Annotated in this window: 108 protein-coding genes, 1 tRNA gene and 2 pseudogenes (1 of these 111 only partly in view); 63 read left to right on the top strand and 48 right to left on the bottom strand. The window is 61.6% G+C overall.

The window, feature by feature from the left end; all coding sequences use genetic code 11:
- The first annotated feature begins 14 nt into the window (after nt 1-14).
- Both acs and HB676_RS01600 read left to right on the top strand, forming a co-directional pair.
- Entirely contained in the window at nt 15-1,967 is a 1,953-nt protein-coding gene (acs, locus tag HB676_RS01605) for an acetate--CoA ligase (protein WP_213735890.1), read from the top strand.
- Nucleotides 1,968-2,580: 613 nt separating this feature from the next.
- Nucleotides 2,581-3,093, top strand: coding sequence for a L,D-transpeptidase (locus HB676_RS01600; RefSeq protein ID WP_213735889.1), 513 nt, complete (start codon nt 2,581-2,583; stop codon nt 3,091-3,093).
- Between the two features lie 149 nt (nt 3,094-3,242).
- On the opposite strand, the gene HB676_RS01595 is transcribed toward HB676_RS01600, so the two are convergent.
- Nucleotides 3,243-3,461: a DUF1674 domain-containing protein gene (locus tag HB676_RS01595; RefSeq protein WP_213735888.1), complete on the bottom strand. Its 219-nt coding sequence runs from the start codon at nt 3,459-3,461 to the stop codon at nt 3,243-3,245.
- Between the two features lie 204 nt (nt 3,462-3,665).
- Between HB676_RS01595 and HB676_RS01590 the strand changes: the two genes are divergently transcribed.
- The 3 genes from HB676_RS01590 to purH all read left to right on the top strand — a co-directional run bounded on the left by HB676_RS01590 (nt 3,666) and on the right by purH (nt 8,573).
- Nucleotides 3,666-5,018, top strand: coding sequence for a transcription antitermination factor NusB (locus HB676_RS01590; protein WP_213735887.1), 1,353 nt, complete (start codon nt 3,666-3,668; stop codon nt 5,016-5,018).
- A 153-nt stretch (nt 5,019-5,171) separates the two neighbouring features.
- The gene (locus HB676_RS01585) at nt 5,172-6,887 is read left to right on the top strand and encodes a heparinase II/III family protein (protein ID WP_213736111.1); all 1,716 of its coding nucleotides are present in this window, start codon (nt 5,172-5,174) and stop codon (nt 6,885-6,887) included.
- Nucleotides 6,888-6,980: 93 nt separating this feature from the next.
- A complete protein-coding gene (purH, locus tag HB676_RS01580; protein ID WP_213735886.1) occupies nt 6,981-8,573 on the top strand; it encodes a bifunctional phosphoribosylaminoimidazolecarboxamide formyltransferase/IMP cyclohydrolase in 1,593 nt (530 codons plus the stop codon).
- Nucleotides 8,574-8,676: 103 nt separating this feature from the next.
- Here the strand turns inward: purH and HB676_RS01575 are convergent, their stop codons facing one another.
- Entirely contained in the window at nt 8,677-10,077 is a 1,401-nt protein-coding gene (locus HB676_RS01575; RefSeq protein ID WP_213735885.1) for an MFS transporter, read from the bottom strand.
- A 128-nt stretch (nt 10,078-10,205) separates the two neighbouring features.
- On the opposite strand from HB676_RS01575, the gene ggt reads away from it, so the two are divergent.
- Both ggt and HB676_RS01565 read left to right on the top strand, forming a co-directional pair.
- On the top strand, nt 10,206-11,948 hold the full coding sequence (gene ggt, locus HB676_RS01570; protein WP_213735884.1) for a gamma-glutamyltransferase: 1,743 nt from the start codon (nt 10,206-10,208) through the stop codon (nt 11,946-11,948).
- 141 nt (nt 11,949-12,089) lie between these two features.
- Nucleotides 12,090-13,391, top strand: a complete 1,302-nt coding sequence (locus tag HB676_RS01565; RefSeq protein ID WP_213735883.1) for an MFS transporter — start codon at nt 12,090-12,092, stop codon at nt 13,389-13,391.
- 405 nt (nt 13,392-13,796) lie between these two features.
- Here the strand turns inward: HB676_RS01565 and HB676_RS01560 are convergent, their stop codons facing one another.
- Complete coding sequence (locus tag HB676_RS01560) at nt 13,797-14,327, bottom strand: TetR/AcrR family transcriptional regulator (RefSeq protein WP_213735882.1); 531 nt, start codon at nt 14,325-14,327, stop codon at nt 13,797-13,799.
- A gap of 163 nt (nt 14,328-14,490) precedes the next feature.
- Here HB676_RS01560 and HB676_RS01555 point away from each other — a divergent pair, with 163 nt between their 5' ends.
- From HB676_RS01555 to HB676_RS01530, 6 genes and pseudogenes are all read left to right on the top strand, one after another.
- The gene (locus HB676_RS01555; RefSeq protein ID WP_213735881.1) at nt 14,491-14,862 is read left to right on the top strand and encodes an antibiotic biosynthesis monooxygenase family protein; all 372 of its coding nucleotides are present in this window, start codon (nt 14,491-14,493) and stop codon (nt 14,860-14,862) included.
- A 54-nt stretch (nt 14,863-14,916) separates the two neighbouring features.
- Nucleotides 14,917-15,783, top strand: a complete 867-nt coding sequence (locus HB676_RS01550; RefSeq protein WP_213735880.1) for an NAD(P)H-binding protein — start codon at nt 14,917-14,919, stop codon at nt 15,781-15,783.
- A 273-nt stretch (nt 15,784-16,056) separates the two neighbouring features.
- Nucleotides 16,057-16,389: a DUF3817 domain-containing protein gene (locus HB676_RS01545; protein ID WP_249780003.1), complete on the top strand. Its 333-nt coding sequence runs from the start codon at nt 16,057-16,059 to the stop codon at nt 16,387-16,389.
- Nucleotides 16,390-16,400: 11 nt separating this feature from the next.
- Nucleotides 16,401-16,832 (top strand): CopD family protein, encoded by a 432-nt coding sequence (locus HB676_RS01540; RefSeq protein WP_213735879.1) that lies wholly within the window; start codon nt 16,401-16,403, stop codon nt 16,830-16,832.
- A 126-nt stretch (nt 16,833-16,958) separates the two neighbouring features.
- A pseudogene (locus tag HB676_RS01535) lies at nt 16,959-17,303 on the top strand (MFS transporter); the annotation flags it as partial.
- A gap of 100 nt (nt 17,304-17,403) precedes the next feature.
- Nucleotides 17,404-18,300: an NAD(P)-dependent oxidoreductase gene (locus HB676_RS01530; protein ID WP_213735878.1), complete on the top strand. Its 897-nt coding sequence runs from the start codon at nt 17,404-17,406 to the stop codon at nt 18,298-18,300.
- Nucleotides 18,301-18,303: 3 nt separating this feature from the next.
- Here the strand turns inward: HB676_RS01530 and HB676_RS01525 are convergent, their stop codons facing one another.
- The gene (locus HB676_RS01525) at nt 18,304-18,969 is read right to left on the bottom strand and encodes a glutathione S-transferase (protein ID WP_213735877.1); all 666 of its coding nucleotides are present in this window, start codon (nt 18,967-18,969) and stop codon (nt 18,304-18,306) included.
- A 148-nt stretch (nt 18,970-19,117) separates the two neighbouring features.
- Between HB676_RS01525 and HB676_RS01520 the strand changes: the two genes are divergently transcribed.
- The 4 genes from HB676_RS01520 to panE all read left to right on the top strand — a co-directional run bounded on the left by HB676_RS01520 (nt 19,118) and on the right by panE (nt 22,309).
- Nucleotides 19,118-19,741 (top strand): DUF2239 family protein, encoded by a 624-nt coding sequence (locus tag HB676_RS01520; RefSeq protein WP_213735876.1) that lies wholly within the window; start codon nt 19,118-19,120, stop codon nt 19,739-19,741.
- 76 nt (nt 19,742-19,817) lie between these two features.
- On the top strand, nt 19,818-20,426 hold the full coding sequence (locus HB676_RS01515; protein WP_213735875.1) for a DsbA family protein: 609 nt from the start codon (nt 19,818-19,820) through the stop codon (nt 20,424-20,426).
- 135 nt (nt 20,427-20,561) lie between these two features.
- Nucleotides 20,562-21,299 carry an SDR family oxidoreductase gene (locus HB676_RS01510; protein ID WP_213735874.1) on the top strand — a complete coding sequence of 246 codons (738 nt, stop codon included), beginning with the start codon at nt 20,562-20,564 and terminating at the stop codon, nt 21,297-21,299.
- A gap of 89 nt (nt 21,300-21,388) precedes the next feature.
- Nucleotides 21,389-22,309 (top strand): 2-dehydropantoate 2-reductase, encoded by a 921-nt coding sequence (panE, locus tag HB676_RS01505; RefSeq protein ID WP_213735873.1) that lies wholly within the window; start codon nt 21,389-21,391, stop codon nt 22,307-22,309.
- A gap of 37 nt (nt 22,310-22,346) precedes the next feature.
- On the opposite strand, the gene HB676_RS01500 is transcribed toward panE, so the two are convergent.
- From HB676_RS01500 to HB676_RS01490, 3 genes are all read right to left on the bottom strand, one after another.
- Nucleotides 22,347-22,937, bottom strand: a complete 591-nt coding sequence (locus HB676_RS01500) for a c-type cytochrome (protein WP_213736109.1) — start codon at nt 22,935-22,937, stop codon at nt 22,347-22,349.
- A gap of 99 nt (nt 22,938-23,036) precedes the next feature.
- Nucleotides 23,037-24,293, bottom strand: coding sequence for a PQQ-dependent sugar dehydrogenase (locus HB676_RS01495; RefSeq protein WP_213735872.1), 1,257 nt, complete (start codon nt 24,291-24,293; stop codon nt 23,037-23,039).
- Between the two features lie 431 nt (nt 24,294-24,724).
- Nucleotides 24,725-24,799: transfer RNA gene (locus HB676_RS01490), tRNA-Gly, on the bottom strand.
- 242 nt (nt 24,800-25,041) lie between these two features.
- Here HB676_RS01490 and trxA point away from each other — a divergent pair.
- The gene (gene trxA / locus HB676_RS01485) at nt 25,042-25,959 is read left to right on the top strand and encodes a thioredoxin (protein WP_213735871.1); all 918 of its coding nucleotides are present in this window, start codon (nt 25,042-25,044) and stop codon (nt 25,957-25,959) included.
- A 27-nt stretch (nt 25,960-25,986) separates the two neighbouring features.
- Nucleotides 25,987-26,661 (top strand): LON peptidase substrate-binding domain-containing protein, encoded by a 675-nt coding sequence (locus tag HB676_RS01480; protein WP_213735870.1) that lies wholly within the window; start codon nt 25,987-25,989, stop codon nt 26,659-26,661.
- An 86-nt stretch (nt 26,662-26,747) separates the two neighbouring features.
- On the opposite strand, the gene HB676_RS01475 is transcribed toward HB676_RS01480, so the two are convergent.
- Nucleotides 26,748-27,098, bottom strand: coding sequence for a hypothetical protein (locus HB676_RS01475; RefSeq protein ID WP_213735869.1), 351 nt, complete (start codon nt 27,096-27,098; stop codon nt 26,748-26,750).
- 99 nt (nt 27,099-27,197) lie between these two features.
- Here HB676_RS01475 and HB676_RS01470 point away from each other — a divergent pair, with 99 nt between their 5' ends.
- From HB676_RS01470 to HB676_RS01455, 4 genes are all read left to right on the top strand, one after another.
- Entirely contained in the window at nt 27,198-27,734 is a 537-nt protein-coding gene (locus HB676_RS01470) for a TetR/AcrR family transcriptional regulator (RefSeq protein ID WP_213735868.1), read from the top strand.
- A gap of 469 nt (nt 27,735-28,203) precedes the next feature.
- On the top strand, nt 28,204-29,652 hold the full coding sequence (locus tag HB676_RS01465) for a type II and III secretion system protein family protein (protein ID WP_213735867.1): 1,449 nt from the start codon (nt 28,204-28,206) through the stop codon (nt 29,650-29,652).
- A 23-nt stretch (nt 29,653-29,675) separates the two neighbouring features.
- Nucleotides 29,676-30,419: a CpaD family pilus assembly protein gene (locus HB676_RS01460; RefSeq protein ID WP_213735866.1), complete on the top strand. Its 744-nt coding sequence runs from the start codon at nt 29,676-29,678 to the stop codon at nt 30,417-30,419.
- Nucleotides 30,416-31,675, top strand: coding sequence for an AAA family ATPase (locus tag HB676_RS01455; RefSeq protein WP_213735865.1), 1,260 nt, complete (start codon nt 30,416-30,418; stop codon nt 31,673-31,675). Before HB676_RS01460 ends, HB676_RS01455 begins: the two co-directional genes overlap by 4 nt.
- A gap of 56 nt (nt 31,676-31,731) precedes the next feature.
- Here the strand turns inward: HB676_RS01455 and HB676_RS01450 are convergent, their stop codons facing one another.
- Complete coding sequence (locus HB676_RS01450; protein ID WP_213735864.1) at nt 31,732-32,571, bottom strand: tetratricopeptide repeat protein; 840 nt, start codon at nt 32,569-32,571, stop codon at nt 31,732-31,734.
- 110 nt (nt 32,572-32,681) lie between these two features.
- Nucleotides 32,682-32,927 carry a PilZ domain-containing protein gene (locus tag HB676_RS01445; protein ID WP_213735863.1) on the bottom strand — a complete coding sequence of 82 codons (246 nt, stop codon included), beginning with the start codon at nt 32,925-32,927 and terminating at the stop codon, nt 32,682-32,684.
- 280 nt (nt 32,928-33,207) lie between these two features.
- Between HB676_RS01445 and HB676_RS01440 the strand changes: the two genes are divergently transcribed.
- Nucleotides 33,208-33,405 (top strand): Trm112 family protein, encoded by a 198-nt coding sequence (locus tag HB676_RS01440; protein WP_213735862.1) that lies wholly within the window; start codon nt 33,208-33,210, stop codon nt 33,403-33,405.
- Between the two features lie 3 nt (nt 33,406-33,408).
- Nucleotides 33,409-34,338 (top strand): alpha/beta fold hydrolase, encoded by a 930-nt coding sequence (locus HB676_RS01435; RefSeq protein ID WP_213735861.1) that lies wholly within the window; start codon nt 33,409-33,411, stop codon nt 34,336-34,338.
- Nucleotides 34,339-34,375: 37 nt separating this feature from the next.
- On the opposite strand, the gene HB676_RS01430 is transcribed toward HB676_RS01435, so the two are convergent.
- On the bottom strand, nt 34,376-35,596 hold the full coding sequence (locus tag HB676_RS01430) for a ubiquinone biosynthesis hydroxylase (RefSeq protein WP_213735860.1): 1,221 nt from the start codon (nt 35,594-35,596) through the stop codon (nt 34,376-34,378).
- Nucleotides 35,597-35,833: 237 nt separating this feature from the next.
- Here HB676_RS01430 and tesB point away from each other — a divergent pair, with 237 nt between their 5' ends.
- Complete coding sequence (tesB, locus tag HB676_RS01425) at nt 35,834-36,700, top strand: acyl-CoA thioesterase II (protein WP_213735859.1); 867 nt, start codon at nt 35,834-35,836, stop codon at nt 36,698-36,700.
- A gap of 33 nt (nt 36,701-36,733) precedes the next feature.
- On the opposite strand, the gene HB676_RS01420 is transcribed toward tesB, so the two are convergent.
- The gene (locus HB676_RS01420; RefSeq protein WP_213735858.1) at nt 36,734-37,609 is read right to left on the bottom strand and encodes a DUF4339 domain-containing protein; all 876 of its coding nucleotides are present in this window, start codon (nt 37,607-37,609) and stop codon (nt 36,734-36,736) included.
- 305 nt (nt 37,610-37,914) lie between these two features.
- On the opposite strand from HB676_RS01420, the gene HB676_RS01415 reads away from it, so the two are divergent.
- From HB676_RS01415 to HB676_RS01380, 8 genes and pseudogenes are all read left to right on the top strand, one after another.
- A complete protein-coding gene (locus HB676_RS01415; RefSeq protein WP_213735857.1) occupies nt 37,915-38,253 on the top strand; it encodes a P-II family nitrogen regulator in 339 nt (112 codons plus the stop codon).
- A 124-nt stretch (nt 38,254-38,377) separates the two neighbouring features.
- A pseudogene (locus HB676_RS01410) lies at nt 38,378-38,725 on the top strand (ammonia channel protein); the annotation flags it as partial.
- Between the two features lie 305 nt (nt 38,726-39,030).
- Complete coding sequence (locus HB676_RS01405; protein WP_213735856.1) at nt 39,031-39,369, top strand: P-II family nitrogen regulator; 339 nt, start codon at nt 39,031-39,033, stop codon at nt 39,367-39,369.
- 38 nt (nt 39,370-39,407) lie between these two features.
- Nucleotides 39,408-40,853 (top strand): ammonium transporter, encoded by a 1,446-nt coding sequence (locus HB676_RS01400; protein ID WP_213735855.1) that lies wholly within the window; start codon nt 39,408-39,410, stop codon nt 40,851-40,853.
- 251 nt (nt 40,854-41,104) lie between these two features.
- Nucleotides 41,105-42,319, top strand: coding sequence for an aminotransferase class I/II-fold pyridoxal phosphate-dependent enzyme (locus tag HB676_RS01395; protein WP_213735854.1), 1,215 nt, complete (start codon nt 41,105-41,107; stop codon nt 42,317-42,319).
- 134 nt (nt 42,320-42,453) lie between these two features.
- Nucleotides 42,454-44,898 (top strand): DNA translocase FtsK, encoded by a 2,445-nt coding sequence (locus tag HB676_RS01390; protein ID WP_213735853.1) that lies wholly within the window; start codon nt 42,454-42,456, stop codon nt 44,896-44,898.
- A 234-nt stretch (nt 44,899-45,132) separates the two neighbouring features.
- Entirely contained in the window at nt 45,133-45,852 is a 720-nt protein-coding gene (locus tag HB676_RS01385; RefSeq protein ID WP_249780024.1) for an outer membrane lipoprotein carrier protein LolA, read from the top strand.
- Nucleotides 45,853-46,026: 174 nt separating this feature from the next.
- A complete protein-coding gene (locus HB676_RS01380; protein WP_213735851.1) occupies nt 46,027-46,842 on the top strand; it encodes an exodeoxyribonuclease III in 816 nt (271 codons plus the stop codon).
- A 25-nt stretch (nt 46,843-46,867) separates the two neighbouring features.
- Here the strand turns inward: HB676_RS01380 and HB676_RS01375 are convergent, their stop codons facing one another.
- Complete coding sequence (locus HB676_RS01375) at nt 46,868-47,311, bottom strand: cyclic nucleotide-binding domain-containing protein (protein WP_213735850.1); 444 nt, start codon at nt 47,309-47,311, stop codon at nt 46,868-46,870.
- A 42-nt stretch (nt 47,312-47,353) separates the two neighbouring features.
- Entirely contained in the window at nt 47,354-48,040 is a 687-nt protein-coding gene (locus tag HB676_RS01370) for a response regulator transcription factor (RefSeq protein ID WP_213735849.1), read from the bottom strand.
- A 251-nt stretch (nt 48,041-48,291) separates the two neighbouring features.
- On the opposite strand from HB676_RS01370, the gene HB676_RS01365 reads away from it, so the two are divergent.
- Entirely contained in the window at nt 48,292-48,861 is a 570-nt protein-coding gene (locus tag HB676_RS01365; protein ID WP_213735848.1) for a L,D-transpeptidase family protein, read from the top strand.
- Between the two features lie 14 nt (nt 48,862-48,875).
- Here the strand turns inward: HB676_RS01365 and HB676_RS01360 are convergent, their stop codons facing one another.
- The gene (locus tag HB676_RS01360; protein WP_213736108.1) at nt 48,876-49,565 is read right to left on the bottom strand and encodes a YggS family pyridoxal phosphate-dependent enzyme; all 690 of its coding nucleotides are present in this window, start codon (nt 49,563-49,565) and stop codon (nt 48,876-48,878) included.
- A 108-nt stretch (nt 49,566-49,673) separates the two neighbouring features.
- Between HB676_RS01360 and HB676_RS01355 the strand changes: the two genes are divergently transcribed.
- The 4 genes from HB676_RS01355 to holA all read left to right on the top strand — a co-directional run bounded on the left by HB676_RS01355 (nt 49,674) and on the right by holA (nt 55,741).
- The gene (locus HB676_RS01355) at nt 49,674-51,365 is read left to right on the top strand and encodes a diguanylate cyclase (RefSeq protein ID WP_213735847.1); all 1,692 of its coding nucleotides are present in this window, start codon (nt 49,674-49,676) and stop codon (nt 51,363-51,365) included.
- A gap of 133 nt (nt 51,366-51,498) precedes the next feature.
- Nucleotides 51,499-54,123: a leucine--tRNA ligase gene (gene leuS, locus HB676_RS01350; RefSeq protein WP_213735846.1), complete on the top strand. Its 2,625-nt coding sequence runs from the start codon at nt 51,499-51,501 to the stop codon at nt 54,121-54,123.
- Nucleotides 54,110-54,661 carry an LPS assembly lipoprotein LptE gene (lptE, locus tag HB676_RS01345; protein ID WP_213735845.1) on the top strand — a complete coding sequence of 184 codons (552 nt, stop codon included), beginning with the start codon at nt 54,110-54,112 and terminating at the stop codon, nt 54,659-54,661. The genes leuS and lptE overlap by 14 nt, the downstream gene beginning before the upstream one ends.
- A gap of 51 nt (nt 54,662-54,712) precedes the next feature.
- Complete coding sequence (gene holA, locus HB676_RS01340) at nt 54,713-55,741, top strand: DNA polymerase III subunit delta (RefSeq protein WP_213735844.1); 1,029 nt, start codon at nt 54,713-54,715, stop codon at nt 55,739-55,741.
- Nucleotides 55,742-55,851: 110 nt separating this feature from the next.
- On the opposite strand, the gene HB676_RS01335 is transcribed toward holA, so the two are convergent.
- The 7 genes from HB676_RS01335 to hemJ form a co-directional block, all read right to left on the bottom strand.
- The gene (locus HB676_RS01335) at nt 55,852-56,730 is read right to left on the bottom strand and encodes a ParB/RepB/Spo0J family partition protein (protein ID WP_213735843.1); all 879 of its coding nucleotides are present in this window, start codon (nt 56,728-56,730) and stop codon (nt 55,852-55,854) included.
- A gap of 195 nt (nt 56,731-56,925) precedes the next feature.
- Nucleotides 56,926-57,777, bottom strand: coding sequence for a ParA family protein (locus HB676_RS01330; RefSeq protein ID WP_213735842.1), 852 nt, complete (start codon nt 57,775-57,777; stop codon nt 56,926-56,928).
- On the bottom strand, nt 57,774-58,481 hold the full coding sequence (gene rsmG / locus HB676_RS01325) for a 16S rRNA (guanine(527)-N(7))-methyltransferase RsmG (RefSeq protein WP_213736107.1): 708 nt from the start codon (nt 58,479-58,481) through the stop codon (nt 57,774-57,776). The genes HB676_RS01330 and rsmG overlap by 4 nt, the downstream gene beginning before the upstream one ends.
- A gap of 186 nt (nt 58,482-58,667) precedes the next feature.
- Complete coding sequence (mnmG, locus tag HB676_RS01320; RefSeq protein WP_213735841.1) at nt 58,668-60,551, bottom strand: tRNA uridine-5-carboxymethylaminomethyl(34) synthesis enzyme MnmG; 1,884 nt, start codon at nt 60,549-60,551, stop codon at nt 58,668-58,670.
- A 157-nt stretch (nt 60,552-60,708) separates the two neighbouring features.
- Nucleotides 60,709-62,061, bottom strand: a complete 1,353-nt coding sequence (gene mnmE, locus HB676_RS01315) for a tRNA uridine-5-carboxymethylaminomethyl(34) synthesis GTPase MnmE (protein ID WP_213735840.1) — start codon at nt 62,059-62,061, stop codon at nt 60,709-60,711.
- Nucleotides 62,062-62,386: 325 nt separating this feature from the next.
- On the bottom strand, nt 62,387-63,652 hold the full coding sequence (gene rho / locus HB676_RS01310) for a transcription termination factor Rho (protein ID WP_079606624.1): 1,266 nt from the start codon (nt 63,650-63,652) through the stop codon (nt 62,387-62,389).
- A 255-nt stretch (nt 63,653-63,907) separates the two neighbouring features.
- Nucleotides 63,908-64,330, bottom strand: a complete 423-nt coding sequence (gene hemJ, locus HB676_RS01305) for a protoporphyrinogen oxidase HemJ (RefSeq protein WP_213735839.1) — start codon at nt 64,328-64,330, stop codon at nt 63,908-63,910.
- Between the two features lie 466 nt (nt 64,331-64,796).
- Between hemJ and HB676_RS01300 the strand changes: the two genes are divergently transcribed.
- From HB676_RS01300 to dnaQ, 4 genes are read left to right on the top strand one after another with little or no spacing between them, the layout of a single operon-like run.
- Nucleotides 64,797-65,633, top strand: coding sequence for a pyruvate, phosphate dikinase/phosphoenolpyruvate synthase regulator (locus HB676_RS01300; RefSeq protein ID WP_213735838.1), 837 nt, complete (start codon nt 64,797-64,799; stop codon nt 65,631-65,633).
- A complete protein-coding gene (locus tag HB676_RS01295) occupies nt 65,630-66,238 on the top strand; it encodes a Maf family protein (RefSeq protein WP_213735837.1) in 609 nt (202 codons plus the stop codon). Before HB676_RS01300 ends, HB676_RS01295 begins: the two co-directional genes overlap by 4 nt.
- A 9-nt stretch (nt 66,239-66,247) precedes the next feature.
- Nucleotides 66,248-66,847 carry a dephospho-CoA kinase gene (gene coaE / locus HB676_RS01290; RefSeq protein ID WP_213735836.1) on the top strand — a complete coding sequence of 200 codons (600 nt, stop codon included), beginning with the start codon at nt 66,248-66,250 and terminating at the stop codon, nt 66,845-66,847.
- Between the two features lie 27 nt (nt 66,848-66,874).
- The gene (dnaQ, locus tag HB676_RS01285; RefSeq protein ID WP_213735835.1) at nt 66,875-67,570 is read left to right on the top strand and encodes a DNA polymerase III subunit epsilon; all 696 of its coding nucleotides are present in this window, start codon (nt 66,875-66,877) and stop codon (nt 67,568-67,570) included.
- Nucleotides 67,571-67,584: 14 nt separating this feature from the next.
- Here dnaQ and secB read toward each other — a convergent pair whose 3' ends face one another.
- Nucleotides 67,585-68,070: a protein-export chaperone SecB gene (secB, locus tag HB676_RS01280; protein ID WP_213735834.1), complete on the bottom strand. Its 486-nt coding sequence runs from the start codon at nt 68,068-68,070 to the stop codon at nt 67,585-67,587.
- A 495-nt stretch (nt 68,071-68,565) separates the two neighbouring features.
- On the opposite strand from secB, the gene HB676_RS01275 reads away from it, so the two are divergent.
- From HB676_RS01275 to HB676_RS01265, 3 genes are read left to right on the top strand one after another with little or no spacing between them, the layout of a single operon-like run.
- The gene (locus tag HB676_RS01275) at nt 68,566-69,270 is read left to right on the top strand and encodes a Tim44/TimA family putative adaptor protein (RefSeq protein ID WP_213735833.1); all 705 of its coding nucleotides are present in this window, start codon (nt 68,566-68,568) and stop codon (nt 69,268-69,270) included.
- Complete coding sequence (locus tag HB676_RS01270; protein ID WP_249780002.1) at nt 69,248-70,795, top strand: MltA domain-containing protein; 1,548 nt, start codon at nt 69,248-69,250, stop codon at nt 70,793-70,795. Before HB676_RS01275 ends, HB676_RS01270 begins: the two co-directional genes overlap by 23 nt.
- Nucleotides 70,792-71,391, top strand: coding sequence for a Smr/MutS family protein (locus HB676_RS01265; protein ID WP_213735831.1), 600 nt, complete (start codon nt 70,792-70,794; stop codon nt 71,389-71,391). Before HB676_RS01270 ends, HB676_RS01265 begins: the two co-directional genes overlap by 4 nt.
- Before the next feature lie 28 nt (nt 71,392-71,419).
- Here the strand turns inward: HB676_RS01265 and HB676_RS01260 are convergent, their stop codons facing one another.
- From HB676_RS01260 to hslV, 5 genes are all read right to left on the bottom strand, one after another.
- Nucleotides 71,420-72,067, bottom strand: coding sequence for a hypothetical protein (locus HB676_RS01260; protein WP_213735830.1), 648 nt, complete (start codon nt 72,065-72,067; stop codon nt 71,420-71,422).
- Nucleotides 72,068-72,127: 60 nt separating this feature from the next.
- A complete protein-coding gene (locus tag HB676_RS01255; RefSeq protein WP_213735829.1) occupies nt 72,128-73,252 on the bottom strand; it encodes a hypothetical protein in 1,125 nt (374 codons plus the stop codon).
- Between the two features lie 227 nt (nt 73,253-73,479).
- Nucleotides 73,480-74,784, bottom strand: a complete 1,305-nt coding sequence (gene hslU, locus HB676_RS01250) for an ATP-dependent protease ATPase subunit HslU (protein WP_213735828.1) — start codon at nt 74,782-74,784, stop codon at nt 73,480-73,482.
- A 40-nt stretch (nt 74,785-74,824) separates the two neighbouring features.
- Complete coding sequence (locus HB676_RS01245) at nt 74,825-75,427, bottom strand: DUF2585 domain-containing protein (RefSeq protein WP_213735827.1); 603 nt, start codon at nt 75,425-75,427, stop codon at nt 74,825-74,827.
- Between the two features lie 65 nt (nt 75,428-75,492).
- Complete coding sequence (gene hslV / locus HB676_RS01240) at nt 75,493-76,053, bottom strand: ATP-dependent protease subunit HslV (RefSeq protein WP_213735826.1); 561 nt, start codon at nt 76,051-76,053, stop codon at nt 75,493-75,495.
- A gap of 203 nt (nt 76,054-76,256) precedes the next feature.
- Between hslV and hisB the strand changes: the two genes are divergently transcribed.
- The 7 genes from hisB to coaA all read left to right on the top strand — a co-directional run bounded on the left by hisB (nt 76,257) and on the right by coaA (nt 80,942).
- Nucleotides 76,257-76,850 carry an imidazoleglycerol-phosphate dehydratase HisB gene (gene hisB, locus HB676_RS01235; protein ID WP_213735825.1) on the top strand — a complete coding sequence of 198 codons (594 nt, stop codon included), beginning with the start codon at nt 76,257-76,259 and terminating at the stop codon, nt 76,848-76,850.
- A 27-nt stretch (nt 76,851-76,877) separates the two neighbouring features.
- The gene (locus HB676_RS01230) at nt 76,878-77,405 is read left to right on the top strand and encodes a DUF2628 domain-containing protein (RefSeq protein WP_213735824.1); all 528 of its coding nucleotides are present in this window, start codon (nt 76,878-76,880) and stop codon (nt 77,403-77,405) included.
- On the top strand, nt 77,402-78,052 hold the full coding sequence (gene hisH, locus HB676_RS01225; protein ID WP_213735823.1) for an imidazole glycerol phosphate synthase subunit HisH: 651 nt from the start codon (nt 77,402-77,404) through the stop codon (nt 78,050-78,052). The genes HB676_RS01230 and hisH overlap by 4 nt, the downstream gene beginning before the upstream one ends.
- Nucleotides 78,040-78,789, top strand: coding sequence for a 1-(5-phosphoribosyl)-5-[(5-phosphoribosylamino)methylideneamino]imidazole-4-carboxamide isomerase (gene hisA / locus HB676_RS01220; protein ID WP_213735822.1), 750 nt, complete (start codon nt 78,040-78,042; stop codon nt 78,787-78,789). The genes hisH and hisA overlap by 13 nt, the downstream gene beginning before the upstream one ends.
- Nucleotides 78,790-78,799: 10 nt before the next feature.
- Complete coding sequence (hisF, locus tag HB676_RS01215; RefSeq protein ID WP_213735821.1) at nt 78,800-79,576, top strand: imidazole glycerol phosphate synthase subunit HisF; 777 nt, start codon at nt 78,800-78,802, stop codon at nt 79,574-79,576.
- 73 nt (nt 79,577-79,649) lie between these two features.
- Nucleotides 79,650-79,973, top strand: coding sequence for a phosphoribosyl-ATP diphosphatase (locus HB676_RS01210; protein WP_213735820.1), 324 nt, complete (start codon nt 79,650-79,652; stop codon nt 79,971-79,973).
- Nucleotides 79,974-79,985: 12 nt separating this feature from the next.
- Nucleotides 79,986-80,942 (top strand): type I pantothenate kinase, encoded by a 957-nt coding sequence (coaA, locus tag HB676_RS01205; protein ID WP_213735819.1) that lies wholly within the window; start codon nt 79,986-79,988, stop codon nt 80,940-80,942.
- A 24-nt stretch (nt 80,943-80,966) separates the two neighbouring features.
- Here coaA and HB676_RS01200 read toward each other — a convergent pair whose 3' ends face one another.
- The 3 genes from HB676_RS01200 to HB676_RS01190 all read right to left on the bottom strand — a co-directional run bounded on the left by HB676_RS01200 (nt 80,967) and on the right by HB676_RS01190 (nt 85,217).
- Nucleotides 80,967-82,025, bottom strand: a complete 1,059-nt coding sequence (locus HB676_RS01200) for an alpha/beta fold hydrolase (RefSeq protein WP_213735818.1) — start codon at nt 82,023-82,025, stop codon at nt 80,967-80,969.
- Nucleotides 82,026-82,181: 156 nt separating this feature from the next.
- Entirely contained in the window at nt 82,182-84,431 is a 2,250-nt protein-coding gene (locus tag HB676_RS01195; RefSeq protein WP_213735817.1) for an ATP-binding protein, read from the bottom strand.
- 306 nt (nt 84,432-84,737) lie between these two features.
- A complete protein-coding gene (locus HB676_RS01190) occupies nt 84,738-85,217 on the bottom strand; it encodes a hypothetical protein (RefSeq protein WP_213735816.1) in 480 nt (159 codons plus the stop codon).
- A gap of 916 nt (nt 85,218-86,133) precedes the next feature.
- On the opposite strand from HB676_RS01190, the gene HB676_RS01185 reads away from it, so the two are divergent.
- The gene (locus tag HB676_RS01185) at nt 86,134-86,415 is read left to right on the top strand and encodes a hypothetical protein (protein ID WP_213735815.1); all 282 of its coding nucleotides are present in this window, start codon (nt 86,134-86,136) and stop codon (nt 86,413-86,415) included.
- 16 nt (nt 86,416-86,431) lie between these two features.
- Here the strand turns inward: HB676_RS01185 and HB676_RS01180 are convergent, their stop codons facing one another.
- On the bottom strand, nt 86,432-87,970 hold the full coding sequence (locus HB676_RS01180; protein ID WP_213735814.1) for a YifB family Mg chelatase-like AAA ATPase: 1,539 nt from the start codon (nt 87,968-87,970) through the stop codon (nt 86,432-86,434).
- 99 nt (nt 87,971-88,069) lie between these two features.
- Nucleotides 88,070-88,921: a DUF3800 domain-containing protein gene (locus HB676_RS01175; protein WP_213735813.1), complete on the bottom strand. Its 852-nt coding sequence runs from the start codon at nt 88,919-88,921 to the stop codon at nt 88,070-88,072.
- A gap of 129 nt (nt 88,922-89,050) precedes the next feature.
- Between HB676_RS01175 and HB676_RS01170 the strand changes: the two genes are divergently transcribed.
- Nucleotides 89,051-90,778 carry a tetratricopeptide repeat-containing glycosyltransferase family protein gene (locus HB676_RS01170; RefSeq protein WP_213735812.1) on the top strand — a complete coding sequence of 576 codons (1,728 nt, stop codon included), beginning with the start codon at nt 89,051-89,053 and terminating at the stop codon, nt 90,776-90,778.
- A gap of 18 nt (nt 90,779-90,796) precedes the next feature.
- Here the strand turns inward: HB676_RS01170 and HB676_RS01165 are convergent, their stop codons facing one another.
- Complete coding sequence (locus HB676_RS01165; RefSeq protein ID WP_213735811.1) at nt 90,797-91,888, bottom strand: DUF2235 domain-containing protein; 1,092 nt, start codon at nt 91,886-91,888, stop codon at nt 90,797-90,799.
- Between the two features lie 209 nt (nt 91,889-92,097).
- Between HB676_RS01165 and HB676_RS01160 the strand changes: the two genes are divergently transcribed.
- Complete coding sequence (locus tag HB676_RS01160; protein WP_213735810.1) at nt 92,098-93,072, top strand: tripartite tricarboxylate transporter substrate binding protein; 975 nt, start codon at nt 92,098-92,100, stop codon at nt 93,070-93,072.
- Between the two features lie 109 nt (nt 93,073-93,181).
- On the opposite strand, the gene HB676_RS01155 is transcribed toward HB676_RS01160, so the two are convergent.
- The 7 genes from HB676_RS01155 to rsmI all read right to left on the bottom strand — a co-directional run bounded on the left by HB676_RS01155 (nt 93,182) and on the right by rsmI (nt 98,789).
- Entirely contained in the window at nt 93,182-93,661 is a 480-nt protein-coding gene (locus HB676_RS01155; protein ID WP_213735809.1) for a cupin domain-containing protein, read from the bottom strand.
- A gap of 35 nt (nt 93,662-93,696) precedes the next feature.
- On the bottom strand, nt 93,697-94,551 hold the full coding sequence (locus HB676_RS01150; RefSeq protein ID WP_213735808.1) for an alpha/beta hydrolase: 855 nt from the start codon (nt 94,549-94,551) through the stop codon (nt 93,697-93,699).
- An 83-nt stretch (nt 94,552-94,634) separates the two neighbouring features.
- Nucleotides 94,635-95,051, bottom strand: coding sequence for a cupin domain-containing protein (locus HB676_RS01145; protein ID WP_213735807.1), 417 nt, complete (start codon nt 95,049-95,051; stop codon nt 94,635-94,637).
- Between the two features lie 202 nt (nt 95,052-95,253).
- Nucleotides 95,254-96,225: an MBL fold metallo-hydrolase gene (locus tag HB676_RS01140; protein WP_213735806.1), complete on the bottom strand. Its 972-nt coding sequence runs from the start codon at nt 96,223-96,225 to the stop codon at nt 95,254-95,256.
- A 172-nt stretch (nt 96,226-96,397) separates the two neighbouring features.
- On the bottom strand, nt 96,398-97,345 hold the full coding sequence (gshB, locus tag HB676_RS01135) for a glutathione synthase (RefSeq protein WP_213735805.1): 948 nt from the start codon (nt 97,343-97,345) through the stop codon (nt 96,398-96,400).
- A gap of 45 nt (nt 97,346-97,390) precedes the next feature.
- Nucleotides 97,391-97,804, bottom strand: a complete 414-nt coding sequence (locus HB676_RS01130) for a YraN family protein (protein ID WP_213736106.1) — start codon at nt 97,802-97,804, stop codon at nt 97,391-97,393.
- Nucleotides 97,791-98,789 carry a 16S rRNA (cytidine(1402)-2'-O)-methyltransferase gene (gene rsmI / locus HB676_RS01125; RefSeq protein ID WP_213735804.1) on the bottom strand — a complete coding sequence of 333 codons (999 nt, stop codon included), beginning with the start codon at nt 98,787-98,789 and terminating at the stop codon, nt 97,791-97,793. The genes HB676_RS01130 and rsmI overlap by 14 nt, the downstream gene beginning before the upstream one ends.
- 327 nt (nt 98,790-99,116) lie before the next feature.
- Between rsmI and HB676_RS01120 the strand changes: the two genes are divergently transcribed.
- The gene (locus tag HB676_RS01120) at nt 99,117-100,385 is read left to right on the top strand and encodes a penicillin-binding protein activator (RefSeq protein WP_213735803.1); all 1,269 of its coding nucleotides are present in this window, start codon (nt 99,117-99,119) and stop codon (nt 100,383-100,385) included.
- A gap of 10 nt (nt 100,386-100,395) precedes the next feature.
- Here HB676_RS01120 and HB676_RS01115 read toward each other — a convergent pair whose 3' ends face one another.
- The 5 genes from HB676_RS01115 to rph all read right to left on the bottom strand — a co-directional run bounded on the left by HB676_RS01115 (nt 100,396) and on the right by rph (nt 104,130).
- Nucleotides 100,396-101,004, bottom strand: coding sequence for an IS30 family transposase (locus HB676_RS01115; protein ID WP_249780023.1), 609 nt, complete (start codon nt 101,002-101,004; stop codon nt 100,396-100,398).
- A complete protein-coding gene (locus tag HB676_RS01110) occupies nt 100,937-101,389 on the bottom strand; it encodes a helix-turn-helix domain-containing protein (protein WP_213735802.1) in 453 nt (150 codons plus the stop codon). The genes HB676_RS01115 and HB676_RS01110 overlap by 68 nt, the downstream gene beginning before the upstream one ends.
- 146 nt (nt 101,390-101,535) lie before the next feature.
- Nucleotides 101,536-102,735 carry a radical SAM family heme chaperone HemW gene (gene hemW, locus HB676_RS01105; protein ID WP_213735801.1) on the bottom strand — a complete coding sequence of 400 codons (1,200 nt, stop codon included), beginning with the start codon at nt 102,733-102,735 and terminating at the stop codon, nt 101,536-101,538.
- Nucleotides 102,732-103,364 carry an RdgB/HAM1 family non-canonical purine NTP pyrophosphatase gene (rdgB, locus tag HB676_RS01100; RefSeq protein WP_213735800.1) on the bottom strand — a complete coding sequence of 211 codons (633 nt, stop codon included), beginning with the start codon at nt 103,362-103,364 and terminating at the stop codon, nt 102,732-102,734. The genes hemW and rdgB overlap by 4 nt, the downstream gene beginning before the upstream one ends.
- A gap of 52 nt (nt 103,365-103,416) precedes the next feature.
- Nucleotides 103,417-104,130, bottom strand: a complete 714-nt coding sequence (rph, locus tag HB676_RS01095) for a ribonuclease PH (protein WP_213735799.1) — start codon at nt 104,128-104,130, stop codon at nt 103,417-103,419.
- Nucleotides 104,131-104,275: 145 nt separating this feature from the next.
- Here rph and hrcA point away from each other — a divergent pair, with 145 nt between their 5' ends.
- Nucleotides 104,276-105,364: a heat-inducible transcriptional repressor HrcA gene (hrcA, locus tag HB676_RS01090; RefSeq protein ID WP_213735798.1), complete on the top strand. Its 1,089-nt coding sequence runs from the start codon at nt 104,276-104,278 to the stop codon at nt 105,362-105,364.
- A gap of 193 nt (nt 105,365-105,557) precedes the next feature.
- Nucleotides 105,558-106,151 carry a nucleotide exchange factor GrpE gene (gene grpE, locus HB676_RS01085; protein WP_213735797.1) on the top strand — a complete coding sequence of 198 codons (594 nt, stop codon included), beginning with the start codon at nt 105,558-105,560 and terminating at the stop codon, nt 106,149-106,151.
- A 219-nt stretch (nt 106,152-106,370) separates the two neighbouring features.
- Here grpE and pncA read toward each other — a convergent pair whose 3' ends face one another.
- Complete coding sequence (gene pncA / locus HB676_RS01080; RefSeq protein ID WP_213735796.1) at nt 106,371-107,087, bottom strand: bifunctional nicotinamidase/pyrazinamidase; 717 nt, start codon at nt 107,085-107,087, stop codon at nt 106,371-106,373.
- A 149-nt stretch (nt 107,088-107,236) separates the two neighbouring features.
- A complete protein-coding gene (locus HB676_RS01075) occupies nt 107,237-108,184 on the bottom strand; it encodes a hypothetical protein (protein ID WP_213735795.1) in 948 nt (315 codons plus the stop codon).
- Nucleotides 108,185-108,586: 402 nt separating this feature from the next.
- Here HB676_RS01075 and dnaK point away from each other — a divergent pair, with 402 nt between their 5' ends.
- The 4 genes from dnaK to HB676_RS01055 form a co-directional block, all read left to right on the top strand.
- Entirely contained in the window at nt 108,587-110,488 is a 1,902-nt protein-coding gene (dnaK, locus tag HB676_RS01070) for a molecular chaperone DnaK (RefSeq protein WP_213735794.1), read from the top strand.
- Between the two features lie 143 nt (nt 110,489-110,631).
- Nucleotides 110,632-111,765, top strand: coding sequence for a molecular chaperone DnaJ (gene dnaJ / locus HB676_RS01065; protein ID WP_213735793.1), 1,134 nt, complete (start codon nt 110,632-110,634; stop codon nt 111,763-111,765).
- A 94-nt stretch (nt 111,766-111,859) separates the two neighbouring features.
- Entirely contained in the window at nt 111,860-112,462 is a 603-nt protein-coding gene (locus tag HB676_RS01060; RefSeq protein ID WP_213735792.1) for an rRNA adenine N-6-methyltransferase family protein, read from the top strand.
- A gap of 54 nt (nt 112,463-112,516) precedes the next feature.
- On the top strand, nt 112,517-112,621 hold the start of the coding sequence (locus tag HB676_RS01055; protein WP_213735791.1) for an NAD(P)H-dependent oxidoreductase. The gene runs 477 nt beyond the window's last position; only the first 105 of its 582 coding nucleotides appear in the window; its start codon is at nt 112,517-112,519; its stop codon lies off the right edge, out of view.

Here is a 112,621-nt window from a genome sequence, read left to right as displayed (position 1 = left end):
GAGTGGAGGGGACAATGTCCGAGAAGATTTATGACGTGTCGGCGGAATGGGCCAAGCGCGCTTTCGTCGATGAGGCCAAATACCGCAAAATGTATCAGCAGTCGGTCAGCGACCCCCAGGGGTTCTGGAGCGAACAGGCCAGGCGCATCGGCTGGATGAAGCCCTTCACGAAGGTGGAGAACGCTTCCTTTGAGCCGGGCAATATCTCGATCAAATGGTTCGAGGACGGCGTCCTCAACGTCGCCTGGAACTGCATCGACCGGCATCTCGAGAAGCGCGGCGACCAGACCGCGATCATCTGGGAGGGCGATAATCCCTCCGAATCGAAGCACATCACCTATCGTCAACTGCATGACGAGGTCTGCAAGTTCGCCAATATCCTGCGGACCCGCAACGTCAAAAAAGGCGACCGGGTCACGATCTATCTGCCGATGATTCCGGAAGCCGCCTACGCAATGCTGGCCTGCGCGCGGATCGGCGCGATCCATTCGGTGGTGTTCGCGGGCTTCTCCCCCGACAGCCTCGCGCAGCGCATCAGCGACTGCCAATCCAGGGTCGTGATCACCGCTGACGAAGGATTGCGCGGCGGCAAGAAAGTGCCGCTGAAAACCAATGTCGATGCCGCGATCGCCAAGAGCGGCGGCGTCGATTGGGTCGTCGTGGTCAAGCGTACCGGCGCCAAGATCGACATGAATCCGACGCGGGATTTTTGGTACCACGAAGCCGCCGAGATGGTGACCGCGGAATGCCCGGTGGAGCACATGCACGCGGAAGATCCGCTGTTCATCCTCTATACGTCGGGCTCGACCGGCCAGCCCAAGGGCGTGCTGCACACGTCAGGTGGCTATCTGGTGTTCGCCTCGATGACGCATCAATACGTGTTCGATTATCACGACGGCGATATCTATTGGTGCACCGCCGATGTCGGCTGGGTCACCGGCCACAGCTACATTCTCTATGGGCCGCTGGCCAACGGCGCGACCACGCTGATGTTCGAAGGCGTGCCGAATTATCCGGATAATTCGCGATTCTGGAACGTGATCGACAAGCACAAGGTCAACATCTTCTACACCGCGCCGACCGCGATCCGCGCGCTGATGCAGGCCGGCGATGAACCGGTCAAGAAGACCTCGCGCAAGAGCCTGCGTCTGCTCGGCAGCGTCGGCGAGCCGATCAATCCGGAAGCGTGGGAATGGTATCACCGCGTGATCGGCGACGAACGCTGCCCGATCGTCGATACCTGGTGGCAGACCGAGACCGGCGGCATCCTGATTACGCCGTTGCCGGGCGCCACCAAGCTCAAGCCGGGTTCGGCAACCAATCCGTTTTTCGGCGTGGTGCCTGAAATCGTCGATGCCGACGGCAAGGTGATGGAAGGCGAATGCCAGGGCAATCTGTGCATCGCCAAATCCTGGCCGGGACAGATGCGCACCGTCTATGGCGATCATGCGCGTTTCGAGCAGACCTATTTCTCCACCTATAAAGGCAAATACTTCACCGGCGACGGCTGCCGCCGGGATGCCGACGGCTATTACTGGATCACCGGGCGCGTCGACGACGTGATCAACGTCTCCGGCCATCGCATGGGTACCGCCGAAGTCGAGAGTTCGCTGGTCGCGCATGACGCGGTATCGGAAGCTGCCGTGGTCGGATATCCGCACGACATCAAGGGCCAGGGCATCTATGCCTATGTGACCTTGATGGCCGGCAAGGAACCGAGCGAAGCCTTGCGCAAGGAACTGGTCGCCTGGGTGCGCAAGGACATCGGCCCGATCGCCTCGCCAGACCTCATTCAGTTCGCGCCGGGCCTGCCGAAAACCCGCTCCGGCAAGATCATGCGCCGCATCCTGCGCAAGATCGCCGAGGATGAACCGGGAAGCCTCGGCGACACCTCGACGCTGGCCGATCCCGCCGTGGTCGACGATCTGGTCGCACACCGCCAGAACAAGAAGGACGCCCCGACGTAGAGAGCGGCCTTGCGCAAGCGTTATCCCGCTGGGTCCGCTTGTTGGGCCACGTGATCTTTTGCGTGGTCTTGATGACTTGCGGTGCGAATGCCCGGCAGGCTTCCGGACCAGCCGCCGATCCGCCGGTGTTTTTCTATACGAATCCGCAACCGTAGCGGCTGATCGAAATTTCCACGGATGTGCAGAACAGGGCACTTCCGTGGAGCGCATATCCGCCTTTGACAGGAACGCACTCCAACATCCGTTCGTTCGGCACACCATCACCAAATATATCGGCGATCACCCGGACATCCCGACGAGATGGGCACTCTTCGTCGTGACAGGCATCAAGTAGTCCTCGGAGGCCGTCCGGACGGAGGAGTGCTCGCCACCTCACGCAATCGTCAGTGGCAGGCCGCGCCTGCGGCTCGTTTCCTGACGAGTGTTGTTTTCAGGTCATTTACTTTGTTGCCAACATTTCCTCTGTTGCAGCCTCGGAACTGACCCCGGCGCCCGTGCGGAAAGCGTTTGGTTAACGCGCGCGGTTAAAAATGGGTGGGATAAGTCAGCTATTTTGCGGGTTTTGCGTCGATTTGACTGTCCCCGAGGGACGGAAGCGAAATTGGAGAAGGTGATGTCGTTGAGGATTGCGGTGGCGCTAGCGGTGACCATTGGGGCCGGGATGCTGGGAACGACCGGCGCGCAGGCGAACCCCGAAGTAGTCGGCGTTCGCGGCGATTATTCGCCGGGAACCATCGTTGTGCATACCAACGAACGCCGCCTCTATTTGATCCTCGATTCAGGCCATGCTGTCCGTTACCCCGTCGGCGTCGGCAAGTCCGGCAAGCAATGGGCCGGCACCACCCGGATCGACGGCAAATACCGCAATCCGGCATGGTCGCCGCCAGCCGAAGTGAAGCGTGACAAGCCGTCGATCCCGGACGTGATCGCCGGCGGTTCGCCGCATAATCCGATGGGCGTTGCCGCAATGACGCTGGCCGGCGGCGAATACGCGATCCACGGCACCAACGTGCCGGGTTCGGTCGGCGGGTTCGTATCCTACGGCTGCATCCGGATGCTGAACCCCGATATCACCGACCTGTACCAGCGGGTTTCGGTCGGCACCACGGTCGTGGTCACACGCTGATCCAAAGCAACGTCATTCCGGGGCGCGCATGCGAACCCGGAATCTCGAGATTCCGGGTTCGATCGCTTTGCGCTCGCCCCGGAATGACGTTGGAGGATTTTAGAAAACCGCGCACTCTGCGCGGTTTTTTGTTTGGAAACCGCACGACCTCAAAAATCCGAGGCAATGCCCTTGGTTTCCCAATCGCCGTACCGGGTCGGTTCCGGACCCTTCGGTCCCTGGTATTCCTTGGGTAAGGGCTTGGCGTCAGCCATAGCCGCCTGCCGGCGCGCTTCAGCCTCAGCGAGCGCACGCTGGGCCGCCGGCGAGAGCGGTTTCCGTTCGGGAACAGGTGCCGTCGTCTCACGCAGTGAAGGATTGTCTGTCATCGCACTCTCCAGCCGCTAAGTTGGCTTAATCAAGATGGCTGGCCCATCAGATTCAATACTTCCGTAGACAGCTCACACCCGAACTGTGAAGTCATAAAGGCGATTCTTACATTTGGCATATTCCCCTGCCAAAGGTGTCTTCCCTTTTGACGGCAAAAGCTGAAATGCGAGTAGCTGTCCGATACCGCGAGATGTTCCCGCTCCATGCCCCCACAACGATTTGCCTTGCCATCCGAAGTGCCCGGTCTAGCGGCGCGGCGGATCGCAGCGGATATTCTTGACGGTGTACTGCACAAGCACCGAACGCTCGACGAGCAACTCGATGGCGCGGCCGCCCACCCCGGACTGAAAAATCTCTCCGACCGCGACCGCGCCTTGATGCGGCGTCTGGTGGCGACGATTTTGCGGCGGCTGGGCACGCTGGGTCATGTGCTGTCGCGGCTGCTCGATCGCGGCATTCCGACCGACGCCCCACGTGCGCAAAGTGCGCTCCTGATCGGAGCCGCGCAGATCCTTTGGATGGATGTGCCCGACCACGCCGCGGTTGATCTGTCGGTGCGGCTGGTGCAGTCGGATCGGCGGGCCGCGAAATATGCCGGGCTGGTCAACGCCGTGCTGCGCCGTTGCGCGCGCGAGGGACACCCGCTGATCGAGGAGGTCAAGTCGCAGACGCTCGACGTGCCGCCATGGCTGCTCGCGCGCTGGATCGCCCATTACGGCGAGACCGTCGCGCGCGACATCGCGGTGGCGATCGGCCATGAACCATCGCTCGATCTGACCGTGAAGTCCGACGCGGAACAATGGGCGACGCGGCTGCACGGCGAAATACTCGCCACGGGGTCGGTTCGCACCCTGTTGCAGGGATCGGTGACGATGCTGCCGGGGTTCAACGAGGGCCATTGGTGGGTACAGGACGCCGCCGCCGCTTTGCCGGCGCGCCTGTTCGGCGATATCGCCGGCAAGACTATCGTCGATCTCTGCGCCGCGCCCGGCGGCAAGACCTCCCAGCTCGTGCAGGCCGGCGCGCGCGTCACGGCCGTCGACCGCTCGCCCAGCCGGATGGCGCGGCTGCGTGACAATCTGGCGCGACTGAAGCTCGAGGCGGAGACCGCGGTAGCCGATGCGGCCGACTGGCTCAGTCAGGAAAGCCAGGGAGACGTCGACGGTATCCTGCTCGATGCGCCCTGTACCTCGACCGGCACGATCCGGCGTCATCCCGATGTCGGCTGGCTCCGGCAGGAATCCGATATTTCCGCGCTGGCGGCACAGCAGAAACGATTACTGCAAAAGGCCGTCACCCGGCTGAAGCCGGGCGGAATGCTGGTCTATTGCACCTGTTCGCTGGAACCGGAAGAGGGCGAGCAGGTCGTCTCGGCGCTTCTGGCCACCGAGTCCACGATGCGCCGCGTCCCGATCGAGGCCGGCGAAGTCGCGGGTCTCACCGAAATCCTGACCGCGGAAGGCGATTTGCGCACCCTGCCCTGCCACCTGCCGCGCGAGGACCCCCGGCTGGGCGGCCTCGACGGCTTTTACGCCGCCAGACTTGTTAAATCCTGATTTTGCACCGCATTTCGCAACCGATGCGGTGATTCGCGCCTTGCAAGATGGTGTCTTGGCCGCGTTTCCGGATTAAAAGGATTCGCGAGAGAATCCTCCCAAACAAGGTAAGGCGTGTCGGTCGCTCACCGCAGACGAATCTCGACGCTGATCATGGGCCGTTTCGCGCGGAACATGATGGCGCGTGCGAGCGGTGGCTCTGTCGCGGTATCCCGGCTGTGGCCCGGCCGTACCGATCGCTTGATCATCGCGCCGCATGACCTGCGTACCGCCGACGCCACCCGGGCAGCCGAAATCTATGCCGGGCGCTTCGTGTTTGCCGGCAAGATCGTAACCTGCCATGGCCGCTCGATCTTCGATCTCGAGCCGCCGTCGGAAGATTGGGAGGTGGCGCTTCTCGGCTTCGGGTGGCTAAGGCATCTGCGCGCGGCCGATACCGCGCTGACCCGCGCCAATGCGCGCTCGCTGGTCGACGACTGGATTTCCAATCAGGGACACAAGCGGCCGATCAGCCGCCGCGCCGACGTGGCCGCGCGCCGCGTGATCTCGCTGTTGTCGCAGGCGCCGCTGGTACTCGGCGACACCGACGGCAAATTCTACCGGCGCTATCTGCGGGGCCTGACCCGCGAGATCCGCTATATGCGCTACACCATGCTCGATATCCCTGACGGGGTGCCGCGGCTGCAGGTGCTGATTGCGCTGTGCTACGCCTCACTCTGCCTCGCCAACCAGGCGCGGCACATCCGCTCCGCTGCGCGCAAACTCTCCGACGAATTGCAGCGCCAGATTCTGCCCGATGGCGGACATATCTCGCGCAATCCCGGCGCATTGATCGAGCTGTTGATCGACCTGTTGCCGCTGCGGCAAACCTTCGCCGCCCGCAACATCGCGCCGCCGCCGGCACTGTTGAACGCGATCGATCGCATGATGCCGATGCTGCGCTTCTTCCGCCATGGCGACGGCAGTTTCGCGATGTTCAACGGCATGAGCAGCGCGCCTTCCGATCTGCTGGCGACCCTGCTGGCCTACGACGATGCCCATGGTGCGCCGATGGCGCATATGCCGCATACCGGCTTTCAGCGGCTCGACGCCGGCGCCACCACAATCATCATGGATACCGGCGCACCGCCGCCGCCGAACCTCAGTCACGACGCCCATGCCGGCTGCCTATCGTTCGAATTATCGTCGGGGCCGAGCCGGATCGTGATCAATTGCGGCATGCCCGCCACCGGCCGCGACAACTGGCGCAGTTTTGCGCGCGGCACACCGGCGCATTCGACGCTGACCTATCACGAAACCTCGTCCTGCCATTTCGTCGAGCTCTCCGCGGTGAAACGGATGCTGCGAGGCGCGCCCATCGTCGGCGGGCCGACCGTCGTGGAAAGCTATCGCGAGGTGATCGATAATGGCGTGTTGTTGACCACGTCACATGACGGCTATCTCGACAAGTTCGGCGTGGTGCATCGCCGGGTGCTGATGCTGGCGCATGACGGCGCGCGGGTTGATGGCGAGGACTCCCTGACGCCCGCACCCGGCGGCCGGATCAAAGGGACCAATACCGACTATGCGCTGCGGTTTCATTTGCATCCGTCGGTCAAGGCAAGCCGGCTCAGCGACGCGCGCGGCGTGATGCTGGTGCTGCCCAACCGCGATGTCTGGACCTTCGAGGCACTCGACGACAAGGTCGAACTTGAGGACAGCGTGTTTCTGGCCGGAAACGACGGACCCCGGCGCACCGCCCAGATCGTGATCCGCCAGGATTCGCGGCAGGCGTCCTCGATCCGCTGGAGTTTCACGCGTTCGACCGCATCCCCTTCCGCGACCACGGCAAAACGTAACGCACGCCGCGAGCCGGAACTGCCGCTGTAATAAATGTGGCCAAGGTATTATCCGTTGCCGAGCTACGGTTTCGCTGCCGCCCAAACCGTGCTACCGGGCGGGCTTGCCAGATAGGACCACGACATGACCGATCACCCGCGCCGCGTCACCCGCGCATTGCTGTCCGTTTCCGATAAATCCGGACTGATCGAATTCGCCCGCGCGCTGGCCGGCCACGGCGTCGATCTCGTCTCCACTGGCGGCACTGCCAAGGCCATTGCCGCTGCCGGATTGAAGGTACGGGACGTTTCGGAACTGACCGGGTTTCCGGAGATGATGGACGGCAGGGTCAAGACCCTGCACCCGAAAGTGCATGGCGGTCTCCTGGCGATCCGCGACAATGCCGAACATGCGCAAGCCATGAAGAACCACGACATCGCGCCGATCGATCTGTTGGTGGTCAATCTCTATCCGTTCGAAGCGACCGTCGATAAGGGCGCGGACTTCGAGGAGTGCATCGAGAATATCGACATCGGCGGCCCGGCGATGATCCGCGCCGCGGCCAAGAACCATGACGATGTCGCCGTCGTCGTCGAAGCCGCCGATTATCAGGCCGTGCTCGACGAACTCGCCGCCAACCAAGGCGCGACCACGCTGACGCTGCGGCGGCGGCTGGCCGCCAAGGCCTATGCCCGCACCGCGGCCTATGACGCCGCGATCTCGAACTGGTTCGCCAACGAACTCAAGACCGAGGCGCCGGATTTCCGCGCCTTTGGTGGCCGCCTGATTCAGGCGTTACGCTATGGCGAGAACCCGCATCAGACCGCGGCGTTCTATCGTACGCCCGACAAGCGTCCGGGCGTTGCGACCGCACGGCAGCTTCAGGGCAAGGAGCTGTCCTACAACAACATCAACGACACCGACGCGGCGTATGAATGCCTCGCCGAGTTCGACGCGGCGCGCACGGCCGCCTGCGTCATCGTCAAGCATGCGAATCCCTGCGGCGTGGCCGAAGGCAAAGACCTGATCAGCGCCTACCGCAAGGCGCTGGCCTGCGATTCGACGTCGGCCTTCGGCGGCATCGTCGCGCTGAACCAGACACTGGATGCCGATGCCGCGCGCGCGATCACTGAAATCTTCACCGAAGTGATCATCGCACCCGATGCCACCGAAGAAGCCATCGCGATCGTTTCCGCGAAGAAAAATCTGCGGCTGCTGGTGGCGGGCGCGCTGCCGGATCCGCGCGCGATCGGACTGACGGCGAAAACCGTGGCCGGCGGACTGCTGGTGCAGAGTCGCGACAATGCCACGGTCGACGGCATGACGCTGAAGGTCGCGACCAAACGCGCGCCGACCGAGGCCGAGTTACGCGACCTCAAATTCGCATTTCGGGTCGCCAAGCACGTCAAATCCAACACCATCGTCTACGTCAAGGATCTCGCAACCGTCGGCATCGGCGCCGGACAGATGAGCCGGGTCGATTCCGCGCGCATCGCCGCGCGCAAGGCACAGGACGCCGCCGATGAATTGAAACTTGCGGCCCCCATGACCAAGGGGTCCGTGGTGGCGTCGGATGCATTCTTTCCATTTGCCGATGGATTGCTCGTCGCGATCGAAGCCGGCGCGACCGCGGTGATTCAGCCCGGCGGATCGATCCGCGACGACGAAGTGATCAAAGCCGCCGATGATGCCGGGATCGCGATGGTGTTTACCGGCGTGCGGCATTTCAGGCATTAAACGCCGTCATTGCCGGGCTTGACCCGGCAATCCATCTCCTTCGTAACGAGATCTTCAAAGCACGATGGATGCCCCGGTCAAGCCCGGGCATGACGAGGGAAAATCAATCTTTCACCCTCCCCAACAATCCCAGCCCTCCGACGAAAAACAACACCAGCACCGCCATGCCGGCCTTCTGGCTGGCGGTTACCGCGGTGACGATACCGATCAGCAGCGGCCCGATGAAGGACGTGACTTTTCCGGTCAGCGCGAACAGTCCGAAATACTGCGCGATGCGATCTTTCGGCGCCAGCCGTATCAACAGCGTGCGCGATGCCGCCTGCAGCGGGCCGCCGGCCGCGCCGATCAGGCATCCCAGCACCAGATAGGCGCGCTCAGCGGCGCCGGAAAACAGCGCGCCACCGGACGCTGGCGCTGCGACCTTGATGAACAGGATCGAATCCTTGTCCACCAGCAGGATCGCGATGATCGCCAACAGCAGCAGCAACATGCTGCCCGCGATCACGCGCTTTGGTCCTAAGGAATCATCGAGCTTGCCGCCGAGCCACGCCCCGAAAGTGCCGGCGATCGCCAGGATGATTCCGAAGGTGCCGATCTGGATCGTGTTCCAGCCGAACGTCCCCGCCGCATAGATACCGCCGAACGCGAACAGCGACACCAGGCCATCGGTGTAGATCATGTTGGCGAGCAGAAACGCCGCCATCGATTTCTGTTGCGGCAATTCACGTAAGCTATCCTTGAGTTCGCTCAATCCCTCGCGCAAGGCGTCGCGCGCCGAGTGCCTGGCGGGATAATCCGGCGTCAGCAAGAACATCGGCAGCACAAAGATGATGAACCAGACACCGGTCAGCGGCCCGCTGATGCGATCGCCCTGATGCGAGACGGGATCGAGACCGAACAGCGGCATCAATCCGAACAACGTACGTCCGGTCTCGGGATTGGCGGCGAGAAAGCCGAGCACGAGAATGAGACTGAAGATACCGCCGATATAGCCGGTCGCCCATCCGGTCCCTGATAACCGCCCGATCTTGTCCGGCGGCACCAGCGTCGGCATCATCGCGTTGTTGAACACGGTGGCGAATTCAGCCCCGATCGTGGCCAACGCATAGGCGAACAGCAGCGGCGGAATGACGCCGGGATCTCCGGGCTTGCCGAACCACATCAGGCAGGAGCCGATCACCAATAGCGCGCCGAATCCCGCAATCCATGGCTTGCGACGGCCGCTGGCGTCAGCGATGGCACCCAATACCGGCGACGACAATGCAATGATCAGACCCGCAGCCGCGGTGGCAAAGCCCCACAGCGATTGCCCGCTGGCGGGATTCGCCGCGACATGAGTCGCGAAATAGGGTGCGAAGACAAAGGTGGTAATCAGGGTGAAATAGGGCTGCGCGGCCCAATCGAAGAAGATCCAGCTAATAACCGCCGAGCGCGGCGGATAGGTCCGCGGTTTATCCGCAATGCCCGAATCTGAAGTGGCTGGATCCGAAGTGACGACCGCCATGCTCGAAATGTCCTGCTAAATCACGAGGAGGCGTTTTGCCCGGCTAAAGGAACCCATATAGCATTGGCGGCGGCAATGGCCTCACGTTTTCGAATCTTCAACCGACTTCAACCCGCGATGGATTTTAGATGACCACAGCAGGAATGCGCAGGACATTGCTAACCATCATGCTCGTCGCCGCATGGGCGATCCCTGCAGCGGCGCAGCAGCAACATAGCAACTTCTACACGCCTGCTGCCGCCGACACGATTCATCCCGTTGTCGCCGAACACGGCATGGTAGTGACGCAGGAGAAAATCGCGTCACGCGTCGGCGCCGATGTACTCAAGCGCGGCGGCAATGCGGTCGATGCGGCGGTGGCCTCCGGTTTTGCGCTGGCCGTGACCTATCCGCGCGCGGGCAACCTTGGCGGCGGCGGATTTATGGTGATCCACCGGGAGCGCGGCGAGGACGTCACGATCGATTACCGCGAGACCGCGCCGGCCGCCACGACGCCGACGATTTTTCTCGGACCCGATGGCAAGCCCGATATCGCCAAGTCACGCGACTCCGCGCTTGGCATCGGCGTTCCCGGCTCCGTCGCGGGATTGAGCCTGGCGCTGGAAAAATACGGCTCGGGCAAGTTTACGCTGGCGGAATTGCTGAAGCCGGCCATCGCGCTGGCCCGCGACGGATTTATCGTCACTGACGATGTCGCCGACGCGATGCCCGAAGAGCGCGGCCGGCTGGCACGCTGGCCATCGACCATCAAGATATTTTCCCGCAAGGACGGCGCGGCCCTGCAGGATGGCGACCTGTTGGTTCAGGCCGATCTGGCGGCGACTCTCTCGGCAATAGCCGAACAGGGACCGCGCGGATTTTACCAGGGCCCGGTTGCAGAAAAGCTGGTGAAGGGCATTGGCGAGGCCGGCGGCATCATGACGCTGGACGATCTGAAATCGTATCAGCCGATCATCCGGGCGCCGATGCGCGGCAGCTATCGCGGCTATGACGTCGTCTCGATGCCGCTACCGTCGTCCGGCGGCGTCGTGCTGCTGGAAACCCTTAATATCCTCGAGGGTTTTCCGATGGCCGAGATGAGGCAGGGTTCGGCGCCCTCGCTGCATGTCCTGATCGAGGCGATGAAGCGCGCTTACGCCGACCGCGCTCGTTATCTCGGCGATCCCGCCTTCGTCAAAGTGCCGGTGGCGACGCTGACCTCAAAGGATTACGCAGCCAAGCAACGCGCCAGCATCGATCTCGACCGCGCGACGCCGTGGACCGACGCGCTGTCGGCGCTGCCACCGCATGAGGGCGATAACACCACGCATTTTTCTGTGGTCGACGGCGCGGGCAATGCCGTCAGCAACACCTACACGCTGAATTTCAATTACGGCGTCGGCCTCGTTGCTGAAGGCACTGGCGTGCTGCTCAATAACGAGCTCGACGATTTCACCGCCGCGCCCGGCGCATCCAATGCGTTTGGGCTGGTCGGATTTGAGGCGAACCTGCCCGGCCCCGGCAAGCGGCCGCTGTCGTCGATGTCGCCCACTATCGTATTGAAAGACGGCAAACCGGTTCTGGTGACGGGTTCGCCGGGCGGCAGCCGCATCATCTCCGCGGTGCTGCAGGTAATCGTGAACGTGCTCGATTACAAAATGGACGTCGCGGTCGCGGTCGCCGCGCCGCGTGTGCATCACCAATGGCTGCCCGATGAAGTGCGGGTCGAGCACGGCTTTACGGAGGAAACACTGGCCGCGCTGCGGGCCAAGGGCCATCGCGTGATCGAGCCTTTGGGACGAACCTCGGCCAATTCGATCGCCGTGACCGATCAGGGATTGCTCGGCGCCCCCGATCCGCGCAACCGTGGCGCGGGCGCCGCGGGGCAATAACCCCGTTAGGTCAACCGATTGCGGATTTGCCTGCACCTTTGCCTCTGCCTGGGATCGGCGTAGAAGTTCTCTCACCTGCGCTCCAACCGGCCGCCGCAGGCATGAAAATGGCCGGGAAAATTTTCCGAGGGAACGTCCGCTATGAGCAGCACTGTTGAGCCATCGGGAGCGATCGAAGTCGCTGCCATCGAAGACACCAGCCTGCTCGCCTTCTATCGCGACATGCACCTGCCGGAGCGGCGGACGTTCTGGGCCTGCGCGGCCGGCTGGGCGCTCGACGGCATGGATTTCATGATCTATCCGCTGGTGGTCGGCACCATCATCGCGCTGTGGAAGGTCGATCCCGGCACCGCGGGCCTGGCGGGCACGGTGACGCTGCTGTCCTCCGCGATCGGCGGCTGGCTTGGCGGCTATCTCGCCGACCGTATCGGGCGGGTCAAAACCCTGCAATTCACGATCCTCTGGTTCTCGTTTTTCTCGCTGGTCTGCGCTTTCGTGCAGAATTTCGATCAACTCCTGATCGCGAGGGCCGTGCTTGGCCTCGGTTTCGGCGGCGAATGGGCCGCCGGCGCCGTGCTGATGGGCGAAGCGATCCGCCCGCAATATCGCGGCCGCGCGGTTGGCTCGGTACAATCGGGCTGGGCCGTCGGCTGGGGCCTCGCGGTATTGTCACAGGCCGTGCTGTTCTCGTATTTGCCGCCCGAGATCGCCTGGCGCTGGATGTTTGCGATCGGCGCGCTGCCGGCACTGCTGGTGTTCTTCCTGCGTCGCTATGTCGTCGAGCCCGAAATCGCCGCCGCAACCCGCGCCAAGCAGGAAGCGTCGGGCGAACGGCCTTCGCTGCTGGAGATTTTCGCAAGCCCGATGCTCAAGACCACGATCTTGGCGTCGCTGATGGCAACGGGATGTCAGGGCGGCTATTACGCCATCACTTTCTGGGTGCCGCGCTTTCTCACCACCGAGCGTAAACTCTCGATCGTCAGTTCTACCGGCTATCTCGCGGCGCTGATCATCGGCTCGTTCGTCGGTTATCTCGTTGGCGCATGGCTCGCCGACCGCATCGGCCGGCGCAATTTGTTCCTGATCTTTTCGATCGGCGCGATTGCCGTGATCCTGCTCTATACGCAGTTGCCACTGACCAATGAGATCCTGTGGCTGCTCGGCTTCCCGCTTGGTTTTTTCGCGTCCGGTTATTTCTCCGGCGTCGGCGCGTTCCTGACCGAACTCTATCCGACCCGGCTGCGCGGATCGGGCCAGGGCTTCTGCTATAATTTCGGGCGCGGCATCGGCGCATTGTTCCCGTTTTTGGTCGGCGCGCTCTCGACCGAGACCTCGCTTGGCAACGCCATCGCGATTTTCGCGGTCGTCGCCTACGGCGTGTTCTTCATCGCCGCCTTTGCATTGCCGGAGACACGCGGCCGCGTTTTGCACGCGGATGCTTAGCTGAGTATTGCCGCAAACGAAGATGCACTCCCTCTCCCATAAGGGCGGCGAAGATCTCGCGACACCTCTTGATAGAGGACGGGTAGCTTTCTTCCGGCCACAGTTCCCGCGCAATGGTCGCGCGATCGCCAGCGGCCAAGCCTTGCCTGCAGGTGCCGATGCTCTCGACACCGACGGCAGAGCGTTCGCTCGCGCGGGCGAGAAACGGCACACGCGCGACCAGCCACCTGACCGGCCACCATAGCGCAAGGGGCGGTTAGGCCGATGATAAACAGCGCCAGCGCGGGAATGACGTTGGGCGCCTTGCGCAAGCTACCAACAGAGGCGCCCTCCGCACCGACGGTACTCTCTGTTGGGTCTGCACAGCAGACACCGCGGGCAAATGAACGATCATAGGATGTCGACTCAGTTCCTTGGCCAAGCGCCCCGCAGAGCCGCGTCGATCAGCGCGTCCCCGTATTGTTCAGTCAGAGGCAAACCCAGCAGACGCCTGTAAATCAGCGAGCCGAAAAGCATGTCGATCAGCTGCGCCGGATTGACCGCGGCTGTAAACTCGCCTGTCGCCTGTGCGCGCTCGATCTCGGCGATATCGGCCGCCTGCCGAGCCCTGATATGATCTTCAAACAGGTCCCGCAGAAGGGCGGGATTGCCCTGGCCCTCCGCGATCAGATCAGCCAGAACCTTCCCGAAGAGGCCGTTGAGCCCCGTTATCAAGCGGCGCATCGTGGTCCGAAGCGCCTCTTCCGCCGTCGCGGCAGATGCGGGAGCCTTCACCGCGACGGCAATCCGCTCATGGAACATGGCCATGATGAGCGCGGCCTTTGAAGGCCACCACTTATAGAGCGTGGGCTTGCCGACGCCGGCCCTCTTAGCCACCGCCTCCATTGTCAGGTCCTTGGCCGGACCCTCCTGCAGCAGCGCAAAAACGGCGTCCATGATCGCCGCATGTGATTCCGCCGCAGCGCCAGGCGGCCGACCCGTCCGGGTCCGCGCAGGCGAATTTGTCTTCATCTCCGTATCTTAACAGAACGGCACGTAAAGGAAAGCCTTGACTCTTATATTTACGAAACGTACCGTTAAATGAAATAAGAGGTATCATATGGAAAACAACACCAGCACCACAGCCCCCAGAACGGGCCTCACGACGCTCGACCCGAACGCCGGCCACGTCACGACGATCAACACCTACACGGTCACGCGCGAGCGCGCTGAGGAGGTGCTGACCTACCTCGTGCATTCCGCAGAGGAGACCGTTCGCTATGTGCCGGGCTTCCTGTCCTTCAACTTCCACCTGAGCCTCGATCACATGCAGATCGTCAATTACGGCCAGTGGGCAAGCCGCGAAGCGGTCATGGCCGCGCGCGAAAACCCCAAGGTCAAAGCGCTGATGGCCGAGACCGTAAAGGTCGCGGGCAGTTCGAATTCGGTGCCCTACGTGCTCCGCAAGTCGGTGCCGGCCGCCGGCAAGTAACGCCGGAAACCCCCGCCACAGCAATGTTCAACGATTTCCAAAAAGGACGCGATCATGACGAACGAAACTCCCAGAATCCTGATTACGGCCGCGGGCGGCAAAGTCGGCCAGCATGTTGCCAAGCAGCTCTCCGACAAAGGCGTGGCGGCGCGCGCCGGATTCCACAGCCAGGACAAGGCCGCCGCCCCACAACAGCCCGGCATCGAGGGCGTGGTGCTTGACTTCGAGAATCCCGAGACCATCGCCGCAGCCTTCAAGGGAATCGACACGCTGTTCCTCGTCACGCCGGGCTCTCCCTACGCGGCGCGGCAGGAAGAACGGCTTCTTGCCGAGGCCAAAAAGGTCGGCGTCGGCCGCCTCGTTAAGCTGTCCGGCAAAATCGCCGAGCACCACACTGTCGGTTTCGGCGTGTGGAACACGGAAGCCGAACGCCAGATCAAGGGCAGCGGCATTCCCTACACCATCCTGCGCGGAAACTTTTTTATGCAGAACCTCTTCGGCAGCGCGGGCCAGATCAAGCAGGGTGTCTTCACGATGGGGCCTGCCGCCAAGAAAATCGCCTTGCTCGATACCCGCGACGTCGCCGCCGTCGCCGTCGCGGCTCTCACCGCTCCGGGACACAGCGGCCAGACCTATGACCTCAATGGCCCGGAACTGCTGGACGGCCACGCTCAGGCGGTGGTTTTTTCCGACGTCCTCGGCCGGCCGGTCAAATACCTCGACGTGTCGGCGGCGGACTTCATCGAGAACCTGAAGAAGTTCGGACTACCGGACTGGCTGATCGAAGCTTTCGGTGTCGCTGCGGCCGATGCTGAGGTCCCGGGCGATCAGTCGAGCGCCACCGTCGAGCGGATCTTGCAGCGGAAGCCGGGCTCGTTGGCGCAGTTTGTACGGGATTACCGCAGCGTATTCGACGCATAACTACCGCTAACGCGCTCGCACGGCGCAATCTCATTTGCGGTCGCACCTGACGAATGCAGCCGAAGCCACGCCGGTGCCGACTATGAGAGTCGCAATGGCTGGAACTATCCGCGCCGTGGAAGCAGCCATCCTCGACGAAACGGGAGGTTGCTGGCGATCCGGCTGCAATCCGGTGACGTGCTGACCCAAAGGCCGCCCAGGTGCGATATGCGCAAAACGGAGCGAAACGGCACATGAATAACCGCTCTGGAAGGTTCACAAGGAGGTTAGGTGATGTCATCAGCCGAACAAATTGAGGACTTGTTGCAGCTCCGGAAGATGCGTCTTGTGTCTCTTGTAGAAGGGACAACGCTCCTTTTGATCGTCGGCGTGGCTGTTCCTCTCAAGTATCTGGCTGGCTTTCCGCTCGCAACCCGGCTCATAGGACCGGTTCATGGCGTCGCTTTCGTTCTCTACGTTTGGATGCTCATCCAGACCGTGTCGATGGGGGGATGGTCACGCGCCGAGACTGCTCGGATGGTGCTCGCCGCCTTCATTCCTTTCGGGGCTTTCCTGAATGAGCGGGCGCTGGCGCGGCGCCAGTCGGCCCTTGCGGCGTCAGGCTGAAGGCGCGGACAATGGATTATCTCTGGCTCAAAGCATTGCACATTGTTGCCGTCGTTACCTGGATCGGCGGTATGTTGGTCGTTGCCGTGACCATTACAGCAGCGTCCGGCGGACGAGCGCAGCAGGAGACCGCAATGCATTCCGCCGTCCTTGCAGCTGTTCGCCGCTGGGATCAGCGCGTCACGTCCCCAGCGATGATTCTGGTATGGATTTTAGGAATAGCGCTTGCGCTGACGGGCAGCTGGTTTCCGCAGGGATGGCTCTTAGCGAAGCTTGTCTCCGTGCTGCTGCTCTCGGTGCTGCACGGTGGGTTGTCCGGCAGGCTACGTGGACTTTCGCGTAATCAGCAGCCGAGCCCACCGCCCCCACTGCGCTACGCCGCCGCCGCGGTCGTAGTCGCAACATTCGTCATCGTCATTCTTGTCGTCACCAAGCCAATTTAGCACCGAATTGGAGGCATCATACGTGATCGCGACCGCATCAACACGCAGGCCCGTCAACGGACGATGCTGCTTACCGGCGCGGGTGGGGGATCGGACATGCACCTGTCAAATTGTTCTATCGGTGCGGTTGGCGCGTGGCTGGCAGACCGCATCGGCCGGCGCAATCTGTTCCTGATCTTCTCAATCGGCGCGATTGCCCTGATCCTGCTCTATACGCAGTTGCCGCTGACCAATGAGATTCCGTGGCTGCTCGGCTTCCCGCTCGGTTTTTTCGCGTCCGGTTATTTCTCCGGCGTCGGCGCGTTCCTGACCGAGCTCTGTCTGTTTCCGTTTTTGGTGGGCGCGCGCTCGACCGAGACCTCGCTCGGCAACGCCATCGCGATTTTCGCGGTCGCCGCCTATGGCGTGTTCTTCATCGCCGCCTTCGCGCTGCCGGAGACACGCGGCCGCGTTTTGCACGCGGATGCGTGAAGCAAGAGAAAAGAACGACTGCACGCGGCAATGAAAGTGCGCTACCTTCCCCTTGTGGGGAAGGTAGCAGAAAGAACAAACAACCGTAGGAGAAACCCCGATGACATCGCTCACCGGCAAGACGCTATTCGTATCCGGCGGCAGCCGTGGCATCGGGCTTGCGATTGCGCTGCGCGCCGCGCGGGATGGCGCCAATGTCGCGATCGCCGCGAAGACTGCAGAGCCGCACCCCAAACTCAAAGGCACGATCTACACCGCGGCTGACGAGATTCGGGCCGCCGGCGGCAAGGCGTTGCCGATCCTGTGCGACATCCGCGAGGAGGCCCAGGTGATCGCGGCGATCGACCAGACCGTCGCCGAATTCGGCGGCATCGATATCTGCGTCAATAATGCCAGCGCGATCAGCCTGACCAATTCGCAGGCCACCGACATGAAGCGGTTCGACCTGATGATGGGTATCAATACCCGGGGCACCTTCATGGTGTCGAAATACTGTATTCCGCATCTGAAGAAGGCCGCCAATCCGCACATTCTGATGCTGTCGCCGCCGCTCGATATCAAGGCGAAATGGTTCGAGCATTCGACCGCCTATACGCTGGCGAAGTTCGGCATGAGCTTGTGCGTGCTGGGTCTGTCAGCCGAATTGAAATCTGCGGGTGTCGCGGTCAATGCGCTGTGGCCGCGCACCACCATCGCGACCGCCGCAGTGGGCAATCTCTTGGGCGGAGACGCGATGATGCGCGCCAGCCGGAAGCCCGAGATCATGGGCGACGCGGCCTATGCGATTTTCACCAAACCAGCGCGCGAATTTACCGGGCAGTTCTGCATCGACGATAAAATTCTCAGCGCCAGAGGCGTGAGCGATTTCGAGCCCTACCGCGTCGATCCCTCGGTGCCGTTGATGTCGGATTTCTTTGTGCCCGACGACGACGTGCCGCCACCCGGCGTCACCGTGATGGCGCTGCCGTCCGTCGGCGAGGTTCAGAAATCGCGTTGATCCTCAGCGCCCGACCGAGTACGGGCCACCCTTTTCCAGTGCGCGCCGATAGGCCGGCCGGGCCTGAATGCGATCAAGAAACGCCATCGCCTTCGGATGGCCCTGATCCAGCCCGGCGCGGGCAGCGGCAGCTTCGAGCGGAAAACTCATCTGGATATCGGCGACGGTGAATTCGTTGCCGGCGAACCACTCGCTCTTGCCGAGTTCGCTTTCCCAGAATGCCATGTGCTGCTTGAGCATCGGATTGACGAGCGCGGTCAGCGCCTGATTGGCAACCTTGCGCACGACCGGACGCAGCAGCGCAGGCGCGCGCTTCGGCATCAGCGTGAACAACAGTTTCAGCAGCAGCGGCGGCATCGCGGAACCCTCCGCATAATGCAGCCAATAAGTATAGCGCAGCCGCTCCGGCGTTTTCGGCAGCGGGATCAAGCGGCCATCGCCATAAGTCTCGGTGAGATATTCGGCGATCGCGCCTGATTCCGCGATGGTGTTGCCATTGTCGGTGATAACAGGCGATTTTCCGAGCGGATGAATCGCGCGCAATTCCGCCGGCGCGCGCATGTCGGGCTGGCGCTGATAGCGAACGATCTCGTAGGGCAGCCCAAGCTCCTCCAGCAGCCACAGCACCCGCTGCGAGCGGGAGTTGTTGAGGTGATGGAGCGTGATCATGGTGATTCCCCGTATGACGCGTTTGCGACGGAAGGTGGTGCCAGCCGGAAAAGGGAAAGTCGAGATGGAGCGCATCAGTATTACCCGGGTATTATTGACAGATCTAATTTACCCGGGTAATACTCTGTTTCGAAATGGAGGACTCGCTATGAATCAGGGATCTGCCGTCGCCTATATCGCCTTTGACGGTGACCACCGCATCGCGGGCGGCGATCTGCGCGAGATTGCGCAGGCAGCCAAGGAACTCCTCGATCGGCGCAAGGATGCGGCGATCCTGGTATTCGATGGCGTGACCAGTGACCCGGTCGATATCGATTTTCGCGGCACCGTCGCCGATGTTCAGGCGCGGCTGCCGGCAAGTGCCGGCGTGCCTGCGACGGCGGAGGACACGGGGCCCTCACCACCGCGCGGCCCGGGCCGACCGAAACTGGGCGTGGTCGCGCGCGAGGTCACGCTGTTGCCGCGGCACTGGGACTGGCTGGCGCGGCAATCCGGCGGTGCATCGGTCGCGTTGCGCAGGCTGGTCGAGGAAGCCCGTCGCACCGGCGAAGACAGCCATCGCATCAAGCGGGCGCAGGAGGCGGCCTATCGATTCATGTCCGCGATGGCCGGCGACAAATCGCATTACGAAGACGCGATCCGAGCGTTGTATGCGAACGATCCGGCGCGTTTCGAAAAATTGATCGCTGCATGGCCCGCGGATGTGCGCGACCATACCCTGACGCTTGCCAAACGGGCATTTCGGCGCGACCCGCAGGCCCGGGCCGGTTGATCCCCCTGACATGAAGCGGTAGGCTATTTGAAATGATAGGGATCATATAAGAGCCGTCATATCTTGGGAGATCGCCGTGAGCCCGACCGCCCCGCAATTCCTGTTCGACTTCGGCAGCCCCAATGCGTTCCTCAGCCATGAGGCGATCCCGGCGATCGAACAGCGGACCGGCGTGAAGTTTGAATATGTGCCGGTCCTGCTCGGCGGCATCTTCAAGGCCACCAACAACAAGTCACCGGCCGAAACGCTGGCGGGCGTCAAGAACAAGCGCGAGTTTCACGCGATTGAGACCGAACGCTTCGTCAAACGGTTTCACGTCAAGCCCTATAGCTGGAATCCATTTTTTCCGATCAACACCCTGCATCTGATGCGCGCGGCGATCGCGGCGCAATTCGAAGGCGTGTTCGAGAAATACATCGACGCCGCGTTTCATCACATGTGGGACGAACCGAAGAAGATGGATGACCCTGAAGTGGCGGCCAAGGCATTCACCGCGTCCGGCCTCGACGCGGCGAAACTGCTGGCGCGGGCACAGGATCCCGACGTGAAGGCAAAACTGATCGAGAACACCCAATCCGCGGTCGAGCGCGGCGCCTTCGGTTCGCCGACCTTCTTTGTCGGCAAGGAGATGTTTTTCGGCAAGGAGCAGTTGCGCGAGGTCGAGGAGATGATCTCGGAGAAGTAACAGCGCCGTCATTGCGAGCGAAGCGAAGCAATCCATGCTGTTATATTTTTCGCGATGGATTGCTTCGTCGCTTTGCTCCCTTGCGCAAACGCTGCGCGTTTGTCGCAGGCAATGACGAAAGCACGGAGTGAACAAATGCAAAAACGAAACGCGACGGCCGCGGTGATCGGCGCCGGCGACTATATCGGTGCCGAGATCGCCAAGAAATTCGCCGCCGAGGGATTCACCGTTTTCGCCGGACGGCGCGACGGCGCCAAGCTGGAGCCGTTGGTCAAGGAGATCGAGGCCGCGGGCGGTTCGATCGTGGCCCGCACGCTCGATGCACGGAAAGAAGACGAGGTCGCAGCGTTCCTCAACGACGCCGACAAGCACGCGCCGCTGGAGGTGTGCATCTTCAACGTCGGCGCCAATGTCAATTTCCCGATCCTGGAAACCACCGACCGGGTATTCCGCAAGGTCTGGGAGATGGCCTGCTGGGCTGGTTTTCTGGCCGGGCGCGAAGCGGCCCGGTTGATGGTGCCGCGCGGCGGCGGCAATATCTTCTTCACCGGCGCTACCGCCTCGTTGCGCGGCGGCAGCGGTTTTGCGGCCTTTGCCAGCGCGAAATTCGGCTTGCGCGCGGTGGCGCAGTCGATGGCGCGCGAACTCGGCCCGAAAAATATTCACGTTGCGCATCTGATCATCGATTCCGGCGTCGATACCGCCTGGGTGCGTGAACGCCGCGAACAGCTCTGGGGCAAGGAAGCACTCAATAATCCCGACTTGTTGATGCCGCCGGCCTCGGTCGCCGCCTCGTATTGGCAGCTCTACCAGCAGCCTCGCAGCGCCTGGACTTTTGAGCTTGAAATCCGACCATTCGGAGAAAAGTGGTAGACAGGCTATCGGGCAGGAGCGAATAGACCTGCCGGACATTCGTCACTTCCCTGTTCGCTCGCAAGAACAACAACAAAAGGAATTCAATGATGCGTATGCTTGTGGTCGGTGCCGGCGCGATCGGCGGATATTTCGGCGGCAGGATGCTTCAAGCGGGGCGCGACGTGACCTTCCTGGTCCGTCCCAAGCGCGCGGCCGAACTCGCCAGTGCCGGCCTCGTGATCAAAAGCCCGCACGGCGATGTGACGTTGAAAAATCCGCCGACGGTGCAGGCCGACAAGCTCACCGAAAAGTTCGACGCCGTGCTGTTAAGCTGCAAGGCCTTCGATTTGGAAGACGCGGTTCAGTCTTTTGCCCCCGCGGTCGGCGCGCAAACGGCCGTTATTCCGTTGCTCAATGGCATGCTGCATCTCGATGTGCTTGACAAGAAGTTCGGCCACGAGCGCGTGCTCGGCGGCCTCTGCGCCATCGCGGTGACGCTCAACGAACAACGCGAAGTCATACAGCTCGCGCCGCTGCAGTCGCTCAATTTCGGCGAACGCGACGGCAAGATGTCGGATCGCGTCCGCGCCATCGCCGACATGATGGCGAGCGGCAATTTCGGATCGGTAGCCAGTGAGCATGTCGTTCAGGAGATGTGGGAGAAATGGGTGTTTCTCGCCTCGCTCGCGGCATTCACCTGCCTGATGCGCACCTCGGTCGGCAATATCCTGGCCGCGCCCGGCGGCAGGGATTTTATCCTTGGCATGCTCGATGAAGTCAGCGCGATCGCAACCGCCGAGGGTCATGCGCCCCGCGCGGCATTTCTGGAACGCACCCGCGGTACGCTCACCGCGGAAGGCTCGCAAATGACCGCCTCGATGTTCCGCGACATCAAAGCCGGCGCGAAGGTCGAAGCTGATCATGTGATCGGCGATTTGGTCGCGCGCGCCGACGCCGCCAAAATTCCGGTCCCCAAGCTGCGCACCGCCTACACCCATCTGAAAGCGTATGAGAAGCAGCGGGGATGAACTCCTTCGCTGTCCCGGTCAAGGCCGGGACGACGAGTTAGAGATGCGCGAGATAATGCGCCAGCGCGGTGATTTCTTCATCGCTCAGGGGATAGGCGACATCCGTCATCGCGGCGCCGGCGCCGCCGGAGCGCACGCCTGACTTATAGTCATGCAGCGCCTTCACCAGATATTCCTCGCGCTGGCCGGCTATGCGGGCGACCGCCTTGGTGCCCGCGAATGTATCGGTGTGGCATGAGTTGCAGCGCCGGCCCACGGCCGCCTGCGCACCCTTCTGCGACAGATCGGGATTGTCGTCGGGTTTGGACACCTTGGGCGGGGTGAGCGCGGCGAAATAGGCGCCGAGATTGCGGATATCCTCATTGGTGATTTGCTCGACGATCGGCTGCATCAGCTCATTCTTGCGCGCGCCGCTGCGAAAGAAAACCAGTTGCCACTGAATGAACTGATCGGGCTGGCCGGCGAGCGAGGGAATGTTCTCGGTTTGTGAAATGCCGTTTTCGCCGTGACAGCCGCTGCATTGCTCGGCTTTTTCCTTGATCGCCGCGGGATCTGCCGCGCCGGCCGCGTGCGCCGTTAGTCCCAAAACGATGCCGCACAGTGCGGGTAATATCCATCGGCGGCGCATCATCGGCATACTCGTCTGTCGTTCAGAGATTTTTCTTCGTTTTAAACGAGAAACTGCGGTCACTCGTTCCCGAGCGACCGCAGTTCCCAAGGTTCAGGCTTACTTCTTGTAGCTGATGCGATAGATCGCGCCGGCCCAATCGTCGGCAACCAGAATCGAACCGTCCTTATCCAGGATGATGTCATCCGGGCGGCCGAGATAGCCCTGGTCGCCTTCGATCCAGCCGGACGCGAACACTTCCTGCTTGGCGTTCTTGCCGTCCGGATCGACGATGACGCGGACGATTCGCGCGCCCTGATACTTATGCCGGTTCCATGAACCATGTTCGGCGATCAGGATGTTGTTCTTGTACGAGGCAGGAAACTGGCTGCCGGTATAAAACTTCATGCCGAGCGGAGCCACGTGTGCGCCGAGATTGAGGACCGGCGGCGTGAATTCCGAACATTTGTGACCCATCGCGAACTTCGGATCCGGCGTGTCACCCTGGTGACAATAGGGATAGCCGAAATGCTCACCCATCTTCGAGATCATGTTGAGCTTGTCGCTCGGGATGTCGTCGCTCATCCAGTCGCGGGCGTTTTCCGTGAACCAGTATTTGCCGGTGCGCGGATCGACGTCGCCGCCGACGCTGTTACGTACACCGAGCGCGACCAGTTCGGCGTTGCCGGTCTTGGGATCGACACGGCGGATCTGCGAGACGCTGGTTGGCGGAATCCCGACATTGAAGGGAGGTCCGAACGGCACGTAGAACCAGCCGTCCTTGTCGGCGGCAAGATACTTCCAGCCATGCGCCGCGTAGGACGGCATGTCGTCATAGACCACCTTGCCTTCGCCGAGATTGGCGAGATTGGCTTCGGCGTTCTCGTACTTGATCAGCTTGTTCACGGCGATCACGTAGAGCGCGCCATCGCGATAGGCGAGACCGGTGGGCATGTTAAGCCCCTTAAGGATGGTCTTGACCTCTTTCTTTCCACCATTGTCGGTGATCGCGTAGACATTGCCGAGACCGAACGAACCGACAAAGAGCGTTCCCTTGTCACCCCAGGCCATTTGCCGTGCGGCCAGAACGCCCGATGCATATACCTCGATCTTGAAGCCTTCCGGCAACTTGATCTTCTTGATCAGCGCGGCGAGTTCCGCATCCGATGAACCCGTTGGCGGCCCCGACGGCGGCGCCAGACCCTTTTGGGCTTCGGTCTCGTCGCCGAGGAACCAATCGTCCGGCGGATGGGTCCAGAATTCCTTGGTGCCGGACTGATAACTTTTCAACTTGCTTTGCGCGCTGGCCTGCCCGGCCCCCGCAACAACAGCGATTGCCGCGAGCGCAAGAATACATCGATTGAAAGCCGATTTCATCGCGTCCCTCCCTATGCAGCCAATATGGCTACGTTTGTTATTTGCTTCGCCCGTCCCCGAGAGACGAACTTTGGTCTGGCATCAGATGGATCAGACTCGAAAATCGTAGCACATCTTATGAGAGAGAGAAGCGGATGCTGCACGGCGCCGTTACGCCCCCGAGAGTTGAGAAGAAATTTCTTTCGGTCATTCGCAGCCGAAGTCGCTTTATTCTTTGCTGCGTTGCAGTGCAGGTCAACAGCATCGGGCGTCTGCCGCGCTCAACATTCCGTGCGACAGAAATAAAATCGTAATGCGTTCGAGAAGTCGCCCAAAGCATTCTCAAAGTGCCGGCGAAAATCCGAAATATGCAGATACATATAACGCTGCACATAACGAAAAGCCCGCTGAGACAGCGGGCCTTCGTTAAACTTTGCCACTTTTAGAAAATCTGGAGCGGGCGAAGGGATTCGAACCCTCGACCCCGACCTTGGCAAGGTCGTGCTCTACCACTGAGCTACACCCGCATCCGAGAGATTGGCGGCGACTGATCACCGGCAACGCGCAGACCTATGCCAAATGCGGCCCCCGAATGCAACAGCCCGTACAAGGCCTAAAATCGACCGGATCCCCGCTTATCCGGCCTTCCCGGGCCGAATCGGCCCTAAAATAGCCCAGGCAGGTTCCGCGGATTGCAAATTCGGCCCCCAAGCGCCAATTAGGGCTGGAAAAGTGTTAGAGCATCCCCAGACATCAGGCGAGGATTCCCGTGACGATCATAGAGCAGGGTAGCGGACCAACGCCGCAGGCGGCGGCCGATCTGATCAAGGAGACGACCACCCAGACGTTCGTGAAGGACGTCATCGAGGAGTCGAAGCGTCAGCCGGTACTGATCGACTTCTGGGCGCCGTGGTGCGGCCCCTGTCGTCAGCTCACGCCGATCATCGAAAAGGCGGTCCGTGCGGCCAATGGCAAGGTCAAGCTGGTCAAGATGAACATCGACGAGCATCCGGCCATCCCGGGCCAGATGGGAATCCAGTCGATTCCGGCCGTGATCGCCTTCGTCAACGGCCAGCCCGCCGATGGCTTCATGGGCGCGGTGCCGGAAAGCCAGGTCACGGCCTTCATCAACAAGCTGACCGCCGGCATGCCGGGCGAGCCCAATATCGAAGATATCATCAAGGAGGCTGAAGCCGTTTTGGCCGAGGGCGATCCCGCCACCGCGGCATCGATCTATGCCGAGGTGCTGGCGGCGGACGCGACCAATATTGCCGCCTTGGCCGGACTGGCGAAATGCTACGTGGCGACCGGCGCGATCGAACAGGCCACGCAGACGCTCGCCATGGTGCCGGAATCGAAGCGCGGCGATGCGGCGGTCAAGGCCGTGCAGGCGTCGATCGATCTGGCCGAACAGGCCAAGGCGCTCGGCCCGGTGACCGAGCTGGAACAGAAAGTCGCCGCAAACCCGCTTGATCATCAGGCCCGATTCGATCTGGCGATCGCGCTCAACGCCAGTGAGAAGCGGACTGAGGCAACGCAGCATCTGCTCGAGATCGTCAAGCGCGACCGCAAATGGAACGAAGATGGCGCCCGCAAGCAATTGGTGCAGTTCTTCGATGCATGGGGCCCGACCGATGAAGCCACGGTCGAGGGTCGAAAGCGATTGTCGACCATCCTGTTCTCATAACGCCTCTGGCCAACACCGGGACCGCTGATGCCGATCAATGCCGAATATCGCGGACCCGGCGACCTACCTCACTTGATCCCGGTATTTCCGTTGCCCGGCGCCTTGTTGTTGCCGCGCGGCCAGATGCCGCTCAACATTTTCGAGCCGCGCTATCTGGCGATGGTGGACGACGCGCTGCGCGACGGCCATCGGCTGATCGGGATGATCCAGCCGGACGTTTCGCACTCGCCGGACGAAGCCAAACCGGTGCTGTTTCGCGTCGGCTGCGTCGGGCGCATCACCCAGCTCGCCGAGGCCGGTGACGGCCGCTATATCCTCGAACTCACCGGCATCGCGCGCTTCAAGGTGGTCGAGGAAGTCGCGGTTCTCACCCAGTATCGGCAATGCAAGGTGGATTATTTCCCCTACATCGACGATTTCACCGCCCGCAAGGGCGAGGAAGCCGTCGATCGCGAGGCGCTGCTCGAGGTGCTGACGGATTTCCTCAAAGCCAACAATCTCAAGGTCGATTGGGAAGGCGTCGAGAGCGCGCCCAACGAGGCGCTGGTCAACGCCCTGGCGATGATGTCGCCCTACGGCCCGCCGGAAAAGCAGGCGATGCTCGAGGCGCCCGACCTGAAGACACGCGCCGAGATTCTGATCGCCGTTACCGAAATGGATCTCGCCAAGAAGCGCACCAGCGGCGACACGGGTTTGCAATAGGGTAAATTATTTTTGACGCATCTTCTTTACGCGAACCGGTATCCACCCCGGATCTAGTCCGGGGCAGGCTCTCGCTTGAAAGCGCTCTAATACCCGGCCACGGCCAGCACGATCACCGCGCTCAGGGCCATCCAGCCGAAATGCCGGCCGCGAAAAATCCAGGCATTGCCGATCACGCCGAAGGCGTACATCGCGACCACCGTCACCACGATCCAGTGCCGGGCCGGGACCGACGCCATCGAGGATGCGGCGATCAGGAGCACGCCGCCACAAATCCAGCCGACGGTGCCGACCTGCCAGCACAGCCGGATCAGATTGCGCAGCCGCGGCGGCTCGATCGTCACGCGGGAGAATACCCTGGTTTCACCGAGTACGCCGTGGATGATGGCCACCACGATCGCGGCGATTCCTGAACATTGCAGCAGCAGATCGCGCATCGCACCGATCTCCATACACAACTGTATGGTGAGTTGTGGACGACGGCTTGGCGCCTGTCAATACAGGTGTGTATGGTGAGATGTCGCAGGGAAACAGCCATGACCGACCAACTCTCCGCCAGGGACTGGCTTAACGAGGGCCTCAAGGCCCTGGCTGCGCGCGGATTTACGGCGCTGAAGGCCGAGCCGCTGGCCAAGGCGATGGGGGTGTCGCGTGGCAGCTTCTACTGGCACTTCGCCGACGTCAGCGCTTTCCACGCGGCGATCCTTGGGCATTGGCGGGAGGTCGCCGCCGAACGGATCATTGCCGACGTCGAGGGCGCATCGGACAGCGAAAACCCGGTGACACTGCTGCTGCGCCGGGCATTCGGCGGTCAGCCGGCACTTGAGAAGGCAGTCCGGACCTGGGCCGCGCACGACCCAGTGGCGCGAAATGCGATGCAAGCCGTCGACCGGCGCCGGATGAGTTATGTGGAAAAACTTCTACGAGAATCCGGGCTCTCGCCTGGCACCGCCCGCGCGCGGGCGCAGATTCTCTATTGGGCGTTTGTCGGGTTCGCATTGTCGGACCTGCCGCTGCCACGCGCAAGACAGGCAGCGATGCTCGACGAGCTGCTCCGGATCGCCACGCGATAGAAAAGCCGGCGGCGCAAAGCCCAAGCTTCGCGTTTTTGCCCGCATAGTGAATTCCTGGTTCTTCATCGCCATGGCCGACGGCGCAGCGTGCTGCCGCGGTCGACCAGCGCTCGCGACGTGTCGAACGATAACCCTCCATTCACCATGAGGGCAAATGCAGGGAACCCTTTCCGCAAACTGTTCGGCTCCCGCTCACAATTTTACCGCTTAGTCACGCGTGAGGAAGAGGCTGCGGATCAGACAGAGTTCAGTTCGCTACACCCTTCAGTTCAGTACACCTGCGTAAATGTAGATCGCGTATGAATATCGAACGCATTGTTGTCCTGACTGTCGCTCTCGATGCCAGCGGCGCCCTTTGTCCCCCAAATGGGTCCGACAACAATTCTCTCCCGACTGGCCGCATCCATGCGGCTCACACCAGCATCTCAAATCTGACCAAGACCAAGAAGTGACCAGAAGGACACTCGATATGAGCGCCAATCGGCTGTTGCCAACTTTTCTGACCCACGCTCTGTCGTTTGCAGTCGTTGCCGCGCTGACGCTGACCACAGCCCTGGCCCCGGCCGTGGCGAACGACGATCACCCCGGCATCCAGGCGAAGACCCGCTTTCTGGCACTCGGCATCGGCAAATCCACGATTATCGATTTGCCGCGCGACGCCAAGGATGTGCTGGTCGCCGACCCGAAAATAGCGTCTGCCGTGATTCGCTCGCCGCAACGCGCCTACATCATCGGCGCGGCGGTTGGCCAAACCAACGTTGTGTTCTTCGATTCCGAGGGCCAGCAAATCGCTGGCTATGACATCGCCGTCAAACGGGACCTCAATGGTGTGCGCGCCGCATTGAAACAACTGCTGCCCGCGGGCGGAATCCAGATCGAAGGCATCGGCGACAGCGTCATGCTGACGGGCTCGGTATCCAGTCCGATCGAAGCGCAGCAAGCCGGGGACGTCGCCGCGCGTCTGGTCGGCGGCCCCGAGAAGGTCGTCAACTCGATTGTGGTCCGTAGCCGCGATCAGGTGATGCTGAAAGTGACGGTCGCCGAAGTACAGCGAAATATCGTCAAGCAACTCGGCGTCGATCTCAGTGCCTCGATGAATATCGGCACCTCGGTGGTCAATTTCAACAATGCCAACCCGTTCACAGCTAACAATGCGCCGCTCGTCCCGGGCAACTCCGTGGTCACGCAAGCCCTGAACAAGGCCGGCGTGCCCTCGGTCACCGCCACCCTGCGCGCGATGGAGACCGCCGGCGTGGTGCGTACCCTGGCGGAACCGAATCTGACCGCGATTTCCGGGGAGTCCGCGACCTTTATCTCAGGCGGCGAATTTCCGATCCCGACCGGCGTGACCTGTCAAACGACGACGGCCGGCGCAATCGGACAATGCGTCCAGACCGTCAGCTTCAAGAAATTCGGCATCTCGCTCAACTTTACACCGGTGGTGCTGACCGAAGGACGGATCAGCCTGCGGGTGATGACCGAAGTGTCGGAAGTATCGATCGATAACGCTTTGGCCGGCGGTCAGGGCGGAACAACGATCCCTTCGATCAAGACGCGGCGCGCGGAAACCACGCTGGAAATTCCCTCCGGTGGATCGCTGGCGATGGCCGGTCTTATTCAGGAGCAGACCAAGCAAGCCGTCAACGGATTGCCGGGTGTCGATCAACTGCCGTTGTTCGGCCAGTTGTTCAGAAGCCAGGACTTCGTCAACAACCAGACCGAGTTGATGGTCATCGTGACCCCCTATGTCGTGCGGGCGGTGGCGCAGAAAGAATTGTCGCGCCCGGATGACGGATTTGCGCCCGCATCGGACGCCCAATCGACATTGTTCGCCCAGATCAACCGGATCTACGGCATTTCCGGCCGCGCCGAGCAGATCGGAAGCTATCAGGGCAATTTCGGTTTCATCATTGACTGAGGCGGCGAGACGAGGACGGAACGATGACAAACATACTATCGCTCAATCGCGTCAGAACCCTGTGCCTGCTGGGCGCGCTGATTGGCATTTCAGGCTCGCTGGGTGCGTGCACGGATATCAATGACGAGGTCGCCGTGAGGGCGCGCATCCCCGACGATTACCGCCAGCGTCATCCGATTGCGATCCAGGAAACAGATCGATCCGTCGTGATCTTCGTCGGCCACGCGCGCGGGGATCTAACCGCGTCGCAACGCGCCGATGTCGTCGGGCTCGGCCGGATATGGGTCAGCGAAGGAACCGGCGCGATTATGGCCGACGTGCCGGTCAATACACCGAATGCGCGGGCTGCGGCGGGTTCGTTCCGGGAAATTCAGGCTCTGCTCGCGGCCAGCGGCGTTCCTCCGCGCGGAATTTCCGTGCGCCACTATCATCCGGACGACCCGCGGATGCTGCCGACGATCAGGCTGAGTTATCCCAAGATCGCGGCGGTGGCCGGGCCGTGCGGGCTGTGGCCTGAAAATCTTGGTCCCTCGATCAAGAATCCAAGCTACTTCGAAAACAAGGATTATTACAATTTCGGCTGTGCCTATCAGCACAATATGGCGGCGATGATCGACAATCCGTCCGATCTTGTGCAGCCGCGGGCCGAAACCCCCGCCTATACAATTCGGCGAACGGAAGGCTTCGATAAATATCGCAAGGGCGACACGACCGCGACCGTCTATCCGGAAAGCGACAAAGCCAAACTGAGTGATGCAGGCAAATGACGGCTAAAGAGTTGCAGGACATCCCACCGTCATCCCGAAACGATTACATCGCTCCGGCGCCACGCGTGTCGGTGCAAGCCTTCTGCGTGACGGCAGAAACCACTGCTGCCGTCGAAGCGGCGGCCGTGGACCGGCGCCTCGGCAAGGCCCATCTGACGATCAAGAAAGGCGGAATGCCCGCCGCTATCGAAGCCTATCGTACGGTTCCTACGCCGAACGTGATCATTATCGAGACCGAGAGCAGTACCGATATCCTGACTGGCCTCGACCAGCTCGCAACCGTGTGCGATCCCGGAACGCGTGTCGTCGTGATCGGCACTGAAACCGATGACGCGCCCTATCGCGAACTGGTCCGCCGCGGCGTCAGCGACTACGTGGTGGGCCCGGTCGATACGCTGGACGTGGTCCGTTCGATCTGCGGCCTGTTTTCGGTGACGGAAGCTGCCCCCGTCGGCCGTGTCATCGCCATCGTCGGCGCCAAGGGCGGCGTCGGCGCATCTACCGTCGCGCATAATGTTGCCTGGGCGATTTCGCGCGATCTCGCGCTGGATTCGATCGTCATCGATCTCGACCTCGCCTTCGGAACCGCCTCGCTCGACTATAACAAGGACCCGCTGCAAGGAATCGCGAACGCGGTGTTTTCGGCAGACAAGCCCGACAGCGCCTTCATCGAGCGTTTGCTGGCGAAGTGCACCGATCACCTCAGCCTGCTGGCCGCGCCGGCGACGCTCGAGCGGGTCTATGATTTCGGCGATCAGGCCTTCGACGCCATTTTCGATACCTTGCGTTTGACGACCCCCTGCATCGTGCTCGACATTCCCCATCAATGGTCGGGATGGACGAGGCGCGCGTTGATCGGCGCGGATGATATTCTGATCGTCGCCGAGCCTGATCTCGCCAACATGCGAAACGCCAAGAACATGTTGAACGTTCTCAAGGCCGCGCGGCCCAACGACCGGCCTCCGTTATATTGCCTCAGTCAGGTCGGCATGCCCAAGCGCCCGGAAATCACTCCGAGCGAATTCGCCAAGGCCATCGAGAACAAACCGATCGCGTCGATTCCATTCGACCCGCGAATGTTCGGCACCGCCGCCAATAACGGCCAGATGATCGCGGAAATCTCCGCCCGTCATCGCGCCAGCAAGATGTTCGTCCAGATCGCGCAACAGTTGACAGGCCACGGCGATGTCAAAAAGCCGCGAGCCTCGTTCCTGTCACCGATCATCAACAAGCTGCGAGCGGGCGGCAGGGCGTAGTCCGGCCACGGCATAATCCGCCGCGCAGTCATCGCGGCTGATGGAGCGCGGTGCCTTTAATTGGACCGCGCGGCCGTCGTCGGCGGGGGTTTGCCCACCTCCATCCGCGCATTCGCCGATTTAAGCGACAACACGCGCCGCAGGTCTGCGATATCGGCCGCCGCTTCCGCGGCCGACCGGTCGGCCTTCATAATCGTTTCGGCCTCGGCAACACGGCCCTGCAGGCCAACCACCAATGCGAGATTCTGGCGCACGCGCGGTTCAGTATTCGCGTGGCCATACGCACGGCGTAAGGTCTCCTCCGCCTTTTTCAGATCTTTCGAAAGCACGTAGGAAAGTGCAAGATTGGAAAGCACCGAAGGTTCTTCGGGCGAGATCTTCAGCGCGCTCGCATAATACTGCCGGGCTTCCTCGCCGCGGCCAAGCTGATCGAGCACAGCGCCTTGTGCCGACAATATCCGCCAATCCGGATTGTCCGGGCTATGGGCGCGGCCGAGGACGTCGAAGGCTTGCTGGAAGTTGCCATTGTCCGCCAGCGCTCGCCCGTAACCCGCAAGCAGGGCCTTGTCGCCGGGGTGAGCGATCGTGGCCTGTTCGAGCACGGCGACCGCCTGGGATTTCTGCCCCGAAGCCCGCAGCGCCTTGCCATATTGTAACGCCGCGTCGGCATCTTCGGGATGGGCGCGAAATCGATCGCGATAGAAGTCTACCCCGTGCTGGGGCTCGGCGGCGCTGCTTTTTTCGGCTTTATCGCCGAGCGCACCCGTGATGTCCGACAGGCTATCGGTCTGGCAGCTACAAAGCCCCAGCGCCAGAATCGCCGACAGGGTTGTCGACGTCAGGAGCTTCGCGAAACGATGTGGCTGGCGATATGGCTGGGATGGCTGCCGGAGCATTTATTTGACCTGTGGTCGGTGGGCGACCAGGAAAAATGCTCACAGGTTAATCCTAATTTCGGGTTAAGCCGGCCCGCAAGCGCCGGATTTCCGGCGCCTGCGCTTCCGCCTCAATCGATGAATTGAGCGCCGAACTCATGGCCGATCCGCCATGCCAGCCGACACTGGCGTGGACGGCTTGTCGACAAGATGATGGTGAACTCGGGGGGGACGTCGAGATCTTCTGCAATCACCTTTACCCCACCCTCCGATATGTCCGTGATGGTGCAATCACGCGGTAACAAACCGGTCCCGAACTGGATCTTCGCAAACCTTCTGCACAGGCGACGCTCGCTTTGACGCCGATTCATTAACATGTTGATCCTTCGCCGTTCCCTATTCCAACTCCCGATGGTGTACAGGGGAATTGTTGGAATCTGCCTAGCGGGATCGCTCGCAATATATCTATTCTTTTCCCATTCCTTTTACCGAATTCCGCGGATTGGCCTAGAATGGCCCTCATGGAGAGCGGCGCGGGCATGAAGCCGTCCTGGAATCCCGCGACCGCGCATGGCCGCCTTGCCGTCGCGCCGGGCCGCTACACGACTCCTGCGAATATGCTACAGGGGGCCGATATCCCGAGCCGGAGACCAACCCATGACATCCCAGCCCGAGCGCCTTGAAGGCACCGTCGATCCCAAATTGCTGGAAATTCTGGTCTGCCCCCTCACCAAGGGACCGCTCGAATTTGATTCAAACCGGCAGGAATTGATCTCGCGCTCGGCCAAGCTCGCTTATCCGATCCGCGACGGCATCCCGATCATGCTACCGGAAGAGGCGCGGAAGATCGAGTAACGCATGCGCGCCAGGATCATCATCACTGCGCTCGCCGTGCTCGGCTGTCTCGGTGCGATCTCGGCCGCCCGCGCCGAGGAAGCCAAGATTCGCATCGGCGCTATCGACGCCGTGCTGACGACGCCGGCGGATGTCGAACGGCCGCCGGTCGTCCTTTTGATCGCGGGCTCCGGGTCGACCGACCATGACGGCAACGGACCGCAAGTCAAACCGGCGACGCTCAAGAAGCTCTCCGAGCAACTGGTGGCGCGCAAGATTGCGACGCTGCGCTATGACAAGCGCGGCGCCGGCGGATGGAAGCCGGAATATGGCCGGCCGGAAGATTTCCGCTTCAAGGACTTTGTCGAAGATTCCGTGGCACTCGTGAATTATCTGCGCAGCAGCGGAAAATTCTCGCAGGTGATTGTCGCCGGCCATAGCGAGGGCGGTTTGGTCGCGATCCTGACCGCGCGGCGTGTGCCGATCGACCGTCTTGTTCTGCTGGTGACCGCGGCGCGGCGGCAGGGCGACCTCGTCAAGGCTCAGCTTGAAAAGAAACTCGGTCCCGACAAGCTGCAGCCGATCGTGAAGGCGATCGACGCCATGATGGCCGGGCAGATCGTCGATCCGCCGCCGCAGGGGCTGCTGATCGCGCCATCGATGCAGCCCGGCATTGCCTCGGCATTTATCGAAGACCCGATCGATCCCTTGAAGCAGATCGACCGGCCGACCTTGATTGTCGGAGGCGGCCGTGACCTGCAGGTGGCGCGGCTCGATTTCATCGCCCTCTCCGCCGCCTCACCCCTGGCCAAGACGGCGTGGCTGCCGGACATGAACCATGTTCTGGTCGATGTGACCGACGAAGAGGACAATATGGCCGCTTACAACCAGCCGGAGCGGCCGCTCGATACCGGATTGGTCGATTCGGTTGCGAACTTCGTTCTGGCGAAATGAAGCGCCGATCTTTCGTCCTCCCGCTTTCGCAGGAAGCCTACAGCGCTTCGCCCTTCAGCAGCCGCGGCACTTCGCCCGACAGGCCCGCGGCCTGGCGGATGAACAGGCTTTTCAGCGGCGGCGCCCGGTCGACCAGCCCCAATCCGATATCGCGCACGGTACGTAACAGCGTCGATTGGTTCGAGAACAGAAAATTGAGCGAGTTGGTCGCAAGCCCCATCGCCACGGTGTCGAACCGCCGCCAGCGCTGATAGCGGTCGAGCACGTCGGCCTGGCCGAGATCGATGCCGAGCCGCGCCGCATCGACAATCACCTCCGCAAGCGCTGCGACATCCTTGAGGCCCATATTGAGCCCCTGCCCGGCGATCGGATGAATCACATGCGCGGCGTCGCCGATCAGCGCCAGCCGCTCGCCGATAAAGGAGCGCGCCACGAAATAGCCGAGCGGAAACGCGCGCGGCTGGTCGAGCGTCTTGATCTCGCCGAGATGCAGCCCAAAGCGCTGCTCGAGTTCGCCGTGAAATTCGTCCGCGCTCAAGCCAACGATACGCGCCGCTTCGGCGCGTTTCTCGGTCCACACCAGCGACGAGCGGTTTCCGCTGAGCGGCAGGATCGCAAACGGCCCGGAAGGCAGGAAATGTTCTTCGGCGCGGCCGTGATGCTCGCGCTCGTGGCCGACCGTCACCACAATGCCGGACTGGTCATAGTCCCAGCCATGGGTCGCGATCCCGGCCCGTTCACGCAGTTTCGAGCGCGCGCCGTCGGCCGCTACCAAGAGGCTCGCCTCGATCACATGGCCATCGGCCAGCGTCACATCGACGCCGTCGCTGCGCGAGGCATAATCCGTCACCGCCGTGGCCCTGAGATCGATTCCTTCGGCCTGCGCACGCTGCACCAGCGCATCGATCAGATGCCGGTTTTCGATCATATGCGCGAACGGTTCACCGGGTTCGACATGGCCCGCGAAGGTCAGGAACACCGGCCGTGTCGCGTCCTCGAGCTTTGAGTCGGTGACAACCATGTCCAGAATCGGCTGCGCGTCGGCGGCAACCTGATCCCATACTCCGATGGCCTCGAACAGCCGGCGGCAGGCCGCAACGATGGCCGTCGCCCGCGGATCGCGGCTTGGGCGCGTCGCCAACGCCGGATCGGCCACGATAATGGGCAGGTCGGCGCCAAGGCCCTGACGCAACGCCAGCGCCAGCGCCAATCCGGCAAAGGCGCCCCCGCCGATGACAATACTTCGCTGTGCCGACATAATGGACCCGTTTACTCACACTCTTGCTACCTGAGTATAGCTGGGCGAAACAGATAAGCGAAACAAGGGCCTTTGACCCTCAGATCGTCATTGCGGAGCATACGTCTTCGCATACACCCCAGATATGCTGATCGCACATCGGGGAATCCTGAAATTCCGGGTTAGTTCGCTTCGCTCACGCCCCGGAATGACGCAAAAGTTCGAACCGAAACCGAAGTTCAAACTGAAAGCACTTGCATGTCCAAGGGACTGATCGACCTGATTTCCATTCTCGATCTGGAGCCGATCGAGGTGAACATGTTTCGCGGCAACAGCCCGAAGACGAGCTGGCAGCGGGTATTCGGCGGGCAGGTGATCGGGCAGGCCATGGTCGCGGCATGCCGCACCGTCGAGGGCCGGCTGCCGCATTCGCTACACTGTTATTTCATCCTACCGGGCGATCCGCAGATTCCGATCATCTACGAGGTCGAACGGTTGCGCGACGGCAAGAGCTATTCGACCCGCCGGGTCACCGCGATCCAGCATGGCAACGCGATCTTCTCGATCATGGTGTCGTTTCATGTCGAGGAGCGCGGCTCCTTCGACCATCAGGACAAGATGCCCGACGTACCGCCGCCGGAAAAGCTCACCGCGGAGGAAATGGCGAAGCAGCCGATGTTCCGCGACATGCCGGAATTTGTCCGTCGTTATTATGAATCCGATCGTCCGATCGAACTGCGGCCGGTCGAGCTCGGCCGCTATTTCGGCCAGCAGATCGAGGACGGCCGCATCCATGTCTGGATCCGCACCGCGGCGAAACTGCCGGACGATCCGGCGCTGCATATGTGCGCGCTCGCCTATGCGTCGGACTTCTCGCTGCTCGATGCGGCGATGGCGCGCTACGGCCGCACTTTGTTCGACAAGCGCATGATGCCGGCGAGCCTCGATCACGCGATGTGGTTTCACCGGCCATTTCGGGCCGACGAATGGCTGCTTTACGCCCAGGACTCACCGAGCGCACAGGGCGCGCGCGGCCTGACCCGCGGCCTGATCTTCAAGCAGGACGGCACGCTGGTGGCGTCGGTTGCGCAGGAAGGCTCGCTGCGCGAGCACAAGCAATCGTAACGCGATCGCAAGGTAGTTGCGGCCGAGGCTGGCTCAAGCGGCTCGCTCGGCCAACTCGATCTGCGATACGTACCAACGCATCATCCAGCGCATCACCCATGGAATCGGGATGATGAAGGCGCAGGCGAGCGCGGTCACCACACAGCGCCAGAGATATTCGAGCCCGGAGGCGTTGAAGATAACCTCGCGCCGGGTGCCTTCGATATGGCGGCAAATCCACCGAGATAGTGCCGTATAGACCCAGGCCCAGCCGATGATGGTGAAGACGGACAGGGCCGCCAGGACGTGCCAACCCAGATAGCCCCAGAAGGACCCTGAAAAGCTGAGCCCGATCGGCTGCCCGTTCGATGCGATGTTCGCGATGAACCATTTGAGCGCGAGCCAGTAGAGCCCTAACTGGATCACGAGCCCGAGCGCGTTGTTATACCGGATTCCGGTCAGGTCCAGGCAGATGAAAAGAACAACCGCTCCCAGCCACCACCACAGGACGGTCAGCGGTTGACCCTCGAAAGTGAGACTGGGTCGCCCCGGAACATGCAGGCAGGAGACGATCCACTTGCAATACATGACAAGGACCCATGGCAGCGGGATGACGAACACCGCGCCGATGAAGAGCACCAGCGAGCGCCAAACGAACTCCAAAATTCCGAAATCGATCGACAGCGACCCGCCGTCCACGTCGCCGCCGCCTGCCGGCGATCGCTGCGAACCCGGCACGGCTGGCGGGCCCGAATAGCCCGAGAACAGGCCGGGGATATCCCCGGCCTTCTGCCAATCCGCCATGCCCTCGCTCCAGACCAGCGTGGTCGCGGTGACGATGCCTCTCGCAATCAAATCGCGGAGCTGCGCTTCGGGGTAGGGACCTTGCTGCTGGCCTTGGGATGCGAAGAACCAGGATCGATCGGACATTGCATTTCCTCATAGCTTTTTCAGGCAGAGCGGCACGGCTCCGCGCAAATAAAAATATGTCAAAACAAGAAATTAGGGCGCGTTATGAGCGGATATGCCAGCGCAAAAGCCGGCAGCGAGATCGCATCTTGGCGGATCATCCCCTCCCCTGTACAGGAGGCTGGCGGGCGGAAGCTCGCCGCTGCACGCATTTTTCGCGTCGGGCCAGCAACTTTTTGTGCCATAGGCGCGGAAAGATGACAGACTTGCGCAGGACGCAAATCTAGGGCGTGACTGATCTCGGATCTGGAAACGAAGGCCTGAACATGAAGCTCGTTGTCGCCATTATCAAACCCTTCAAGCTTGACGAAGTCCGCCAGGCGCTCACCGCGATCGGCGTCAGTGGCATGACCGTGACCGAGGTCAAAGGTTACGGCCGTCAAAAGGGCCATACTGAAATTTATCGCGGCGCCGAATATGTGGTGAATTTCCTGCCGAAATTACGAATCGAGATCGCGGTCGCATCAAGTCTCGCCGACAAAGCGGTCGAGGTCATCAGCGCCAGCGCCCGCACCGGACAGATCGGTGACGGCAAGATCTTCGTGACGCCGATCGATCACGCATTGCGGATTCGCACCGGCGAAACCGATAGCGACGCGCTATAAACACGCGCGCTTCCGACTGAAGCACTTCCACCGCGCCCGGCAACGACGCCGGGAATGCGGTTCATAAAATCATAATATGGCTGGGGAAATACCATGGGGGCCCGATTGTCTCGCGGTCGCGGGGCTCGGCGTGATCGCGGGTCTGGTGTGCTACTGGGCCTGCACCTGGTTGAAGCGCCGTTTCGCCTATGACGATTCGTTCGGCGTCCATGGCATCGTCGACGGGTTGACCGGGATCCTGCTGGCCGGGGTATTTGCGACGGCCTCGATCGGCGGAACCTCTGGCCTGATCGAGGGCAATCCGCATCAATTGCTGATCCAGCTCTACGGCGTTGCGGTCACTTTGGTGTGGTCCGGCGGCGTCACCTTCATCCTGCTCAAGCTGGTCAGCGCCTTTGTGCCCTTACGGGTTTCGCGCGAGCATGAGATGGAAGGCCTCGACATTTCGCAGCATGGCGAGGCTTTACAGTAATATCCTCTATCCAGATACCTTTAAGCTGCCGCCGTCGTGGGCATTATTATGTCGGCAGTCTGTCATGCTCTTCTTTTAAGCAGCGCTGACTAAGGTTTGAGCGCGACCGAATAGCACAGATTACACTAGGTCCCGTAAAGCCCGAAAATGACCGCGTTCATAGTCCGTTAGAGAATGCTGACGATCTGGCACGGCATTTGATTCTACTGGGTCTGGCTGTGCCCGCGTAGTGAACTTCTCCGTGGTGAACCTCAGTCGAGAACGCTCGATCAAGTCGGGATCGGGCCCAAGCGGGGATACGACCCATGAAAATTGTTATGGCGATCATCAAGCCATTCAAGCTCGAAGAAGTCCGTGACGCCCTGACCGCCATCGGCGTTCACGGTCTAACGGTGACGGAAGTCAAGGGATATGGCCGGCAGAAGGGTCATACGGAAATCTATCGCGGCGCTGAATATGCGGTGAGCTTCCTGCCCAAGATCAAGATTGAGGTCGCGGTCGCGTCCGATCAGGTCGACAAAACCATTGAAGCAATCACGTCCGCAGCAAAAACCGGACAAATCGGCGACGGTAAGATCTTCGTCATCAACCTCGACCATGCGGTTCGCATCCGCACCGGCGAGGCCGATGCCGCGGCCCTCTGATTTCGCGCTCACCCTTATCCAATCAGGAGTAAAACCAAATGACGTTCAAGCGTCCCTATAGCGCGGGATTGGCGGCCCTCGCAGTCGGTCTGTTCACCGCGACCGCTGCCTTTGCAGAGCCCACCGTTAACAAGGGCGACAATGCCTGGATGCTGACATCGACGGTGCTGGTGCTGTTGATGACGATCCCCGGCCTTGCGCTGTTCTATGGCGGCCTCGTGCGCTCCAAGAACATGCTCTCGGTATTGATGCAGGTGTTCTATTGCGTCTGTATCGTCACCATTCTCTGGGCGCTCTACGGCTACAGCATCGCCTTCACCGGCGGCTCCGACTTCATCGGCGGCTTCTCGAAGGCCTTCCTGATGGGCGTGACGCCGGACTCCAAGGCCGCGACGTTCAGCGTCGACGCCAATATCTCGGAGCTGGTGTATGTCTGCTTCCAGATGACCTTCGCGGCCATTACCCCGGCCCTCATCGTCGGCGCCTTTGCCGAACGCATGAAGTTCTCGGCGGTGGCCCTGTTCATCCCGCTCTGGGTGACGCTGATCTATTTCCCGATCGCGCACATGGTCTGGTACTGGGCCGGACCGGACGCGATCTCGGATGCGGTCAAGGCGATCGCGGCGGCTGGATCGGACGCAGCGGCGAAGGCCGCGGCCGAAGCCAAGCTGGCTGAAGTCAACGCCGATGCCGGTTGGGTCTTCAAGAAAGGCGCGATCGACTTCGCCGGCGGCACCGTGGTGCACATCAACGCCGGTATCGCCGGTCTCGTTGGTGCGCTCCTGATCGGCAAGCGCGTCGGCTACGGTAAGGACCTGATGGCGCCGCACTCGCTGACCATGTCCATGATCGGCGCTTCGCTGCTCTGGGTCGGCTGGTTCGGCTTCAACGCCGGATCCAACCTCGAAGCCAGCGGCGGCGCGGCACTCGCCATGACCAACTCCTTTGTCGCCACCGCGGCGGCGGCGTTGTCGTGGATGTTTGCCGAGTGGATGATCAAGGGTCACCCCTCGGTGCTCGGCGCGATCTCCGGCGCGGTCGCCGGCCTCGTGGCGGTCACACCCGCGGCCGGCTACTCCGGTCCGATGGGCGCGATCGTGCTCGGTCTGGTTGTCGGCGTGGTCTGCCTGTTCTTCTGCACCGTGGTGAAGAACGCGCTCGGCTATGACGACTCGCTCGATGTATTCGGCGTCCACTGCGTCGGCGGAATCGTCGGCGCGCTCGCCACCGGCATCCTGGTCAATCCGTCGCTCGGTGGCACCGGCGTGATGGACTACACCACCGGCAAGATCGGCGACTACGATTTCGCAGCACAGATGATCTCGCAGTGCTGGGGCGTCGGCACCACGCTGGTGTGGTCCGGCATCGGCTCGGCGATCCTCTACAAGGTCGTCGATGTCATCGTCGGGCTGCGCGCCAATGTCGAAACCGAACGTGAGGGTCTCGACATCACCGAGCACACCGAGCGCGCCTACAATATGTGAGTTCTCCCGGGGCACGGCCTCCAGAGGCCGTTCCCAGAACTACGGTTTGGGCACATACCCGGCAATGCCCTGACCGTTGAGGGGCTCCAGCGCAAGCTGGGGCCCCTTTCTTTTTGAGAATTGTGGGTCTGGATAACACCGCAGGCCGATGGTTAATCGTGTCTTAACCTCGCCGTATCTATGGTGGTTTGATCCATTTCCGGCTGGTCTCAGGGTGCGACCGGCGGTTCAAGAGTGCTGGCACAACACGTATGGCCATGACCGCTTCATCCCGCGCGCCGCAGGGCGCCGGAAGTCCGGAAAGCGAGCGCTCGCCATTTGCGCGGCTCACCGAATTGCTGGCCCCATATCAACCCGCCAAGCCATTGATAACGCTCTCATTAGGCGAGCCGCAGCACCCCGTGCCGGAGTTCGTCGGCCCGGTGCTGGCCCGGCATACCGCCGATTTCGGCCGCTACCCCATCGCCAGGGGTATCGAGCCGTTCCGGCAGGCGGCCGCAAACTGGCTTTCCCTGCGGTTTGGCTTGCCGCGGAAAATCGATCCTGAAACCGAGCTTCTGGTGCTCAATGGCAGCCGCGAGGGGCTGTTCTTCGCCGCGATTACCGCCGCCCGCTATGTCGGCGAGCGCAAGGGCCGCCCGGCGATCCTGCTGCCCAACCCATTCTATCCGGCGTACGGCGCCGGCGCCCGCGCCGCGGGATGCGAACCGATCTATCTGCCGACTACGCTGGCCAACGGTTTCCTGCCCGATCTCGACGCGCTCGACGAGGCGACGCTGGCCAGAACCGTCGCGATCTACATCGCCTCGCCGGCGAATCCGCAGGGCGCAGTGGCTTCAAGGGAATATTTCAGCCGCCTGAAAGCGCTCGCCGATCGCTACGGCTTCATGATCCTGAGCGACGAATGCTATTCGGAAATCTACACGCAGCGCCCGCCCGGCAGCATGCTGGAATGCGCCGGTCCTGATTTCACCAATGCGGTCGCGTTTCAGTCGCTGTCGAAGCGCTCAAACCTTCCGGGCCTGCGCGTCGGCTTTGCCGCCGGCGACAAGAATTTTCTCAGCCTGTATCACGAGCTGCGCAACGTCGCGGCGCCACAGGTGCCGGTGCCGCTGCAGCACGTCGCTGTCGCCGCCTATAGCGACGAGGCGCATGTCGAGGAAAATCGACGGCTCTACCGTCTTAAATTCGATCTCGCCGATCAGATCCTCGGCAATCGCTATGGTTATCGTCGCCCGGCCGGCGGCTTCTGCGTATGGCTCGATGTGTCAGCCAAGGGTGGCGACGAAGCGGCAACCGTAAAACTCTACAGGGACGGCGGCGTGCGCGTGGTGCCCGGAAGCTATCTGGCCCGGCAGCAACCTGACGGCAGCAATCCCGGCGCCGGCTATATTCGTCTGGCGCTGGTGCAGGACAGTGAAACAACGGCCGAGGCATTGCACCGGCTGGTCAAGATTCTGGACTGAAGCATGATCGGGAAAAGTGAAAACCGGTTTTCCCCCGCGACAGGCGCCGGCAGCGTTTGCGTGGAGATCGTGCTCGAACAAGGAGATGAGATTGTGATGCAATCGATCGCATCGCAATCCAGTCGCAGGGCCCCATGAGCATGCCAGCGATCGAACGTGTCATTCCCCTCGTCGGCCAGTTGCCGGCGGCGATCCGCGAAGCGCTCGCGCGACGGCTGCGCGAGCTCGCCGGCCTGGGATTACTGCTGCTGTCCGGTGGCACCGCGGCTGCGCTGATGACCTGGTCGGTACAGGATCCCAGTCTGAGCCATGCAACATCGCGCACGATCCGCAATATCGCCGGCTATCCCGGCGCCATCGGCGCCGATCTCCTGATGCAGATTCTTGGACTCGGCGCGGTCATGCTGATCTTGCCGGTTGCGATATGGGGCTGGCGCATGCTGACCCATCGCACCTTCGACCGCGAAGCCTTGCGGATCACATGCTGGATCTTGTGCACGGTGATCTCGGCGGGCTTTGCAAGCTGCTGGCCACATGGCGGTGCATGGCCGCTGCCGACCGGGCTTGGCGGCGTGGTCGGTGATGCGCTGGTGCGCGCGCCCGCCGTCGTGTTCGGCCCGCCCGGATTTGCTTATTGCCTGGTGCTCGGAATCATCCTCGGCGTCGCGATGACTGCAACTTTCCTAGTCGCCAGCGGCATCGGCTCGCGCCCGCAGGAAGAGGAATTGACCCCGATCGAGGACGACGATGCGCCGTTCGTGGAAGAAGACGACCGCGGCTCGGTCTCGCTGGGATGGTTGTTCCACGCCGCGATGAGCGCAAAGGCACGGCTCGGATGGTTGCTGTCCCTGGCCTATGGCCGGTTGGTCGCAAGTTCGCCGACACCCCGCGCCGCTTCTTTCGAGCGCCAGGAGCCGAATCTCGGCAGCCGGGCCGCGCCGTCGATTGCACCGCAGGCTGACGAAGAAGATTTCGAGGCAGAGGAAGAAGAAGAGGAAATCCCCGCCGCACGCGCGCCACGCAAGAAGGCCGCGCCGCGCACACCTCAGCGCAAATCATCCGACAAGTTCGAATTGCCCTCGGTGTCCGTGCTGACCGCGCCGAAGGCGTCGGACCGCCAGCCGCTGAATAAGGGTGAGCTCGAGGCCAACTCACGCGCGCTGGAAGGCGTGCTGCAGGACTTCGGCGTCCGCGGCGAAATCGTCAAGGCCAATCCGGGACCGGTGGTCACGCTGTACGAACTCGAACCCGCGCCCGGCATCAAATCATCGCGCGTCATTGGCCTCGCCGACGATATCGCGCGCTCGATGAGCGCGCTGTCTGCCCGCGTGGCGGTGGTGGCCGGCCGCAATGCGATCGGCATCGAATTGCCCAACGCGCATCGCGAGAAGGTTTATTTGCGCGAATTGCTCGCGGTCAAGGACGGCAATGAGTCGGTCGCGAAACTGCCGCTCTGCCTCGGCAAGAACATCGGCGGCGAGTCCATCATCATCGACCTCGCGCGCACGCCGCATATGCTGATCGCCGGCACCACCGGTTCCGGCAAATCCGTCGCGATCAACACTATGATCCTCAGCCTGGTCTATCGGCTGCGGCCCGATCAGTGCCGTTTGATCATGGTCGATCCCAAGATGCTCGAGCTCTCCGTCTATGACGGAATTCCACACTTGCTGACACCAGTCGTGACCGACCCGAAAAAGGCCGTGGTCGCGCTGAAGTGGGCGGTGCGCGAGATGGAAGAGCGCTACAAGAAAATGTCCAAGCTCGGCGTTCGCAACATCGACGGCTACAATGCGCGTCTTCTGGAAGCGAAAACCAAGGGCGAGGAACTGACGCGCACGGTGCATACCGGCTTCGACAAGGAAACCGGCAAGGCGGTCTATGAGGACGAGAAGCTCGATCTCGATCCGTTGCCCTACATCGTCATCATCGTCGATGAAATGGCCGACCTGATGATGGTCGCCGGCAAGGATATTGAAGGCGCGGTACAGCGGCTGGCGCAGATGGCGCGCGCCGCTGGATTGCATGTGATCCTCGCGACGCAGCGGCCATCAGTCGACGTGATCACCGGCACCATCAAGGCGAACTTCCCGACCCGCATCTCGTTTCAGGTCACCTCGAAAATCGACAGCCGCACCATCCTCGGCGAGATGGGCGCCGAACAGCTGCTCGGGCAGGGCGACATGCTTTATATGGCCGGTGGCGGACGCATCAGCCGCGTGCACGGTCCCTTCGTCTCGGACGAAGAGGTCGAGAAGGTGGTGCGCCATCTCAAGTCTCAGGGGCAGCCGGAATACCTGGAAGCCGTCACGGCGGAGGAGCCGACCGACGAAGACGGCGCGGTATTCGATTCCACCGGCATGGGTGGCGATGGCGGCGGCGACCTGTTCTCGCAGGCGGTGGCGATCGTCAAGCGCGACCGCAAGGCCTCCACCAGCTACATTCAACGCCGGCTGCAAATCGGATATAATCGCGCTGCGTCGCTGATGGAGCGGATGGAACTCGAGGGCATCGTTGGCCAGGCCAACCATGCCGGAAAACGCGAAATTCTGGTCGAAGAGGAAGAAAGCGGCTTTTGAGCAGCGAGTTGGGTCAAAGGGGTACAAGTGATCGCACCAATTGACGCCATCTTTCACGTAAAAACGATATCTCCTTTTGGAGAAAGCGCGATAAAAGACCGAACAGCCAGACAGGGCGATGCGTTGACGAGAAATCAGAAACATCGAATGGCAGACCAATTCCCGATCCGCATCACGCGCCTTGCCTTGATGCGCGTTGCTTTGGCGTCGCTGATCGCGGCGCCCATCGGCGCAATGGTCACGCCGTCTTATGCGCAGACCGTTCCGGTCCCCAAACCCGCGCCCAAAGCCCGCGACCCGCTGAACGACCAACAGAGGGGACCGGCGACGACTGGGTCCATGGCGGTACCCAATCCGGTTATTCCGGATCCGCACCGCAACGTTCCCGCCAGTCTTTTTGGCACCTTCGACGCCAATCAAAAAGCACAGGCCGCCCGCGTGAGTTCCTATCTCTCGTCACTGCAGACGCTGGCTGGAAATTTCATCCAGGTCGGGCCCGACGGTAGCAAGACCAAGGGCGAGTTCTACATCCAGAAGCCGGGCAAGGTGCGTTTCGAATATGCGGCGCCGAGCCCGATCGCGATCGTCGCCGACGGATCGATGGTCGCGGTGCGGGACCGTAACCTGGCGACCCAGGACATCTATCCTCTGTCGCAAACGCCGCTGCGGTATCTGTTGTCGGACCGCATCGACCTGTTAAAGGACACCAACGTCGTGAGCGTGACGGCCGATGATGTTTTCATCAGCGTCACCATCGAAGAGAAGCAGCTATTGATCGGCACCAGCCGCCTGATGCTGATGGTCGGCGCCAAGGACGGCCAGCTCAAGCAGTGGACGGTGACCGACCCGCAGGGCTATGACACCACGGTTGCGGTCTACAATCTGGATACGTCCAAGCGGTTCGATCCCGGTCTGTTCAAGATTGATTTCAGCGATCGTGTTAACCCGGGCTAAGGCTCTCTAAGGCTCTCTCCTGACTGACAGGCTGCTCTCGCCTGATCCCGCCAAAAGCGCGCCTTGCGCGCGTCTCAAAAAGATGGTCACACCACTCCCTCACCTTTTCGGGATGCGGCCCAACGGCCGTTGCTTCCGAATAAGCGCGATTCTGTTTTTGCATTACCGGTCCCTATGCGCTTTTCCCTAACGACCTGGAACATCAATTCGGTGCGCCTGCGCATCGATATCGTTGCAAAGTTTCTCAAATCGGTGCGGCCAGATGTGCTGTGCCTGCAGGAAACCAAATGCATCGATGACGCATTTCCACTCAAGCGCTTCAAGCGGCTCGGCTATGAGCACGTCGCGCTAAACGGACAGAAGGGCTATCACGGCGTCGCCGTGGTCTCGAAACTGCCGTTCGAAGCCACCAACATTCGCACCTTCTGCGACAAGGTCGATTCGCGGCACATCACGGTCAGTTTCGGCGACAAGGCGCAATTATCGAAACCGCTGGTGCTGCATAATTTCTACGTCCCGGCCGGCGGCGATCTTCCGGATCCGGCGCTCAATCCGAAATTCGAACACAAGCTTCGCTTCCTCGATGAGATGAAAGCATGCGAGCCGCTGCATCCACGCGGCGACGATCGGCATATCCTGGTCGGCGATCTCAATGTGGCTCCGCATGAAAACGACGTCTGGTCGCACAAGCAATTGTTGAAAGTGGTGTCGCACACCCCGATCGAATGCGAGAAGCTTCTGGCGGCGCAGACCCATGGCGAGTGGATCGATGTTGCACGTGAACGCATCCCGATGTCGGAAAAGGTCTATACGTGGTGGAGCTACCGCGCCGCCGACTGGACGCTGGCCGATCGCGGCCGAAGGCTCGATCACATCTGGGTCTCGCGCGCGCTCAAGGACGGCATAAGTGATTTCCGGATCACCCGGGATGCGCGTGGCTGGGAACGCCCCTCGGACCACGTCCCGGTGACGGTGACGCTCGAAGTATGAACCGTCTTTCGGGAGAGGACGCCGGTTAAATGCTCAGCTTCGCGCCGGCCATCAGGATATCGCTGGCGATCTGGCTGGTGCGGCTGGCGAATTCGTCGCGGAGCCGGCGCGCAGCGACCGGGTCGCTCTCGAGCACGCGCTGAAACAGGCTGCGCGCGATCCGAATCACCGAGGAATGCTCGATCGCGAGCGCCGTGGAAGGCCGCTGCATCGCGACCACAAGCGCGAGCTCGCCGATCAATGCGCCGGGGCCCGCGACGATTTCAGCGCCGCTGCCGTCATCAATACGGAACGCGCCGCGCTGGACGATAAATCCGGCATCGGCCTCGTCACCTGCGTTGAAGAGCAGATCGCCACGGACGATATCGCGCTGCTCGGAACCGATCGCCAGCATGCGCAGCGCTGTGGTTCCCAACAGGCGCAATGTCGGGACACGCTCTAGCAGGGCAACATCATCTTCGATCGACATGAAAAACCGGTTGCGCGATCACGAATCGTTGCCCGAATCGTATCACGGCACCAGCTTGTAGCCACCGGCTTCCGTCACCAATATCTCCGGGTTGGCGGCGTCTTTCTCGATCTTCTGGCGCAACCGGTAGATGTGGGTTTCCAGGGTGTGGGTGGTCACACCCGAATTGTACCCCCAGACTTCCTGCAGCAGCGTCTCGCGCGATACCGGCAGCTGGCCGGCTCGATACAGGAAGCGCAGGATCGCGGTTTCCTTCTCGGTCAGCCGTACTTTGCGGGCATTGGCGCCGGTCAGCATCTTGGAGCCGGGGCGGAAGCTGTAGGGACCGACCGAGAAAACCGCGTCTTCGCTGGCTTCGTGCTGGCGCAACTGCGCCCTGATCCGGGCCAGCAGCACCGCGAAGCGGAACGGCTTGGCAACGTAGTCATTGGCGCCTGATTCGAGCCCGAGAATGGTGTCCGAATCGGTATCGTGCCCGGTCAGCATGATAATCGGGGCCTTGAAACCGCCCTTGCGAAGGCTGCGGACCACTTCGCGGCCGTCGGTATCCGGTAACCCCACATCCATCAGCACGAGGTCGGGAGCGTCGGCCTTGGCCGCGGTGGCGCCCTTGGCGCCAGTGTCGACGGCGGAGGCTTCGAACTCGTCGTGCAGCGACAATTGCTCCACCAACGTGTCGCGCAGATCGGTATCGTCATCCACGATGAGGATCTTGCGGGCATTGGCCATTTGTATCCATCCTTTGGGGCGTCGGCGCGAGCGATAGCGGCTTGGACCGAGCTTAGTCTGTGGTCGGTAAGTTTCTTGGTCGGTAAGGTCAGGGACTCGTCAAGTATACTTCGTCTTGAGGTAGGGAACCGTTACGGATTCACAAGCCAAAGGGCACTCTACTCCAGAATTCGCAGGCATTTAGATGAATGTCCTGTAATGCCGCGAAATAGAATATTTATGGAGCGTCTATCAAGAGACTCGCCAGGCGCATGGAAAATTCCGGTATTTCAATCGCTTATCCGATAAACTTGCGTGACCGGCCGCTTTCCGCGATCTGGGTCCGTGCCGCCGCTGGCGACCCCCGCCGGGGCTGGCTGCTGGCCGGCGGACAGGCCGTTCCAGTGGCACTTGGTCGCAGCAGCATCATTGCCAACAAGCGCGAGGGCGACGGCGGGACTCCGAAGGGCATCTTCCGGCCGCGGCAATTATGGTGGCGCGCCGATCGTCACCCAAAACCACGTACTTTCCTGCCGAGCCGCGCGATTCGACCTGAGGACGCCTGGTGCGAAGACCCGCACAGCCGCCATTATAATCGGCCGCTACGGCTGGGCCGCGGTGATGAGGGAGATCGGCTCACGCGCGACGATCATCTCTATGATTTCATCGTCGAGATCGATCACAACACGTCGCCGCGCATCGCCGGCCTCGGCAGCGCGGTATTCCTGCATTTGGCACGCGATAATTTCGGGCCGACGGCCGGCTGCGTGTCGATGACCAAACCCGCGATGCTGCGGCTACTGCAGCAATTGGGGCCGCAGACCAGGATCGTGATCGGATAAAGCCCCGATAATGTTTAGCGCGTTCCGAAAATCGCCGAGCCGATACGCACATGGGTAGCCCCGAACGCAATCGCGATCGCGAAGTCGGCGCTCATGCCCATCGATAAATTGACGAGGCCATTGCGCGCGGCAATCTTGGCCGTCAACGCGAAATGCGGCGCCGGCGCGTCATCGACCGGCGGAATGCACATCAGCCCTGATATCGGCAGGCCATATTTTTCACGGCAGCTCGCAATGAAGGCGTCCGCCTCTGATGGCGCGATACCGGCCTTTTGCGGCTCCTCGCCGGTGTTGAGCTGGACGAACAATTCCGGCCGGCGGTTCTGAGCAACGATCTCCTTGGCCAACGCTTCGCAAACGCTCGGACGGTCGACCGAATGGATCGCGTCGAACAGCGCCACGGCTTCTTTGGCCTTGTTGGATTGCAGCGGCCCGATCAGGTGCAACGCAAGGCCGGGATGCGTCGAGATTAACCCTGGCCATTTTGCCTTGGCCTCCTGTACGCGATTTTCTCCGAACACGCGCTGGCCGGCCTCGATCACCGGCGCGATCGCATCGGCATCAAACGTCTTGGACACCGCAACCAGCGTCACCGACGCGCGATCCCGGCGCGCTTCCTTGCACGCGCGCATGATGTCCTGCTCCACCGCAGAAAGTCCGGTTGGTAAATGCGTGGTTATCGGCGAGGCGTTTTCGGGCGTTATCATTCATGTACCTGTCGGAGATTGACGAGGTTATTCGAATTGTAGCGAGTTCAAGTAAGGCTTCTTGAACCCTTCTCTCTATTTTGCAAATGGGGTTGGGCAATAGAGATGTCACGCGTTAGTTTCAGCCGTCAAAGAGTGAAACTCAAGAAGCTTATCGGAATTCGTGCCCGGCTCGTGTTGCTGGCGCTGATCCTGGTGGCTCCCTTGATGCTGGAGCGCGCCCGTTCGCTCGAAAGCGAACGTGCCAGGCAAGTCGCAGCAGCCTCCGCCGATTTGACCGATCTCTCGCGGCACAGCGCCAATACGTTGAAGGAAGTCGTCTCCTCGGTTGAAGCGGTAATGAAATCCGCGGCCTATATCACGGCATCGGTGGGCGGCGTCGGACGTAGTTGCGATATCCTGCAGGCCAGTCTGCCGGCCAATCTGCCGTGGATCCGCAGGCTGATGATCGTCGGCGTCGACGGACGCGTGCAATGTTCGACGATCCGCGCTCAGGTGGGGCGCGATCTCAGCAACCGCGCCTATTTGAAGCAGGCGCGGCAAACCGGCGATTTTGTTTTCAGCGACTTCCTGCTGGCCAATCTCGATAGCAAGCCGATCATGATGGCAGCCTATCCGGTATCCGCTATCAACAAGGAGTTTGATTCCGTTGTCGTCACCGGCATCGATCTCGACTGGATATCGAAATTCGTGAGCGATCTCGGCGAACATCCCGGGATTTCGGCTGTCATGATCGACGGCTCAGGCGTCGTGCTGGCGGCGCCGAAGCAGAAAACCAATCCGATCGGCCGCCCACTGAGCGACGTGCCGATGTTGTCGCCGATCGCCGAAAAAGTAATCGGCTCGGACCAGGCCGATGGCTCGCTTTCATTCACCGCGCCCGATGGCTCTGAACACGTTGCCAAATTTTCCCGCATTGCCGGCACCCAGTCGCGCCTGATCCTCAGCGTCGATGAAGCCAAGGTTTCCGCCGATATCAACCGCGAGATTCGCACCGCCTATCTGCAATTGCTGTTCGTCTGCCTGTTCGTGCTGCTGGGCGCCTTGATCGCCGCGGAGAAACTGATCATCCGGCCCATCGAGACGATCGCGGCGATGGCCAAGCGATTCGGCCAGGGCGAATGGGCCGTGCGGGCCGCAAACACCCGGCTGCCGGCTGAATTCGTCCCGCTGGTCCGCGCGCTCAATGCGATGGCGGCCCAGTTGAGCGAACGCGAACGTCAACTGATCGCCAGCAATGACCGGCTGACCGTGATGGCGTCGATCGACATGCTGTCCGGCCTCGCCAACCGGCGCGGTTTCCAGAGCCGGCTCGACTTCGAATGGATGAAGGCCCTGCAGCACGAAGGTGAATTGTCGCTGATGATGATCGACGTCGATCACTTCAAGCTGTTCAACGATACCTATGGCCACCCCGAGGGCGATGCCTGCCTTTCCAGGGTCGGCGAAACGCTGGCTGCCATTGCCGCGGACACCATGGGCTTTGCGGGACGCTATGGCGGCGAGGAATTTTGCCTGCTGCTGCCCAATACCGACGCCGCCCGGGCGCTCGAAATCGGCGAAATCGTGCGCGCGGCGGTGCAGGACCTCGCGATGCCCCACGCCACCTCAAGCCATCAGACCGTGACGGTCAGTGTCGGCGTCGCCGGCACCCGGCCCAGCGCCACACAGCGGCCGGGCGACCTGATCGAGGCCGCCGACGCCGCCCTCTACGCCGCCAAGCACCGTGGCCGCAATGCCGTGGTCGAGCACGGTTTTGTGCGGATCACGGACGGCCCGATGGCGCTGGCGAGCTAGACTGTTCCGCCGCTGCGGTAGACCAAGCGCAGATCGCATAGGCCGCCCGACCCGTTGACCCGAAAGCCGCTTTTGTGGCCTAGTCCGCCGTCCTTTGGACCGGCCCGCAATCCACGAAAAGCCCTTAGATTCCATGACCTCCGAACGCTACAACGCCCGTGATTCCGAACCGCGCTGGCAACGCCAGTGGGACGAAAAGGCGATCTTCTCCGCCAAAAACGACGATAAGCGGCCGAAATATTACGTGCTGGAGATGTTCCCCTACCCGTCCGGGCGCATCCATATCGGGCACGTCCGCAACTACACCCTGGGCGACGTGCTGGCGCGCTTCATGCGCGCCAAGGGCTTCAACGTGCTGCACCCGATGGGCTGGGACGCATTCGGTCTGCCGGCCGAAAACGCCGCGATCGAGCGTAAAGTCGCGCCGAAGGCCTGGACCTACGACAACATCGCCGCGATGAAGAAACAATTGCGGTCGATCGGGCTGTCGCTCGACTGGTCCAGGGAATTCGCGACCTGCGATCCTAGCTACTACAAGCACCAGCAGAAGATGTTCAACGATTTCCTGCGCGCGGGTTTGGCCGAACGCGAGAAGCGCAAGATCAACTGGGACCCGGTCGACATGACCGTGCTGGCCAATGAGCAGGTGATCGACGGCCGCGGCTGGCGCTCCGGCGCTGTTGTCGAGCAGCGCGAAATGAACCAGTGGGTCTTCAAGATCACGAAGTACTCGCAGGAACTGCTCGACGCGCTCGATACGCTGGATCGCTGGCCCGACAAGGTGCGGCTGATGCAGCGCAACTGGATCGGCCGTTCCGAAGGCCTACTGGTGCGCTTCGCGCTCGATGCGGCCACCACGCCGGACGGCGAAAGCGAGCTGAAGATATTCACGACGCGGCCGGACACGTTGTTCGGCGCGAAGTTCATGGCGATCGCGCCGGATCATCCGCTGGCGCAGGCTGCAGCCGCCAAGAACCCTGATCTCGCGGAATTCATTGCGGAGGCCAAACGCCACGGCACCGCGCAGGAAATCATCGACACTGCCGAGAAGCTCGGCTTCGACACCGGCATCAAGGCGGTCCATCCGTTCGATGCCAGTTGGAAGATCCCGGTCTACGTCGCCAATTTCGTGCTGATGGAATACGGCACCGGGGCGATCTTCGGCTGCCCGGCGCACGACCAGCGCGACCTCGACTTCGTCAATAAATACGGGCTTGGCAATACGCCGGTGGTTTGCCCGCCGGATGTCGACCCAAAAGCCTTCGTGATCACTGACACGGCCTATGACGGCGATGGCCGCATGATCAATTCGCGTTTCCTCGACGGCATGACCATCGAGCAGGCCAAACAGGATGTCGCCAAGCGGCTCGAGGGCGAGCTACGCGGCAACATGCCCGTCGCCGAACGGCAGGTAAACTTCCGCCTGCGCGACTGGGGTATCTCGCGTCAGCGCTATTGGGGTTGCCCGATCCCGGTGATCCACTGCCCCAAATGCGATGTCGTGCCGGTGCCGGACAAGGACCTGCCGGTGGTGCTGCCGGAAGACGTGTCGTTCGATAAGCCCGGCAACGCGCTCGACCACCATCCGACCTGGAAGCACGTCGACTGCCCGCAATGCGGTGGCAAAGCGCAGCGCGAAACCGACACCATGGACACGTTTGTCGATTCGTCCTGGTACTTCGCCCGCTTCACCGATCCGTGGAACGAGAACGCGCCGACCACGCCCGAGGTGGTGAACCGGCTGATGCCGGTCGACCAATATATCGGCGGCGTCGAGCATGCGATCCTGCATCTGTTGTACAGCCGCTTCTTCATCCGCGCGATGAAAGCCACCGGCCACATCGGCATGGATGAACCCTTCGCCGGCATGTTCACCCAGGGCATGGTGGTGCATGAGACCTATCAGAAAGCCGACGGCGGCTATGTCACGCCGGCGGAGGTCAAGATCGAGACCGGCGCCAATGGCCGCAGCGCCACCCTGCTCACCTCAGGCGAAGAAGTCGCGATCGGCTCGATCGAGAAGATGTCGAAGTCGAAGCGCAACACGGTCGATCCCGACGACATCATCGCGACCTATGGTGCTGACGTCGCGCGCTGGTTCATGCTGTCGGACTCCCCGCCCGACCGCGACGTGATCTGGAGCGACGAGCGCGTGCAGGGCGCCTCGCGATTCGTGCAGCGGCTGTGGCGGCTGGTCAACGAGTCGGCCGAGATGGCCGGCACGACGGCAGCCACGAAGCCGGCGGCATTCGGCGCCGACGCGCTGGCGCTGCGCAAGGCGGCCCACGGCGCGCTGGACAAGGTCTCCACCGGCATCGAAAAGCTGCATTTCAACGTCTGCCTGGCCTATATCCGGGAATTCGCCAATGCGCTGGGCGAGGTACTGGCGCGGCCAGGGCAGCCCGCGCCGGATCTGGCCTGGGCGGTTCACGAGGCCGCGGTCATTCTTGTGCAACTTTTTGCGCCGATGATGCCGCATCTGGCCGAGGAATGCTGGGGCGTGCTGGGGCAGAAGGGACTGGTTTCGGAGGCGGATTGGCCCCAAATCGAACGCGATTTGCTGGTTGAAGACACGGTGACGCTGGTGGTCCAGGTCAACGGTAAAAAACGGGGTGAGGTCACAGTGGCCCGAACGGCCCAGAATCCGGAAATTGAGGCTGCCGTTTTGGCCCTCGATGCGGTAAAACAGGCCTTGGGCGGCAATGCCGTCCGCAAAGTGATCGTTGTTCCCATGAGGATCGTGAATGTCGTTGGCTAGGACCCGCATCGTCGCTCGGCTTCTGGCCGTAGCCGCCCTGGCGGCGCTGACGGCCGGCTGCTTCCAGCCGATGTATGCCGAGCGCGCTGACGGCACACCCGCTTTGCGTGAAAAGCTGATGGGCGTCGAACTGCCTCCGATCGACAAGCCGAACGCCTCGCGCGATGCCCGGCTAGGCGTCGAAATCCGCAATGCGCTGGCGTTCAAGCTCTATGGCAATGCCACCGGAAGCCCGCCAACCCATCGGTTGGTGATGAAATTCACGACCAGCCGGACTTCGCTGATTGTCGATCCAAGCACTGGCCTGCCGAGCAACGAAGATTACGGCATCGACCTGCAGTACAATCTGATCGACAACGCGACCAATAAGTCGGTGATGACCGGCACGACATTTTCGCGCGTTTCCTACGACATCCCCGGCAGCTACCAGCGGTTCGCCCGCGCCCGCGCCTTCCGCGACGCCGAGGACCGCGCTTGTCAGGAAGTTGCCGAGCGGATCCAGACCCGGCTGGCATCGTTCTTCTACGCTGGCTCCTAATCAACTCATTCGGGACGTTCGTCCTGAAATGATGGAGCCCAAGGTCTAATCATGGTCGCGTTGCGCGGAAAAGAAATCGACGCCTTCCTCGCGCGGCCCGATCCAGGGCGCCCCATCATCCTGCTCTACGGTCCGGATGCCGGTCTGGTGCGCGAGCGTGCCAATGCGCTGTTGGCATCGGCGGTCGACGACCCCAACGATCCCTTTTCATTGGTGCGACTGGACGGCGACGAGCTTTCGGCCGAGCCATCGCGGCTGGTCGATGAAGCGATGACGATCCCGCTGTTCGGCGGCCGCCGCGCCATTCGCGTACGCGCCGGCTCGCGCAGTTTTGCTAGCGGCGTCGACACGCTCGCGGAGCAACCGCTGAAGGATTGCCGCGTCGTGATCGAGGCCGGCGAGCTGCGGCCTGAATCGCCGCTGCGCAAATCCTGCGAGCGCGCCAAAACTGCGGTCGCGATCGCCTGCTATCCCGACGCCGAACGCGACCTTGCGAAATTAATCGACGATGAGTTGCGGGTTTCCAATCTGAAAAACGCGCAGGATGCCCGCGCCTCGCTGATGGCCCTGCTCGGCGGCGACCGTCAGGCCTCGCGCAACGAATTACGCAAGCTTGCGCTCTATGCCCATGGCAAGGGCGAAGTCACGCTTGACGACGTGATGGCGGTGGTCGCCGACGCTTCCGAGCTCAAGATCGATCCGATCGTGGACGGCGCCTTCGCCGGAAATCCCGCTGCGGTCGAGACCGAATTCGCCAAGGCGATGGTCGCCGGCACCTATCCTGGCATGATCATTTCCGCCGCGCAGCGCCAGGCGGCGTGGCTGCATAAAACCGCGCTCGCTGCGGCCGATGGAACGCCGGTCTCGACTTTGCTCGACAGCGGATTTCCCCGGCTGCATTTCTCGCGAAAAGGAAATGTCGAGACCGCATTGCGCAACTTCAGCGCGGCGCGGCTGGTGTCGATCATCGAGCAGCTCGCGGTGGCCGCGCTGGAAATGCGCAAGCAGGCCTCGCTGGCGGCCGTGATCGCGCAACGCGCGCTGTTGTCGATCGCGGTGAATGCGAAGCGCAGGGGATGACGTGAACTCGTAGCCCGGATAAGCGTAGCGCCATCCGGGAACAGTGAATGCCAAGACTATAGTCCCCGGATTTTGCTTCGCTCATCCGGGCTACGAGTGCCGTTAAGCCGTCAGCCCTTCGCTTCCAACTTCGCCACGATCTCGTCGAGCTGGTCGAGGTCGCGGTAGCGGATGTGCACGGTGCCGCCGGGCTCGCGGTGGTCGACGCTGACCGTCAGTCCAAGCGCGTCGCTGACCCGCTTTTCCAGCGCGACCGTATCGGCGTCTTTCTCCTTGCCGCCGCGCGCCTTCTGCGGTTTGCGTTCGGGTACGCCCTCGACATGGGCCAGCGCTTCGGCCTGGCGCACATTGAGACCTTCCTCGACGATGCGCTTCGCTGAGCCGGCTGGATCCGGCACACCGATCAACGCCCGCGCATGGCCCGCCGACAATTGACCCGACGCGATATAGGCTTGCACTTCGGCCGGCAATTTCGTCAGCCGCATCATGTTGGCGACGTGGCTGCGGCTCTTGCCGACGATCTTGGCAATCTCTTCCTGGCTGCGTTTGAACTCGTTGGCGAGCGCGTGATAGCCCTGCGCCTCTTCCATTGCGTTGAGATTTTCGCGCTGGACGTTTTCAATGATCGCGATCTCGAGCGCATCGGAATCGTTGACATCGACCGGCACGATCGGAACCTCGTGCAACCCGACGATCTGCGAGGCGCGCCAGCGCCGTTCGCCGGCGATAATCTCGAAGCGATCCTGCGCGCCCTTGACCGGACGCACGATAATCGGCTGGATCACGCCGTGCTGTTTGATGGAGTCCGCGAGCTCACCGAGTTCGGCATCGGAAAATGCGCGGCGCGGATTGCGCGGATTGGGCTTGATGAATTCGATCGGAACCTTGCGCTGCGCGCGCGGCCGCTCGACATGCGCGGCCTCGCCGCCGACATCTCCGATCAGACTTGCAAGACCGCGGCCCAATCGCGAACGCGCTTCGTCGGCCATCGCCAGCTCCCTTGGATTCAACTTAAGCGCTCCTGTTTAGCTTCGGCTTGGACCTCCACCCGCCGTCATTCCGGGGCGCTCGCGAAGCGGGCGAACCCGGAATCTCGAAGTAAGAGGTCGCTAGAGTTTCGTTTCACCATCTCGGGATTCCAGATCAATCCGCCAATGCGGATCGTCCGGAATGACGTTGCGGAACTAATGCGTGCGCAGTTCACGCTCGCGCTGAATCACTTCGGTCGCGAGCTTGAGGTAGGCGTCGCTGCCGACGCATTTGAGGTCATAGACCAAGACCGGCTTGCCGTAGGACGGCGCTTCGGAGATACGGACATTGCGCGGAATCATGGTGTTGTAGACCTTGCTGCCCATGAACTGGCGAACGTCGGCGACAACCTGGTTCGACAAATTGTTGCGCGAGTCGAACATGGTCAGCACGATGCCGTGGATCGACAGATTGGGATTGAGCGTGGAGCGCACCTGCTCCACCGTCTGCAGCAATTGCGACAGACCTTCGAGCGCGAAGAACTCACACTGCAGCGGCACCAGGATCGCGTCCGACGCCGCCATCGCATTGACGGTAAGAAGGTTGAGCGACGGCGGGCAATCGATCAGCACATAGGTGTAATCCGATTGCGGTTCGGCATTGGTATTCAGTGCGGCGATCGCATCACGCAGCCGGAACGCACGGTCGCGGGTCGAGCCCAGTTCGAGTTCGAGGCCGGAGAGATCCATCGTCGAAGCGGCGATATGCAGCCGGGGCACCGCGGTGGCGACCACCGCGTCGCGCAACGGCGCTTCGCCGATCAGCACGTCATAGGTCGAGCAGTTGCGGCTGCGGCGATCGATGCCCAATCCGGTCGAAGCATTGCCCTGCGGATCGAGATCGACAATCAGAACGCGCTCGCCGATCGCGGCCAGCGCCGTGCCGAGATTGATCGCGGTCGTGGTCTTGCCGACGCCGCCTTTTTGATTGGCCAGCGCCAGGATGCGCGGATGGCCCGGCGGAACAGGGGCCTTATCCTCTTGATATATTTGATCAATTACGGTCATGCGCGGACGCCATCGGTGCTGCGGACGGGAAGGCGCCGCTCGATATGATCGAGTTCGACGATCCAGCCGTGTCCGCCGGTGCGGCTGGAATGCAATTGCGGTTTGATATTCCAATATTTAGTGGCTTCGGTCAATTCAGCCTCTACATCTTGGCCTTTGAGAAACAGGGCTTTTGCACCCTGCTTCACCAGCGGCTCCGCGAAGCCGATGAGTTGATGTAGCGGAGCCAGGGCTCGCGCGGTGACGCAATCGACCTTGCCGACGATTCTATCCACACTATCCCCGATGTCAGCGGGATGAATTGTGCCCGGGCTGTTGGTTACTCGCAGCGCCTCACGCAGGAAGGCGGCCTTCTTGGCATTGCGCTCGACCAGATGAATTCGTGCGTCAGGTATTTCCGCGAGCGCGCAGGCCAGCACCACACCGGGAAAGCCCCCGCCGCTGCCGAGGTCAGCCCAGGCCTTTGCTGATGGCGCGAGCGTCAAAAGCTGCAGCGAGTCCGATATGTGCCGGGTCCACAGATTCGGGAGCGTCGATGGCGCGACGAGATTGGTTTTGGCCTGCCACTCCAGCAGTAATTCGACATAGCGATCGAGCCGCGCTTCTGTTTCACGTGAAACGGGCGTCAAGGCGAGAGCTGCGGCCTTATCGGAGCCGGGGATCGGAGATCGCGTTTGGCTAGAGGCTGTGGTCATTGGCTCGATGGGTCGTTGCTGTCGCTTAGAAGAGTTCGCTACGGGCTCGCGTCACGATACACCCGATGAGGAGCCCCGTGAGACAATCTACACCGATAAGGCGACAATCATGAACGGCTACGGTCTGGTGTAGCTCGCATCGCCATCGGACCACTTAGATAGGGCGCGCGTCGGCCTGTTTCACGTGAAACATCTCTACGCAATCACCGATGACGGTTTCCGCCGCGCTTCCCGGCGTAAATAGGCCGCCAGGATCCCCAGCGCAGCGGGAGTTAGACCATCTAGCCGGCCCGCCTGCCCCACGGTTCGCGGCCGTGCAGCTTGCAGCTTCGACCGGGCCTCGTTGGATAGCCCCGGCACCTGATTGTAGTCGACTTCGCCCAGGATTAATCCCTCGTCGCGACGGAAAGCATCGACGTCAGCGGTCTGGCGCTTGAGATAGACATCGTATTTCGCATCGATCTCGAGATGGACCGCGATCGATGGGTCAATGGCTGACAATTCCGGCCAGATGGCGCGTACTTCGGTCCAACCAATCTCCGGATAGGCCAATAGCTCAAAGGCCGAGCGGCGCTGGCCGTCTTTGTTGAGAGCCAGCCCATGCTTTGCGGCCTCGTTCGGCGTAATCGCGAGCGACTTCGTCAGGGTCTTGGCTGCATTGAGAGCCGCCATCTTGGCACCGTGACGTAGCGACCGCGCCAGGCCGACGCATCCCAACGCTATTCCCTTGTCGGTCAGGCGTTGATCGGCATTGTCGGCCCGCAAGGTCAGGCGATACTCGGCGCGGGACGTGAACATCCGATAGGGCTCGGTAATCCCACGGGTGACGAGATCGTCAATCATGACGCCGAGATAGCCGTCTGCCCGGTCGAACACGATGGCATCCGCCCCGCTGGCAGCCAGACCGGCGTTGAGACCTGCCACAAGCCCCTGTGCGGCGGCTTCTTCATAACCGGTGGTGCCGTTGATCTGCCCGGCCAAAAACAGCCCCGGCAAGCGCTTGGCCTGCAAGGTCGGGTCGAGTTCGCGCGGATCAACATGATCATATTCGATCGCGTAGCCCGGCCGGACCATCCGCACGCGCTCAAGGCCTGGGATTGTCGCCAGGATTGCGAGCTGAACCTCTTCGGGCAGCGAAGTGGAGATACCGTTGGGATAAACTGTGGAGTCGTCGAGGCCTTCCGGCTCCAGGAAGATCTGATGCCCGTCGCGATCGCCAAAGCGAACGATCTTGTCCTCGATTGAAGGGCAATAGCGCGGCCCGCTGCTTTTGATCTGGCCCGAATACATCGGCGAGCGATGCACACTGGCCCGGATCACCTCGTGGGTCGCCGGGGTTGTGCGGGTGATGCCGCACTGGATCTGTGGCGTCGTGATGCGGTCCGTCATCACCGAAAACGGCTCCGGCGGATCGTCGCCCGGCTGCATTTCGACGGCGGACCAATCGATCGTACTGCCGTCGAGCCGCGGCGGGGTTCCGGTCTTCAGGCGGCCCAGTGTAAAGCCGGCGCGTTCGAATGATTTGGAGAGGCCCAATGCCGGGGCTTCATCGACCCGACCGGCCGGCCAGTTCTTCTCGCCGAGATGGATCAGGCCGCGCAGGAAGGTGCCGGTGGTGATGACAACAGCGCCCGCGGGCAGCTCGCGGCCATCGGCAAGGCGAATGCCGGCGACGCGGCCATTGGCGACAATCAGCTCATCGGCCTCGCCCTCGATCACGCTGAGATTGGCGGTCTCGATGATGGCGGCCTGCATCGCCGCGGCATAGCGCTTGCGGTCCGCCTGGGCCCGAGGCCCCCGGACCGCCGGACCCTTGCGCCGGTTGAGCATCCGAAACTGGATACCGCCGGCATCGGCGACCCGGCCCATCAACCCGTCCAGCGCATCGACCTCGCGGACCAGATGACCCTTGCCCAAGCCGCCAATCGCGGGGTTGCAGGACATCGCGCCGATGGTCCCAAAACGGTGGGTAACCAGCAACGTCCTGGCGCCGAGCCGTGCAGCCGCGCTGGCAGCCTCGCAGCCCGCGTGGCCTCCTCCGATGACGAGGACGTCAAATGATTTTTGGTCGGCAACCATGGCGCGCGTTCTATAACGCGGCGCGTCAACTCGAAAGTGGTAAGTTCAGCAGCGACGATGTTTCACGTGAAACAGACTGCCAAAAAGAGGACTGCACATTGTTTCACGTGAAACAAGTTAGCCGAAGAAATGAATTTAAAGAATGAACAAAGAAATATTACTTACCTATACAGAATTCGCGAAAGATTACGTCGAGAACGTCTTCGACATCCACCCGCCCAAGCAGCCGACCCAACGCAACCGCCGCCCCCCGCAATTCTTCCGCAGCAAGTTCCTCACCGCTGCCAATCACCGAAATGCTGCGATGCAACATATCAGCCGTCTGCTGCAGCAATTTCCTCTGCCGCTCGCGTCCGATCAGGGCATCCTCTCCTGTCCCGAAAAAGTCTCGCGCAAAAATCACGATCGCGGCGATCAGTTCCTGGACGCCATCGCCCCGGGCCGCTGAAATCCCAAATTCGGTCGAGCCGTCCGGCCGTAAGCCATTGGCCGATTCGCGTGGGCGCGCCGCATTGCCAGTTTCGAGATCGATCTTGTTGCGCACGATCCACGCACCCGACACTCCCTCGCGATCGGCCGCCCCATGCTGCGTATCGACCATCCACAACACGAGGTCGGCCTCCCCGGCGCGCGCCCGCGCCCGGCGCACTCCCTCCTGCTCGACGGGATCATCCGTTTCGCGAATGCCGGCGGTGTCGATCACCGTCACTGGGTAGCCATCGAGATCGAGCTGGATCTCGATCACGTCACGGGTTGTGCCGGCATGCGGCGAGACAATCGCCACCTCGCGCCGTGCCAATTGATTGATCAGCGTCGACTTGCCTACATTCGGTGGACCCGCGATCGCAACCACCAGCCCATCGCGCAGACGTTCACTTTGGCCCTGCGCCGCAAGCACTTCTTGAATCTCGCCGAGAAGCTTTTCGATCTTTGCCAGCGCGGGCTTGTGCAATTCCGCGGGCACATCGCCCTCGTCGGAAAAATCGATGCCGGCCTCGATCAGTGCCGAGGCCTCGATAATCTGCGCGCGCCAGTCCCGTGCTTTGTCGCCGAGCAGGCCCTTCATCTGGCGGAGCGCCTGGCGGCGTTGCCGATCGGTGTCGGCGTGAATCAGATCGTCCAGCGCTTCGGCTTCGGTGAGGTCGAGCTTGCCGTTTTCGAACGCGCGGCGGGTGAATTCGCCCGGCTCGGCGGCCCGCATATTTTCAAAAGCTGACAATGTCGAAAACAATGCCGCGAGCACCGCCCGCCCGCCATGAACGTGAAACTCGGCGATGTCCTCGCCGGTGGCGCTGGCCGGTCCCGGGAACCATAGCACCACGGCATCGTCGATCGGCCGTTGGCTGACATCGTGCAGCAGCACCCGCGTCGCCATCCTCGGCATCGGGAGCTTGCCCGCCAGCGTGGTCAGGGCGACCCCGGCCCCTGGTCCGGAAACCCGCACCAGAGCGATGGCGCTTGGCAGCCGGCCGGACGACAAGGCAAAAATGGTCTGTTCCCGTGGATGCATCGCCTATTTGTCCCTGGGTCGTTGAAAACGCAACGCGATTTCCGTTGGCTCGATTCGTCGGATTATCCGGGCCAGGAAATGGACGACGCGGCCGATGCTGCAGCATATTCCGCAGCATTTATGCTGCAGAAATCGGCCGGTTTTCCATATCTCAGGAATAAATCAAAGCAATTACAGCCGGTTACCGGAAGATCGATAGGCACTAACGGGTCCTGCGATGTTGCAGCTTTGCTGCAGCAAAGGCCCCTTCGGGAGACCCGCGCCAACCATGAAAAAGGGCGCCCTGCTCGCGCGGGACGCCCCAATTCAAAGCCGCTGAAACGGCTCAGGTATTCATCGACTCGAAGAACTCCGAGTTGTTCTTGGTGTTGCGGAGCTTATCGAGCAGGAAGTCGATCGCGTCCATCGTTCCCATCGGATTGAGGATCCGGCGCAGCACATACATTTTCTTGAGCAGTTGCGGATCGGTGATGAGCTCTTCCTTGCGGGTACCGGAGCGTGAAATATCGATCGCCGGGAAGGTCCGCTTGTCCGAAACCTTGCGGTCGAGAATCAGTTCGGAATTGCCGGTGCCTTTGAATTCTTCGAAGATCACTTCGTCCATCCGGCTGCCGGTATCGACCAGTGCAGTCGCGATGATGGTGAGCGAACCGCCCTCTTCGATATTGCGCGCGGCACCGAAGAAGCGTTTCGGCCGTTGCAATGCATTGGCGTCGACACCGCCGGTCAGCACCTTGCCGGACGACGGCACCACGGTGTTGTAGGCACGCCCCAGGCGCGTAATCGAGTCCAGCAGGATCACGACGTCGCGGCCATGCTCGACCAGCCGCTTGGCCTTCTCGATGACCATCTCAGCGACCTGGACGTGACGTACCGCCGGCTCGTCGAAGGTTGACGAGACGACCTCGCCCTTCACCGAACGCTGCATGTCCGTGACTTCTTCCGGACGCTCGTCGATCAGAAGCACGATCAGATAGCATTCCGGGTGATTGGCGGTGATCGAGTGGGCGATGTTCTGCATCAGCACCGTTTTACCGGTGCGGGGCGGCGCCACGATCAAAGCGCGCTGGCCTTTGCCGATCGGGGCGACAATGTCGATAACCCTTGCAGAAAGGTCCTTTCTGGTGGGGTCTTCGAGTTCGAGCCGAAAGCGCTGATCGGGGAACAGCGGCGTCAAATTGTCGAAATTGACCTTGTGCTTGGACTTTTCCGGGTCTTCGAAATTGAGCGTGTTGACCTTCAGCAGCGCGAAATAGCGTTCACCTTCCTTCGGGCTGCGAATGTGGCCTTCGATGGTGTCGCCGGTGCGAAGCCCGAAGCGGCGGATCTGCGACGGCGAGACATAGATATCGTCCGGTCCCGGCAGATAATTAGCATCCGGCGAACGCAAGAAGCCAAAGCCGTCGGAGAGAACCTCAACGACGCCTTCACCGATAATGTCGGTTTCCTGAATCGCGAGCTGTTTGAGAATGGCGAACATCAGCTCCTGCTTGCGCATCGTGCTGGCGTTTTCGACCCCTTTCTCCTCGGCGAACGAGACTAGCTCGGCTGGCGTCTGGGCTTTGAGGTCTTGAAGTTTCATTTCCCGCATTGGGGTCGTCCTGTGGAGTAGCAAGGGGGAGGGGTGCGAGGTGGCTTTACAAAATGCGGACGCAAGAAAAGGAAGGTCCGCAGGTCTAAGCGAGGAAAGTGCCGGAGAGGCTTCAAACCTGATGTGACGGCCGGCTCAACGAGGAGACCGGAACACAACCACATCCGCCTGCGTGGGGTGGGATTTGGCTAATATAGAAAATCAGTCGGCTTTCCGCAAGGAGCGCTCAAGTTGAACTATCGCTGATAACGCCCGTCAGAATGGTTTGACCACAACCAGAATCACGATCCCGATCATCAATACTGTCGGTACTTCATTGATAATACGATAAAATTTCTGACTTCGTAAATTCGAGTCGGCGGCAAAATCCTTTACACACCGCGACAAAAAGCCGTGGACACCCGACAGCAATACCACCAACAGCAGCTTGCCATGCAGCCAGGGCGCCGAAAACCAATGCCCCGCCCACGCCAGATAAAGCCCGGCCAGCCAGGTCACAATCATCGCGGGGTTTATGATCGCCTTCAGCAGCCGCCGTTCCATCACCTTGAACGTCTCGGATTGCTTCGATCCGGCTTCCGCGTCGCAGTGATAGACGAACAACCGCGGCAGATAGAGCATGCCGGCCATCCACGAGATGACCGCGATCACATGCAGCGCCTTGATCCATTCGTACATCGTGTCTCATCCATCCGCGAAAGCACTGCGCAGCAAACGCTGGAACAACTCAGTCATTGCTGGCGTTGCAGAGCATCCGGTCTTGTCGCTTGGACGAGACATATCCGCAAGCGGCACTTATCTAAAACAATCTATTTAGATTCTTAGGTTTGAGTCTGAGTAGCGGTGGATTAGGCCCACGCAAAACTGTCCCATGATGCCTGCGGACTTGTTCACATCCATCAACAAAATTCGCGATGGGTATGGTTGGTTAAATAACGTCACTTGATTCAAGCGTTTGCGGCGCGCGCTCGCCAGTCTATACAGAGACAAATCCACATAAGCTCACTATCATTGCCGCAGTGAGATGACTTATCCCGGCGATGAGCCCTGTGAAGAAAAAGTCCGGTTATCCCGGGCCGATCGATCCGGGTGCGAATATTACGGATAAGCTCCACAGCGATTCACAGGTTACACAGGGGTTCAGGTGCCCACGACCGGCAATTATTTTCATCTTCATCTGGTCTCCGATTCGACCGGTGAGACGCTGATCACGGTGGCGCGCGCGGTCGCCGCGCAATATGCCAATGTAACGCCGGTCGAACATGTCTATCCCCTGGTACGCAGCCAGAAGCAGCTCGACCGCGTCTTGAGCGAGATCGAGGAAGCGCCGGGAATTGTGCTGTTCACGCTGCTGGAGCGGGATCTGGTAGGCCGGCTGGAAGCCAAGTGCCAGGAAATCAACATACCCAGCCTGTCGATCATCGGCCCGGTCATGCAGTTGTTTCAGGCCTATCTGGGAGCGCCCACCACCGGCCGGGTCGGCGCCCAGCACACGCTGAATGCGGAATATTTCAAGCGGATCGACGCGCTGAATTATACGATGATCCATGATGACGGCCAGCACGTCGAGGGACTGGAAGAGGCCGAAGTTATTCTGGTCGGTGTGTCCCGCACCTCGAAAACACCGACGTCCATCTATCTCGCCAACCGTGGTATCCGCACCGCGAATGTTCCGCTGGTGCCGGGTATCCCGATCCCGCATCAACTCGAGACGTTGAATAAACCGCTGGTGGTCAGCCTTCATGCCGCGCCTGAACGCCTGATCCAGGTCCGGCAGAATCGGCTGTTGAGCATGGGTGATCGCGACAACGACACGTACATCGATCGCCAGGCCGTCACAGATGAAGTCGCCTTCGCGCGGCGATTGAGCGCCAAATTCAATTGGGCGCAACTTGACGTGACGCGCCGCTCAATCGAGGAGACCGCGGCGGCGATCATGAAATTGCTCTCCGACCGGCAACGGCAACGGTTTGCCGAATGACGCTGTGGCGCGGAAAAAATCCGTTGGTATTGGCCTCGCAAAGCCGGGCACGGCAGATGCTGCTGACCAATGCCGGTATCGATTTCGAAGCCATTCCGGCGGACATCGACGAGCGGGCCGTGCAGCAGGAATCGCATTTGACGGCACCCGGCGAAATCGCCGCACTTCTCGCACGCAAGAAATCGGTTTTTGTATCGGCTAAATACCCGGACCGGTTTGTCGTCGGTGCGGATCAGACCCTGGCGCTGGGATCACGGCTGTTCAGCAAACCGGCCGGCCGGGTACAGGCCGCCGAACAACTGCGTGCGCTGGCCGGCGGCACCCATGAACTGCACTCCGCCGTTGCGGTGGCGCGTGACGGCAAGATATTGTTCACGGATGTATCCATTGCCCGCATGACCATGCGAAAGCTGAGCGAAGCCGACATCGACGCCTATCTGGATGAAGCAGGCGAGGCTGTGACATCAAGCGTCGGCGCCTATCAGTTGGAAAGCCTGGGCGTGCATTTGTTCGAGCGGATCGAGGGCGATCACTTTACCATTCTCGGCCTGCCGCTCCTGCCATTACTCGGATTCCTGCGCAGCGAACGGCTGCTTGGCGTGTAAGATCTCACAATGATTATTCTTGGGCTGACCGGCTCGATCGGAATGGGCAAATCGACCACCGCGAAATTATTCGTGGAAGCCGGTGTGCCGGTCTACGATGCCGACGCGGCGGTTCACGCGCTCTACGAAGGCGAGGCGGCGCCGGCGATCGAAGCGGCGTTTCCGGGTTCGACTGTCGATGGCAGGGTCGACCGCATGCGTTTGTCGGCGCAAGTGGTGCACGATCCCGCCGCGATGCGACGGCTCGAGCAGATCGTTCATCCGATGCTCGGTGCATCGCGCCAGAAATTCCTGGAGGACGCCGAACGATCCGGCGCACCCGTGGCCGTGGTCGATGTGCCGCTGTTGTTCGAGACCGGCGGCGAAAAGCGCGTCGATGCGGTGGTGGTGGTCACGACTACGCCTGAAATTCAGCGCGAGCGCATTCTGGCGCGCGACAACATGACCGCCGAGAAGCTCGACGCCATCCTGGCCCGGCAACTGCCCGATGCGGAAAAACGCAAGCGTGCTGATTTCGTGGTGGATACCTCGCATGGCCTTGAGCCGGTGCGGGCCCGAATCCGGGACATTCTGGCCGAGGCTGGTAAGATGCCGCTGCGGCGATCCTGATTCGCCTGTCACGGCGGCTTTTCATTCATGCGCGAAATCATTCTGGATACCGAAACCACCGGCCTCGATCCGCTGCGCGGTGACCGGCTGGTCGAAATCGGCTGTGTCGAGATTTTCAACCGGATGCCGACCGGCCAGACCTTTCACCGGCATATCAATCCCGAGCGCGACATGCCGGCCGAAGCCTTCGCCGTGCATGGTCTTTCCAGCGAATTTCTCGCCACCAAGCCGTTATTCGCCGAGGTGGTCGACGATTTTCTGGAGTTCATCGCGGATGCGCCGCTGGTGATTCACAACGCCTCGTTCGATATCGGCTTCATCAATGCCGAACTCGACCGCATCAAGCGCCCGGTCATCTCACGCGACCGGCTGGTCGATACGCTGCTGCTGGCGCGGCGCAAGCATCCTGGCGTGTCCAACCGCCTCGATGATCTCTGTTCGCGCTATGCGATCGACAATTCCCGCCGCACCAAGCACGGCGCGCTGCTCGACGCGGAATTACTGGCCGAGGTCTATATCGATCTGATCGGGGCCCGGCAGTCGCAATTGATTCTGGCCTCGGAAACCCGCGAGACCCGCACCAATGGGGTCGGCGAAATGCCGCGGCGGCAGCGGTCGGAACCGCTGGCGCCACGTGTGACCGAGGCGGACCGCGCCGCGCATCGGGAGTTTGTCGCCACGCTGGGCGACAAACCGATCTGGAATGATTTTTTGGGTGCCTAAAATCGAGAGCTAAATCAGCTCGGTTTGATCTGAGACGCTTCGGCCGATTGCCGCTCCAGATTCTGACGGTACAGACCGACAAAATCGACCGGGTCGAGCATCAGCGGCGGGAACCCGCCATCGCGCACCGAGGTCGCGATGATCTCGCGTGCGAACGGGAACAACAGCCGCGGGCATTCGATCATGACGAGCGGATGAAGGTTTTCCTTCGGCACGTTAACGATCCGGAACACACCGGCATAAGCGAGGTCGAAGCTGAACATGACCTTGCCGGCGTTTTCCGCCTTGCCCTCGACCGAGAGCGTCACTTCATATTCAGTTTCGGAGATATTATTGGCGGTGACGTTGATCTGGATGTTGATTGCCGGCTGCTGCTGTTGCGGCGCCAGCGAGGCCGGAGCGTTCGGATTTTCGAACGAAAGGTCCTTGGTATACTGCGCCAGCACGTTCAGCTGCGGAGGAGGGGCTGCCTCGGGAGGCGCGCCGTTGCCGTTGGTCATGGATGTCTCTCCTGGAACTTTTCAAGCGATCCGGGCCGGTTTGCAGCTAAATCCGCTCGCAAGGTGCGAAATGCCCTGTCGGGGCGAGTGGCTATCATAGCCGCGCCTCATTCCACAAGGACGACAATGGCCGGCAGGCCGCGGAAGGCGTCGTTGTCCATTGGGATCGTTAACTTCGCCGGATATAGGGAAGACCTGTGGCCAAGCTGTGGAGGATACACTCTAAATTGTTGAATATGCGCGATTTCCGGGCACGATCGGGGTTTCCCCTGAACGTGAAAACGCGCTACAATTCGACCCGTGGCTACCGGGTAAAAGCATCGGTTTGGCCTATTTTAACGGTCGTGGCTTTATCTGCCAGAACGCGCCATTGGCCAGGCCAAGTTTCGTGCCTACATGCTGCAGACCCATCCATGATGTAATATCTGCCGTTCCCTGAGGGGAACGCTCTATCGCCGGACCTAACGCCGGCGCAGACCAGAAAGCGAATGCGACGTGGATATTTACACCATCATCTTCCTGGCGTTGGCCGTCTTCATCTTCCTGCGCCTGCGCAATGTCCTCGGACAGCGCACCGGAAACGAGCGGCCGCCCTATGATCGCGCGGCCCGCAATGTGGTGCAGGGCGCGCAGGACAATAGTGTCGTTCCGATGCCTGGTTCCGTCATCGACCAGACGCCGCTGGCGCCGACCGCCGATGTGACGCCGCCGACCGATCGCTGGAAAGGCTTGGCCGAGTCTGGCACCGCGCTGGCTCAGGGTCTCGATACGATTGCAGCCCAGGATTCCTCTTTCGACCCCCGTCATTTCATCAGTGGTGCCAAGAGCGCCTATGAGATGATCGTGTTGGCGTTCGCCAATGGCGATCGCCGCTCGCTGAAGGATTTGTTGTCGTCGGAAGTGTTCGACAGCTTCGATGCCGTGATCAAGGATCGCGAGAAACAAGAACACAAGACCGAAACGCGTTTCGTTTCGATCGACAAGGCCGAACTGGTCGGGGCCGAAGCCCGCGACCGTGCGGCGCAACTGACCGTGCGTTTTGTGTCGCAGATGATTTCGGTCACCCGCGACAAGGCCGGCACCATTGTCGACGGCAATCCGGACAAGGTTGCCGATATCACCGATGTTTGGACATTCGCCCGCGACACGACCTCACGCGATCCGAACTGGAAGCTGGTTGGCACCGGAAGCGCTCACTAACGCGCGTGAGATCAGACACTACGCCGCCGCGTGTTGTGTGATCGTTGTGGCGTTGGCGCTGACGCCGTTCACCGCAGATGCTGCACGGCGATCGCGCGCCACGCACAGCGCGCGTGAGCATCTGCCGGAAGCCCGTTCCATCCCCTATCCACACCTTGAGTGGCCGCTTGATATCCCAAGCAGTCAATACGCGCCGGTGGCGTGGTCGGAGATCGCGGGCTGGAACGAGGACGATCATCTGGCAGCCTACAAGGCCTTTCGCGTCAGTTGCCGGTCGATCGCCGAGCAGCAAAGCCCGGTCTCCGATCCCAAGGCGCTGGGCACGTCGCTGCGTGAACCCTGCCGCGCGGCCAAGGCGCTCGACCTGCCCGATAGCGCCAAGGCAAAAACCTTCTTCGAGGAAAATTTTCGCGCCTTGCGGATCTCGCGGCTCGGCGAGGATGCAGGCTTTGTCACCGGTTACTACGAGCCGGTGATTGACGGATCCCGGACCCAGACCGATGTCTATAATGTGCCGGTCTATCGCCGCCCGTCGAACCTGTTCGTCCGCGGCTTCAAACAGAGCGCGGCCAGCCTGCCCAACAAGGGCCAGGTGTTTCGCAAGATTGGCCGCCGCAAGCTGGTGCCGTATTATGATCGCGGCGAGATCGAAGATGGCGCGATCGCCGGCCGCGGCCTCGAAATCTGCTGGCTGAAAAATCAGACCGATTTGCTGTTCACCCAGATCCAGGGTTCGGCGCGGGTCCATCTCGAAGACGGTTCGACCATCCGCATCAATTACGATGCGCATAATGGCTATCCCTATACGGCGGTCGGTCGCATCCTGATCGATCGCGGCATCATTCCCAAAGAGCAGATGTCGATGCAGCGGATCCGGGAATGGATGGATCAGAATCCCGATGGCGCCAAGGAATTGCGGCGCGCGAACCGGGCCTATGTGTTTTTCCGCGAGGTGAATCTTTCCGACAAGGATGAAGCGGTCGGCGCCCAGGGCGTGCCGCTGACGCCGGGCCGTTCGATTGCGGTCGACAAGGGCCTGCATGTTTACGGCACGCCGTTTTTTATCGAAGGCGAACTGCCGATTGATTCCGAACAGTCGAAGACACCGTTTCGCCGGCTGATGGTGGCGCAGGACACGGGTTCGGCGATCACGGGACCGGCGCGCGCCGACATCTACTACGGCGCCGGCGCCGATGCCGGTCGGGTATCCGGCCGCTTCCGGCACAATATGCGTTTTGTCATGCTGGTGCCGAAAAGCCTCGACCCGGCAGCGCGCGGCAGCAAGATGCCGGTGCCGGATCCGCGGCCCTCGGAGAAAATCGCAAAGCTGTTTCCGCAGATCGATCCCCTGAAGGATCAAAAGAAGCCCTCAGACACTTCCGTTGCCGTGCCGCCGCAGGCTTCGGCATCAACAGCGGTCGCCAAACCGGTACCGCTCCCGGAGGCGCGTCCTGATATCAAGCCGGCACCGGAAGGGCGTCGCCATCGCTACCGTCGCGTCAATCACTATCGCCGCCGCCGATGAAACGCCCGCCGCAAATTCCGGAATTATCGACGCCACGCCGCAAGCGCAGCCTGAGTGAAGAAGAGCGCGCGCTGTGGGAAAGCGTCGCGAGACAAGCCAAGCCGTTGCGCAAGCGACATCGCACGTCAAAGCCGGAGGCTGCCGCGCCGCCTTCAGAAGCGCCCGTGGCAGCGAAATCCGAGATATCGCCGAAATCACATCCGCCAGTTAAAATTCCGCAAGCACCAACGCCGACGGTACCCGCACCGCCTCCGCTGGCGCCGCTGGGACGCCGCGAGCGTTCGCATTTGTCCCGCGGCCGCAAGGAAATCGAAGCCCGGCTCGATTTGCACGGCATGACACAGACCCGCGCGCACCGCGCGTTGTCAGGCTTTTTGCAGCGTGCCCACAGCGACGGCCTGACGTTTGTGCTGGTCATCACCGGCAAGGGCCGCACCATCGGCGCGGAATCCGAGCGCGGGATATTGCGCCGGCAGGTGCCGCTTTGGCTGAATCTGCCGGAATTCCGCACGCTGGTGGTTGGTTTTGAAGAAGCGCATATCGGCCATGGCGGCGCGGGTGCGCTTTACGTGCGGATCAGGCGATCCCGGGTCTGAAGCGCACGCTCTACTCTTTATATCGCTATCACCCCTCGGAAACCATCATTGAGCGTAGTTTGTGCCGCTCGCTCACAATGCGCGCGAACTCGTCGAAGCGCTTGAATCCATAGAATCCATACAAGCGAGGCGCGAAAGGCATCGAACGCCAAATCGAGACGGTTCTTTTGATTGGATCAGCAACGTCACTTGGCTCACCGGAGATATACGGCGGCGCCCGTTGCTCCGAAAATGTGTGTTTGCTGTTTTTCGAACTCTTTCGACGTGATGCCTGGTCGGATTCCAAATAAACGCTTCCATAGGTCGCGCCGTATGAATTTGTCTCGATACGAGTTATCGCCTCGATCGCGATTGAAACCCCGTCAGTTGTGGCTATTCCCCAGCCAGAAAATCTGACGATTGCCCGCCGATTGGTGGCAATAACCGTGAGGAAGCAAGCTTTAGAAATTGCCACCAAGAAAAAACACAAATTGCCAAGAACGTACGAGAACAGTTCGAGAAGCGCTAAGCGCACCATGTTCACATGTAGCCCCTTGAAGTAGATAACCGACAGGCTCGCGAGAAGCGCGACGGCCACAAGCGGGTATCCGATCCGCGTTACTTCAAGCGCATACAAGAACACATTCGGCCTTTGTTCAAACAGGATGACCTCATCGTCTTCGACCTCAGTTGTCACTGGCATTCTCTACGGTGGAGGAAACGGCGGATTCGAAACGCTAATCTATGAAACACAAGATTAGAACGGCCGCACGATCCCGACGCGCGGAATAAGGGTCACGATCCAGCCGAGCAGGGTGGTTTTGGGGTTGTCCGTCGCGAGGGATGGAACGGCCTGTGAGGCAGGCAGCGTTTTGACGGCATGCAGGATCAGGAACATGCAGACCGCCCAGTTCGATACCCAGCGCGAATAGTCGAACACGATCCCGAACATAATGAGATAGCCAAAGCTCACCGCGACCAGGCCAGCGATGACGATGCACCGATGCATGTCTTCCGCAAGCGCGCGGATCAGGTCGGCAAAATATCGCCACAGCGGGGCATGCAGCCAGATCAGCAATGCGAACACCGGCACGCCCAGGATGTTGGACGGCATGCGCTCCCAGGTGTCCCGGATTTCCTGCGGCAACGGCTGATACCAGATGTAAGCAAAGCTCAGGAGATTGGTCCGCGTCGGATCCGCCATGCGGCCTTTTAGATAATCGACGAACACGTCCTGCGGTACGCCGATCGATCCATAGAATTGTGCTGCGACAAAAAGAATGCCGATGGCCGCAAGGGCTGCAATTCCGATCGCCACGTTCAGCGCGCTCAGGCACTGCACGAGATAATAACGCAGCACCACGATGACTGCGATGGTCGGCACATACATCAAGAGATGAATGTGATGGATCAGAAGAAGGATTATCGATCCCAGCGCCGCCAAAATCACAAAGGCAACGGAGCGCGCAGGCACCAGCAGCAGGCCGATCGCCAGCGCGCAGCCGTAAATATCGAAATGGCCGAGCGTGTGCATGAAGTTCTTCAGAAAAAACGGCGAGCCCGCCATCAATACGAACAGCGGCAGATGCTCCTCATCGAGGCCGAAGGTGCGCTGAAACAGCTTGATGAACAGACCTGATGTAATCAGCCATACCGCGCCGCTGAGCGCGAATACCAGCCAGACCGGCACCTTGGAGAAGAACAGCCCCACGATCGCGCCGATCAGCGCGCGTTTGGTAAAGCCGAAATGATAATCGACCACCAGATGGATGTAAGGGACATAGGGCTCGCGGGTGATCTTGTAGAGAAAAACCCCGATCACAACGGCGACGTTGACGGCCAGCATCAAGCGCCAGGGATTTTCCCGCAACCGCAAGTTCATTTAGCACCTGAAAGACAACCGCTAAGCTAGGTGCAAACTTATCACATGCCGGATGCGCTACGCGCAATGCGCCATAACCCCGGGCGTCGTCCCGGCCTCGAGCCGGGACCCATACCGCGTGATCTCTCGATAAAAGCAGAGCCGCTAGTATCTCCCGCATAACCGCCGCCAGTGGCTATGGGTCCCGGCGCAAGGCCGGAACGACGGGCGGAGAGAGACGACCAACCCTACAAAATAAACCGGCTCAAATCCGCATTCTTGGCGAGATCGCCGACGTGTTTCTGTACATATTCAGCGTCGATCTGGATGGTTTCGCCATTGCGGTCGGGCGCGGCAAAGGAAATCTCGTCCAGCACCCGCTCCATCACGGTCTGCAGCCGCCGGGCGCCGATATTCTCCACCGTCGAATTGACCGCGACCGCGACATCGGCGAGCGCGTCGATCGCGCCGTCGGTAATGACAAGTGTCACGCCTTCGGTCTGCAACAACGCGACATATTGCTTGATCAGCGAGGCCTCCGGCTCGGTCAGGATGCGGCGCATGTCGTCGCGGGTCAGGGCTTCCAGCTCGACGCGGATCGGCAGGCGACCCTGCAGTTCGGGCAGCAGGTCGGATGGCTTGGCGATGTGAAATGCGCCGGAGGCGATGAACAGGATGTGGTCGGTTTTGACCGCGCCATGTTTAGTGGACACGGTCGTGCCTTCGATCAGGGGCAGGAGGTCGCGTTGCACGCCTTCGCGCGACACATCGCCGCCGCTGCGGCCATCGCGCACGCAGATCTTGTCGATCTCGTCCAGAAATACGATGCCGTTATTCTCGACCGCGTTGATCGCTTCCTGCACCAGTTGATCGCTGTCGAGCAGCTTGTCGGATTCCTCGTTGACGAGGGTTTCGTGGGAATCCTCGACCGTGAGGCGGCGGGTCTTGGTCCGGCCGCCCATCTTGCCGAAGATGTCGCCGATCGAGATCGCGCCCATCTGCGCGCCGGGCATTCCGGGAATTTCGAACATCGGCATTCCGCTGCCAGAAGACTGCGTCTCGATCTCGATTTCCTTGTCGTTGAGTTCGCCGGCGCGCAGTTTCTTGCGAAACGAATCTCGCGTCGCGGCGCTGGAATTGGCGCCGACCAGCGCGTCGAGCACACGCTCTTCGGCGGCGAGCTGCGCGCGCGCCTGCACGTCCTTGCGCTTGCGTTCGCGGGTCTGCGCGATCGCGACTTCGACGAGATCGCGGATGATCTGTTCGACGTCGCGGCCGACATAGCCGACCTCGGTGAATTTCGTGGCCTCGACCTTGATGAACGGTGCGCCCGCGAGTTTCGCCAGCCGCCGTGCGATTTCGGTCTTGCCGACACCGGTTGGCCCGATCATCAGGATATTTTTCGGCAGCACTTCCTCGCGCAGGGAGCCGGTAAGCTGCAACCGCCGCCAGCGGTTACGCAACGCGATGGAGACGGCGCGCTTGGCATCGGCCTGGCCGACAATGAAGCGGTCGAGTTCGGAGACGATTTCACGGGGCGAAAAGTCGGTCATGGGTCCTAGGTAGGTTGGAATGTTACGGGCACAAGCCGTTTTAAATGATCGGTGGCCCCGCCTGCCACTGCCGGATGGCCTCAAACGGATGAATCAGCATGATGATGTTCAGAGTGAGGTTATCGCGAATATGCAGCCCGACCAAAATCTCGAATGCCAGCGCCAGGATGATGGTCAGCGCTACCGGAAGCTTCCGGGCCAGCAGGAAGCCCGTGATCATGGACAGCGTATCGGACACCGAGTTGACGATGCTGTCGCCAAAATAATCCAGCGACATCGTGGCGGAACGATATCGTTCGATAATCCAGTTGGAATTTTCAACGATCTCCCAGCCGCCTTCGAGCACCATCGCGACAATCAGCCGGCCGGGCCAGGACAGGCGCGGCAACATCAGCCAGGTCGCGGCATAAAACAGGAAGCCGTGGATGATGTGCGAGAAAGTGTACCAATCGGTGATGTGCTGCGAGTTCTCCGAACTCTGCACCACGCCGTGCCATAATTTGACGTAGCCGCAGGCGCAGATCGGCAGCCGGCCCATCGCAAACAGGATCGAGGCTTGCAGCGCAAGCAGTCCGGCCGCGATCAGGAACCATTGCCACGGTGAAAGACCTGTGCCGGGCGACGTATCGTGGTCAAGCGTCATCGGTTGCGGCTCATCGCAAGGTCATCGGCGGACATTGAGCGGAAGGCATAGTCCGGCGCCATCGATCAGCCGGCCTGCAGCGTCTCGATGGTCACGTTCCGATTGGTGTAGACGCAAATGTCGGCGGCGATATCGAGCGCCCGGCGCACGATGGTCTCGGCGTCCTTGTCGGTGTCGACCAGAGCGCGGGCGGCCGCCAGCGCATAGTTGCCGCCGGACCCGATCGCCATCACGCCGGCCTCGGGCTCCAGCACGTCGCCGGTCCCGGTCAGGACCAGCGAGACGTCCTTGTCGGCGACGATCATCATCGCTTCCAATCGCCGCAAATAGCGATCGGTGCGCCAGTCCTTGGCGAGCTCAACCGCGGCCCGGGTCAACTGCCCCGGATATTGCTCAAGCTTGCTTTCCAGCCGCTCGAACAGCGTGAAAGCGTCGGCGGTCGCGCCGGCAAAACCGCCGATCACGTCGCCCTTGCCGAGTTTTCGGACCTTTTTGGCGTTGGATTTGATCACGGTCTGGCCGATCGACACCTGCCCGTCGCCGCCGATCACGACTTTGCCGCCCTTGCGGACCGTCAAAATGGTGGTGCCGTGCCAAACCGGCGACTGGGATTCGGATGCGTGCATGAAGGACCTCGCGTTGGCAGGGATTTAGGGATTCGGGCGGATGGTTGCAATCGGCATGATCCGGGGTGTTTGCGAGCCGGATTCCGGTCACCATAGGCCGAAGTTCAGCCTTTATCGGCCCATCCCGCAGTAGCGAAGGCCGGAGGGGCCTGTTAAAAGGGCCGCGTTTTCGGCCCGAAACCGGCCCAGGGGAAGCACTTTTCATGCGCACCGCGACCATCAAGCGCAAGACCAAAGAGACCGACATCGAGGTGACGATCAACCTCGACGGATCAGGCGTATCCAACGTCGCGACCGGAATCGGCTTTTTTGACCATATGCTCGATCTCTTGGCCCGGCATTCGCGCATCGACATGACGGTGAAGGCGGTGGGCGATCTTCATATCGACCATCATCACACCACGGAGGATGTCGGGATCGCGCTCGGTCAGGCGGTGAAACAGGCGCTCGGCACCATGGCCGGCATCACCCGCTATGCCAGCATCCATATGCCGATGGACGAGACCCTGTCGCGCGTCGTGATCGACATTTCCGGTCGGCCGGTGCTGGTGTTCAAGGTGGACTTTCCGCGCGACAAGGTCGGCCAGTTCGACACCGAATTGGTACGCGAATGGTTCAACGCGTTCACCATCAATGCCGGCGTGACTTTGCACGTCGAGACCCTATATGGCGAGAACAGCCATCATATCGCCGAATCCTGCTTCAAGGGTCTGGCGAGGGCGCTGCGCGCAGCGGTCGCGATCGATCCGCGCGCTGCAGGCGAAGTGCCGTCCACCAAGGGTCAGCTCGGCGGCTGATTTTGGTTTCATCGGCGGAGAGGTACGATGCCGGTTTACACAGTGCATGCCCCCGTGGGCGGCAATACGGATATTCGCGCGACCGATCGCTTTGCGTTCGTTCGTGACGGCTTTCATGTCTGGGCCGCGATTCTAGGTGTGATCTGGCTGGCCTGGCATCGCCTGTGGCTGGCGCTGATCGGTTGGATCGTTTTGATGGCCGTCATCGATGTCGCGATGGTGCGGCTTGGACTTTCCGGCGCCACGGTCTTTGCGGTGGACGGGCTGCTGGCACTGCTGCTCGGATTTGAAGCGGCCAGTCTGCAACGCTGGACCCTGTCGCGGCGCAAATGGCGTCAGCTCGACATCGTGGTGGCCGACGACGAGGAAGCCGCCGAACGGCGCTTTTTCGATCGCTGGACCGCCAAGCAGCGCGCGCTCAGCAATGATCAGATGGCGGTCGATCGCGGTGGCCCGCCGCCGACACGCGATGTTCCGGGCGAGCCCTTTTCTCGGCCGCCGGGGCCTCCTGGCGATATCATTGGATTGTTTCCAGAGCCGGGAGGATCGCGGTGAGCGTTGCGATCATCGATTACGGCTCCGGCAATCTGCACTCCGCCGCGAAAGCATTCGAGCGCGCCAGCCGCAGCATGGAGCAGCCCGAGAAAATCGTGGTGACCCGCGATCCCGAAACGGTGTTTCGCGCCGATCGCATCGTGCTGCCCGGGGTTGGCGCCTTTGCGGATTGCCGCAGGGGCCTCGATTCGCTTGACGGCATGATCGAGGCGATGACCGAGGCTGTGCGCAACAAGGCGCGGCCGTTCTTCGGCATCTGCGTCGGCATGCAGTTGATGGCGACCCGCGGCAAGGAGCATGTTACGACCAACGGATTCAACTGGATCGCCGGCGATGTCGAGAAGATCTCGCCGCGCCAGGAGAATCTGAAAATCCCGCATATGGGCTGGAACACGCTCGATATGATCCGGGAGCATCCGGTGCTGGAGCGGTTGCCGCTCGGGCCGAAGGGACGCCATGCGTACTTCGTGCATTCCTACCACCTCAATGCGACCAACGAGGCGGACGTGCTGGCGCGGGCGGATTACGGCGGCCCGGTGACGGCGATCGTCGGCAAGGACACCGCGATCGGCACGCAATTTCACCCGGAGAAGAGCCAGCGGTTCGGGCTGGCGCTGATTTCGAATTTTTTGAAATGGAAGCCGTGATCCTTTTTCCTGCCATCGATCTAAAGAATGGTCAGTGCGTGCGCCTCGAACAGGGCGACATGGCGCGCGCGACCGTGTTCAACCTCGATCCCGCTGACCAGGCGCGCAGCTTTGCGGCGCAGGGCTTCGAATATCTCCATGTCGTCGACCTCGACGGCGCCTTTGCCGGCAAGCCGATGAACGCGCAGGCGGTCGAGGGGATGTTGAAAGCCGTCACGATGCCGGTGCAGCTCGGCGGCGGTATTCGCGATCTGAGCACGGTTGAAGGCTGGCTCGCGAAGGGCGTGGCGCGGGTGATCATCGGCACCGCGGCGGTGCGTGATCCCGAACTGGTCAAGGGTGCGGCGAAGAAATTTCCCGGCCGCGTCGCGGTGGGCCTCGATGCGCGCGACGGCAAGGTCGCGGTCGAAGGCTGGGCGGAGACCTCGCAGGTCACCGCGCTCGAAATCGCAAAACGCTTTGAGGATGCCGGTGTGGCCGCGATCATCTTTACCGATATTGCGCGCGATGGTCTGCTGAAGGGTCTCAATCTCGACGCGACGATTGCGCTGGCCGGGCAGATATCGATACCAGTCATTGCTTCGGGCGGCTTTGCCTCGATCGAGGACGTGAAGGCATTGCTGCAGCCGCGCGCCAAGAAACTCGCTGGCGCCATCGCGGGCCGCGCGCTCTACGACGGCCGCCTCGATCCGGCGGCTGCGTTGGCGCTGATCCGCAACGCGCGCGCTGCGGCCTAGGAGTTATCTGATGTTCAAGGTGCGCGTGATTCCCTGTCTCGACGTCAAGGACGGAAGGGTGGTCAAGGGCGTCAACTTCGTCGATCTGCGCGATGCCGGAGATCCCGTCGAAGCCGCGATTGCCTATGATGCCGCCGGCGCCGATGAACTGTGTTTCCTCGACATCACGGCGACCCATGAAAATCGCGGCACCATGATGGACGTGGTCCGGCGCACGGCGGAGGCGTGCTTCATGCCGCTCACGGTGGGCGGTGGGGTGCGTACGGTCGACGACATCAAGGCGTTGCTGCGTTCCGGCGCCGACAAGGTTTCGATCAACAGCGCGGCCGTCAGCCGGCGCGAATTCGTCAAGGAAGCCGCCGAGAAATTTGGCGACCAGTGCATCGTGGTCGCGATCGACGCCAAGCGGGTCAAGCGCGGAGGCGGGTCGGAGCGCTGGGAAATCTTCACCCATGGCGGACGCAATTCCACCGGGATCGATGCCATCGAATATGCCCAGGAAGTCGTCTCGCTCGGCGCCGGTGAAATCCTGCTGACCTCGATGGACCGGGACGGCACCCGGCAGGGTTTCGATATTCCGCTGACGCAGGCGGTGGCGGACAGTATCGCCGTGCCCGTGATCGCCTCTGGCGGCGTCGGCAATCTCGATCATCTGGTCGATGGTATCCGGGAGGGGCACGCCACCGCGGTGCTGGCGGCCTCAATCTTCCATTTCGGCGAATTTACCATCCGCGAAGCCAAGGACCACATGGTCCGCAACGGGCTGCCGATGCGGCTCGATCCCTGACGACTCCTTGTGACAGAAGTGCTACATATCCAAGGGGATGGGCCTCTTGTGGCCGGTGTATTGAGTTCAGTCGATGTCACGTTTCACGCTTTATGATCTGGCCACCACCATCGATGCCCGCGCGGCGGCGACGGGCGAGGGGTCCTATACCCGCAAGCTGCTCGACAAGGGTGCGGAGCATTGCGCCAAGAAATTCGGCGAGGAGGCGGTGGAAACCGTGATCGCCGCGGTCGAGAACGACCGCGACCATCTGATCGCCGAAGGCGCCGATCTGATGTTTCATTTTCTGGTGCTGTTGAAATCGCGCGGCGTGAAGCTTGAGGATGTCGAGGCCGCCCTTGGGCAGCGCACGACCATGTCCGGGCTCGAGGAGAAGGCGGCGCGCAAGCGCGACTAGAGGGCGACGCTCATGGATATGCGGGCAGCAGACCAGCAGTATAATCCGTATCGGGTGTTCTCCCGCGATCAATGGGCGCGGCTGCGCGACGACGCGCCGATGACGCTGGAAGCCCACGAGATCGCCAAGCTGCATTCGATGCACGACCGGCTCGATCTCAAGGAGGTCGAGGAAATTTATCTGCCGCTGTCGCGTCTGCTGTCGATCTATGTCGATGCGATGCAACGGCTGTATTTCGCGCAGCGGCGCTTTCTCGGCATCGAAGACCGCAAGATGCCCTACATTATCGGCGTTGCGGGATCGGTCGCGGTCGGAAAATCCACCACCGCGCGCGTGCTGCAGGCGCTGCTGGCGCGGTGGTCGCCGCGACCGAAAGTCGACATGGTGACGACGGACGGATTTCTGTTTCCCAATGCCGTGCTCGAGCGGCAAGGCCTGATGCAGAAGAAGGGCTTTCCGGAGAGCTACGACCTGCCGACGCTGCTGTCGTTCCTGAGCGACATCAAGGCGGGGCGGCGGCCGGTGCGGGCGCCGGTCTATTCGCATCTGACCTATGACATCATTCCGAACGAGTGGATCGAGGTCGACCGGCCGGACATCCTGATCGTCGAAGGCGTCAACGTGCTGCAGACCGGCCGGCTCCCGCGCGACGGCAAGGCGGTTCCGGTGGTGTCGGACTTCTTCGATTTCTCCGTCTATATCGACGCCGAGGAATCGGTGCTGCGCGAATGGTATGTCCGGCGTTTCCTGACGCTGCGCGATACCGCGTTCCACGATCCCAGATCCTATTTCAACCGCTATGCGCTGCTCTCCGACGAGGAAGCCACCGCGACCGCGCTGGCGATCTGGGAGCGCACCAACCTCGCCAATCTCGAGGACAATATTCTGCCGACCCGGCCGCGCGCGACGCTGATCCTGAAAAAGGGCAGGGATCATGTGGTCGAGACCGTGGCGTTGCGGCGGCTATAGCGCCGCCGCTTCACCTTTCGCAGTTTATTTCAGCGCCAGCGGCTTTTCCTCGTCGAGGAATCCCATCAGCTCGTGGAAGAACTGCATGCGGTTCTTTTCCAGCATCACCGTATGCGTGCCTTCGCTGAGTTCGATCAGCCGCTTGTAAGGCGCGTTCTTCAACTGCGCGAAATAGGCCTGCGCCTGATAGCTCGGCAGATCCGCATCCCATTCGGCATGCAGCAGCAACGTCGGCACCGTGATCTTGCCGGGATCGTACAGCGCCTTGCCGGCGGCCCAGTAATTCAGGCTGTCCTCCATAACGCCGTTCGTCGCGCGCAGCATCGGCGGGTTCTGCTTGGAGGATTCGGGATCCGTGGCCCAGGTCGCGTCGGCCCAGGCGTCGAATACGCCGGGCGGAATCAGATCGGCCTGCTTGTCCGCGGCGACGCCCTTCAGCCAGCGCGCCTTGGCGGATTCTTTCGAGACCAGCCGATAGGCGCCCATCGGCGGCGCGTTGGCGGCGGCCGGCGCCGGCGGTTCGTTGCGAATCCATTGCGGCGCGTAGAGTACCAGCTTGCTGACCTTGTCATTATGCTCGCTGGTGTAGGACCCGGAGATCGAGGTGCCCCACGACCAGCCCATCACATTGATCTTCGAGACCTTGCGCTTTTTGAGGATGTAATCGACGGCGGCGCCGAGATCATGCGCCGCGACCTGCGTCGAGACGAGCGGCTTGTTCGCGGCCGGCGGCTGGCTCATCTCGGCCGGCCGGGTTGAGCGGCCATAGCCCCGGACATCGACGAGATAGACGTCATAACCACGCGACGCGATCAGATCCATCATCGAGACGCCCTCGATCGGCAGGTCGAACGCGGTCTCGGCCGGATAGGTCGCGCCGTGTACGAACAGCAGGATCTTGTCCGGCGAGGATTGCTTGCTTGCGAGATGCTTGTTGCGCACGAACAACTGGATACCCGGGTCCCCCGACGGGATCATGGTATCGGTCGATTCCAGCTTTGGCTCTTTGGCCTGGGCGGGCGCGCCGGCAAAAGTGCCTGCGACGAGACATGCCAAAGATATCTGTAAAAATCTGTTGGTCATCGAAGTCCTCCCGGGAGTTTTTTGTTAGTTGTTTTGTTTCGTTCTTGTTCAAGCCGCGCGTTGGCAGGCCTTGCATTCACATGCGCGCATGGTCGATGGAATCGGCCAATGCGTCAAGCGCATCGTCGGAACGGCAGCGCCGCGTCCCGCGGGGGATCAGCCGACGAGATGCCGCGAAGCCGCGAGGCCCGCCAGCGCTTCGGTCAGTTTCTCGCGATCGAGCGGCTTGATCAGGAAGCCGTCCATGCCGGCTTCGAAACAGGCGTAGCGATCCTCCACCAGCGTATTCGCTGTCAGCGCCAGGATCGGCGTCTGGCGGCCGGGCTGTCCGGCTTCGCGGGCGCGAATGCGCTTGGTGGTTTCGATGCCGTCGAGCCGCGGCATCTGGATATCCATCAGCACGAGGTCATAGGGCGCGCCTGCGGATCGCGCGCCAAGCCAGGATTCCAGCGCTTCCTCGCCATTGGTGGTGATGACAACGTGATGGCCCAACCTTGTCAGCAGCGATCGCATCAGGAGCGCGTTGATCTCGTTGTCTTCGGCGACCAGCACCGATAGCCCGCGCGTGGCGGCGACCGATGACGCCTCGGCGTGGTCGAGCGGCTCGATCGACACATCATGGGCAAGGTTTGGCGCCGTGATTTCCGGCGCCGTCGTCAGCCGGGCCGCGAGCGATGCTGCGCGCAGTGGTTTGACCAGATAGCCTGTGAAGGCCGAAGCGGGTTGCAATTCCTGCCGCGTCGCGGGCGTCAGCATGACGATGCGCTGCGTGGCGTGGTTGCGCGCCGCCTCGCCCAGCCGCGCGACTTCTTCGGCGCCGAACGCACGGTCCAGCAGCACCGCGTGCCAGGAACGTTCGGGCAATAGCGCCTCGGCGACGTCGATATCCGACACCACGCAGGTCTGACCGCTCCAGCGTTGCAGCCGGCGCGCGATCAATGACGCCTCGATGCTTTGCGGTGACACCAGCAGGATCGACTGGCCGGTCAGATCCGGCGCCGGTGCCGCTTGTTCGCCGGCCTTGTTGTCGGCGGCCGTGAGCGGGATCGACACTTCGAAGGTCGAGCCTTTGCCTGGCAGGCTCTCCAGCGTGATGCGTCCGCCCATGCGCTTGACGATGCGCTCGGAGATGCTCAAGCCCAAGCCGGTGCCGCCATAGCTGCGCGCGGTGTGCTCGTCGGCCTGCTCGAATTCGCGGAAAATCCGCTGCTGCGCTTCGGGTGCGATGCCGATGCCGGTGTCGCGCACCAGAAAGCTGATTTCGTTGGGCCAGATGCCGGGCTCGACGATCAGCGCGACGCCGCCGGTCGTGGTGAACTTGATCGCGTTGCCGGCGAGATTGAGCAGCACCTGGCGCAACCGCGCGGCGTCGCCGATCACTTGCTGCGGCAGCCGTTCGTCGACATAGGCGGCGATCTCGAGCTTGCGCGCCTGCGCGCGGGGCGCCAGCAGTTCGGTGATGTCCTCGATCAAGGTGCCCAGCGCGAACGGACGATGTTCGAGATCGAGCTTGCCGGCCTCGATCTTGGAATAATCCAACAGTTCCTCGATCAGCGCGAGCAACGCATCGCCGGAGGTTTTGACGGCCTTGGCGTAGGTCATCTGCTCCGGCGTCAGCGGCGTATCCAGCAGCAACCCGCTCATGCCGATGATTCCGTTCAGGGGCGTGCGGATTTCATGGCTGGCCATCGCGAGAAAGCGCGATTTGGCGCGGTTGGCGGCGTCGGCCTGATCGCGGGCATCGCTCAGCGCGCGTTCGGTTTCGGTGCGATCGGTCACGTCACGGCCGACGGATTGCATCTCGGCGGGGCCGCCCGCGTCGGACCTGATCAGGCCTTCGCGCCAGGCGATCCATCGCGGTCCCAATACCGTATCGACGCGCTGGTCGTGAATCCGGGTGCCGTTGGATTCCAGCGCGGTAGCGCCCTGCTCCAGAATCTTGAGCGTGAAGGGAGTGCCGATCAGCGCGCTGCGGGGTTGCCTTGCCAGTTCGCAATAGGCGTCGTTGACGAAGGTGATGCGGCCCTGCGCGTCGCGCAGCACGATCAGGTCGCCCTGCGATTCGAACAGGCTGCGGGCGCGCTCCTCGGCTTCCTTCAATTCCCAATTGCGATCGGCCAGCGCTTCATTATGCAGCGCGATCTTGCGAAGTCGCTTGCGCATGAATCGCAGCCGCATGCTCAGCGTCGCCAGCGCGACGCAGGCCACCGCGAACAGGAAACTCGCGCCGATCGCAAAGGCGTTGGCGTCGTAGCCGGATTGTTCGGACCGGCTGCCGGCGATGAAGCCATAGGCGCCGCCGAAGGCCGCGGAAAACACCGTGAAGGAGCGGACAGAGGACATGATCCACGGATGACGCCGCGAGAAGCGGCGTATACGCAATTTGATCCGGGGAACCCGTTTCATCCGCAGCTACCTTTGAGCTTTCTTCGGGCTTTCTGCCGATTGCGTCGCACGATCGGGCATTTGGGGTGCGCCGATGGCGTCGTTTGCTTGTGCTCGACGATGGCGCGGCGACCTTGCGAAGTGCTTGAGAACAGGAGGCCTCGTGTCGCGCGGTAAGAACATGGTTGACGAGAAGTTAAAGGGACGTTCGGGCAGTTCCTGCCGCTAGAGCCTTATCGGTTCTGATTGAATCAGAACCGGGCTCTAATCTTTTGTTTTGACGCGTTTTCTTCACGCGAACCGGTATCCACTTCGCTCGAAAACGCTCTATAGCGACGCGGCTTGCACAGGGTGGTGTGCGATGCCGACGCCGGCGCCGACCACCAGCGCGGCGGCGTCGCGGTCCGTAAATGTCTTCGATCGCACGAAGATCCGGTAATCGGCGGGGCCATCATGGCTGAGATAGATGACGGGCGCGCCGCCGGCCGGCGAGGCCGAGATCGCGACCAGCCGCGTTGCGGCATCGGACTCGCAGGCGCCCGATTCGGTGCTGTCGATATCGTCGACCACGGCGAAATCGGCGTTCTCCGGACTGTCCGAGACCTGGACCCTCACGGTCGCGTTGGAGGGATCGTCGGTGAACGCGACATGAAGATCGGCATGCCAGGGCACGGACGCGATCCGGACCGAGGTTTCGGCGACCGCGATGCAGGGCTGCGTGCCCGGCGACAACCCGCCACGCGCAAACACCGCGGCGGCAATCAATGGAATGGAAGAAGCCAGAATCCTGAACTTGAAACGCAACATGAAGAGCCGCCTACTGATCCCAAGCCCAGGATACGCAGGGCTTATGGTTGGCAGAGAGTAAACAAAACTCGTTACCGGCGAGTTGACGGGTGGGGAGGCGGTGGCGGCGGGTGTAGTCGACGCGTAATCTCTCAGCGTCGTCCCGGCGAACGGTGGGATGATGAGCGGTGGGCGCAGCCGGCACTTCCGATTCGAATTTCAAACAGCCATGTGCAATGTAGTTGTCATTGCCGGGCTTGACCCGGCAATCCATCCCCCTTCGAAAAACTCTTTACGAAGATGGATGGATGCCCGGATCAAGTCCGGGCATGACGAGTGAATGATCGCGGCGCAAAGCGCCCGAGTTGTGCAAGAAATTCCCGCCCTCTTCAGAGGGCGCAGGGAATGCCGGGCGCCCGATGCGCCCGCAGCCGCGTGTGCGAATTGGTAGTAAAAAAGCACACGCGTTAGTCAGGTCACACCGGAATCACCCGGCATTCCCCGCGCAATGGTTTTACGACTTATTTCGTGCTCTCCCCGGTGATCGGGCTCTTTTGCCACCGTCGCTCCGCAGGTTACTCCGCGAAACTTGACGCCAGCGTCGAGGCGTCAGGACCACACGACTTCGCCGTCCGCGCCAAGCGCCCTCGTCAGAAGCACCCTCCGCGTCCACCGCGTCCCATCCCGCGTCCGTGACGATCGCGATACGCCCCTCAAAGTGGGACGGGATGGCCATGGATATAGACCGATTTGCAATTTCTGAAAATCAGAATATTTTTGGCGTGCCATCTGGACACCCCAAATCACGTTGAACGCGCTGGCGTTTTTTGTTTATGCACGCACGCGCAAATCCGGTAAAATTTGACGCTAATTGCGGTCATCGAGCGGGATTTACATAAATCGGCTCGACATATGCTTTCCAGCGGAGTGAGACAGGATGGGCTGGCTGGTATTTTTGATTCTGGCGATTTTGATCGTTCGGCGTTACTGGACGGGAAGAGGATATAGCGCCGCCGCTGAGATGCGAGCCAGCGGTGAATTAAAATCGCCGCTCTACTGGACCTATAACGCGCTGGGCATCAGCGTCCTCGCGATCATCTGTTACATCGTGAAGGCGAAGCCGGCTGAAGTTGGCTTGTGGTGGCTCTTGGTCGCTGGGTTGATCGTCGTCACTCTTTTTGTGAGACGCGCGGTTTGCTGGCGCTACCCTCACCCTTAAGTCGAAGATTTCCTGCTTAAGCCGCACGCCTGACATCGTCGGCGAGCGCGCGATATGACAGCGCTTCGGCCAGATGCAGCCGGCCGATTTTGTCGGACCCATCGAGATCGGCCAGCGTTCGCGCGACGCGCAGCACGCGGTGATAGCCGCGCGCGGAAAGGCGCATGGTTTCGGACGCGTCGCGCAGCAGTTTCAAACCCTGCGCATCCGGCTGCGCGATGGTTTCCAGCACCGAGGCCGGCGCTTCGGCGTTGGTGCGGACATGCGGCAGTCCGGCCGCGATATAGCGCGCGGTCTGGATGTTGCGTGCGGCCGCGACCCGTGCGGCGACTTCCGCCGAGCCTTCGGCCGGCGGCGGCAAAATGAGATCGGCGGCGCTCACCGCCGGCACTTCGATGCGCAGATCGATACGATCCATCAGCGGGCCTGATATGCGCGTCTGGTAATCTGACGTACAGCGCTCGACCCGCCCGCGCTTGCAGGAAAACCCTGGCTCATAGGCGTGGCCGCAGCGGCAGGGATTCATCGCGGCGACCAGCATGAAGCGCGCAGGATAGGTGACGCGATGATTGGCGCGCGACACCGCGATCTCGCCGTTTTCCAGCGGCTGGCGCAGCGAATCCAGAACCCGCGGATCGAACTCCGGGAATTCATCGAGAAATAGCACGCCCTGATGCGCCAGCGAGATTTCGCCCGGCTTCGCGCGCATGCCGCCGCCGGTCAGCGCGGCCATGCTGGCGGAATGATGCGGGCTGCGAAACGGCCGCTGCGCGGTCAGCGCGCCGCCTTGGATCTCGCCCGCGACCGAGGCAATCATCGAGACTTCCAAAAGCTCCGACGGCGACAGCGGCGGCAGGATCGAGGGCAGACGTGCGGCCAGCATCGATTTGCCGGCGCCGGGCGAGCCGATCATCAGCAGATGATGCCCGCCGGCCGCGGCGATCTCGAGCGCGCGCTTGGCGCTTTCCTGTCCCTTGATGTCGCGCAGATCGAGCAACGTGGCTTCGCGCTCATGCACTTTCGGCTGCGGCCGCGACAGCACCTGCGTGCCCTTGAAATGGTTGGCGATCTGGATCAGCGAATGCGCGGCGATGATCTGGATATCCGGGCTGGCCCAGGCCGCTTCCGCGCCGCATTGCGCCGGACAGATCAGGCCTTCCTCGCGCGCATTGGCGCCGATCGCGGCCGGCAACACGCCCGCGACAGGCGCGATTGATCCATCGAGGCCGAGTTCGCCGAGCACGGTAAAACCGGTCAGCGCATCCGGCGGAATAGCGCCGATGGCGGCCATCAGGCCGAGCGCGATCGGCAGATCGTAATGGCTACCTTCCTTCGGCAAATCGGCCGGCGCGAGGTTGACGGTGATGCGGCGGGCCGGCAGCGCCAGCCCCGAGGCGATCAGCGCCGAACGGACTCTTTCGCGCGCCTCGGACACCGCCTTGTCGGGCAGGCCGACGATCGCAAAAGCCGGCAAGCCCGGCGCGACCTGCACCTGCACGTCGACGGCCCGGGCCTCAATGCCCTCAAACGCGACGGTAGAAACCCGCTGGACCATGCTGCCCCTCTGCCCATGGAGGCTAGCGGAAGGCGAGGGAACTGGCAAGAACATTAAGGGAACATCGCTCTCTCGCTTATGGGCGGCATGGAGGAAGGCTTATTTCTGTTTTCCGTCATATAGCTTTGAATAGTCGGGATTTTTCGGATCAAAAGAATCGAAGTGATTAGCCATCTGCTCTAGATGGCTCGGATTTTCCTTGAAGTAATTAAGCCAGTGATCCCGCACTTGGATAATGCGTTCTGGCAAAGCAATTTGCGCCTCAAAATCCATATTCCGCCGGAGATGTAGGATTTCTGGCTGAGCTGGAGCATTTATGCCGCCTGCCAATACATTTTTTGCGTATCGATACAGTTCCCAGGCAATCATGTCGGCCGCCTGCAAAGGCCTGATTTTCGTTGAACTCTGAAATGAATATCCAGCGAGGGTAGGCGGCGGTTGAATCCACTGTGCGAAAGCATCGTAAACGGTGCCGGCATATCTCTGAACACCGTCTGGACGATTATCGAATACGAAAGCCATGTCTGGATCAAACGTATTGGCTTGAGCCCAGCCGAGAGAGCGAACAAAGCATTGATTGATGCAGAAGCCTTCGGGGTTACCCAGTACCGATCTTATGTCGTCAGTAATGATTGAGTCCCAGTCTTTGCGTGAGCAGGCCATGCCGTATGCAGCTACGCCAGAATCGATAATGACTTCTCGCAATTGCTGGCGGAAATAATCGGTTTCCGTTCGTGTCCAACGAAGGAATTCCCCCGTGCTGTTATCGCAGTCGTAGGCGTGGAAACGCCTAAGCGGATCTTTACGGCCGGAGAGCGGCGTATCTAGATTTTGCTTCCAGTTTGCATCAAGCCCCGACAATCGGCCTTCGGTCCCGAAGATACCAGCGACTAAGACGATATCTGATTTCTCGCCGTGCGTTCCGCTGTCGTCGAAATAAGCGGTGATCATAGCGAATCGCCCAACAGGACAGTCTTTTAGATACCAAAGCTACAATCTAAGTGGCTACGTCACTTCCGTATACGCCCGTTATGGCGACGAATCACCTAGTGATAAAACCTGTCACCGTGGAATGCGCCAATGAACCGTCGTGATCGCCGGGCCGGAGTTCGAACAACCCCGACAACTTCGAACCGTCCCGACATAGCCGCCACCCCCGCGACACTCCATGAGGCTGGCGTTCGGCATCTGCGCGCCGGGCAGCATCTCGATGCGCAAATCTGCTGCCAGCAGGCGCTCGCGATGGATTCCAGTCACGCGGACAGTCTGCATTTGATGGGTCTTTTGTCGTCTCAGGCCGGGCAATATGACCACGCCGCGGAATGGATGGTGCGCGCCATCCGGCAGGAGCCTCGACCGGAATTTCTTTCGAGCCTCGGACTCACGCTTCTGCAACAGGGACGCAACGAGGAAGCGTTCAAGGTTTTCGATAAGGCGCTGCAACTGAGGCCATGCGAGTGGGATGTCGCGCGAGAATGCGGGATTTCGCTGCACAAATTGGGGCGTCTGCAGGACGCGCATGCGTGGTTCGATCTGTGCAGCGAAATCCGGCCGAACGATTTCGCGTCGCTGTATCTACGCAGCCGCAATCTGTTCGATCTCGGCAGACTGGAAGAGGCGCTGGCCGACGCTCGTCAGGCGCACAGGCTCGATCCGGCGGAACCCAATATTTGCAGCCATATCGGCGTCATCCTTCGATCCCTGGGCCGGGATGAAGAAGCGCTGCCCTGGTATGATCGGGCGCTCGCGCTGCAGCCGGATTCCGTGGAAGCGCTCAACAACAAGGCGTTGTTGCTCAGTCAGCTTCATCGGTTCGATGAGGCGCTTGCGACCTACGCTCGCGCGAAGGCCCTCGCGCCTGACAACGCGGAGATCGACTGGAATCTCGGTCATCTGCAGATGTTGACCGGGAATTTCGAGGCCGGCTGGACCGGACTTGAAGCGCGGTGGAAGAGGGCCCCCGGGCCGATCTATCCGCCATTTTCTCAGCCCAAATGGCTTGGTGAAGAACCCATCGAAGGCAAGACCGTGCTCGTCTGTTCGGACGAGGGTCTCGGAGATTTCATTCAGTTTGCGCGTTACATCCCGATGCTCGCGGCGCGCGGGGCCCGTGTCATCCTGTTCGTGCCGGATCAGATAGCTTCCTTGGTTGCCGGGCTTCCGGGCGTTTCGGAATGCTTTGCTTTCTCGGGCCGCACATTGCCCGCGTTCGATATGCATTGCCCGGTCTCCAGCCTGCCGCTGGCTTTCGGGACGCGGCTTGAGACGATTCCGGCGGCGGCATCGTATCTGCCTCGGCCGGATGCTGCCCGTGTGCAGGCCTGGGAGGATCGCCTCGGTTCGCATGATCGTTTGCGGGTGGGCTTGGTCTGGGCGGGCAATCCCAATCACAAGAACGATCGCAATCGTTCGATACCGCTCCACGTGTTGACTCGCATTCTCGATGTGGATGCGACGTTCGTGAGCCTGCAGAAGGATGTGCGCCCAAGCGATCAAGCCGTCTTGAACGAAAGCTCCGATATCATCGACCTGACCGCGCATCTCGGCGATTTCACCGAGACAGCGGCCTTGATCAGTTGCCTCGATCTGGTTGTTACGGTGGACACCAGCGTCGCGCATCTTGCAGGCGCGCTGGGATGCCCGACCTGGATATTGTTGCCCACTACGCCCGACTATCGCTGGCTGCTCGATCGCGATGACAGCCCGTGGTATCCGACGGTGCGATTGTTCAGGCAGGACAAGACGCGCGACTTTGAGACGGTGCTCGATCGGGTGCGAAGCGAACTGCTCACGCTGATCGTCAAATAACGTTCTACCGGCTCTGGCCTACGTCACTTCCGTGTACTTAGCCGGCAGGTTCTTCGGCTGGTACCCGCTGACAAGCCGCATCCGCTCAAACACCGATGTATGGATTTTCGAATTCTCCGGCACGGTCCGGGGTCGCCCTCTGTGCAATATCCAGCGCGTCGCAAAGTTTGCGGCGGGGTCCTGGTAGCGTTTCGGAAGATATTCAGCGATCCACCACCATCCCGTCAGTGATTCATGCGGCGGGCCGCCGGCGAACGGCGCGACATAGTCCGAGCCCGGCGTATTCTGCGCCGGCAGCACGACCGCCTTCATGGCGGGATCGATGATCAGCCCGGCCGCTTCGGCCTTGCCCGTCATCCATTGCAGGGCAATGGCCGATAGCCCGGCTTCAACCTCGGGATAGCCGCCGCCGACGTCGCAGTGAACGCCGGGAAACCAGACCTGGTCGAGATCGGTCGGGGGTTTATCGCCCCATAAATTCTGCAGAAAGTAGGCGCGGCGCTCATCCAGCGCGACGGCGTGACGGACAACCTCGACGCCGGGATTGTTCATCGTGAACTGAAAGTGTTGCGGGGCCCAGAACCATCCGACCGAACTCACCGTGTCCCACAGCCCGAGAAAATGGATCGGCACATCGCGGGCAAAGGTTTTCTTGAAGCCGTCGTAAACCTTCTTGTCGTAATCGCGCTTGAACATGTCCCAGGCAAAGGGGATCAGCTCTTCGTTGCCCTGCGTCAGCAGGCCGACCTTGGTGATCATCGCGGCGACCGCGCGCGCGGTGTAGGCGCCGCGGCTGAACCCGAAGATGAAAATGCGATCGCCTTTTTGGTAGTATCGCATCAGGAAGCGATAGGCGTCGGTGACATGATCCGACAGCAGCGACGCGATCGCGAGATCCATTTGCTCAACGAACCAGCGTTTCAGCTTGCCCAAGACGCCCGGCGGCGCCATCGTGCCGATGCCGGGCTGGTAATAGGATAGCTGATCGGGCCGCGCGCGATCGAGCATCGCGTAGAGCTTGACCACGTTGGTGTTGACCTCAGCATATTTATTGCTGGTGCCGTCGAGGCACAGGACGATGTTTCGGGGCGGTAACGGGACATCTGTCATGGGAGGAAATCTCCTCGGCAATCCATTCAAAACGAAACGCTACCTGCACAGCCAGAGATTTACAAGATAACAGCACGCAACCCGAGACAATGTCTTTTTCCGGTGTGCCGGAAAGATTGAGTTGCCGTCCGGCGCCGATTGTGGAACGCGTAAGCCAAGAATGCTAAGAAGAACACAAAGAATTGGAATTTGCGTCAGGGAGAAAACAAATGGTCCGGCGGTTCACGTCGGCCGGCGCGTGGCTGGTCTCGTTTTCATTATCGTTGTTATCGGCGGTCGCGGCGCAGGCGCAAATCTATCCCGACCGTCCCGTGCATGTGCTGGTCGGCTACGGTGCCGGCAGCGGTCCCGACATCCAGGCGCGCGTGGTGTCGCAGGCGCTGGGCGCAGCACTCGGGCAGGCCTTCGTGGTCGAGAATCGGACGGGGGCCAATGGCACCCTCGCTGCGCGGTTCGTGACGCAGGCTGAGCCTGATGGTTACACCTTGCTGTACTCGTCGTCCTCGATCTCGCCGACGCCCTATATCTACAAAAGCCTCGGCTATAATCTGTTCACCGATCTCAAGCCGATCGCCACGTTCGGGCAACTCGACGGCGTCTTCATGCTGGTCGATGCCAAATCGCCGATCAAATCGGTGCCGGAATTGATCGCGTATGCGAAGAAGAATCGCGTGCTCTACGGCTCGCCCGGCGTCGGCAACGAACTGCATCTGAAAGCCGAACTGTTCAACCAGCAGGCCGGCATCAAGATGGAGCATGTGCCCTACAAGGGCGCCTCCGAGGTGATGACCGGGCTGTTGAGCGGCGCCATCCAGGTGATGTTCGTGACGCCGCCGTCGGTCGTGGGCCTGATCAAGGAAGGAACCGTCAGGGCGCTCGCCTTCACCGGCTCGAAACCGTTCGCGTCGTTTCCAGAGGTGCCGCTGATGAAGCAATATTTGCCGAAATATGTGGAAGGCTCCTGGGGCATGTTCTTCGCGCCGGGCAAGACGCCGGATGCTCTCGTGAACAAGCTCAACGGCGCTGTTCATGCCGCATTGCTGCAGCCCGAAGTGGCCACCATCATGCAGCGCGACGGTTATACGCCGGACGATCGTAATGCGGCCGAGACCGCGGCGTTCTTTCGCCAGCAGGTGGAAGATACCGCGGCCACGGTGAAGGCGGCGGGGATCGAGGCGAATTGAGAAATATCCTGGAAACGTAGGGTGGGCAAAGCGAAGCGTGCCCACCATCTTTGTGGCGTGGAAAGACGGTGGGCACGGCGCAAGGGCGCCTTTGCCCACCCTACGGTTCTTACCCCTCCGCGTGCAGCACGCCACCCGTCGCGGTCACCGGCTTGGCGCTGATCAGCACGAAGGCGATGTTGCAGACCTCAGGTCCGTGGTTCACCCAGTTATGGATGGTGCCGCGCTGGACCAGGAGATCACCGGCCTTGAGGTGAACCATGACGCCGTCGTCGAGCTCCATGTCGATCTCGCCCGACATCACGACAGCGCAATCGATCGAATCGGTGCGATGGTTGCGCGGGGATACGCCGGGCTGATAGCTGACGACGCGAAACACCGTGCCGTTTTCGACCGTGGTCTTGAATGCGGACTTGGTCGGGTCCGTAAAGCCGTCATTGTCGACCGGAAAACCCTTGGTCGACCACAGCACGCAGGACGAGGCGCCGGGCCGGTTCGAAATCACGTTGGTGGCGATCTCGTCGATTTCCACCTTGGCGCGGCCCTCGGCGCTATGGCCGGTGACGACGCGGCGTATCTGCAAGCTCATCGCAGTTTCCTTCCCGATCTGAATATTATTGTTGATTAGTGTTTTTCAGCACGCGCGAGGAAGTCGCCGAAGATCGCGGCCATGCGCGGCTCGGCGTCGCGCCACTCCTTGCGGTCCCAATCCTTCAATAGCTTGTCGTCGGGCAGCACCGCGACGACGTCCTCGTGCAATTCGCTGTTGGGAATGAGCCGTGCTGCTTTGCGCGCAGTGGCGGGCGTATGGATCACGTCATTGCCCGCGATCAGGCAGGCCGGCGCCTTGATGGCGTCGAGATCGGCCTCGCTGGCGCCGACGATCGGCAGCGTTGCGGATAGCAGGAATTTGTCGCGCCAGACTTCCATCACCTTGATGAAGGCTTCGGGGTTGGTCGCGAGCAGCCGTTCTTTATTCGCGGGGCGGGCCTTGATGCATTCGGCGAAATGTTCGCTGTCGGCGACCGCCTGCATGCCGCCCGCGCGGACCAGCTTGATATATTGGCCGTAATAACTCTCCGAGAGCTTGTCCACGGCCTCCTGGCCGCCGGTAACCCGCCACAGCAACAGGCCGCGCAGGCCGTCCGGGTGCCGCATCGCGTAGAGGATTCCGAGGCGGGCGCCGGCCGAGGATCCGCCGACATACATCGGTAGTGCGCCGAGTTGCTTGCCGAGTTCGTAGAGATCGTCGGCCCACACATCGTGTTCCGATCCCGAACCGTCGAAGGCGACGTCGGACGCGCCGCAGTTGCGGCGGTCGTGCAGCAGGACGCGGTAACCCTTTGCCGCGATCGATTTGGAGAGGTTGACCAGTTCGGCATAGGACCGGCGGCTGCCGGGCGTCAGGGCGATGAAGGGGCCCGAATTGCCGATGACTTCGTAATTGATGTGTACGCCGCGAACCAGTGCTTCAGGCATTTCCTTAGAACCCCGTTTCTTGTTCTTGATCGGGCGGAGTACTGCATAAAAACCAGCGCGGACGCAATGCCTCAGCGCTGGCCTCAGCGCTTCACTTCCGTCGCGACCGGCTGATCCTTGGCCTTGATCCGGATTACGATGGTTTTGGATTCCTTGTCGGTGGCGTTGCGCCCGAAATGCGCCGTGTTCGGCGGGGTGTAGACCACTTCGCCAGCCTTGACGATTTTGGTTCCGACGCCGTCGATCTCGAAAGTCTGTTCGCCCTCGACCACGTAAGTGATCTCATGTCCCTCGGGATGCATGTGCAGCGGCAATCGGTAACCGGGCTGCCAGGTCGACGAGAACACCAGTACTTCCTGTCCGGGAATGTTATTGAGGTCGCTCTGGAACACCAGTTTGCTCGCAAGCCCGGTCCCTTGGGCGTGGATGATTTCGGACCCGCCGCCGCCGATCAGGATTCCGCCGGCGAACAGCGCCGCTGCCAATATCTTGGTCTTCATTGTTGATGCTCCGATGATTGCCGCCATCCTTCGAGACGCATCGCCTTCGCGATGCTCCTCAGGATGAGGTCCGAAATTGCAATCCGGTCCCTCATGGTGAGGAGCGCGGTTTCGCGCGTCTCGAACCATCAGGCACAGTAGCTCCAAAAATCAAAGCGGGGCAGCCCGACGGGCCGCCCCGCTGTTTCAGCAGTGTATGCGTTCAGAGCGTCATGACCATAGGCTCGGGATAATAATGGAAACCGTCGCCGGCCTTGGCGACATGGCCATAGCCCGGCCATGCGAAGTGATAGGACATGACCGCGATCTTGTTGGACGCCAGCATGGACAGCATCTTCACCCGCGACTGCGCGGCCTGCTTCGGATCGGTGTCGTAGGAGAATTCCATCAGCGGTTTTTCGAGCAGCAACACCGCGTGGTGGGTGAGATCGCCGAGGAACGCAAAGGATTTGCCGTTCGACGTCACCATGAACATGTGATGACCGACGGTATGTCCGGGCGCCGCCATCGCCTGGATGCCGGGCAGGAATTCCTGGCCGTCCTTGAAGAACACCAGTCGGTCGCGGATCGGCATCAGGTTCTTGCGCGCGTGAACCACGAAGTCCTTGAGCGGGCCGCCCTGCTTGCCTTCGTCGGTCCAGAAGTCGAAATCGCTCTGCGCGATGTAGTATTGCGCGTTCGGGAACAGCACCTTGCCGTCGGCATCGACCACACCGCCGATATGATCGATATGGGCGTGCGAGAACACCACGGCATCGATGTCGGCGGCCTTGATCCCGGCCTCGGCCATGCTCTTCTGCTGGCGGCCGGTGGTTGGGCCGAACACTTTCGAGGTGCCCATGCCGGTATCGAACAACACGAGCTTGTCGCCCATGTTGACGATCGGCGAGTTCTGCTCGAGCACGACGTTGTCGGGCGACAGGAAATTATCGCTCAGCATTTTCCGCACCTCTTCATCGGGCACGCCGACGAAGGTGCCCTTCGGCGGGCCGAGCGGGAGCGGTCCGTCGGAAACCACGGTCACTTCGGCGTCGCCGAGATTGAACCGGTGCCAATAAGGCGTTTGCGTGCCGAGCTTGGGCGCCCGCGCCAGCGCGCTGCCGTCGAGCAGGGTGGATGCGCCCAGACCGGCGCCAAGTGCAAGCAGGGACCGTCGCGAAACATTGATTGTCATGCGTCTTCCTCCACTGTTTTTAAATTTGAGCTTTTAGCGCCCGGGCGGATTGGTCTCCGCTTATTGTCCGGACGCAGTCAGGCTGCGCCCGCTTTTAAAAACTGGCAAGAAGAATCGGTTTCATAAAAGTGTCAGCGGGAATTCGTCCGTCCGAATTCCGCAACGCAGAAAATTATTTTCCGCTTCGCTTCGCCTCGATCGTGTCCCAGATCTTTGCCGCGACATCCGGCCCGCCGAGCCGGGCGATGGCGCGGATGCCCGTAGGCGAGGTCACGTTGATCTCGGTGAGGTTGCCGTCGATCACGTCGATGCCGACAAACAACAGTCCGCGCTCGCGCAGGTGTGGCGCCAGCGTGGCGCAGATTTCGCGCTCGCGGTCCGAAAGCTCGGTGGCCTTGGCGGCGCCGCCTCGGACCATGTTGGAGCGCAGGTCGTCCGCCGCCGGCACGCGATTGACCGCACCGGCGAATTCACCGTCGACCAGGATGATGCGCTTGTCGCCATGTTTGACCTCGGGCAGAAAGCGCTGGATCACCCAGGGCTCTTTGAACGTCACCGAAAACATGTCGAACAGCGAGCCGAAATTCATGTCCTGCGGCATCACCCGAAACACCGCCGCACCGCCGTGGCCATGCAGCGGCTTCATCACGACCGCGCCGAACTCGTCGCGAAACGCGTTGATCTCGTCGAGGTCGCGCGAGATCAATGTCGGCGGCATCAGATGCGGGAAATCCATCACGAAGATCTTTTCCGGCGCGTTGCGCACACTGGCCGGGTTGTTCACCACCAGCGTCTTCGGATGGATGCGTTCGAGAAAATGCGTCGAGGTGATATAGGCGAGATCGAACGGCGGGTCTTGCCGCAGCAGCACGACGTCATATTGCGCCAGCGGTTCGCGCCTGGGCTCGCCGAGCGTGAAATGATCGCCGGGTTCATCGCGCACGGTCAGCACTTGTAATGGCGCCACCAGTTCCTCGCTTTTGAGCGAGAGCTTGTCCGGCGTGTAATAGGACAGCGCGTGGCCGCGCTTCTGGGCTTCCAGCAACAGCGCAAAGGTGGAATCGCCGCGGATGTTGATGCGCGCGATGGGGTCCATCTGGACGGCGACGTTCAATTTCATGGGCGGGTCCGCGGTTCTCTCAGAGTTTCTCTTGAGATGAGGTTATCAGGTGCTGGCGTCGAATGCCGCTAACAGATGGCGCGGCAAACACCGCGGTGCAATCAGTAACGCATCGAAACGTTGCTCAAATTCGGCATGTTCGGGATGTGCCATCAGCCACGCCTGCGCGGCATTGATGATACGGGCCTGCTGGCGCGGCGTCACGGCATAGGCCGCGTCATCCAGCGTGGCGCGGGCCTTGACCTCGATAAAGGCCACGAGATTGCGCCGCCGCGCCACGATGTCGATCTCGCCATAGGGTGTGCGAAACCGCTTGGCCAGGATACGATAGCCCTTGGCCATCAACCAGGCCGCGGCGCGGGCTTCCGCCGAGAGCCCGGTGCGAAACGCCGCGACCCGGGCCGGAGAGGCGGGTTTTTCCGGTGTGCCTGATGATGGCGCGTCCTCAGTCTTGGCCATGGTCTTGGCCATCGTCGTCTTCCGGTTCGGCATCGTCATCCGTCTGTTTGGCGAGCTCCAGCGCGCGGGCATAGATTTCGCGGCGCGGCCGGCCGGAAATTTCGACCGCATGCGCCACCGCATCCTTGACGCTGTCGTGCTTGAGTCTGTCGCGCAGGAGATCGTCGAGCTCGTCGGCGGCCATGATGCGCGCGTCTTTACCTTCCGGCCCGATCACCAGCACGAATTCGCCGCGCGTCTCCAGCGTATCGGCATTGCGCGCCAGCTCCGCAATCGGTCCACGCGTGATCTCTTCATGCAGCTTTGTCATCTCGCGGCAAAGTGCGCCATCGCGGCCGCCCATGATGTCGGCAAGATCTTTCAACGTGTCCTGCACGCGGTTGCCGGATTCGAACATCACCAGCGTCGCATCGATCCGCGCCAGTTCGGTCAGCCGCGTGCGCCGCGCGATTTGTTTCGGCGGCAGAAATCCCTCGAAGAAAAACCGGTCGGTCGGGAGTGCTGCGACCGACAGCGCCGCCAGCACTGAAGAAGGTCCCGGCAATGCGATCACGGCATGGCCCGCCGCGCAGACCTCGCGCACCAGCTTGAAGCCGGGATCCGAAATAAGAGGCGTGCCGGCATCGGAGACCAATGCAATCGAGGCACCTTGCGCCAGTTTTTCCAGAATCTTCGGCCGCGCCAACGCGGCATTGTGCTCGTGATAGGGTTTCAAAAGCGCTGTAATCCCGTAACGCTCTGTCAACCGGCGGCTGATGCGGGTGTCTTCGCAGGCGATGATGTCGACGCCGGCCAGCGTTTCCAGCGCGCGCAAGGTGATGTCGCCGAGATTGCCGATCGGGGTCGCGACCAGATGCAGGCCCGGCGCCGCCTTCGGCGCGGTCAGGGTCAGCCCGCCCAATGAGAAGGTTCGCGCCGGGGTGTCCGGTTGCCCGTCCGGCTTTTGGCTGTCAGGTCTATTTATGGGGGCAGGTTTTGCGCGCATAATCCTGATCTAGGGCGTTTTGGGCGAAGTGGATACCGGTTGGCGTGAAGAAACACCTCAAACCGGCTCCAGAGGGCGCAACCTGGCGCGGGAGTCCGGCGTAGTTTCGAATGGCCTGTTGTATTCTGGGCAATACCCGGTGAATACCGCGCTGCGGAATGGCGAGGCGCCATTGCCCTGCAACCGGCCTTGCTGTCACAAGGCCACAATCCTTTTGTTTTGGTTAACCATTCGCCGACAATATGCCTGAATCCACCCCCTTATCTTGGGGGTGAAGTCTTAAGTGGGAGTTCCGGCCGATCCTGGTCGGCCGAGAGAAGAGATGTGATGGTGGGCCCGCGAAATCCCAAGGATTCGGGTAAGAACTCGGGCAGCGATCCGGGAGGGAATCCGATTACCGGCTCCGGGGCGACCCGGAGGTCGGCGATCGGCCTGATTCTCGGCGCGCCGCTGCTTGCCGCCTGCGCCGGGGTACAGTCGAGCCTCAGCCAGTTTTCCAGCCCGTTCAGTTCCTCGCAGGCCCCGGCCGGTCCGACCGGCCCTGCGGGTCCGCAGCAACAGCCGCTCGCGGTCGGCACCGGAGGGGTCAAGGTCGGCCTGATCCTCCCGCTGTCGGCGCAGGGCAATGCCGGCGTCGCCGCGCAGTCGATGAAGAACGCCGCGGAAATGGCGTTGTCGGAATTTCTCAATCCCAATATCCAGATTCTGATCAAGGACGACACGGGGAGCCCGCAGGGTGCCCAGCAGGTTACCCAGCAGGCGCTCGACGAAGGATCCGAGATCATCGTCGGGCCATTGTTTGCGCTGTCGGTTCCGGCGACGGCGCAACTGACCCGGGCGCGCGGCATACCGGTGATCGCGTTCTCGACCGATTCGAGCGTGGCCGGCCGCGGCGTCTATCTCCTGAGCTTCCTGCCGGAGTCGGACGTCAACCGGATCGTCGAATACGCCGCCAGCATCGGCAAGCGATCGTTCGCGGCGCTGCTGCCCGAGAACGCCTATGGCAACGTAGTGGAAGCGGCGTTCAAGCAGGCGGTGGGCCGCCGGGGCGGGCGCGTCGTGGCCTTTGAAAAATACGGCGCCGATCGAGCCGGGCCCGCGCAACGGGTGGCGCAGGTGCTCGGCCAGGCCGATGCGCTGCTGCTGGCCGACGATGGCGATTCAGTCGTGCAGGCGGCCGATGCCTTGACGGCGGCGGGCGCCAATTTGAAGAGCGTCCAACTGCTCGGGACCGGCCTGTGGGACAATCCGCGCGTGTTTGCGAGCCCCAAACTACAGGGCGGTCTTTATGCGGCGCCGGATCCTTCCGGCTTTCGCGCGTTTGCCGCGCGCTACCGCGCCAAATTCGGCGGCGTCGAACCAGTGCGAACCGCAACCCTGGCCTATGACGCGGTGGCGCTGGTCGCCGCATTGGCGCGCACCCAGGGCGGCAAGCGTTTCACGCCCGATGTGCTGACCAATACGTCGGGCTTTGCCGGCATCGACGGCCTGTTTCGTTTCCGCGGCGACGGCACCAATGAGCGTGGCCTCGCCGTCATGCGCGTGGCCACAACCGGTGGCGTCCCGGTCGCGGGCTCGCCGAAGAGTTTTGTGTAATCACAGATTGTCATCCCGGCGAAGGCCGGGATGTGGATTCACATTCGAAGTGCAACACTTGAGCAAAGGTCTCAGCGGGGGTGCTGAAGTCAAGGCATTTGCGCGGGGTGTTGTTGTAGGCGGCGATGAGGCGACGGAAACGGCGGGTTGAGAGCGTGGCGAGGTCGGTTTTGCGGGGGATGAAGCGGCGCATTCGTCCGATGGCATTTTCGACGCCGCCCTTTTGCCAGGGCGCGTAGGGGTCACAGAAGAAGGTCTGGATCGCCAGGCTGCGCAGCGCGAGATGGCGGGCGAACTCGGTGCCATTGTCGAAGGTGACGGTCTGACGGAGCGGTTGGGGCAAGCTGGCGAACAGATTAACGAGATGCCGGGCGACGCCATGGGCCGCCTTGCTGGTCAACCGGATCGCCAGCAGGAGACGGGACTTGCGCTCGTGCACGGTCAGGATCGCCTGACCGTATTTTGCGAACATCATCAGGTCGGCTTCCCAGTGCCCGCATGTCGTGCGATCGGCGGCCTCGATTGGCCGGTTTGCCACGGAAACACGGCCTTCAATGAAGTTTGGCGAGCCTCCGCCCTTCCTGCCGCGGCAGCCGCGCTTGCTCTTGCCGCGAGGCAGATAGTGCCTTGGTGCGGGCCAACTGGGCGTAGATGAAGCGATAGATGCTCTCATAGGAGATCACCTTGCGCCGCTGCTCGCGCTTGAGCCGGCCGGCGATCTGCTCGGGCGACCACCCGCTTGCGAGCCGCTCAATGACGGCGGCCCGCAAGCTCTCATCACGTTCCAGCCGCGATCCCTTCCAGCGCCGGGCCCGGGCCTGCTGCTGGGCGTAGCTGGGCTTGTACCCCACCTGAACGCCGCGATTGCGCTTCAACTCCCGAGAGACCGTTGATGGCGCGCGATCCAGAGCTGCCGCGATTTGCCGGACCGAGCTGCCATTGGCAGAAAGCCGGGCAATCTCGCATCGATCTTCCAGGGAAAGCTGCTCGTAACTCCGCCCCATGCCAACACCTCCAGCCGGAAGTGTTGCACTTCGTTTGTGAACTCAGGGGACCCATACGCCGCGGCGGTGATTGTGCGGTTGGTATTGGCAGCTCTGCTCTATCGAGAGATCACGCGGTATGGGTCCCGGCCTTCGCCGGGACGACATCACGCCGCCAGATCCGCGACTACCGCATCGAGCACCGGAAATCCGGCCTGCGTGACCCGCAGCCGTCCGCTGTCATCGACGACAATGGCGCCTTCTTCGCGCAGCACGGCGATGCGGCCGGGATCGAGCGCGCGACCGGACAGCGCCGCGTAGCGCTTGGGGTCGATGCCCTCGGCCAATCTCAGCCCCATCAGCAAAAATTCGTCGGCGCGCTCTTCGCTGTTGAGATGATCGTCGGTAACGACGCCGTGGCCTGACGCCTCGACCCGCATCAGCCAGGCTTCCGGACGCTTCTCGGTGGCGATCGCGTGCCTGATGCCATCGATATCAAGGCGTCCATGCGCGCCGGGACCGATACCGGCATATTCTTCGCCGCGCCAGTAGACGAGGTTATGTTTGCACTGCGCGCCCTCGCGCGCGTGATTGGAAATCTCGTAGGACGGCAGGCCATGCTGCGCGCAGACTTCCTGCGTGACGTCATAGAGCGCGCGCGCGACCGCTTCGTCCGGCGTCTTCAGTTTGCCGGCGGCGTGCAGCCCGAAGAACGGCGTGCCTTCTTCGATCGTGAGCTGATAGAGCGACAGATGCTCGGCCGCTTCCGAGATCGCGAGTTTTAGTTCGTCGGTCCACATCTGCGGCGTCTGGTCGGGACGGGCATAGATCAGATCGAACGAATAACGATCGAACGAAGTCCGCGCGATCGCGACCGCGTCGAGCGCTTCGCGCGCGGTGTGCAGCCGTCCCAGCGCTTTCAGCGACGCATCGTCCAGCGCCTGCACGCCGAGCGAAACGCGATTGACACCGGCCGCGCGATAACCTGCAAAGCGCGTCGCCTCGACGCTGGTCGGGTTGGCTTCCAGCGTGACTTCGACGTCAGGCGCGACGCGCCAATGCTTGCCGATCGAATCCAGGATCGCGCCCACGGTTTGCGGCCGCATCAAGGACGGCGTGCCGCCGCCAAGAAAGATCGACGACACTTCGCGGCCCGGGGCGCGCGCCGCGGTGGTTTCGATTTCCCGGGCGAAGGCGCGGGCGAACCGATCCTCGTCGATGGGTGCGTGCCGGACATGGCTGTTGAAATCGCAATAGGGACATTTCGACAGGCAGAACGGCCAATGCACATAGACGCCGAAGGCTTCAGTCTTTCCCTCTCCCGCTTGCGGGGGAGGGTTGGGGTGGGAGCTCTTCGCACCGTTCACAGGCAGATCTCCGCCAGTTTGACGAAGGCGCGGGCGCGATGCGACAGCCCCAACCCCAGCGGCGGCAGGCCGTGCTTCTCGATGCTGGTCATCTCGCCGAAAGTACGCGTATGTCCATCCGGAAGAAATGCCGGATCGTAGCCAAAACCTGCGGTGCCGCGCGGCGGCCACACCAAAGTTCCCTCGACGCGGGCCTCGACCTCTTCGAGATGATCGTCGGGCCAGGCCACGCAAAGCGCGGAAACGAAATAGGCTCTGCGTTGCACCGGCGTCGTGGCGCCGCGTTCCTGCAGCAGACGTTCGATCTGCGCCATCGCGGCGGCGAAATCCTTGTTCGGGCCGGCCCAACGCGCCGAAAAAATCCCGGGCGCGCCATCGAGCGCCTCGACCGCCAGCCCGGAATCGTCGGCAAACGCCGGAAGGTTCGTGGCTTTCGCGGCGGCCGCGGCCTTGATCAGCGCATTGGCGCGGAAGCTGTCGCCGGTCTCGTCGGGCTCGTCGAGGCCGAGTTCGCCCGCGGAGACGGCTTCGACGCCATAGGGCGCCAGCAGTTCGCGCATCTCGGCGAGCTTGCCGGGATTGTGGGTCGCGATCACGAGCTTGCCGGTGATTCGGCGATGTTGGGTCATGGGCTTTTATAGTTCGTCATGGCCGGGCTTGTCCCGGCCATCCACGTCTTATTCACGCCGTCGCCATTTTCTGCAGATCGACCAGCCGCACCACGCCTTTGCGCGCCAGGGCCATCAGCGCCAGGAACTCGTCCTGCGAGAACGGGGTCTTTTCGGCGGTGCCTTGTACCTCGATGATTCGGCCGTCGCCGGTCATCACGAAATTGGCGTCGGTATCGGCTTCGGAATCCTCGGCGTAATCGAGGTCGAGCACCGGCGTACCGTTATAAATGCCGCAGGAGATCGCGGCGACATTGTCGCGCAGCACGTTGCCCTTGATCATGTTGCGGCTCTTCATCCAGCCGATGCAGTCGGCGAGCGCAACCCAGGCGCCGGTAATTGAGGCCGTCCGGGTGCCGCCATCGGCCTGCAGCACGTCGCAATCGACGGTGATCTGGCGCTCGCCCAGCGCTTCCAGGTCGAGGGTGGCGCGTAGCGAGCGGCCGATCAGGCGCTGGATTTCGACGGTGCGGCCGTTTTGCTTGCCGGCCGAGGCCTCGCGGCGGGTGCGCTCCAGCGTCGCGCGCGGCAGCATGCCGTATTCGGCCGTGACCCAGCCGCGGCCCTGGCCCTTGAGCCATGGCGGCAGGCGCTCTTCAAGGGTGGCCGTCACCAGCACATGGGTGTCGCCGAATTTGACCATGCAGGAACCCTCGGCATATTTGACCACGCCGCGTTCCAGCGACACGGCGCGCAGTTCATCCGGCGCACGGCGGCTTGGCCGCATGGGAAATCCTCCAGAATTCGAAAAGGTTGTGGCTGGCGGTGCTTGTAGGAGGGCGATTGGCCAGCGGCAAGGCCTTTGGCGGTAATGGCGGCTTGTAACTGGCCCCCAAGCGCGACAAGTTAGGGTCTGTCACTAGGAGTATCCCGTGGCCCACCACGAACCGATTGGCCTGATCGCGCCGCATGCCGGGCTCGCCCAGCTCAATGAGCGTTCCCGCGACATTTTTCGTCAAATCGTCGAGAGCTATCTCGCTACCGGCGAACCCGTCGGATCGCGCAATATCTCGCGCCTGATCGCAGTACCGCTGTCGCCTGCGTCGGTGCGCAACGTGATGTCGGATCTCGAGGCGCTCGGCCTGATTTATGCGCCCCATACCTCGGCAGGACGGTTGCCGACCGAATTTGGCTTAAGGTTCTTCGTCGATGCCCTGATGCAGATGGGCGATCTCACCGAGCCCGAGCGGCAATCGATCCAGACCCAGCTCTCCTCGGTCGGCAAGGCGCAGTCGGTGGAAGCCGCCCTTGGCGAAGCGCTGACCCGGCTGTCCGGGCTGACGCGCGCGGCGGCGGTGGTGCTGACGGCGAAATCCAATTCGCGGCTCAAACATATCGAATTCGTGCGGCTGGAGCCGGAACGGGCGCTGGTGGTGCTGGTCGGCGAAGACGGCCAGGTCGAAAACCGCGTGTTGACGTTGCCGCCGGGTGTTCCCTCATCGGCCCTCACAGAAGCGACCAATTTTCTCAATTCGCGAATTCGCGGCCGCACGCTGGCGGAAGCCCGGCTTGAGCTGGAAACCGCGCTGACGCAAAACCGCACCGAACTGGATCAACTGACGCAAAAGGTGATCTCCGCGGGCATTGCAAGCTGGTCGGGTGGGGAAACCGACGACCGGCAATTGATCGTGCGCGGCCACGCCAATCTGCTCGAGGACCTGCACGCGCTGGAGGATCTCGAACGCGTCAGGCTGCTGTTCGACGATCTCGAGACCAAGCGCGGCGTGATCGATCTGTTGGGACGCGCCGAGCGCGCCGAAGGGGTCAGGATCTTCATCGGATCGGAGAACAAGCTGTTCTCGCTGTCCGGCTCGTCCACGATCATCGCGCCCTACAGCGATGGCGCCGGCCATATCGTCGGCGTGCTCGGGGTGATCGGGCCGACCAGGCTCAACTATGCCCGGGTCATTCCAACGGTGGATTATGCCGCGCGCATCGTCAGCCGGATGCTGGGTGGATGATGCCGGCTTGGAAGATACTGGCCGATATCAGGCTGAAATCTCGCTTTTAAGACGTATTTTCTTCACGCTAACCGGTTCCTGCTTCGCTCAAAGGCGCCACGGCGCTTGATTTTCCGCGCCTAAAGCACGATATCCGGCCCAGCAATTCCAATCATTCCAATCAATCCCAAGACGATTTCGAGAAGGCAGTGTGATGACCGATCCCAACGGGCAAAAGGACAATCCGGCGAACCCGGCACAGGGCCCCGAACCCGTGGTGTCCAAGCCCTACGTCATGCCTGATGACCCCGAGGAAGGGTCGGTTGAAGCGCTGGCCAAGGAGGTCGCGGAATCGCGCGACAAGATGCTGCGCACGCTGGCGGAGATGGAAAACCTGCGCAAGCGAACCGCGCGCGAGGTCGCCGATGCGCGCACCTATGGCATCACCGGTTTTGCACGCGACGTGCTCGATATCGCCGACAATATGCAGCGCACGCTCGATGCGGTTCCGGCCGATACCCGCGCCGCAGCCGATCCGATGTTGAAGGCGCTGATCGAAGGCGTTGAGCTGACCGAGCGGTCGCTGCTCAACACGCTGGAGAAAAACGGCGTCAAGAAATTCGATCCGGCGGGCGAGAAGTTCGATCCGAATTTCCAGCAGGCGATGTACGAAGTGCCCGACGCATCCGTTCCCGCCGGAACGGTCGTGCAGGTGGTGCAGGCCGGCTACACGATCGGCGAGCGCGTGCTGCGTCCGGCGCTGGTAGCGGTGTCCAAGGGCGGCGCCAAGGCGAGTGCTTCGGAATAGGGGCTGAGTCCTCTCGGCGGGTTCGCTTACCTCTCCCGCGTGCGGGGGAGGTCGACGCGCTCAGGAGCGCAATTGCGCTCCGGTGCGCGGCGGGTGGGGGAAATTCTATCCTCCCCTCGACTATCGGAGTTTGCGGAAGCACCCCCACCCCGGCCCTCCCCCGCAAGCGGGAGAGGGGGCGCACCTCGGTTGTTGCGACAAACTCATCCGATCCAATCTCTACACCGCAATATCACTCGACTGAATCCGCTTGACGCCGGCCTTGGCCATGTCGGCCCAGGCCTTGGCCATCGAGCCTTGGGTGTCGATCCCGCGGCAGGCATCTTCAACCACATAAGCTTCAAAACCGGCCTTGCGCGCATCGAGCGCGGTCCAGGCGACGCAGAAATCCGTCGCCAGCCCGGCCACGAACAGGCGCTGTATCTTGCGCGCCTTGAGATAGGCGGCGAGGCCTGTCGTGGTCTTGCCGTCGGCTTCGGTGAAGGCCGAATAGCTGTCGACGTCCTTGTGATAGCCCTTGCGAATGATGAGCTCGGCTTGCGGGATCGACAGGTCCTTTGACAATGAGGCGCCGTCGGTGCCCTGCACGCAGTGATCGGGCCACAGCACCTGCTTGCCGTAAGGCAGATCGATCAGCTCGAACGGCTTCTTGCCGGCATGGGCCGATGCGAAGGAGACGTGACCTGAGGTGTGCCAGTCCTGCGTCATCACGACATTGGCGAAACCCTTGGCGATCCGATTGATCACGGGCACGACCTGCTCGCCGTCCTTTACCGCAAGACTGCCGCCGGGCAGGAAACAATTCTGAACATCGATGACCAGAAGCGCCGAGGTGTCATCGATCTTGATGGAGGCGGCCGCCCACAGCGATTTGGGAATAACGGCCGCGATCGCCATCGTGCCCAAGCCTGCCAGAATCTGCCTTCGGTCGAACATGCTGCATCTCCCCTGTAAGAATGGATGCCAGCAAATCAGGTCGGCGAACGATCGTAAAGCGGGGCCATGCGCGCGTTCGCTCGAATTTTTGGCAGCAATTGCAACCGGAATGCGCTGCAGAAAATATCGGCTTGAATATCCGTCCGTTGCTACTGAATGCCGTCGCGCACCGCACGAAAGCGGGTGAACGCAGCCGGCCATTGATCGCGCGGGGCGGTGCCGATCACGCGAAGCGAGGTCGGGCCGCCGCCGAACCGCAACCATTGCACCACGGTAACAGGCGCATTGTCCTTGCCGGTGGTGGCTTCGAGACGTGTTTCATAACCGGGCGAGCCGTTGATCCGGACCGGTTCGGACATGGTCAGACGCCAGTTGCGGATCCCCGGTATCGAGGTGGCAGCCTGCTGGGCGAAGCGGCCGCGATCTTCCGGCTGCGTCGGCGCCGATCCCATCACGCCAATCACCATGAAGGGGGCGGCCTCGAAGCCGGATTTTTCATCGCCGTCGCCGATCAGGATGGCGCCGCCGCCGGGGGTCAGGGTGCGGACATTCTTGAAGCCGCTGAGGTCGGTGATCTTGAACGGCAGCAGCCCGAGCTGCTCCTCGACCGGGACCTCCTTGCGCACCACGGCGGAAGCAAACATCTGCCGGACCGCGTCGTCGGTGTAAATCCTGCTGGCATTCTCGGGGACCTGGACCGCGACATAGCCGGAGAAGCCGTCGCCCTGCAGGATCATCGAATAACGCCGTACCGGCTTCGGGCCGTCCTTGGTGTTTTCCTTGGTGTTCTCGGCGGTGTAGTAGGCCGGTCCCGTTGCGGTCTCGATGCTCTCGGGCTTGATGCCGCCGGTGCCGGCGGGATTGACCTTGAAGGCACTTACCACTTCGCCGTAGGCCTCGGGCGGCAGCTCCGCGACCAGGACCTTGACGCTTTCATCCTCGGTTTCAAACCCGATGAAGGTCTTGGCCCTGATCAGGCCGACCAGGGGGGTCATTCCGATCCGGGCGCCCGGCGGGAAAACCGGGTCGGCGGCGAAGGCGGGGGACAGCGCGACGAGGAGCAGGGTAACCGCGGATAACAGCCGAATATGCTTCATCGGGAATCTACTGGGTTCGTATTGAGGCCGTTCAATGGTCGGCCGGCGCGGGTCCAAGTTGGATCCCTTGAAGTCGGGCCCCTTGAATCAGTCCGGCTGCTTTTAGCGGGTTTGCCGCTCCGGCAACAGGGCCGGTCCGGTAGGCCATTCTGTTTAGGCCCCCCTTGCTCCCCCTTGCCTGCCCTTGTCTGTTCTCGGGCCGTCCCGGAAGCGGACACTATCTTGCAGGGTTAAGGGATTTTCGGGGCCCAAGGTTACGTCTCGGTCCTTGCGGGGCCTGCCCCCCCTCCTATATGAGGCTCACCGTCGCAATATCGCGAGTATTTGATCGTTGGGGAGTTGGATTGGTGCGCCGTCAGGGCCCAGCCAACCTGCCGCAAAAAGAAGAAGGATGTGAGGACCATGGGAAAGGTCATTGGGATCGATCTCGGCACCACGAATTCGTGCGTTGCTGTAATGGATGGCAAGACTTCGAAAGTCATTGAGAACGCCGAGGGCATGCGGACGACCCCGTCCATTGTCGCCTTTAGCGACGATGGCGAGCGCCTCGTCGGTCAGCCCGCCAAGCGTCAGGCGGTGACCAATCCCGAGCGGACCTTCTTTGCGGTCAAGCGCCTCGTCGGCCGCCGCTACGACGATCCGATGGTCGAAAAGGACAAGAAGCTTGTCCCCTACAAGATCGTCAAGGCGTCCAATGGCGATGCCTGGGTCGAAGCCGACGGCAAAACCTATTCGCCCTCGCAGGTCTCCGCCTTCATCCTGCAGAAGATGAAAGAGACCGCGGAAGCCCATCTCGGCCAGAAGGTCGATCAGGCTGTCATCACCGTCCCCGCTTATTTCAACGACGCGCAACGTCAGGCCACCAAGGACGCCGGCAAGATCGCCGGCCTTGAAGTGCTGCGCATCATCAACGAGCCGACCGCGGCCGCGCTTGCTTACGGTCTCGACAAGACCAAGACCGGCACCATTGCGGTGTACGACCTCGGCGGCGGCACCTTCGACGTTTCGATCCTCGAGATCGGCGACGGCGTGTTCGAAGTGAAATCGACCAACGGCGACACGTTCCTCGGCGGCGAAGACTTCGACATGCGGCTGGTGAGCTATCTGGCTGACGAGTTCCAGAAGGAGCAGGGCATCAACCTGCGCAACGACAAGCTTGCCTTGCAGCGCCTGAAAGAGGCCGCTGAAAAGGCCAAGATCGAATTGTCCTCGACCACGCAGACCGAAATCAATCTGCCGTTCATCACGGCCGATGCATCGGGTCCGAAGCATCTGACGATGAAGCTGACGCGCGCCAAGTTCGAGGCGCTGGTCGATGATCTCGTCCAGAAGACCATCGAGCCCTGCCGCAAGGCGCTGAAGGATGCCGGCCTGACCGCCGGCGAGATCGGCGAAGTGGTGCTGGTCGGCGGCATGACCCGCATGCCGAAGGTTCAGGAAGTGGTGAAGCAGTTGTTCGGCAAGGAGCCGCACAAGGGCGTCAATCCGGACGAAGTCGTGGCCATCGGTGCGGCGATCCAGGCCGGCGTGCTGCAGGGCGACGTCAAGGACGTGCTGCTGCTCGACGTGACCCCGCTGTCGCTGGGCATCGAGACGCTGGGTGGCGTGTTCACCCGCATTATCGACCGCAACACCACGATCCCGACCAAGAAGAGCCAGGTGTTCTCGACCGCCGAGGATAACCAGAATGCGGTGACCATCCGGGTGTTCCAGGGCGAACGCGAGATGGCGGCCGACAACAAGGTTCTCGGTCAGTTCGATCTGATGGGCATTCCTCCGTCACCGCGCGGCATGCCGCAGATCGAGGTGACCTTCGATATCGACGCCAACGGCATCGTCAACGTCTCGGCCAAGGACAAGGCGACTGCCAAGGAACAGCAGATCCGGATTCAGGCCTCCGGCGGCCTGTCCGAGGCCGACATCCAGAAGATGGTCAAGGACGCCGAGGCCAATGCGGCCGACGACAAGAAGCGCCGCGAAGCGGTCGACGCCAAGAACCATGCTGACGCGCTGGTGCATTCCACCGAGAAGGCACTGGCCGAGCACGGCTCGAAGGTCGAGGACAGCGAGCGCCGCGCCATCGAAGACGCCGTCAGCGATTTGAAGGAAGCGCTGAAGGGTGACGATGCCGAGGCGATCAAGGCGAAGAGCAACATCGTGGCGCAGGCTTCGATGAAACTCGGCGAGGCGATGTACAAGCAGCAGGCCGAGGCCGATGCGGCCAAGGATGCCGCCAAGGACGACGTGGTCGACGCGGAATTCACCGAAGTCGACGACGACAAGAACACGAAGAAGTCTGCTTAAATGGCAGTTGCGATGACCCTCATCCTTCGGGACGCGTTAAGCGCGCCGGCCAGGATGAGGGTCATTTTTCGTTAAGCCGAAGGCGGCATTCTCTTGATCTGCATTCTTTCGGAATGAGGATAAACTTCGGGCGGATTTGACGGATGTCCACCACCAAGCGCTGCTACTACGAAACCCTTGAAGTCGAACGTACCGCGGACGAGCCCAAGCTGAAGTCGGCGTTCCGCAAGCTCGCGATGAAATGGCATCCGGACAAGAATCCGGGCGACGCCTCAAGCGAAGTCCGTTTCAAGGAAATCAACGAAGCCTACGAAGTTCTGAAAGACGGCGACAAGCGCGCCGCCTATGACCGCTACGGCCATGCCGCGTTCGAGCAGGGTGGCGGCGGTCCCGGATTCGGCGCCGGTTTTGCGTCGTCATTTTCCGATATTTTCGAAGACCTGTTCGGCATGGCCGGGCAGCGCGGTGGCCGCAGCGGTGGACGCGAGCGCGGCGCTGACCTGCGCTACAATATGGAAATCACGCTGGAAGAGGCCTTCCTCGGCAAGACCGCCCAGATCGAGATTCCGGTCTCGGTGACCTGCGAATCCTGTTCGGGCATCGGCGCCAAGGCTGGCACCAAGCCGAAGACCTGCTCGATGTGCGGCGGCGCCGGCCGGGTGCGCCAGGCGCAGGGCTTCTTTACGCTGGAGCGAACCTGCCCGGGCTGCCAGGGCCGCGGCCAGATGATCGAAGACCCCTGTCCGTCCTGCTCGGGCTCCGGCCGGGTGACGCGCGAGCGCAATTTGTCGGTCAATATTCCGCAAGGCGTCGAAGACGGCACGCGGATCCGGCTGGCCGGCGAAGGTGAGGCCGGCGTGCGCGGCGGGCCGTCGGGCGATCTCTATATTTTCCTGTCGCTGGCTTCGCATGAATTCTTCCAGCGCGATGGCGCAGACCTGCATTGCAGAGTCCCGATATCGATGGTGACCGCGGCGCTGGGTGGCGAATTCGAGGTGCCGACCATCGACAAGGGCAAGACCAAGGTGAAAATTCCCGCTGGAACCCAATCCAGCCGGCGCTTTCGCATTGCATCAAAAGGAATGCCCGTGCTGCGTTCGCGCCAGACCGGCGACATGTATGTCCAGGTCGTAGTGGAAACGCCGCAGAATCTGACCAAGAAGCAGCAGGAATTACTGGCCGAGTTCGAAAAATTATCGTCCGGTGCAACCCAACCCGAGGCTGCGGGTTTCTTCACTAAGGTCAAGGACTTCTTTGGTACCCGCACCGGGACCTGATGACGGTTCGGCTTGACCGTTTCGACTGCTACCTATACCTCTTTATGACCATTTTCTGACACTTCCGCCGCGTGCGGTCCCGCCTGGTAGCGACATGCCTCTGCAATCGTCCGTGCGTGCGTTGAAGAAACCTCTTCGTCTCGATGATGAGGTGCGTTTTCTTCGTTCATGGATTGAGAAACCGCTGCATATGGGCGCGGTGATGCCGTCGGGCCGCGTACTGGCCCGCACCATGGCGCAATATGTCGACATCAATTCCGAAGCTCCGGTGGTTGAGCTCGGGCCCGGCACCGGCGCGATCACCAACGCGCTGATCGAGCATGGCGTCGACCAGAAGCGGCTGGTGCTGGTTGAATATAATCCGGGCTTCTGCGCCCTGCTGCGCGATCGCTATCCGCAAGCCAAGGTGGTGCAGGGCGATGCCTATGCGCTGCGCGATTCGCTCTGGGACGTGCTGAGCGCGCCGGCGTCCGCTGTCGTGTCCGGCCTGCCGCTCGTGACAAAACCGATGCTGACCCGCCTGAAGCTCATTCGTGATGCTTTCCTGGCGCTCGCACCGGGTGCGCCCTTTGTGCAATTCACCTATTCGGTCGCGCCGCCGATTCCGAAATCGCTGCCCGGCGTATCCACAGAAGCCTCCGAGCGGATCTGGATGAACCTTCCGCCGGCGCGCGTGTGGGTGTATCGCAAGGGCTGATGCTATCCGGCGTGCGCTCGCCGCCGTTAGTTCGTCCTGAATGCGATTTAGATCATGTCGGCGCTGAAAATCCTGGTGATCCCCGGCTCGCTGCGCACCGGCTCGCACAATGCGAAGCTCGCAGCGGCGGCGGCGTATCAATTGGCGCAGGCCGGCGTC

Origin of the sequence: Bradyrhizobium sp. dw_411, from assembly GCF_018449695.1 — a bacterium.
GTDB lineage: Bacteria > Pseudomonadota > Alphaproteobacteria > Rhizobiales > Xanthobacteraceae > Bradyrhizobium.
Note: the sequence above shows the minus strand (reverse complement) of the source record. Positions and strands in the feature narration are given on the sequence as shown.

What these genes read in the sequence shown, in the direction of transcription:
- HB676_RS01550 (WP_213735880.1), top strand. Translation starts at nt 14,917, where the DNA reads ATGACGAACGAAACTCCCAGAATCCTGATTACGGCCGCGGGCGGCAAA.
- HB676_RS01585 (WP_213736111.1), top strand. Translation starts at nt 5,172, where the DNA reads ATGGGCCGTTTCGCGCGGAACATGATGGCGCGTGCGAGCGGTGGCTCT.
- tesB (WP_213735859.1), top strand. Translation starts at nt 35,834, where the DNA reads ATGTCCAAGGGACTGATCGACCTGATTTCCATTCTCGATCTGGAGCCG.
- HB676_RS01435 (WP_213735861.1), top strand. Translation starts at nt 33,409, where the DNA reads ATGCGCGCCAGGATCATCATCACTGCGCTCGCCGTGCTCGGCTGTCTC.
- HB676_RS01355 (WP_213735847.1), top strand. Translation starts at nt 49,674, where the DNA reads ATGTCACGCGTTAGTTTCAGCCGTCAAAGAGTGAAACTCAAGAAGCTT.
- HB676_RS01175 (WP_213735813.1), bottom strand. Translation starts at nt 88,921, where the DNA reads ATGATCACCGCTTATTTCGACGACAGCGGAACGCACGGCGAGAAATCA.
- HB676_RS01575 (WP_213735885.1), bottom strand. Translation starts at nt 10,077, where the DNA reads ATGGCGGTCGTCACTTCGGATCCAGCCACTTCAGATTCGGGCATTGCG.
- HB676_RS01210 (WP_213735820.1), top strand. Translation starts at nt 79,650, where the DNA reads ATGTCACGTTTCACGCTTTATGATCTGGCCACCACCATCGATGCCCGC.
- dnaJ (WP_213735793.1), top strand. Translation starts at nt 110,632, where the DNA reads ATGTCCACCACCAAGCGCTGCTACTACGAAACCCTTGAAGTCGAACGT.
- HB676_RS01500 (WP_213736109.1), bottom strand. Translation starts at nt 22,937, where the DNA reads ATGCGCCGCCGATGGATATTACCCGCACTGTGCGGCATCGTTTTGGGA.
- acs (WP_213735890.1), top strand. Translation starts at nt 15, where the DNA reads ATGTCCGAGAAGATTTATGACGTGTCGGCGGAATGGGCCAAGCGCGCT.
- coaE (WP_213735836.1), top strand. Translation starts at nt 66,248, where the DNA reads ATGATTATTCTTGGGCTGACCGGCTCGATCGGAATGGGCAAATCGACC.
- HB676_RS01335 (WP_213735843.1), bottom strand. Translation starts at nt 56,730, where the DNA reads ATGGCCGACGAAGCGCGTTCGCGATTGGGCCGCGGTCTTGCAAGTCTG.
- HB676_RS01295 (WP_213735837.1), top strand. Translation starts at nt 65,630, where the DNA reads ATGACGCTGTGGCGCGGAAAAAATCCGTTGGTATTGGCCTCGCAAAGC.
- HB676_RS01200 (WP_213735818.1), bottom strand. Translation starts at nt 82,025, where the DNA reads ATGACCAACAGATTTTTACAGATATCTTTGGCATGTCTCGTCGCAGGC.
- HB676_RS01595 (WP_213735888.1), bottom strand. Translation starts at nt 3,461, where the DNA reads ATGACAGACAATCCTTCACTGCGTGAGACGACGGCACCTGTTCCCGAA.
- HB676_RS01365 (WP_213735848.1), top strand. Translation starts at nt 48,292, where the DNA reads ATGGAAAATTCCGGTATTTCAATCGCTTATCCGATAAACTTGCGTGAC.
- rsmI (WP_213735804.1), bottom strand. Translation starts at nt 98,789, where the DNA reads ATGCGCGCAAAACCTGCCCCCATAAATAGACCTGACAGCCAAAAGCCG.
- hemJ (WP_213735839.1), bottom strand. Translation starts at nt 64,330, where the DNA reads ATGTACGAATGGATCAAGGCGCTGCATGTGATCGCGGTCATCTCGTGG.
- HB676_RS01390 (WP_213735853.1), top strand. Translation starts at nt 42,454, where the DNA reads ATGAGCATGCCAGCGATCGAACGTGTCATTCCCCTCGTCGGCCAGTTG.
- gshB (WP_213735805.1), bottom strand. Translation starts at nt 97,345, where the DNA reads ATGAAATTGAACGTCGCCGTCCAGATGGACCCCATCGCGCGCATCAAC.
- holA (WP_213735844.1), top strand. Translation starts at nt 54,713, where the DNA reads ATGGTCGCGTTGCGCGGAAAAGAAATCGACGCCTTCCTCGCGCGGCCC.
- coaA (WP_213735819.1), top strand. Translation starts at nt 79,986, where the DNA reads ATGGATATGCGGGCAGCAGACCAGCAGTATAATCCGTATCGGGTGTTC.
- purH (WP_213735886.1), top strand. Translation starts at nt 6,981, where the DNA reads ATGACCGATCACCCGCGCCGCGTCACCCGCGCATTGCTGTCCGTTTCC.
- HB676_RS01540 (WP_213735879.1), top strand. Translation starts at nt 16,401, where the DNA reads ATGGATTATCTCTGGCTCAAAGCATTGCACATTGTTGCCGTCGTTACC.
- HB676_RS01455 (WP_213735865.1), top strand. Translation starts at nt 30,416, where the DNA reads ATGACGGCTAAAGAGTTGCAGGACATCCCACCGTCATCCCGAAACGAT.
- HB676_RS01170 (WP_213735812.1), top strand. Translation starts at nt 89,051, where the DNA reads ATGAACCGTCGTGATCGCCGGGCCGGAGTTCGAACAACCCCGACAACT.
- HB676_RS01415 (WP_213735857.1), top strand. Translation starts at nt 37,915, where the DNA reads ATGAAGCTCGTTGTCGCCATTATCAAACCCTTCAAGCTTGACGAAGTC.
- HB676_RS01475 (WP_213735869.1), bottom strand. Translation starts at nt 27,098, where the DNA reads ATGCGCGATCTGCTGCTGCAATGTTCAGGAATCGCCGCGATCGTGGTG.
- HB676_RS01400 (WP_213735855.1), top strand. Translation starts at nt 39,408, where the DNA reads ATGACGTTCAAGCGTCCCTATAGCGCGGGATTGGCGGCCCTCGCAGTC.
- HB676_RS01385 (WP_249780024.1), top strand. Translation starts at nt 45,133, where the DNA reads ATGGTCACGCCGTCTTATGCGCAGACCGTTCCGGTCCCCAAACCCGCG.
- HB676_RS01460 (WP_213735866.1), top strand. Translation starts at nt 29,676, where the DNA reads ATGACAAACATACTATCGCTCAATCGCGTCAGAACCCTGTGCCTGCTG.
- HB676_RS01330 (WP_213735842.1), bottom strand. Translation starts at nt 57,777, where the DNA reads ATGACCGTAATTGATCAAATATATCAAGAGGATAAGGCCCCTGTTCCG.
- pncA (WP_213735796.1), bottom strand. Translation starts at nt 107,087, where the DNA reads ATGTTCGACCGAAGGCAGATTCTGGCAGGCTTGGGCACGATGGCGATC.
- panE (WP_213735873.1), top strand. Translation starts at nt 21,389, where the DNA reads ATGCGTATGCTTGTGGTCGGTGCCGGCGCGATCGGCGGATATTTCGGC.
- HB676_RS01190 (WP_213735816.1), bottom strand. Translation starts at nt 85,217, where the DNA reads ATGTTGCGTTTCAAGTTCAGGATTCTGGCTTCTTCCATTCCATTGATT.
- HB676_RS01520 (WP_213735876.1), top strand. Translation starts at nt 19,118, where the DNA reads ATGAATCAGGGATCTGCCGTCGCCTATATCGCCTTTGACGGTGACCAC.
- HB676_RS01495 (WP_213735872.1), bottom strand. Translation starts at nt 24,293, where the DNA reads ATGAAATCGGCTTTCAATCGATGTATTCTTGCGCTCGCGGCAATCGCT.
- HB676_RS01450 (WP_213735864.1), bottom strand. Translation starts at nt 32,571, where the DNA reads ATGCTCCGGCAGCCATCCCAGCCATATCGCCAGCCACATCGTTTCGCG.
- hslV (WP_213735826.1), bottom strand. Translation starts at nt 76,053, where the DNA reads ATGCACGCATCCGAATCCCAGTCGCCGGTTTGGCACGGCACCACCATT.
- HB676_RS01130 (WP_213736106.1), bottom strand. Translation starts at nt 97,804, where the DNA reads ATGGCCAAGACTGAGGACGCGCCATCATCAGGCACACCGGAAAAACCC.
- mnmE (WP_213735840.1), bottom strand. Translation starts at nt 62,061, where the DNA reads ATGCATCCACGGGAACAGACCATTTTTGCCTTGTCGTCCGGCCGGCTG.
- leuS (WP_213735846.1), top strand. Translation starts at nt 51,499, where the DNA reads ATGACCTCCGAACGCTACAACGCCCGTGATTCCGAACCGCGCTGGCAA.
- HB676_RS01155 (WP_213735809.1), bottom strand. Translation starts at nt 93,661, where the DNA reads ATGAGCTTGCAGATACGCCGCGTCGTCACCGGCCATAGCGCCGAGGGC.
- HB676_RS01180 (WP_213735814.1), bottom strand. Translation starts at nt 87,970, where the DNA reads ATGGTCCAGCGGGTTTCTACCGTCGCGTTTGAGGGCATTGAGGCCCGG.
- HB676_RS01510 (WP_213735874.1), top strand. Translation starts at nt 20,562, where the DNA reads ATGCAAAAACGAAACGCGACGGCCGCGGTGATCGGCGCCGGCGACTAT.
- hisB (WP_213735825.1), top strand. Translation starts at nt 76,257, where the DNA reads ATGCGCACCGCGACCATCAAGCGCAAGACCAAAGAGACCGACATCGAG.
- mnmG (WP_213735841.1), bottom strand. Translation starts at nt 60,551, where the DNA reads ATGGTTGCCGACCAAAAATCATTTGACGTCCTCGTCATCGGAGGAGGC.
- HB676_RS01420 (WP_213735858.1), bottom strand. Translation starts at nt 37,609, where the DNA reads ATGTCCGATCGATCCTGGTTCTTCGCATCCCAAGGCCAGCAGCAAGGT.
- HB676_RS01145 (WP_213735807.1), bottom strand. Translation starts at nt 95,051, where the DNA reads ATGAAGACCAAGATATTGGCAGCGGCGCTGTTCGCCGGCGGAATCCTG.
- HB676_RS01140 (WP_213735806.1), bottom strand. Translation starts at nt 96,225, where the DNA reads ATGACAATCAATGTTTCGCGACGGTCCCTGCTTGCACTTGGCGCCGGT.
- HB676_RS01160 (WP_213735810.1), top strand. Translation starts at nt 92,098, where the DNA reads ATGGTCCGGCGGTTCACGTCGGCCGGCGCGTGGCTGGTCTCGTTTTCA.
- HB676_RS01255 (WP_213735829.1), bottom strand. Translation starts at nt 73,252, where the DNA reads ATGAACTTGCGGTTGCGGGAAAATCCCTGGCGCTTGATGCTGGCCGTC.
- HB676_RS01555 (WP_213735881.1), top strand. Translation starts at nt 14,491, where the DNA reads ATGGAAAACAACACCAGCACCACAGCCCCCAGAACGGGCCTCACGACG.
- HB676_RS01380 (WP_213735851.1), top strand. Translation starts at nt 46,027, where the DNA reads ATGCGCTTTTCCCTAACGACCTGGAACATCAATTCGGTGCGCCTGCGC.
- HB676_RS01560 (WP_213735882.1), bottom strand. Translation starts at nt 14,327, where the DNA reads ATGGACGCCGTTTTTGCGCTGCTGCAGGAGGGTCCGGCCAAGGACCTG.
- HB676_RS01265 (WP_213735831.1), top strand. Translation starts at nt 70,792, where the DNA reads ATGAAACGCCCGCCGCAAATTCCGGAATTATCGACGCCACGCCGCAAG.
- hisF (WP_213735821.1), top strand. Translation starts at nt 78,800, where the DNA reads ATGTTCAAGGTGCGCGTGATTCCCTGTCTCGACGTCAAGGACGGAAGG.
- HB676_RS01185 (WP_213735815.1), top strand. Translation starts at nt 86,134, where the DNA reads ATGGGCTGGCTGGTATTTTTGATTCTGGCGATTTTGATCGTTCGGCGT.
- HB676_RS01110 (WP_213735802.1), bottom strand. Translation starts at nt 101,389, where the DNA reads ATGGGGCGGAGTTACGAGCAGCTTTCCCTGGAAGATCGATGCGAGATT.
- HB676_RS01245 (WP_213735827.1), bottom strand. Translation starts at nt 75,427, where the DNA reads ATGACGCTTGACCACGATACGTCGCCCGGCACAGGTCTTTCACCGTGG.
- secB (WP_213735834.1), bottom strand. Translation starts at nt 68,070, where the DNA reads ATGACCAACGGCAACGGCGCGCCTCCCGAGGCAGCCCCTCCTCCGCAG.
- HB676_RS01480 (WP_213735870.1), top strand. Translation starts at nt 25,987, where the DNA reads ATGCCGATCAATGCCGAATATCGCGGACCCGGCGACCTACCTCACTTG.
- HB676_RS01150 (WP_213735808.1), bottom strand. Translation starts at nt 94,551, where the DNA reads ATGCCTGAAGCACTGGTTCGCGGCGTACACATCAATTACGAAGTCATC.
- HB676_RS01525 (WP_213735877.1), bottom strand. Translation starts at nt 18,969, where the DNA reads ATGATCACGCTCCATCACCTCAACAACTCCCGCTCGCAGCGGGTGCTG.
- HB676_RS01440 (WP_213735862.1), top strand. Translation starts at nt 33,208, where the DNA reads ATGACATCCCAGCCCGAGCGCCTTGAAGGCACCGTCGATCCCAAATTG.
- HB676_RS01120 (WP_213735803.1), top strand. Translation starts at nt 99,117, where the DNA reads ATGGTGGGCCCGCGAAATCCCAAGGATTCGGGTAAGAACTCGGGCAGC.
- HB676_RS01590 (WP_213735887.1), top strand. Translation starts at nt 3,666, where the DNA reads ATGCCCCCACAACGATTTGCCTTGCCATCCGAAGTGCCCGGTCTAGCG.
- lptE (WP_213735845.1), top strand. Translation starts at nt 54,110, where the DNA reads ATGTCGTTGGCTAGGACCCGCATCGTCGCTCGGCTTCTGGCCGTAGCC.
- HB676_RS01445 (WP_213735863.1), bottom strand. Translation starts at nt 32,927, where the DNA reads ATGTTAATGAATCGGCGTCAAAGCGAGCGTCGCCTGTGCAGAAGGTTT.
- HB676_RS01195 (WP_213735817.1), bottom strand. Translation starts at nt 84,431, where the DNA reads ATGAAACGGGTTCCCCGGATCAAATTGCGTATACGCCGCTTCTCGCGG.
- HB676_RS01395 (WP_213735854.1), top strand. Translation starts at nt 41,105, where the DNA reads ATGGCCATGACCGCTTCATCCCGCGCGCCGCAGGGCGCCGGAAGTCCG.
- HB676_RS01405 (WP_213735856.1), top strand. Translation starts at nt 39,031, where the DNA reads ATGAAAATTGTTATGGCGATCATCAAGCCATTCAAGCTCGAAGAAGTC.
- HB676_RS01430 (WP_213735860.1), bottom strand. Translation starts at nt 35,596, where the DNA reads ATGTCGGCACAGCGAAGTATTGTCATCGGCGGGGGCGCCTTTGCCGGA.
- HB676_RS01060 (WP_213735792.1), top strand. Translation starts at nt 111,860, where the DNA reads ATGCCTCTGCAATCGTCCGTGCGTGCGTTGAAGAAACCTCTTCGTCTC.
- rph (WP_213735799.1), bottom strand. Translation starts at nt 104,130, where the DNA reads ATGCGGCCAAGCCGCCGTGCGCCGGATGAACTGCGCGCCGTGTCGCTG.
- hisA (WP_213735822.1), top strand. Translation starts at nt 78,040, where the DNA reads ATGGAAGCCGTGATCCTTTTTCCTGCCATCGATCTAAAGAATGGTCAG.
- HB676_RS01075 (WP_213735795.1), bottom strand. Translation starts at nt 108,184, where the DNA reads ATGAAGCATATTCGGCTGTTATCCGCGGTTACCCTGCTCCTCGTCGCG.
- dnaQ (WP_213735835.1), top strand. Translation starts at nt 66,875, where the DNA reads ATGCGCGAAATCATTCTGGATACCGAAACCACCGGCCTCGATCCGCTG.
- HB676_RS01165 (WP_213735811.1), bottom strand. Translation starts at nt 91,888, where the DNA reads ATGACAGATGTCCCGTTACCGCCCCGAAACATCGTCCTGTGCCTCGAC.
- rdgB (WP_213735800.1), bottom strand. Translation starts at nt 103,364, where the DNA reads ATGACCCAACATCGCCGAATCACCGGCAAGCTCGTGATCGCGACCCAC.
- HB676_RS01465 (WP_213735867.1), top strand. Translation starts at nt 28,204, where the DNA reads ATGAGCGCCAATCGGCTGTTGCCAACTTTTCTGACCCACGCTCTGTCG.
- HB676_RS01565 (WP_213735883.1), top strand. Translation starts at nt 12,090, where the DNA reads ATGAGCAGCACTGTTGAGCCATCGGGAGCGATCGAAGTCGCTGCCATC.
- grpE (WP_213735797.1), top strand. Translation starts at nt 105,558, where the DNA reads ATGACCGATCCCAACGGGCAAAAGGACAATCCGGCGAACCCGGCACAG.
- HB676_RS01470 (WP_213735868.1), top strand. Translation starts at nt 27,198, where the DNA reads ATGACCGACCAACTCTCCGCCAGGGACTGGCTTAACGAGGGCCTCAAG.
- HB676_RS01370 (WP_213735849.1), bottom strand. Translation starts at nt 48,040, where the DNA reads ATGGCCAATGCCCGCAAGATCCTCATCGTGGATGACGATACCGATCTG.
- HB676_RS01600 (WP_213735889.1), top strand. Translation starts at nt 2,581, where the DNA reads ATGTCGTTGAGGATTGCGGTGGCGCTAGCGGTGACCATTGGGGCCGGG.
- hslU (WP_213735828.1), bottom strand. Translation starts at nt 74,784, where the DNA reads ATGACCGACTTTTCGCCCCGTGAAATCGTCTCCGAACTCGACCGCTTC.
- ggt (WP_213735884.1), top strand. Translation starts at nt 10,206, where the DNA reads ATGACCACAGCAGGAATGCGCAGGACATTGCTAACCATCATGCTCGTC.
- HB676_RS01545 (WP_249780003.1), top strand. Translation starts at nt 16,057, where the DNA reads ATGTCATCAGCCGAACAAATTGAGGACTTGTTGCAGCTCCGGAAGATG.
- HB676_RS01530 (WP_213735878.1), top strand. Translation starts at nt 17,404, where the DNA reads ATGACATCGCTCACCGGCAAGACGCTATTCGTATCCGGCGGCAGCCGT.
- HB676_RS01230 (WP_213735824.1), top strand. Translation starts at nt 76,878, where the DNA reads ATGCCGGTTTACACAGTGCATGCCCCCGTGGGCGGCAATACGGATATT.
- HB676_RS01375 (WP_213735850.1), bottom strand. Translation starts at nt 47,311, where the DNA reads ATGTCGATCGAAGATGATGTTGCCCTGCTAGAGCGTGTCCCGACATTG.
- dnaK (WP_213735794.1), top strand. Translation starts at nt 108,587, where the DNA reads ATGGGAAAGGTCATTGGGATCGATCTCGGCACCACGAATTCGTGCGTT.
- rho (WP_079606624.1), bottom strand. Translation starts at nt 63,652, where the DNA reads ATGCGGGAAATGAAACTTCAAGACCTCAAAGCCCAGACGCCAGCCGAG.